We start from the raw sequence: 115,343 nt of genomic DNA, 5'->3' as shown, positions 1-115,343 counted from the left end.
ACCGGTGTAGGGTTACACGCGGAATGCGCTGATGATGTGCTGCAGATCCTTGACCAGTTGCCCCATACGGTTGCTTGACTGCTCGGCCTGACGGGCGCCTTCGGCGGTTCTTTCACCGGTCTGGTTGATCTGCACAATATTGTGGTCAATATCATGGCTGACGGCCGTCTGCTCCTCAGCCGCGGCGGCAATCTGCTGACTCTGGTCAACAATCTGCGTTACCGATTTGAGGATGTTACCCAAAGCTTCCTGGACCTTGAGCGACGCCTCCACGGTCGAGCCTGTCATGCCGTGACTGGCGCCCATGGCCTTGACCGCACCGCTGACACCTTCCTGCAAGCGGGCAATCATCTGCTCGATTTCTTCGGTGGACTGCTGGGTACGTCGCGCCAATGTGCGCACTTCGTCGGCGACCACAGCAAAGCCACGACCCTGCTCTCCGGCTCGAGCGGCTTCAATGGCCGCATTCAGCGCCAGCAGATTGGTCTGCTCGGCCACACCCTTGATCACTTCCAGTACCCGACTGATGGAGCTGCTGTCATCCGCCAGCTTGTTGATCACCTTGACCGAGTTCTCGATCTCGCCAGCCAGCTTGCCAATACCTTCCACCGAGCTTTCCACCAGCTTGCGACCATTCAGCGTTTCGGTATTCACCTGTTCGGCGCTGGTCACTGCCAATGCGGCACTGCGCGCCACCTCCTGCGAGGTCGCGGACATTTCGTTCATCGCAGTGGCTACTTGCTCAATCTGGGAGCGCTGGGACGCAACAGCATGACTGCTTTCGCTGGAGATGCTTTCTACCTGCTGTGACTGCTGCTGTACCTCACCGGCTGTCTGGCTGACCTGACGTATCAGTTCGCGAATGCGCTCGACGGTGTCGTTGAATTCACTGGCCAATACGCCAAGCTCATCGCGGCTATCTACTTCGACCTGCACGGTCATGTCGCCACCGGCTACCTGGCCCATCAGCACGGACAAGCGCCTGAGCGTGCGCCGCGTAGCCATATAGAAGCCGGCATAGAGATAGATGATCAACAGCCCGACCAGCGTCAACGATACGATCAACACCATCATCGAGCGGAAATTCTCGGCCATGCGCTGCTCAAGCACCTGGGCCAGGGTGTCGAGCATCTCCTGGTTGAACGCGTAGGTTTTATCGATTTCGCTGGTGAGCCGGGCGAAATAGTCCGACCAGGTTCCAGACAAACTGTTGGCCAGGATAATGTCATCTTCAAAGATGCGGATGGCTTCATCCAGGCTCTCAAGACTGGCCTGGGAGTAGGATTGCAGGCCCGCCAGACTGCTATCGGCCAGAACCAGCGCAAGCACTTGCTCATAGTCACTGCGCAGGCGCTGCATCGTTTCGAACAGATCATCCATGTCGCGGCTGGCGTCGGAGTTCAGATAACCCAGGCCCATCGAATAAGCACCCACCGAGCGTCCGTTACCCAGTGACGAGGTGATGTTCGGCGTGACATTGATCAGCAGATCGCTGAGCTGGCGGATATTGCGATCATAATCCTGAGGGAGCCCGGCATAGGCGGCGCTGAAGCTCAGCAGTGAGCTGACTTCACCCAACGCCTGAGTAGACATGGCGCCGCGGTTGCGCACGGACTCGCCCGCAATGCCCTGGTAAACGCTAACCAGCTCGTCGCGCTTGGCTATAAGGTCGGCGGCTTCAGGATCATCGGCATCAAGGGCCAAACCGTTGAGGCCATCGATCACGCTCTTGCGCAAGACTTGAGTACGCTGCTCCAGGTCCTGGGCGTACTCGCCCTGGCCCAACTGCACGTAGATCATGTCCAGATCACGCAAGGCTTCTGCATCGCGCAGAATCGCGGTGTTCTGGCGCAGCAAGGCCATGCTGTCCAGGGCATGCTGGGTGAGCTCCACGCGGTCATAAGCCTGTTGCACCAACATGCTGCTGACAATTCCCAGGGGAATAAAAAACAACACACTGATCAGGCAGAACTTCATGCCGTAACCAAGTCGGTTCATCAACGCTATGGCAGGAGCCATCAGACTATTCACTCAAGACTCTCCTCATGTACAACTGCGTACCGGGGCCATAACAGCCAGGGCAGACCTGACCCAGATACATTTATTTTTATTAGCCAGTAATGGGCTCTGGCATTCTACCGCCAATCGCGTCAGTAACTGTCTCACAGTGACTCTATCGGCAAACATTCACAGTTCTTTAAGCCAATCCACACGACCGGTCAGGCGAGCACGCTGAGAAAAGCAATGGCCACCGCCCAGACAAACAGACAGCGCTGGAGTAATCTGCGTACCGGCGGCATCACCGACCGGTGCTCCACTTCGGTATCGGGGGCGGCCAGGGCCGCTTCTGCACCCTGCCCCGTCACCTGCTCAGCGGACACCTCCCAACTCCGCAGTACCTCGCCGAGCGCCGCGAGCGTGCGTTCAAAATGCCCGACTAGTGCCATACTCAATACCATCAAACGCGCCGGCAGCCATTCCAGAGCATGGACGACCGACGCCGCCAGTGCGCGCAGGGGATGCTCAGCCGGCGTTTGCAGTTGCTGCAGCATCCGATAGGCCATAGCACCGAGTGGACCCAGCAGCAGATACCAGAAGGCCGGCACCAGATAACCCTCACAGACCTCCCACACTACGCGTTTACGCACACTGACAAGCAACTCAACCGAATTCTCGGCACGAATGTTCATATCGCGCTCGGCAACCAGGCTGGCCGCCTCCCGATCGCCGCGCTCCCAGGCCTGCTCGAACTGTGCCGTCATCGCCTGCAAGGGATCATTGCGGCCGACGCATAACAGCAGCACAAAGGTATGCACCAGCAGCGTCAGCACCCCATAGCCGATTCCTCCAACCAGCCAGAGCAACAGACCGACCAGCAAGAGCGGCAGAGCCAGCATGCCCAGCGCTTGCCATTTCGGCCGGGGGGGCGCAGCGGCCACTCGGCGCGCCCAGTTACCCAGCAAGTCCACCGGGAAACCCTTGCGCCACGGGGTAAATTTCAGGATCAGCGCGACCAGCAGCAATACCAGAAAATTCATACTCGTCTCCCACTAGGCACGCCGGGTGCGTCGATCACGCTACAAAGATAGCGCTGCCAGTCAAACGCCGTACCCGGGTCTGTCTTGCGTCCGGGCGCAATAAATTCATGGCCGGTGATTCGGTGAAGCGTAATGGCAGGGAAGGCGCGCTGCAGCACCTTGGTCAAGGCCTGCAGCGCATCGTACTGAAGAGCGGTGTAGGCAAGCTCATCGGTGCCCTCAAGTTCAATGCCGATGGAGTAGTCATTGCACTCCTCGCGCCCAGCATAACGCGAGCGCCCGGCGTGCCAGGCCCGTTTGAAGCACGAGACAAACTGGGTGATAACACCGTCGCGCTCGATCAGAAAGTGTGCGGACACTTTCAGCGGGGAGATTTCTGCGAAATAGGGATGCGCGGTGGGGTCGAGATGCCCCTGGAAGAAAGACTGTACATGTCCGCCGCCAAACTCGCCGGGCGGCAAGCTGATGTTATGGATCACCAACAGCGATACCGCCTGACCCACAGGCCGATCGTTGTGATGCGGGGAAGGACAGTGGTTGACCTCACTGCACCAGCCATCGTGCTCGTTGATCTGCATAGGACTCGTGATTCGCGAAAGACCCTATGCTAGCAGGCCACCCCTGCGGGGAATAGCCTCGCTGAATCAGTTTTTGCTGGCTTGAAGCCGGCGCAGATTACCGATCACCGATTCCAGCGCCCGGTCAAACAATTGGTTATCGTCCAGCAAGCGTACCAGCCCCTGCTCGTAGTGTTGAGCCAGGCTGGTAGCGGTGTACTCGACGACTTTCACACCGCTGCGATTGACGAAAATATACTTGCCGCTGAAGCTGATAATAGCCGCCAGCTTGCAGCGTTGCGCCGGCGCATCGACGGCGGTCATCAATTCGAACCAACTCCCGGTGTGCAGTGCGTCGACCCAGGCCGCCGCTTTTATGTCCGGCAGATCGCCAACCAGCTCCGGCTCGGCTGGTAAGGCCTCAGCCGGAATAATTGGCGCGTCCACTCGGACGGTGGGTACCTCAGGTAATGGCCCCAACTCCGGCGAAGAAGCCACTGGCGTAATACCGGCAACCTGCTCGGTAATATCCAGCTGATTGTCGTCTTGGGCATTCCCAGCATCGTAGAACGCCGGCTGCGCCTCGGCGGCCATCAAGGGCTCCCCGTCATTCGCCTCTGGCTGCGGCGCGGCGCTGGTAGAGGGCGCAGTTTGCTGCGCTGCAGGGACGGGTGACGTCAAACGCGATTGTTGCAGCTGCTGCACCTTCACCAGCAGAGGCGCGCCTTGTTCCGCCCGGAAACCGATCAACTGCAAACCGTCGGCAATCGACTGCCTGACCCGTGCATTAAGCGCCTCCCGCTCAGCGGGTGCACCGTCACCCAGCGGCTCGATACTTTCGAGCATCTGTTCCGCAGCTCGCTTGACCTCACGCCAGGCCTCAGAGTCATGACCCTCACGCAGACAGGTCATCTGCATTACCTGGCTCCAGGTATCGCGCAACAGATCCACCGCAAAAACCGGAAGCGTCCTGCCCATCAATAGCTCATTCAAGCTCAAGGCTACCTGGGTTCGCGCCGACTCAATGCGTGCCCTGCCCTCTTCGGCATCACGAGTGCGCTGCTCCAATCGTTCCGAGCGGCGTTTCTCGACGTTGATGAAGCCCGCCAGCTCAGTGTGCAGAGAGGCAAACAGCTCCGGATCCGGCTCTGGCTGATCAAGCAGCCGTTGCACGATGCTTTCCAGCAGTGCGTGCAATTGATCACGGCGCAAATCGTCCTGGTCACTCCAGCCCATGGTGGAGCGCGCCAGCTCATTGAGCAGGCGCCGCGCCGGATGACTGGACTGGCTGAAAAAACGCTTGTCGGCGATGGCCACGCGCAGGATAGGCAGCTGCAGACGACCAATCATCGCCTTGACTGCGGCAGGCAACTCGGGATCATCAAGGATGAAATCAAACAGCATGGAAACCAGGCTGATGACGTCATCATCCACCCGCTCCAGTGAACGGGATTGGCCATGCTGATCGCGCTGGCGCCGCAGCAGTTGATTGATTTGAGCACGCATGTCCAGCCGCTGGCTGGCGTCATCGGCAGCATCCAGGCTCGACAAGTCAGCCAGCATGCCGAGCAACTCGTTACTGCGCAGCGTTTGGGTAGATGGCGAACCCATGGAAGATAAGGCCGCATCGCCGCTGGCATGACGCCAGTTGCCAATCAGCTCGCTGAACATGGAGAGCACTTGCTGATGCTCGGCGAAATCCTGCTGGCCGCCTTCTGCTTGCCGATAAGCCTGGCCCGCCACAGGGGCTGACCCCGTTATGCGTGCAGCAGCCTGACGGCCCGCAGTATTTTTCAGATCCGGCAGCACGCCAGAGAGGATCAGTTGCTTGTTGACCTCATCATAAAATCCATCCACCTGATTGAACACATAGCGCTCAAACAGCTTGAAAATAATCAACCGCACCTTGATGTCGAGCTCCATCTCGGACAACGCCCCGACGAAGACCTGCGACAACATGGCTGGACCGATAGGCAAATCACGGTCATCGACCCGGCGTTTGACCAGGCTGTTAAAGCGAATTGACAGATGCGAGAGCGAGGCCTTGTTGCGCGTTACCGCACGGCCGATCATGCTATCGAGCGCGACCGTTTCCTCCAGCTCATCGGGCTGCACCAATGACAAGCTGTCGAGTTCGAAGTTATGAATGGAGGTAGTAACTGGCTTGTCGGCATCCTGATTGAGCGCTTCGAGCTCGCGCATCAAACCATGGCAACAATCCTTGGTGATCTTGTGCCGCTGCAAACGTACCGCGCGCATGGCTTCAAAAAACAGCGTCTGCTCATTATTGCTACCAGCACGATCAGCCATCTCAAACAGGCTGTCATCGGCATTATCAAACAGGGTGGTCAGGCTCAACTTGATAAAGTCGACCGCCTGTTTGCGCACCGGCATCAAGGGCGACGGAAGGTTGGACGGCCTGTTCGGATCAAAGCCGCCCGCACCGATTTCACCGGCGGAGGTGATGGGAACAATTTTAGGATCGCGGGCCATACATACTCCCCGGGCAGTGTGGTACTGCCTTAAAAACGCCAACAGGACTCAGCTCAAAAGAATTTCCCAGGGCTCAACGCTGTCACCTTTCACATCCTGTGATGTTGCCTTCCGCACGTCATGAATATGGCGTCAATTTTAAAATCAGTATACAGCCATTTAGCGTCCCGACATTGCCATGCGCTCATTCCTTGACCAAGTTCACACTCTTATTGGGCGGCAAGGTCCTTACCTAGACGCATTCCTGTAACAATTGGACGATCTCAGGCAGGCCAGAAACGCTCAAGAACGCCATGCTGTCGCAGCCCGATCAAGGCAGAATCGCCAATACTGGTTTACCCTGATCTTGGGACTCACTATTTGCGCCAGACCCAACAGCCGTAAAAAACCAAGACTATAACAAATCGCTGGAGAGCCGAATAAAATGGAATCACTCATAGGAATAATCAGCGCCATCAACGGCGTGGTGTGGGGGCCAGCCATGCTGATACTGCTGGCTGGTACAGGCCTCTACCTCACCCTGGGCCTTAAACTGACGCCGCAACGCAAGCTCATCTACGGCTTCAAGATGCTGTGGCGTGGTCGGAAAAGCACCGAAGAAGGTGACATCAGCCCGTTTAACGCGTTGATGACAGCGCTTTCTGCCACCGTCGGTACCGGTAACATTGCCGGTGTTGCCACCGCCGTGTTCTTCGGCGGCCCTGGCGCTTTGTTTTGGATGTGGGTTATCGCATTAGTGGGTATGGCTACCAAGTTCTGCGAAGCGACGCTGGCCGTTCATTACCGCGAAAAAGACGCTAACGGCAACCATGTTGGCGGCCCCATGTACTACATCAAGAACGGGCTAGGCGTTAAGTGGAAATGGCTGGGCGTACTTTTCGCCATCTTCGGCATGCTCGCCGGATTTGGTATTGGTAATACCATCCAGTCCAACTCGGTAGCCGATGCGCTGCAGAGTACCTTCGGCATTCAGCCGCTGGTAACCGGTATCGTTATCGCCGTGCTGGTTGCACTGGTGCTGATTGGCGGTATCAAGCGTATTGGTGACGTGGCGGGCAAACTGGTGCCGATCATGGCGATTTTCTACGTGGGTGGCGGCCTGATCATTCTGATCATGCACGCTGACCGCCTGCCGGAAGCTTTCAGCCTGATCTTCTACCACGCGTTTAACCCGATTGCGGCCGCTGGCGGCTTTGCCGGCGCGACCATCTGGGCGGCCATGCGATTCGGTATTGCCCGCGGCGTGTTTTCTAACGAAGCAGGTCTGGGCAGCGCTCCTATTGCCCACGCAGCCGCACAAACCAAGGATCCGATTCGCCAGGGCACCGTCGCGATGCTGGGTACCTTTATCGATACCATCATCATTTGCTCCATCACCGGCCTGGTGATCATGGTCACCGGCGCTTGGCAAAGCGGTGAGAATGGCGCATCCATGTCTGCACTGGCCTTCAACGAAGGTCTTCCAGGCGGCTGGGGTCAGTACATTGTGAGTATTGGTCTGGCAGTGTTCGCGTTCACCACCATCATTGGCTGGAGTTTCTATGGCGAAAAGTGCACCCAGTTCCTGTTCGGTGAGAAATCCAATATTCCGTTCCGGGTACTCTGGGTTCTGGCCATCCCGCTGGGCACGCTGCCGATCATTGATCTGGGCAGTCTGTGGCTGGTCGCCGATACGCTGAATGCAATGATGGCGATTCCCAACCTGGTCGCACTCTTGCTGCTTAGCCCTGTGGTCTTCAAGCTGACCAAGGACTACTTCAACAACCCGGCGAACCTGTTGAAAAACAACTAAGCTAACGCTGTGATACCCGCCCTTCCCGGGGCGGGTATTTTCTTTCTTATCGGGTATACTCGCCGGCTGATGCCGATCCGCGACGGAGCCCGTATGCCAAACCTGACCCTCGACACCCTGCAGCAAACCATCATTGACGATGTGCGTCGTGCGCTGGCAGAAGATGTTGGCTCCGGCGATATAACCGCATCGCTGATCCCCGAAGACCGTCAGGCCACCGCGACTATTCTGACCCGCGAAGCAGCTATTCTGTGTGGTACCGCTTGGGCCGATGAGGTTTTCCGTCAAGTGGATCCGGCGATCACCGTGCAATGGCTGGTCAACGACGGCGAGCCGATGCAACCCGACCAGATATTCTGCAAGCTCAGCGGTCCCGCCCGCGGACTGCTCACGGCCGAACGCAGCGCCATGAACTTCATCCAGACCCTGTCAGCCACAGCAACGCGCAGCCGCTACTTCGCTTCACTGGTGGAAGGCACCTCGGTACGATTGCTGGACACCCGCAAAACCCTACCTGGGCTGCGCATGGCACAGAAATACGCCGTCACCTGCGGCGGCTGCCACAATCACCGCATCGGTCTGTTCGACGCTTTCCTAATCAAGGAAAATCATATTGCTGCCTGTGGCGGCATTGCCGAAGCCGTCGCCCAGGCTCGCAACCTGGCGCCGGGCAAGCCGGTAGAAGTCGAAGTGGAAAATCTGGACGAGATGCAGCAGGCTCTGTCTGCCGGGGCCGACATCATCATGCTCGACGAGCTGAGCCACGATGACATGCGTGAGGCTGTGGCACAGACTGCTGGACGTGCGTCATTGGAAGCATCCGGCGGCATCACAGAAACGTCCCTGCGCAGCGTGGCCGAGACCGGGGTGGACTTTATCTCCATTGGCACGCTGACCAAAGACATCAAGGCTGTGGACCTGTCTATGCGGCTAACTATGTAGCTTGGGGCTTGTGGCTTGTGGCTTGTGGCTTGTGGTTTGTGGTTTGTGGCTTGTGGCTTGTGGCTTGTGATTCTGGCTCGGCGTGCAAGGTTTCAGCGCCCCTGCCCCTGTGCGTGGCACGCTCCAAGCCGTCCATGGGGCTCGTCATCGCACATCCCTGTGCTCTGACGGCCACACACAGGGGCAGGGGCGCTGAAACCGAATGACTATCTAGTATCCTTCAACAACTCCGCCAACATCATCTCTCTAACTTAACTCTGGGGTTTATTTCCGAACACTCCTATGCCCAGTGGTGCAGCCTTGCAACGTCCCCTCCATGACCGTCAGAGCACAGGGATGTGCGATGACGAGCCCCAGGGATGGCTGGTAGCGTGTCATGGAGGGGACGTTGTAAGGCTGCGCCCACACCCGACCACTCCCTAAACGCAATAAAATCCCGCCAGAAAAAGCAAACCCGAGAAGAAAATAACCCGGCCGAAGCCGGGTTATTTGGATCACAAGTAGCTAATCAGTCCCTCACATTCTCATACATCATAAAGCGCGAGGTCTCATACAACCCCCGGGTAAGGGGCAGTAATCGCTGATACTCCTCGGGATGCTCCTCCGCCACGTTGTCCAGCGGCGTCATGGAGTTCAAATCATGCAGGCTGGGCTCGGTACCGTCGTAGTTCATCTGCAACAGGAAGTCCTTACTGACCGCACCAATCAGCGGGAAGGTGCCCTCGCGAAGCACCACTGGCACTACGCGCTCGCCCTCCGGTGAGGGTTGCAGCACATCGCGGCCCATGGTCCGATTGTCATATTCCTTGCCCAACAGGCTCGTAATGGTCGGCAACAGATCCGCCAGCCCCACTGCCTCATCAAACTCGCGAGGCGGTAGCAGCTTGGGAGCGTAGATCAACAGCGGCACGTTATTGCTTTCCAGTCCCAATTGATCAAACGCCGGCTTCATGAAATCGATATTGGCAATGCGCGTATTGTGATCACCAAACATTACGAAGATGGTGTTATCGAAATAACCACCCTCTTTGGCCAGTTCAATCATGCGGCCCAGGTTAAAGTCCAGCAGCCGCGCAGCATTGTACTGAGCCACACTGCGTGATCCCGCAGCCTCTACTTCCTCTAGAGAGCGCTCAATAGCCTCGAAGCCGTCATTCTCTGCAGGAATGGTGAACGGCCGGTGATTGCCCGCCGTCTGGATATAAGCGAAGAAAGGTTCATCCTTGGGCAGGCTTCGCAGAATCTGATCGGTTTCCTTGAACAGGTCCAGATCCGAAATACCCCAGACATCAACATTTTTGGCTTTCCAGCCTCCTTCCTCGTACAACTTCACGCCATCAATACTCTGACGTATCAGCGCATTCATGTTTGCCCAGCCGGAGTTGCCGCCGATGGTGTAGATCTTGTTATAACCCTCAAGCGCATTGATCAAGGTATGTTGATTGGTGATCAGCGGATTACGCGTAGCGGTTTCGGAGCGCGACACATCAGGAATCCCGGTAATGCTCGCCCAAACGGTTTTGGCGGTGCCGGTTACAGGCACGTAGAAATGCCGGAAGAACCAGCTTTCCTGGGCCATGCGGTCAATATTAGGGGTTGGGTTCAACGGGTTGCCGTACGCCCCCACGGCAGTGGTGCCCAAGGATTCGAGCATGACGAAGACCACATTGGGCGGCTGCGTCACATCCAGGCGATGCGGCTGAACGCCCACCTCACGGTTGAGAGTGAGCTGGTCAATATCTGGATTTTCAACACCGAGATAACGGCTAACGGTCGGGTAGTGCTCGCGCACCTGATCCAGATCGTAACGCTCCTGAGGCACGCTCAGCGTGTCATAGAAGAACAGCACCGGGTTCAGACCCAGCGCGCCTAGTTCGCTATCGCCTGCGAAAAACGCATCACTCCAGCGCAAGGGAACCGGGTTCTGCAAGTTGATATTGGTGTAACGCCCAAGAAGCGCCAGGAACACCAAAATCACCATGACCACGCTGCCCAGAATCCGTGACCAGAGCGGGATAACGGTTTTTGGCTTGTCGAGGGTGACCTTCTCCAGGCGGACAAATGCCCAAACCGAAATCAACAGCGTGGCCAGCCAGCCCAGCGTAATCCAGATAACCGGGTAGCTTTCCCAGACCATTTGCTGAGAGATGCCTGCATCAGCAATAAACTTGAGCGCGGAGGCATTGAGGCGCACGCCCAGATAGGCGTAGTGGCCGAAATCTAGAATGTACATCAACAATAGAATGGCCAGTGCCAGCACCAGATAGATACGCGCCACCCAGCGCAGCAGGCTTGAACGGACACTGTTCCACACTGGCAGCCAGGCCAGCAGCATGGCGGGGAACATCAGCAGGATGGCCAGGCGCAGGTCAAAGCGTGCGCCAATACTCAAGGTTTCCAGAATCACGCCTCTGGACTGCTCCGCTCCCGGTGTAACGGACGAGAAGCCAAAATAGAATACGGCCCGCAAGGCGACCAGCAAAACAAAAAGGATCGCCACACCACCAACGAAATAGTGCAGACGACGCGATCTTAACCAGGCCATGGAGGCTCCTAGTGAAACGGTTAAATGAGGGTGCGTTGGTTCATTGCGGTCAGCCGAAACTCAGCCAACAAGCGTTGCTAATAAAAATGAGGTCACGCCACCGCTTGGCAGCAGAGCACTGTATCGCCGAGCACTGGGTTGAGCAAGAGGCGGCTAGAGGGCTAGCGCTAGGGTGGCGTCAGTTGCGCCATGAGTTCACGACAGTCCACAACGTGCCAATCAGCCAAGTCGGGCCATTGATTGTCGGCATGCACCAGGCAAGTGCGGCAACCCGCTGCCCGGCCAGCCTCAAGATCGAAACGAAAGTCGCCGACCATAACCGCCTGCGAGCCAGACACTGACCAGCCTTCAAGAAGCTGCTGAATACCATCCGGATCCGGCTTGGGCAGCGCCTCGGCACGCCCGAGGATATGCTCGGGGGCAAAACAGTCCAACACCCCGACGACCTCGAGCGAAGACCTGGCGACTTGCTGAAGGTTGCGCGTCAGAATGCCAACCTGGCGATCTGTTTCGTGCAGATACCTTATCAGCTCGGCAGCGCCGGGCGCTGCCCGTACATCGGCTGCAAGACGCATCTCGATCGCATCCAATTCGGCGGCCAGTTGTTCGCGTTCGGTCAACGGCCGGCTGGCAATAAACTCAAGAATGTCCTCTTCAGCCGGGACGCCGAGCTCGCGGCGAATCGCAGCAAAATCGTGCTGCGCTAGCGTCAGCGTGCCGTCCAGATCAAATACCCATGCCTGCAAATCATGCATGACTCAATCCTGAATCTGGCGCATCAGTGATTCCTGGGTAATGGAAGCTACCAGCAGGCCGTCACGATTGAAGATCTGCCCGCGGGACAGGCCGCGCGAACCGCTCGCCGACGGACTGTCCATCGCATACAGCAGCCAGTCGTCCATGCGTAGCGGCTGGTGATACCAGATGGAGTGGTCAAGACTTGCCACCTGCATCTTGCGCGACCAGGACGACACCGCATGGGGCAGCATCGCGGTACCCAGCAAATGGAAATCCGAGGCATAGGCCAGCAGGTAGCGGTGCAGCTGCGGGTCATCCGGCAGACGGCCATCGGCGCGGAACCACATATGCCGAACCGGCTTGGCCTTCTGCGGCTCAAAAGGGTTAAACACTTCCACCGGGCGAATTTCGATCGGCTTGTCGACCAGCACCTTCTCGCGCACCTTGGCGTTGATCAGGTGTTGCTGATCGCGGGTGATCTCGGTTTCATTGCGCAGCTCGTCGGGGCCCGGCACGTTCGGCATCTCAGCCTGATGGGTATAACCTTCCTCATCGCCCTGGAATGAGCAGATCATGGTGAAGATCGGCTTGCCCTTCTGGATCGCCTGTACGCGCCGGGTGGTAAAACTGCCGCCATCACGCAGCGGATCCACCTGATAGATAATCGGCAAGGTCGCATCGCCGGGGCGCAGAAAATAACCGTGCACCGAATGGACGTGGCGCAGCGCATCGACCGTCTGACTGGCAGCGGACAGCGATTGGCCGAGCACTTGGCCGCCAAAGAGTTGTTTGAATCCCAGATCCTGGCTCATGCCCCGGAACAGATTCTCTTCAATTTTCTCCAGCGCCAACAGGCTTACCAGATCATCCAGCATGTGCGACATAGTGCGTGGTTCCTCGACGACAGCCGGCCCACAAGACCGGAAACGAAATAAAAGCGCTGCGACAGAATGTCACCCAGCGGGACATTCTAACCGCTAAAGCGTCGCTTTTGGTAACGCCTGTGCGGTTGTTGCCAGCTGCACCGCTGAATCATACTGGCGGCTGATTATCTACACGCGAGGAGTATGGATGGATCTGCCGCTGGTCTACCATCCGGATTACAGCTTTGACTTCCCGGCAGCTCACCGCTTTCCGATGGACAAGTTCGTGCGCCTGCACGACCACCTGCGCGCGAGCGGTACACTGCACGACGGCAACCTGCACTTGCCGCCGATTTGTCCGGACGAACTGCTCGCCCTCGCCCATGACCCGGACTACGTGTCACGCTTCCATGATGCCAGCCTGGCCGCCCAGGAGCTGCGGCGCATGGGCTTGCCCTGGAGCGAGCCACTGGTTCGCCGAACTACGCGAGCGGTGGGCGGATCAATCCTGACTGCTGAGCTGGCGATGGAGCATGGGCTGGCCTGTCACCTGGCGGGCGGTACCCATCACGCTCACTATGATTTTGCGTCCGGCTTCTGCATATTTAATGATTTGGCGATCATCAGCCGCTATATGCTAGCCAGCGGCAAGGTGCAGCGGGTGCTGATCTTCGATTGCGATGTGCATCAGGGCGACGGTACCGCGCGAATTCTCGAGCACGACGCCGACGCCATCACCGTCTCGCTACACTGCGAAAACAACTTTCCCGCACGCAAAGCCCAGAGCGACTGGGATATTCCCTTGCCCCGGCACCTGGATGATGACGGCTATATCCGCATTGTCGATGACGTGCTCAATTATCTGCTGCCACTCTATCAGCCTGATCTGGTGCTCTATGATGCTGGCGTGGATGTGCATCAGCAGGACGCGCTGGGCTATCTGAACCTCACCGATGACGGCATAGCGCGCCGGGATCGTCAGGTTATCGATCATTGCCTGGCCCGCGACATTCCGGTGTGCGCGGTAATCGGTGGCGGCTATGACCGAGATCGCGCCGCCCTCGCCCGCCGCCACGGTATTCTGCATCACAGCGCGCAGCAGATTTGGCGTGAGCGGGGATTGGGTTAAACTGCCGGCCAATCTTTGCCCTGCGGACCCTCCCATGCCTTTGCCTACCCCACCCAGTGTTGCCGTTATCGGTGCCGGCCCTGCTGGCTTGATGGCAGCGGAAACACTGGCCACAGCGGGATTGACGGTGGATGTCTACGACGCCATGCCCTCAGTGGGCCGCAAGTTTCTGCTTGCCGGTGTGGGCGGTATGAATATTACCCACTCCGAGAATTCCGCCGACTTTGTCAGCCGCTACCGCGAAGCCAGCCCCTGGGTCGGCGAATGGCTGGCGGACCTCGATGCAACCCAACTGCGCGAATGGATTCATGGCCTGGGCGTCGATACCTTTATTGGCTCGTCCGGTCGCATCTTCCCTACCGATATGAAAGCCGCGCCGTTACTGCGCGCCTGGCTGAGGCGACTGCGCGAGCAAGGCGTGAGCATCCACAACCGCCACCGCTGGCTGGGCTGGAATAACCAGAACGAGTGCGTGTTCGACACCCCCCAGGGCGAGCAGCTAAAAACTCACAGTGCTGTGGTTCTGGCACTAGGCGGCGGCAGCTGGGCGCGGCTGGGTTCAGATGGGGCCTGGGTCAACCTGTTGCAGAAGCGAGATATTAAGGTAAGGGACTTGCTACCGGCCAACGGCGGCTTTACCCGGCAGTGGAGCGCGCATCTCAGCCAGCGCTTTGCCGGCCAACCACTTAAGCAAGTCATAGCCAGCCTGGTTTTGCCTGACGGCAGCACTGAAGGAAAACGCGGAGAATGCATCGTCACTCATGATGGCCTGGAGGGCAGTCTGATCTATGCCCTGTCTGCGCCGCTGCGCGACCAGTTGCTAGTCAATGGCCAGGCCTGGCTGACGCTGGATCTGGCACCGGACCGCAGCGCCGAGCAGTTGACCCAGATCCTGCGTAAGCCGCGCGGCGGCCAGACACTGGCCTCGGTACTGCGCAAGCGCGCCGGGCTGGATGCATTGAAAGTCGCACTGTTGCATGAGTGCCTGGCCAAGGAAGCTTTCACTGATGCGCCGCGTCTGGCCGCCGGTATCAAAGCCCTCCCTATCGAGTTGACCGGGATGCGCCCATTGGATGAAGCCATCAGTAGCGCTGGCGGCGTAACGCACGAAGCGCTTGATGAGCATTTGATGCTCAAGGACTTGCCGGGCGTTTTCTGCGCAGGGGAGATGCTGGACTGGGAAGCGCCAACCGGTGGTTATCTGCTCACGGCCTGTTTCGCCAGTGGCCGGCGCGCCGGTCAGGGCGCTATCAACTATCTAGGCTGCCAGCCAGACTCTGCGCCAGACCCAGCAAACTGATCTCAACGCTGAGGCTTGACGCCGGACAGCCTCGGCAGCATCCAGCGCTCGAACAGCCCGGGAAACCAGCGTGCCAGCAAGCGGGCGCGCCAATTGACGTTGGATAACACCATCAACCGTTTGCGCTTGACCGCACCGCGGTAGATATCATCCGCCACATCGCTGGGCGACGATACCTTGAACGGCGTATTGATGATCTGCTTGCTGATCGAACCGTCGCCGACCAATGCATTCTTGCGGATATCCGTGGCGGTAAAGCCGGGGGTGACCAGCATGACGTTCACGCCCTGCGGTCGAACTTCCATGCGCAGCGTTTCAAACAGGCCATGCAGCGCGTGCTTGCTGGCGTTGTAGGCACTACGATAGAGCAGTGGAGCAAAGCCAGACAGCGAGCTGAGGACGATGATCTGCCCCTGGCGTTGCACGATGCTCGGCAGTGCCTGTTGGGTGCAGTGCAAGGCGCCGAAGTAATTGACTGCCATGATGCGTTGAAACACCGCCAGATCGGTCTCGGCAAAGGTACTACGGTGGGTGATGCCGGCATTATTGATCAGCAGGTCGATACCGCCGAAATGCTCCAGTACCTGACAGATCGCCTGTTCGCAAGCCTGCGGGTCGGCGACATCACAGCGGATGGCCAGGACTTCGGCATTCAGCTTGTCCATCAGTTGTTGCTGAAAGGCCAACAGGGGTTCGTCCTGCACATCGAGTATGGCGATGCGTGCGCCGGACTGGGCAAACCTCAGCGCCAGCGCGCGCCCGATACCCGCGCAACCACCGGTAATGACCACCACTTTTTGCTGAAACGCGCCCCTGGCCATCGCCTGCCCTCACCCTGTTATTTGCCACAAGAGTGAGGGAAAAGCCGCTAGCTCGCAAGCATCAGGGCGCCAGGCGTTCGCGCTGCCAGGCACTTTCCAGAAGCCGATAACTGAGCCGATCATGCAGGCGGCTTGGCCGCCCCTGCCAGAATTCGATCAGCTGTGGCTTGAGACGAAAACCGCCCCAATGCGCTGGACGCTCAGGTGCCTGATCGGCATAGCGTTGCTGCAGTTGAGCCAGGTTTTGCTCCAGCACATCGCGGCTGGCGATCACCTGACTCTGTGGAGAAGCCCAGGCGCCCAGGCGGCTGCCCAGCGGGCGGCTTTGATAATAGGCGTCGGACTCGTCGTCACTGATGCGCTCGACCGTGCCCTCAATGCGTACCTGGCGCTCAAGATCGTGCCACCAGAAGGTCATCGCGGCCTGGGGGTGGCCTTGCAGCTGCTGGCCCTTGGCGCTCTGATAATTGGTAAAAAACACGAAACCACGATCATCCATGCCCTTGAGCAACAGGGTGCGCAAGTGCGGCTGGCCGGCGTCATCGACGGTGGCCAGCATCATGGCGTTGGCTTCAGTTGATTCGATTTCCACCGCCTGCTCGAACCAGGTGGCAAACAGACTTAGAGGTTCAGCAGGCGCCTGACTTTCAAGCAGGCCATCACGGGTGTAGTCACGGCGCAGATCGGCTAACTCGGCTTTCATTTTCACGTCTCCAGATCACAGTGCCCTTATGCTAGCACCTTGCACGCACCACTCTTTGACCTCGGACAAGCGCTGTATCAATCCAGCTGTTTCAGGCAGCGATAGACTTCGCGGCTCAATGCCAGTGCGCGCGGATCCATCAACACGTAGGGGCCCATGGTGTTGGTGACGTAGCCAAAACCAACACCAGCCTCGGGATCGCAGAAGCCTAAAGAGCCACCAGCGCCTGGATGCCCGTAGGCCTGGGGGCCCATGCCGAAGCCGCCACCTTCCCAATCCTGTTCGAGCATCACGCCCAGGCCAAAGCGGGTCGGCGCCAGCAGGGTCTTGTCCATGCCCTGGCTGTGTTGCTGCTGCATCACATCCACTAGTTTGTCGTCGAGCAGGTGCGCGCCGTCCAGACTGCCGCCATGCGCCATAACCTGCCAAAAGCGCGCGAGCGAGCGCGCATTACCGGTGCCGTTGGCGGAGAGAATTTCCGCCTGCTGCCATTCGCGCGTGTTGGTGCTGACCATCATGCTGGAGGGGTTGCCGAAGGCTTTGAAACCCATGCCTTCAGGCTGACCCATGGAGGCGAAGAGTTTGCGCGCATAGTCATCGCCGTACTGATTGCGCAGGCGCGATACGTGGGCGATACGCTGCAGATGGTCGTCCGGCACACCGACAAAGAAGTCCATGCCCAGCGGCCGACAGATATGCTGTTGGATATAGGCGCCGGGGCGCTCTCCGCTAAGACGTTTGAGTGGTTCGCCGAGCAGCCAGGCGTAGGTGACAGGGGCATAGCCATGGGCTGCGCCGGGTGTCCACCAGGGTTCCTGGGCCGCCAGCGCAGTCGTCATGGTATCCCAGTCGAACAGCGCTTCCGGCGGTAGGGTATCGCTGATGGCGGACAAGCCGGAGCGATGGCTGAGCACCTGACGCAGGGTGATCTGTTCTTTCCCCGCCTGGGCAAATTCGGGCCAGGCATCGGCCAGCGGGCTATCGAGTTCGATCCGGCCAGCTTCGACCTGCTGCAACAGCGCCACCGCGCCCAACGGCTTGGTGCAGGAGAACACGTTGACCAGGGTGTCCTGCTCCCAGACCTGCTGGTTGTCCTTATCGGCCACGCCCTGCCACAGATCCAGTACCGTTTCGCCGCCGACAGTCACGCACAGGGCGCCGCCCCGCGCCTGCTCGTCAGCCTGCTGTTCGGCAAACAGCTCGCGCACAGTTTCGAAACGCGGATCGAAGTAGCCTTGGACGTTGCTCATGGAATGCTTCCCTGTTGGAGATTGTTATGAGGTTATTAAACCTGAGCGGAAGGTCGATTTCAGCAGGTATAAACGCTGGAATCTTGTTTATATGCGATTCCGTGATAGGTCGTCCGAGAGATCCGAGTGGCTGGATCCACCAGACCACTACCGAGAACCGCCGTGAACCCCCTCCGGGCCGGCCGCCGATCACAGATCGCCGTCGTTCGGCTGCGCGCGAAGCAGTGCTTCGCAAACGCTTGCCTTACCCCTGGGGGCTCGATCCAAATCGTCCAGGATTTGGACCGTTCTCGGTAGTCGTCTGGCGGACCCAGCAACATAGCCTTTTCGTCACTGCGGATCAGTCATAGAAACACGGTTTGCTTCTTGTGGCTTGTGGCTTGTGGCTTGCCGCTAAATTCCGGCTAATCGATTTCCCTGCGAAAGGGTGGCAGCGCATTCAGAATGGCCTTGCCATAACGCTGGGTGACCAGTCGGCGATCCAACAAGGTAACCACGCCGCTGTCCTGCTCATTACGCAGCAATCGTCCGCAGGCCTGGATCAGTCGCAGGCTGGCGTCTGGCACAGCGATTTCCATAAAGGGGTTGCCGCCATTGCGTTCGATCCATTCGCTGAGCGCCGCTTCGACCGGATCATCGGGTACGGCAAAGGGAATCTTGGCAATCACTACGTGTTCGCAGTACCGCCCGGGCAAATCTACGCCTTCGGCAAAGCTGGCCAAGCCAAAGATAACGCTCTGATTGTTCTTGTCGACTTGCGCGCGGTGCTGGCGGATCAGCTCCTGCTTCGACAGATCGCCTTGCACCAGCACGCGCTCGCGGAAGTCGCGCGGTAACCCGGCGTAGACCTCGAGCATCTGCCGGCGCGAGGAGAACAGCACCAAACTGCCCATCGCATCGTCCAGAATGCTCGGCAAATGCTCGATGATGGAGGCGCTGTGGCCCGGGCCATCTCGCGGGTCGGCGCCATGATTGGGAATGCGCAGCACGCCCTTTTCGGCGTATTGGAACGGGCTGGGGGCCAGGGTGCAAACCGCATTTTTCGGTAGACCAGCGCGCATGCTGAAGCGGTCGAAACGGCCAAGAGCAGTCAAGGTCGCAGAAGTAACCAGGCAACCGAACGCGGTGTACCAGAGAAATTGCCGCAGCGTATCAGCCGCCATGATTGGGCTGACGTGCACTTCTATATCATTCTGCTCGGTCAGGGTCAGCCAGCGCGCGGTGGGTGGCTTATCGTCGGCGTCTTCGAGGCAGAACTGGGTCCACAGCGTCCAATTAGCCTGTGAACGCGCCAGCAGTGCACCGAACAGGGGGTACCATTCCTCGGCTTGATGTGAGGTAACGCCCACGGCTTCACCGTCCATCGCATCCTTCAGTTGATCGACCAGGCGTTGCAGCAAATCGGTGATACGCCCGAAGCCAGCCTTGAGTTCAACGCCCATATCCCGCAGATGCTCGGGGATCACGCCGTCCTTGAAACGGTGTTGCGGCCGGACCTGACCGGTGACATCTTCGGCGCTGGCGAAGTCGGATACCTCGGTCAGTGCCTGTGCCATGAATTGCTGATGCGGTTTCAGGTCACGTGCCAGTTGCGGCACCTGTTCAAGGAAGCGGCCAAAATCGCCGGGCAGCGGATGTTGCGCCAGCAGCTTGCTTAGATTTTTGTCCAGTTGCTCGAGCCACTCGGCGGTAGCCGACATGCGCGTATGGTGGGCGAAGTGGGCAATGGCTTTGTCCGGCAGGTGATGGCCTTCATCGAAGATATACAGGCAATCACGTGGGTCGGGCAGGATGGCGCCGCCACCTAGCGCCAGGTCGGCGAGCACCAGATCGTGGTTGGTGACGATCACATCAACCTTTTGCACGCCTTCGCGGGCCTTGTAGAACACGCACTGGTTGAAATGCCCGCAGCGCCGGTTGGTGCACTGGATATGGTCAGTGGTCAGCCGCGACCAGTCTTGATCTGCCAACGCCTCGGGCCAGGAGTCGCGTTCGCCGTCCCACTTCTTGCTGGCCAGTGACTCGACCATGCGCGTGTAGAGCTTGAGCCCAGCTTCGTCCACTTCCAGATTAAAGCCTTCGTCGGCAAAACCCTGCTGCCGGCTGGCCAGGGACTGGTTTTCACTGAGCAGTTGGTCGAGCTTGGACAGGCAGACATAACGACCGCGGCCCTTGGCCAGGGAAAATTGGAAATTCAGCCCGGCGTTGCGCTGAATATCGGGCAGATCCTTGAGCACGATCTGTTCCTGCAGCGCGACCGTGGCGGTGGAGATCACCAGCGGTTTGCCCAGGTGCTTAGCAATCGGGATGGCCGCCAGGCAATAGGCGACCGTCTTGCCGGTGCCGGTGCCCGCTTCCACAACTGCCACAGCCGGATCGCCGTCACGACGGTTTTCGTCGTCCAGCTTGATACCGCCGAACAGCTTGGCGACCTCGGCAATCATCATCCGTTGGCCATAGCGCGGCTTCAGGGACTTGTTTTCGAGAAAGGTGCGGTAGGCCGTCTGGATCTGGCCTTTCAGTTCATCATTCAGCATGCGGGCTCCGGACAAGGCGGGCATGATAACACTGATGATCTTTCTACGATGATCAGCTAGGCGACAACGACCGCTCAGCGGCAAACAAGTTTGCTTGCAGTTTTTGCTTGCGGCGCGCGGGTTAAGGCCTGAAGCTGGATGCCCTGATTTTTTGCTCGACAGGAAAGCCCATGTCCGACAGCCCCACTTCTGCCCTGCTGGCGATACTTGATCAGTATCAGCCGGCCAGCCTGCTATGCATCAGCCGCGAGCCCGTACCGGCCGTGAGTGCTTTTTGTGCAGAGCATACCGGCTGTGAGGTGACGACTACCGACCAGGTGCCTCTACCGGCGGAGCTGGCTAACCGCCGTTATGATCTGGCGATTGTTGCCGACCAATTGGAAACCTTGGCCATGCGCACCGGCGTTGAGTTGCTGGCCGGCCTGCGAAACCTCAGCGTCAGCCGTATGGCGGTGCTGGTGGATTTGCACCAGGCGGAAGGTTGGCAGGAGAACGATTTTTTCGGGCTGGCCATGCAGCGTCACGCGCGCTTTGAAAAAGATCAACGCAGCCTGACGCTATTCACCTATGACCTGGCTGAATACAAGAGCGTGCCGGACTGGCTTAATTCCAAGTACTGGGCCAACCCGGAAATGTTTGATAAATACTGGTGGTAAGCATGCAAGACCAAGCCTCACCCTCTGTCCCGGTTGACTGCCCTTGCGCCAGCGGCGAGCAATATCAGCAGTGCTGTCAGCCGTTGCACCAAGGCACCGCAGCGCCCAACGCCGAGCGCCTGATGCGCTCGCGTTACAGCGCTTACACGCTTGGGCTGATTGACTATCTGGTGAGCAGTACCCTTCCAGCCCAGCAATCCGCACTTGACCGTCATGCGATGGCGCAGTGGAGCAGCGCCAGTACCTGGCTCGGGCTGGATGTGGAAGACGCACCGCCGGTTGATCAACATACGCAACGCGCACAGGTGACCTTTATTGCACACTGGGCGGACCCCGATGGGCAACGCCACAGTCACCGTGAATGTTCGGATTTTGGCAAACGTCAGGCGCGTTGGTTTTTTATCGATCCAAACCATCCGATCAAGGCTGGCAGAAACGATCCCTGCCCCTGTGGCTCAGGCAGGAAGTTCAAGCAGTGCTGCAGCGTTTAAGCTGCAGCACTGCTTAATCTTGAAGCCTGAGATGGTCGATGTTGGGCTTGACCGGGGCGACCTCGGGCCGCAACTGCTCCAGGTCGCTGCCGGCCGGCGCCAGGCTCAGCGCTGACAGGTCAATGGGCAGATCCACAAACTCTTCGTACTCATCCTGCATATCTGCACCGACCGGGGCAATGCCGAAGTCCGGCGCTTCCACTTCACTGAAGGCAGCCATATAGGCATCCCGCGGCTTTAACGAGGCACCGCCCGCAGGGTTTGGTGGAGCGGATGGGGCTGCGCTCGCGGCGGAGGATGGTACCGGCGCAGGAGTTTCTTCCTGCTCCATCGAATCTACACTGCACACGGCCCCAGCGCGTTCGATTGCCTGGCGGTATTTATCAGCCGAGGCCTCATCCAATCCCTGCTTGATCACTACTCGCCGGCCGGAAAACAGGACATTCAACTGCTCGTCACCAACCTGAAACAACTGTCCGATCCGCGCCCTGGCCTGCTCCGCTGTAACGCCGGGGCGAACCTGTCCATGAAACGCAATTTCAAAAAGAGGCATCTTGTCTCTCCTTTGTAGTGATTTGCAGTGATATGTTAAGCAGTGCCTGCCGCATTTGATTAGTATGGACAGGCGCGGGCTGTACGACAACTTAATAACGAGATCAGCCCGACTCGACCAGGAGGGACAGAGTGCACAGATCATTACCGACCTTGGCGCTGCTTATTAGCTGCGCATTATGGCTTAGCGGTTGCGCGATGTTTGGCCTGGGTCGATCCTATGAAAAGCCCGACATCAGTCTGGCGAATGTCGAAATGCTCAAAGCCAATCTGTGGGAACAGACGTTCCAGTTAGGCCTGCGAGTCGACAACCCCAATGATCGCAGCCTGCCCATTCGCGGCATGCACTACGAGATCTATCTGAATGAAGCGCGGCTGGCGACCGGCGTGAGCGATGCGCATTTCACTGTGCCGGCCTATGGCTCGGAATATTTTGAATTGAATGTCAGGTCCAATCTCTGGCGTCATATTCGTGATGTAGTCAAGATGATTGACGACCAGCAGCCGGTCAGCTACCGGATTGAGGGTCATATTCGTACGGGGCTGTTTCTATCGCCGACCGTGACGCTGCACGAGAAAGGCATGCTGGATCCGGTCAACTTGAGATTTTGAGCTGCCTGATCTCGATGCAGCCCTTCCAACAAGCACTTTTCAATTAATGGCTTTTATACAATGACTACTTTTACCTGGCTTGTTGCCGCAGGCGTGATCATCATTGTGGCGCTGGCAGCCTACGCCTACATGCTCTGGAAAAAAGTCCTGGCGCGCGAGACTGAGCAACGCGCAGTGGCCGCAGATCGCAATCAACGTCTGGAAGGCGACATCATCATTCTGGCCAACAGTCTGCTGGAAGGTCAACTGCCGTTGATTGAAGGCTCGATCCGCATCAAGGTACTGCTCGACAACTATTATGGCCCCCGCCGTGCCGACCTGGATGTGTCCGTGTTTGAAAGGATCTACGATGCTACTGTCCACATTCCCACCCATCAGGGCTGGAAAGATCTGGGCAAAGCCGAGCGCCAGCTACATGAGCAACAAATGGAAACCCTGGAGCGCGACCACCGCGAAGAAATATTCAGTGCAGCCAAGAATATCAGCCGCGGGTTAGGTAAATAATTCGACGGTCATCATTCGTAAAAAAGGCGCCCTGAGGCGCCTTTTTCATGTTCAGCTGCTGAGTTATACCACCGAGTTGCCGCCATCTACCGCGATAGCCTGGCCGGTGACATGCCGTGACGCTTCGGTTGCCAGAAACACCGCAACACCCTTGATATCTTCCTCACCACCAATGCGCCCAAGCGGAGTACCGGACTTGATCAGCTCGGTCACCTTTTCCAGACCTTTGGCCATTTTGGTCGGGAAGTAACCCGGGCAGATGGCGTTGACGTTGATATTGTGCGGGCCCCACTCACCGGCGAGTGCGCGCGTCAGGTTGATCGCCGCTGCCTTGCTGGTGTTGTAGGCCACAGTGTGAATGCCGGAGTTGGCGCGATTGCCCTTGAATCCGGCGATGGAAGCGATGTTGATGATCTTGCCGGACTGACGGGGAATCATGAAGCGGCGCGCAACTTCTTGGGCCATCAGGAAACACACATCAACGTTCAGGCTCATGACCTTCTGCCAGCCTTCATAGCTGTGCTCTTCGGCGGGCTGGCCCCAGGTAGTACCGGCGTTGTTGATGAGGATGTCCACAGTGCCGAATTTGGCTTCAGCGGCGTCCACCAGCGTAGAAACCGGCTTGGTATCCAGCTTGCCCAGGTCGCAGGCAATACCACCAGCCTGAATGCCCTGTGCTTCGAGGTCTTTGACCACCTGCTCCACTTCGGCAGCATTACGCGCGCTGATAAAGATCTTGGCGCCCTGCTCGCCGAGCGCTTCCGCCATTTGCAGGCCCAGACCCTTGGTGCCGCCGGTGATCAGGGCAACCTTGCCGGTCAGATCGAACAGTTGCTTGACGCTCATAATTTATCCTCTTGTGGTGTGTGATGAGACACTTCTGACCCCCATCATAGCCTGCATGACGGGTCACTCCGACCATCAGTGATTCGAGTGATATGCCACCCGGCTCCGGTGTTATCATGCCCAGCCCTTTTTAACTGGTACTGGACATGGCTGAACACGACTTCCGACGCAACCTGCTGAACTCCGCTCACACGCTGATCGAATGCCGCACGCTGGCAGGCGGGCTTTATCAAGTGACCGGCCAGGGCGGTGGCGTGCAATCCGGGGATAGCCTGATCTGTACCGTCAAGGGTAGTCGTGATCTGCCGCTCAGACTGCAAGTGGAGAAAATTCGCTACCTGATCAATCCCCCAGGTCAGTGGACGGCTACGGCAAAAGGCCCGGATCTGCGCGGTCAGTCGGTACTTGGCTGGTCGATCAAGTGTGATCAGTGCCAAAAAGAGCAAGCCTTCGAATTTCTCGCCCTGGACAAGGACGACCTGCCCAAGCGCACCGCCAAAGCCGTTGCGCGCATCAGCGAACTGGGCTGGACTCCGCACGGGGATAACCACCTGTGCCCAACCTGCGCGCGGCAGTTGCACTGAGGCTGAAGCTCAGAACAGGTTGAGTTGCTCGCCGAGCAGGCTGTGGCTACTGTCCAGCCGAACGCCGACACCAATCAAGCGCACCGGCCGATTGCCCCGGGCGAAGGCCTGAGTGCAGAGGTCGCGGTAACCGTCCGGGCTAACCGGCGAGCCCGCCTGCTCCAGCGTCGTCTGGGTGAAGTCGTGAAACTTCAGCTTTACGAAGGGTTTGCTCACCCGGTACTCGCCTTCCAGTCGCCCCAGGCGCAGGGCGAGCTTTTCCAATAATGGCGGCAATGCATTCAGGCAGGCGTCCAGGTCGGACAGGTCATGATCATAGGTATTTTCCACGCTGACCGATTGACGCTTGCTTTCCACTACTACCGGGCGATCATCTATGCCCCGTGCCAACTGCCACAAACGCTCACCGAAACTGCCGAACTCCTTGGCAAGATCCTGCTTGCGCCAAGGTAGCAGCTCGCCGCAGACGTCAATGCCCAATCCTTTCATACGCGCAGCAGTGACCTTGCCTACGCCGTGCAAGCGCTCGATGGGCAGCGTTTTGACGAAGGCTTCTACCTCGTCGGGTAGAATCACCTTGAGACCATCCGGCTTGTTCCAGTCACTGGCGATCTTGGCCAGAAACTTGTTCGGCGCCACACCAGCAGACACGGTGATGCCCTGGCTGGCAAATGCTTTGCGGCGGATTTCCTGCGCCATCAGCGTGGCGCTGCCGCGGCACGCTTCGCTATTGCTCACATCCAGAAAGGCTTCGTCCAGCGACAGCGGCTGAATAAGAGGGGTGTAATCACTGAAGATCGCCTGGATTGCCTGCGACGCTTCGCGATACACCGCCATCCGCGGCGGCACGATCAGCAGGTCCGGGCACAACTTGCGGGCATAGGCGGAGGCCATTGCCGAACGCACGCCATAAGCCCTGGCTTCATAGTTACAGGTGGCCACCACGCCGCGCTTTCCCGGATCACCACCCACAGCCAGCGGCCGACCACGCAGGCGCGGATCATCGCGCATCTCGATGGCTGCGTAGAAGCAATCACAATCTACGTGGATAATCTTGCGCAAGAGCGGCTCTACCGGGTGGTTTCAACTGCCCCATTGTACCCGATCAGGCAAGAACACTCTGATTAAGCGCCATGCTCCGCTGAGCTGGATTCAACTGGGGACAACACAGTTGCGCCCAGCTTTTTTGCCGTCGTAAAGCGCCCGGTCCGCGCGGCGGATGACATCTTCTATACCCTCATCCTGTTCGTTTACTTCGGTCACGGCGAATGTGGCGGTGAGCTGAACACTCAGGCCCTCAACCGGTACCAGGCTTGATTGCAACCGCTCACGCAACCGATTCAACACCTGTACCGCGCAACGCAGATCAGTATCCGGCAGCAGCAGGATGAACTCCTCGCCGCCGAAGCGGCCGACGATGTCGGTATTGCGCAAGGTGTCGACAAATAACCGCGACACGTGCTTGAGCACCTGGTCGCCAACATCATGACCGTGCTCATCATTGATTTTCTTGAAATGATCCAAATCCACCACACACAATGACAAGGCACTGGCATGCCTGCGTACCCTGTCCAGCTCACGATGGAACAGGGATTCATACTGTCGGCGGTTGAACAGTCCAGTGAGAGGATCGGTAGTGGCTTGCAGCTTTAATTCCAGCTCGAGATGCTCCCGGCGCTTGATCTCTTCCTGCAGCGACTGGTTGACCCGTACCGTTTCGTTGAACAGTGCATATTGCTGGCGCTGGCCTGTCTGAAGGCGCAACCCGGCTGCATAGCCAATAATCGCCGGGAACAGCAGCACAAAGGTCAGCCCCACCAACAGTGTGGGCTCAACATCGCGCAGAGCAATGCAATAAATCGTACCGGCAATACCAAAAGCTGCGCCAATATTGGACAGCACCACCCTATTGGGCACGAAGATGTACAGACTGATCAAAATGATCAGGGTCACCCCGATATTCCAGGAAACGATGTCGGGTCGAATTATGTAAATAAGAAAGAACAGAACAAAACCGACTACTTCCAATGCGGTGACGGCATAACCCTCGGTCGCCAACTGCGGTTTGGTGCGCAAACGCCAGGCAAGCAACAGCAAAAGGCTGGCGGACAACACGCGAGTACTGATCAGATGGATAAACCCTTCGGAAACACCCAGCGCTAGAAAATCCAGAAAACCAAAAAGCACTACCAGCGCCGCCCATACGCGTAGCGCCACAATCAAACTCTTCGCAGTACTCTGCTCAACGTGTTCGCGGTAGGCCCGCTCGGTGGTGGGGTCGGTAAACTCCCCGCCCCATGTGGAGATGTGATAGCGATCGGCAGTGGTTGGCAAGAAAATCCCCCTTCAGGGCAACTGCTGTATTGTTATTTTTATGGCATAGCCTGAGACAAAGTATATTCCATGCTTCACGGATAGCCAATTTGCAATGATGTCATTTTGACGTCAATTTATGATCTTGAATTATCCCTGCCGTTTCTCGGCAAATCTGGGTATCAATTACCGCTCCGGAGCGAATACCGGAAATAAAAAATCTTTTCCGTTCAATTGCTTGACAGCCAACGCTCAATGAGTAGAATGGCGCCCACAGACGCGGGGTGGAGCAGTCTGGTAGCTCGTCGGGCTCATAACCCGAAGGTCGTAGGTTCAAATCCTGCCCCCGCAACCAGTTTAAAAACCGTTGAACGGACTTGTCCTTCAGCGGTTTTTTTTGCCTGCGATTTGGGCCGTTTTATCATTGAATCCCCCCTCCCCGGCAGCAATCCCTGGCGTATACTAAGGAAAACTATAACTCGCAATCATGGTGAACATGGCCTGTCGTTTTCTGTACGCGCTGCTCCTGGCGCTCTGTGTACCCAACGCCTTCGGCGATAATCATAAAGTTGAAGCGGACAGACTTTTGTTCATGACTGCTGACGTGTGGCCATGGGGTTATCTGGAGAAGGATGGCACTCCAGCCGGGTTGCTCAGCATTTTGGCCGAACAACTGGCCCAAGAAGCTCAACTGAAGCTGGATAACCGGGTTCTACCCCCCCAACGTCTTCTCTCCAAATTCAAGGAAGGCGAAGCCGATTTCACCGTTCTGTTCGAAAACCCCTACCTTGATGGATTCGCAGATAGCCTGGGGGTGGTGTTGAGCGCGGACATTTTGCTGGTAACCGCCAAAGACTATACCGGCAAGCTGACTCTGGGGGCGTTGGAAGGCAAGCGGGTTGGCTATATCAGCGGCACCTATTACGGCGAAGCTTTCGAGCATAACGCTGAGGTGATCAAGATCCCGGTCTACAGTCTTGAGCAAGCGATAGAGATGCTGCACCTCGACCGCCTGGATGCGCTGATCAGCAGCGATGTGGTATTCCACCACAGCCTCAAGGCACTGGAACTGCAGCCCGATGTATTCCGCTATGACGTACATACCCGCGGCCAGGCAGCCCATCTGTATATTTCAAAACGGGCATCCAATGAGGGCATCGCCCCGCGAATGCAGGCCGCGCTGGCAAGTTTGGACAAGAGTGGTGAACTACGCCGCCTGTTCTACTCTGAAGTACGCTCTGGCGCGCAGTAATGTGCGGGTGCCCCTGCAGGCGTCCGGCCATTCCTGAGCCAGGTCCGGCTTCCGGCTGATTTACCTGCTTTATCTGCCTCACATGCCCATTAACATGGGCTATCCTCCCTCAACATGAGCATTTACCGTATCGACCCGTAGCTAACCACACCCGTACATCCTCATAAAGGGAGTGCCGCCATGCATATCGGTTTTATCGGACTAGGCAACATGGGTAGCCCCATGGCTCACAACCTGATCGCCGCAGGCCATCAGCTTAGTGTCTTTGACCTGTCTCAAGCAGCAGTGGATGCATTGGTCGCAGCCGGAGCCGCCAATGCGGCATCGGTGCAGGGCATCGCGGCCCTGGATTGCGAACTGATCATCACCATGTTGCCGGCAGCCAAACAGGTCAAAGCTGTGTATCTGGGCGAAGAAGGCTTGCTCGCTAACATCCGTCCGGGCGTAAGGCTGATCGACAGCTCGACCATTGACCCTCTCAGTGCTCGGGAAGTGGCGGCAGCGGCTGAACAGCAGAACAACCCCATGCTTGACGCCCCTGTCTCCGGCGGTACTGGCGGAGCCGCAGCGGGCACCCTGACCTTTATGGTCGGCGGCAGCGAGGGGGATTTCGCCCATGCGCTGCCGGTTCTGCAGAGCATGGGCAAGAATATTGTGCATTGCGGCCCCGCCGGCAATGGCCAGGTAGCCAAGGTGGCAAACAACATGCTGCTGGCCATCTCCATGATTGGTACAGCCGAGGCCATGAACCTGGGGGTATCCCTGGGTATGGAGCCTGAGGTACTGGCCGGCATCATCAATACATCCAGCGGACGTTGCTGGAGTTCGGACACCTATAATCCCTACCCCGGGGTCATGGAAAATGTGCCGGCCGCGCGTGGGTACAGTGGCGGCTTTGGCACGGACCTGATGCTCAAGGATCTGGGCCTGGCTACCGAAGCGGCCAAACATGCGCAACAACCGGTTCTGCTGGGGGCTCTTGCCCAGCAGCTATACCAATCTTTCAGCAGCCAGGGACATGGCGCGTTGGATTTTTCCGCAATCATCAAACTCTACACCGGAGATACCGAATGACTGATGTGCAGGCACCTGTGCTGGCCGAGGTTCGCAACAGAATCGGCCACCTGACCCTGAACCGCCCTGCTGGGCTGAATGCATTGAGTCTGGAAATGGTCAGGCTGCTGCAGGGATACCTGAACGAGTGGGCTGCAGACAGCCAGATCGAAGCGGTCATGCTGCGCGGCAATGGCGGAAAAGCCTTCTGTGCCGGCGGTGACATACGCACGCTCTACGATCAGCACCTGGCCGGTGACGCCCAGGCGATAGAAACCTTCTTTGCCGAAGAGTACGCGCTGGATCTGAGCATTCACACCTACTCCAAACCGGTTATCGCATTGATGGATGGCTTTGTGCTGGGCGGCGGCATGGGGCTGGCCCAGGGCGCCAGCCTGCGCATCGTCACCGAACGATCGAAACTGGGTATGCCGGAAACCGGTATTGGCTACTTCCCGGATGTCGGCGGCAGCTATTTCCTGCCGCGCCTGCCCGGCGAAATGGGATTGTATCTGGGCCTGACCGGCGCCCAGGTAAAAGTCGCCGATGCCCTGCATCTGCAGTTGGCAGACCTGTGCATTGCGGTTGAACGCCTGGATGAGCTGGATCAGGCACTGGATGGTCTGCGCTGGGAGCACGACCGTCTTGAGAATGTCCTGAAGGCGCTTGGCACCTCAGACCTGCCGCCCGCCGACCTGAGCGCGCTGCAACCTGCCATCGACCTGCACTTCGGCCAATCAACCCTGGCGGCGATACGCCAGTCGCTGCAGGAAGAGGTTCGCCCGGCCTTCACGCAATGGGCGCAAGACACCGTACGCCTGATGGACAGCCGCTCGCCGCTGGCCATGGCGGTGACTCTGGAGTTGCTGCGCCATGGCCGGGAAAAATCCCTGGAAGACTGTTTTGCGATGGAACTGCACCTGGATCGCCAGTGGTTCAACGACGGTGATATTGCCGAAGGAGTGCGCGCACTGTTAGTGGACAAGGACAAGCAGCCACGCTGGAATCCGCCCACAATAGGCGAGCTGAAACCTGCACGGGTCCATGCCTTTTTCGAGGGAATCTGATGAATGATCTGGAACTGAGCGAAGACCAGCGATTGATTCGCGACATGGCCCGGCAGTTTGCCCAGGCAGAGCTGGCACCCCGCGCTGCCGGTTGGGACAAGAGCGGCTGGATCGACAGCAGCGTGATCCAGCAGATGGGCGAATTGGGTTTGCTCGGCATGGTCGTACCCGAGGAATGGGGCGGCAGTTATGTGGACTATGTCGCCTATGCGCTGGCCGTGGAAGAAGTCTCGGCCGGTTGCGGCGCCACCGGCGCACTGATGAGTGTACACAACTCGGTCGGCTGCGGCCCGGTATTGAATTACGGCACGGACGAGCAAAAACAGACCTGGTTGGCCAAGCTGGCCAGCGGGGAAGCGATTGGCTGCTTCTGTCTGACCGAGCCCCAGGCCGGCTCCGAGGCGCACAACCTGCGCACCCGCGCGGTGCTGGAAAACGGCGAATGGGTGCTCAATGGCGCCAAGCAGTTTGTCAGCAACGGCAAACGCGCCAGCCTGGCGGTGGTGTTTGCGGTGACCGATCCGGATTTGGGCAAGAAGGGCCTGTCGGCATTTCTGGTACCAACCGATAACCCTGGCTTTCGCGTCGAGCGCATGGAGCACAAATTGGGCATTCGTGGCTCGGATACCTGCGCCATTAGCCTGGATAACTGCCGCCTCCCGGAAAGCGCGCTGCTTGGCCAGCGGGGCAAGGGCCTGTCCACCGCCCTGTCAGGCCTGGAAGGTGGGCGTATCGGCATTGCCGCACAAGCGCTGGGCATTGCCCGAGCTGCGTTCGAGGCCGCGCTGAGTTATGCACGAGAACGCACGCAGTTCGGTCAGGCCCTGACCGAACACCAGAGCATTGCCAACATGCTCGCCGACATGCATATGCAACTCAATGCCAGCCGCCTGCTGATTCTGCATGCCGCACGCCTGCGCACGGCAGGACTGCCATGTCTATCGGAAGCCTCCCAGGCCAAGCTGTTCGCCAGTGAAATGGCCGAGGCGGTCTGCAGCAAAGCGATCCAGATCCACGGGGGTTACGGCTATCTGGAGGATTATCCGGTCGAGCGTTTGTATCGGGATGCGCGTATTACCCAGATCTACGAAGGCACCAGCGAAATACAGCGCCTGCTGATCGCACGCGAGCTGCGGCATTACTCGCTTTGAAGATTTGACCGCTATTGAAAATCCCGGCTGCGCACATCCAACCCCGCCAACAGCGGGTTGAGATTGTGCAGCCGCCGAGCGATCAGATGAATCACACCCTTCTCCGACTCGATATAACCATCCACCTGCATCATCTGTGAGCCAAGCAGCTCACGTCGCTGGCGCTCGCCGAGCTCGTGCCAGACCACCACGTTGACCATGCCGTACTCATCTTCAAGGGTGACAAAAATCACCCCGCTGGCGGTACCGGGTTTTTGCCGCCCGGTCACCAGCCCCGCCACCGAGACCGGCCGACCGCTTTCGATCAGGGGCAGTTCCCGCGAACTGCGGCAGCGCCTTGCCGTCAGTTGTTCGCGCAGCAGCCTCAGCGGATGCGGGCCGAGCGTTGTTCCTACACTGGCATAATCGGCCTGCAGGTCTTGCCCTTGAGTCGGCTCCGGCAACATGACGGCGGCTTCTTCCTCGCAGGCCAGGCCGGCAAACAATGGCATCTGCGGCTCCACACCGGCAATTGCCCAACGTGCCCTATGACGATGCCCGGCCAAGCCACGCAGGGCGCCGGCATCGGCAAGCAGTTCTCGCGCACGTGAAGACAACTGTGCTCGCTCGCTAAGCTCCGCCACATCAGCAAATGCCGCCTGCTCACGGCATTCGGTAATGCGCTGTGCATCGTCCTCGCGAAAGCCGCGGACCATACATAACCCCAGCCGAATCGCCGGCTGCTGCTCTTCAGTCTCACCGCCGCCCTCCAGCGTGCAGTCCCACTGGCTGTAACGTACATCCACCGGCAGGGTCTCCAACTGATGACGGCGTGCGTCCTGCAGTAACTGATCGGGGCTGTAAAAGCCCATCGGCCAACTGTTAATCAGCGCGCAGGTAAAGGCCGCCGGCTCATGACATTTCAGCCAGCAACTGGCGTAGGTCAGCAATGCGAAGCTGGCGGCATGCGACTCGGGAAAACCGTAACTGCCAAAGCCCTTGATCTGTTCAAAGATCCGCGCGGCAAACTCGGCGGTATAGCCGCGCTCCGACATGCCTTCGGTCAGGCGCTTCTGGTGTGGCTCCAAACCACCATGGCGCTTCCAGGCGGCCATGCTACGGCGTAGCTTGTCGGCTTCATCGGCGGTATAACCAGCCGCAACAATGGCCAGTTCCATCACCTGTTCCTGAAACAACGGAATGCCAAGAGTACGCTTGAACACCTTTTCCAGCGCTGACGGATAGGTCACCTCCTCCTCGCCATTGCGCCGCCGCAGATAGGGATGCACCATATCGCCCTGAATCGGGCCGGGACGAACAATCGCCACTTCGATGACCAGATCATAGAAGTTCTCTGGTCTGAGCCGAGGCAGCATGGCCATCTGCGCGCGCGATTCGATCTGGAATACACCGACAGTGTCGGCGCGGCTGATCATCTCGTAGGTAGGCTTATCCTCGGCGGGAATGGTTGCCAGGGTCAGATCGCGCCCGCGGTGCAGGCGCAGCAGATCGAAAGTGCGGCGCAGCGCGCTGAGCATGCCCAGGGCGAGAATATCCACCTTGAGCAGGCCGACCAGATCCAGATCGTCCTTGTCCCACTGGATGATGGTGCGCTCATCCATCGCCGCATTTTCCACCGGCACCAGCGTATGCAATGGCTGCTCGGAAATCACAAAACCGCCCGGATGCTGCGACAGGTGCCGGGGAAATCCGATCAGTTCCTCGGTCAGTTTCAATACCCGATGCAATAACGGATGTGCCGGATCAAAACCGGATTCACGCAGGCGCTCATCCGAGGGCACCTTGCTGCTCCAACGCCCGCAACAGTCGGCCAGTGCATTGATCTGATCCGCAGGCATGCCCAGCGCCTTGGCCACATCACGGATGGCACCGGCTCCACGGTAACTGCTGGCCACTGCGGTCAAGGCCGCACGATGCCGACCATAACGGCGAAATACATACTGGATCACTTCTTCCCGGCGATCATGCTCGAAATCCACATCGATATCCGGCGGCTCATTGCGTTCGCGGGACAGAAAGCGCTCGAACAGCAGATTGGATTTTGCCGGGTCGATTTCGGTAATGCCCAACGCAAAACACACCGCCGAGTTGGCCGCAGAGCCGCGGCCCTGACAGAGAATATGCCGCTCACGGGCAAAGCGAACGATGTCATGCACGGTAAGAAAGTAACTCTCATATTCCTTGAAATTGATCAGCTCCAGTTCCTTGTCGATCTGCAACCGTACCTTGTCAGTTACCCCGTCAGGCCAGCGCCAGCGAATCCCCTGCTCAGTCAATTCACGCAGCCAACTGGCCGGTGTTTCGCCTTGCGGAACCAGCTCATGCGGATATTGATAGCGCAGTTGCCCCAGTTCAAAGGTACAGCGCGCGGCGATCGATTGAGTTTCAACGAGCAAGTCCGCGGGATAGATTTCTGCCAGTGCATCAGGTGAACGCAAGTGCCGTTCACCATTCGGAAACAAGCGCAAGCCTGCCTCGGACAGGGTGCAATGATGGCGCACCGCAGTCATGGTGTCCTGCAGGGCACGGCGGCCGCGGGCATGCATGTGTACATCGCCAGTGGCGACCAGTGGCAGGTTCAGCATTTGCCCGGCTTCGCGTAGTTGCGCCAGGCGCTGATCGTCATCCTGACCACAGTGCAGCTCTACCGCGAGCCACAGGGCTTGGGGAAACAGCTCGCGCAACCATTCACCCTGCTTCAGGCAAGGCTGTTCATCGGGCAGCCATAGCGCCAGCAGACCGTCCAGCGCTGACTGAAAATCATCTGCTAGCAGACGATACTCGCCTTTGGGAGCGCGGCGCCGGGCTTGGGTGATCAACCAGCACAGGCGCTGGTAACCCTGCAGATTTTCTGCCAGCAGCACCAGCTTGGGCCCGCTTTCGACCTGCATCTCGCTGCCGACAATCAAAGGCAAGCCGGTATCCTTTGAAACCTGCCAGGCGCGAACGATACCGGCCAGAGAACATTCATCGGTCACCGCCAGCGCGCCGTAACCATGCTGTTGAGCGCGCTCGAACAGTTCCTGAGCGCTGGAGGCGCCGCGCTGGAAACTGAAATTCGACAGGCAGTGCAGCTCGACGTAGCCCTCAGCGCGAACCACCTGCGCGTCCGTGTTCATGCGAACCAGCCGTGCAGCCACAGCGGTCCGCCCTGCCCCACTGGCCGGTAGGCCCAGCCGCGCTGGCCATACTGGGTTTCCACCAGGTAGTAATCGCGGCGCATGTCGCCGCCGTCCCACCAACCGCTTTCGATACGCTCCGGACCGGCAAGAACCCGCAAACCACTCAACTGTGCTTGCGGTTCTTGCAGCAACCATCCGGGTCTGGCGCTACTGCGGTCACTCAATAAAAAAGGCGCACGTGCCTCTGAGGTCCGCCAAGCCTGTTCGGGACGGTGATCAGGGCGCACTGAGAGGGCTGCGACAGCGTCATCGCCCAAGCGCGCGCGCAAGCGTTCGCGTAGCTGCTCCCAAGGCAGGGTTTGCTGCGGTCGCTCCTCAAAGAGTTCGCGTTTTTGCGGTACAAAAGCTGGAAGATCTCTGGCCAGCAATCGCAGCGCCTGTACCGGCGCTCTTACCTGCAACTGCTCCAAGCGGCCCCGCGCCAACTCGAAGAGCATCGCGGCATCGCGCTCAGCACTGAGCAGACCTACTGACACCAGGCTGTCTTCACCCTCGCGATGCTCCAGATGCAGCACGAAGCGCTGCACGCCACTGTCACGGCCGGCCAGAAACGCCGCCAGATCCGAAGTCAGCCGCCGTAGCGGAAACAACAGCGCCTGGTGTGAGCCGACATCGAAATTCAGCTCAATACGCACATCGAAGAAATCCGCTGGCGCATAGCATTCCAGGGCCTGCGCTCTGAGGCCGAGCAGCGTATCCAGATGCTTGAGTACCTCTTCGGGAAAGCGTTTAGCCAAACCGGATCGCGGTAATGCCAGTATCTGATGCAAGCGGTGCAGCCCCATACGGGTAAAAGCCCGCGAGGTCTCTGCGTCAAAGCCGGCACGGGTCACCGGCATCTGCTCGATCATCTGTCGCAGAGTCTCGACTTGCTGCACCGCCAAGCCGTCATGCGCGTTACTCAGAATACGTGCCGCCGCCGGGTTCGGCGCCAATACAATCCGATGGCGAAAACCCAAGGCGGTCAATTCTTCGCGCAGCCGTGCTTCGAAGCGCTCCCAGGGTCCGAACAAGGCGAAACTCGATTCGACTTCCATCACCAACGCCCGCGGGTAGTGCAGGCTGACATGCGAGCTGAATCGGTAAGCCCAGGCGGCAAGAAAAGCATGCCATCGCTCGATTTGCGCCGGATCATATTCCCGCATGGCAAAATCCCGCGACAGCATCTGCGCGGCGGCCAGCGACTGGCCCGGCCGCAGCCCCAGTTCCCGAGCAGCGGCATTGACCGTTTGCAGCACTCGACGTTGCGGCGTACCACTGATCAGCGCCAGCGGCGCCTGGGGATCAGCCACACCACGCAGCACTGCGTCCAGTGCCAGTTGTGGCAACAATATGCAGGCCCAGAGCATGATCTCAATGCCGCAGATTAAAAGGGATGGGATTGGCAGGAGCCAGGCCGCCGCGACACTTGAGCACCCGCAACTGCCTCGGCTGACTTTCAATAGTCAGGCGCAAAGCAGCGGGCGACGGGTTGATTGCCTCCTCGATCGGCCGATAGGCAAAACCCAGGGTCTGCCCGGTCTCCGCTGCGACCTGCAAACGCCGCAATACCCGGTCATTGGCTCGCTGCGGCCAGCACAACACCGCGCCGCAAGCTCCAGAGCGCAGGCATTGCTCCGCCGCCCAAAGGGCATCGCTGCCGCTGGCCTGAATGACTGACAAACAGCCCAAACTGATACCCGCAGCCTGCCAGGCCGGAGCAAAGGGAGTATGCGGTGGGCCGATCAGCACCACCCGTTCACCGGCTGCCGACAAGCGCTTGAGAGTTGGCCAGAGCAACTGCAACTCGCTGGTGCCTTCGGCTTGGATGAGGATTTCACTCAGCGCTGCCTCTGGCCAGCCACCCGACGGCAAGGCCATGTCCAGCTCGGCAAACCCCGTCGACTGTCCAGCAGCAGGCACCGCAGCGGGCTGGCCGCGCCAGATCCGCCGCTCATCGAGCAAGGTGGAGAGTGATACGACCGAGCCCATCATTGAATCCAGTCCAGACTGAGGCACCTGAAGACTACACCACGAGCAATGTGAGTAAAGTGGAGAGAAAGCATGGGGGAACCTGCAAGTAGAATACTGTATATGCGTACAGCATATTTACTCATGCACACAGGGTCAACCGGAATTGCATGCAGACCCACACGCCACCTGAATCAGGTAGCAAAAGGAAATGTCAGGGGGTTGAGTTGCCTAAAACGAGAACAGCGTCAGAGTAACCGGGCAAACCAGTCCATATCTTCGGGACGAGTAACCTTGATATTGTCCGCCCGCCCTTCGATCAGTCGAGGAGCCAAACCAACCCGCTCCATCGCTGAAGCCTCATCGGTAACCAACGCGCCACAGGCCAGCGCATCGGCCAGCGCCTGACGCAGGGCCCCAAGGCGGAACATCTGCGGCGTGTAAGCTTGCCAGAACAGCGAACGATCCGGTGTAGCGGTCACCCGACCATCGGCATCTGCCTGTTTGAGCGTATCGCGTACCGGCACGGCAAGCAGACCGCCGACTGGATCATCCCGCAGACTATTCAGTAGCTTATGCAGATCGGTGGCGGCAAGATGCGGGCGCGCGGCGTCATGCACCAGCACCCAATCAATGTCCTGCGCCCCAAGCTCACTGAGCTTGTGCAAACCAGAAAGCACCGAGTCGGCCCGCTCTCGCCCACCAGCAGCACGCTGGATACGCTGATCGGCAGCACAGGCCAGCGCCGGCCACCAGGCATCATCGTCGGCAAGACAGACCACCAGCCCGTTCAGGCCGGGCTGGCCGAGAAAGCAATCAAGGGTATGTTCAATCAGGGCGCGATCGCCCAGGGGAAGGTACTGCTTGGGTCGATCCGCCTGCATGCGCGAGCCAACGCCCGCCGCAGGAATCACCACCCAGAAAGGCAGGCTCATTCGTCGCTCAGCTGAAACAGGGTTTCGCCTTCCTTGACCATGCCCAACTCATGCCGGGCACGCTCTTCAACGGTTTCCAGACCCTGCTTGAGCTCAATCACTTCGGCCGTGAGCACGCGATTGCGTTCCAGCAGCTGCTCGTTCTCACGAGCCTGCTCGTCAATCTGCTGCTTGAGCTGGGTGACATGGGCCAGACTGCCATCGCCTACCCACAGACGATATTGCAGCCCGCCCAGCAACAGCAGCGCGACCAACCAGAGCCATTTCACCGGTGATCAGCCACGGAATTCAGCGCGACCTTTGTACGGCGCCTTGCCATCCAGTTGCTCTTCGATGCGCAGCAGCTGGTTGTACTTGGACACCCGATCAGAACGGCACAGAGAACCAGTCTTGATCTGCCCGGCAGCAGTGCCCACGGCCAGATCGGCAATGGTGCTGTCTTCGGTTTCGCCACTGCGGTGGGAGATCACCGCGGTAAAGCCGGCGGCCTTGGCCATCTGAATGGCTTCCAGGGTTTCGGTCAGCGAGCCGATCTGGTTGAACTTGATCAGAATCGAATTACCGATGGACTCGTCGATACCGCGCTTGAGAATCTTGGTATTGGTCACAAACAGATCGTCGCCGACCAGTTGCACCTTGGCGCCAATTTTATCGGTCAGGGTCTTCCAGCCAGCCCAGTCGGATTCATCCATGCCATCTTCTATGGAGATGATCGGATAACGCTGGGTCAGACCGGCCAGGTAATCGGCAAAGCCGGTGGCATCAAACACCTGGCCTTCGCCGGCCAGATCGTATTTGCCATCCTTGTAGAATTCGCTGGCCGCACAGTCCAGGGCCAGAGTCACGTCGTCGCCCAGGGTATAACCGGCGTTGGCTACCGCTTCGGCAATCGCTGCCAGTGCATCTTCATTGGACGCCAGGTTCGGCGCAAAACCGCCCTCATCGCCCACGGATGTGCTCAAACCGCGCGCCTTCAGCACTGCCTTCAAGTGGTGAAAAATTTCTGCACCCATACGCAGGGCATCGGCAAAGTTCTTCGCGCCGACCGGCTGGACCATGAATTCCTGAATATCGACGTTGTTGTCCGCATGTTCGCCGCCATTGATGATGTTCATCATCGGAACCGGCATGGAATAAACACCAGGCGTGCCGTTCAGATCGGCAATATGCGCGTACAAGGGCACGCCCTTGGCCTGGGCAGCCGCTTTGGCCGCAGCCAGGGATACCGCCAGAATCGCGTTGGCACCCAACGTTGCCTTGTTCTCGGTACCGTCCAGTTCGATCATGGCGCGATCCAGACCCGCCTGATCGATCGCATCGCGACCCACCAGCAGCTCACGGATGGGACCATTGATATTGGCCACGGCCTTTAGTACGCCTTTGCCCATATAGCGGCTCTTGTCGCCGTCACGCAGTTCCAGCGCTTCGCGCGAACCGGTGGAAGCGCCGGAAGGTGCACAGGCACTGCCTTGCAGGCCGCCTTCCAGAATCACGTCGGCTTCAACGGTCGGATTGCCACGGGAATCGAGAACTTCGCGACCCTTGATATCAATAATCTTAGCCATGGTTGCAGCTTGCTCCATCTAACAAAAAGAAAAGGGTAATCAGGCGGTTTCCAGCACAGGAAAGCTTTTGACCAACTCGTCGAGCGCCTTCAACTGAGCCAGGAAGGGCTCAAGCTTGTCCAGGCGCAACGCACAGGGGCCGTCGCATTTGGCATTGTCCGGATCCGGATGGGCTTCCAGAAACAAGCCGGCCAGCCCTTGGCTCATACCGGCTTTGGCCAGATCGGTGACCTGAGCACGGCGACCACCGGCCGAGTCACTGCGCCCACCGGGCATTTGCAGTGCGTGGGTCACATCGAAAAATACCGGGTACTCGAACTGCTTCATGATGCCGAAGCCGAGCATATCGACCACAAGATTGTTGTAGCCGAAGCTGGAGCCGCGCTCACAGAGAATCAGCCGGTCATTGCCGGCCTCTTCACACTTGCTGAGGATATGACGCATTTCCTGCGGCGCCAGAAACTGCGCTTTCTTGATATTGATCACCGCCTGGGTCTTGGCCATGGCCACCACCAGATCGGTCTGCCGCGACAAAAAAGCCGGCAACTGGATGATGTCGCAGACTTCGGCAACCGGTGCAGCCTGGTGCGGCTCGTGCACATCGGTGATCAGCGGCACATTGAAAGTGCGTTTGATCTCTTCGAATATCTTCAACCCCTCTTCCAGACCGGGGCCGCGGAAGGAGTTGATCGAAGAACGATTGGCCTTGTCAAAGCTGGCCTTGAATACGTAGGGAATGCCCAGCTTGCTGGTGACCTCGACATAGGTCTCGCAAATGCGCATGGCCATGTCCCGGGATTCCAGCACGTTCATGCCGCCGAACAGCACAAAGGGCTTGTCATTGGCAATATCGATCGTCTGCCCGGCGGGTGCAGTTACCTGAACCGTCTTGTGTTGCATCTGTATTCCTCAGCCCTTGAGCTTGTGCTGGGCCAGTGCCGCCTGAATAAAGCCACTGAACAGCGGATGACCGTAACGGGGAGTCGAGGTAAATTCCGGATGGAACTGGCAGGCCACGAACCACGGGTGGTCACCGACTTCAATCACTTCCACCAGGGCACCATCGACCGAACGACCGGTCACTTTCAACCCACCGGCTTCGAGATCGGCCAACAGGTTGTTATTGACTTCATAACGATGACGGTGACGCTCAACAATCACATCCTTGCCGTAACATTCGTGCGCCTTGGAACCCGGTGTCAACGCGCATTCCTGGCCGCCCAGGCGCATGGTGCCACCCAGATCGGAATCCTCGGTGCGCTGCTGCTTGTCACCACTGGCATTCTGCCATTCGGTAATCAGGCCGACCACCGGATGCTCGCTAGTCTTGTCGAACTCGGTCGAGTTGGCATCGGCCCAGCCAAGCACGCTGCGGGCGTACTCGATCACCGCCACCTGCATACCCAGGCAAATGCCCAGGTAGGGAATCTTGTTCTCACGCGCGTGTCGCACAGCGGCAATCTTGCCTTCCACACCGCGCAGACCGAAGCCGCCCGGTACCAATATCGCGTCGACGCCCTCGAGCAGCCCAACGCCCTTGAGCTCGATCTCTTCGGAATCGATATAACGCATGGTGACCTTGGTCTGACTCTGGATACCGGCGTGGCTGAGTGCTTCGATCAGCGACTTGTAGGCATCCAGCAGTTCCATGTACTTGCCGACCATGGCAACAGTCACTTCCTTGTTCGGGTACAGCTTGCCTGCCACCACACGGTCCCATTCGGACAGGTCGGCACTGCCGCATTCGATGCCGAAGCGCTCGATAACAAAATCATCCAGGCCCTGGGCGTGCAATACGGCGGGGATACGGTAGATGGTGTCGACGTCTTCCAGGCCAATAACCGCACGCTCTTCAACGTTGGTGAACAGCGCGATCTTGCGCCGCGAAGACAGATCAATCGGATGATCGGAGCGACAGATCAGCACATCAGGCTGCAGGCCGATGGAGCGCAGTTCCTTGACCGAGTGCTGCGTAGGCTTGGTTTTGGTTTCACCGGCTGTCGCGATATAGGGTACCAACGTAAGGTGCATGAGCATCGCGCGCTTGGCGCCGACTTCCACCCGCAACTGGCGAATGGCTTCAAGAAACGGCTGGGATTCGATATCGCCGACCGTACCGCCAATTTCCACCAGGGCCACGTCGGCATCGCCGGCGCCCTTGATGATGCGGCTCTTGATCTCGTCGGTAATGTGCGGGATTACCTGAATGGTCGCACCCAGGTAGTCACCACGGCGCTCCTTGCGCAGTACTTCCTCGTACACACGACCGGTAGTGAAGTTGTTGGCGCGGCTCATGGTTGCACTGACGAAACGCTCGTAGTGACCCAGATCCAGATCGGTTTCAGCGCCATCGTGGGTAACGAAGACTTCACCGTGCTGGAAGGGACTCATGGTGCCGGGATCGACGTTGATATACGGATCCAGTTTGAGCATGGTGACCTTCAGGCCCCGTGCTTCGAGAATGGCTGCAAGCGAAGCCGAAGCAATACCCTTGCCCAATGAAGATACAACACCACCCGTGACGAAGATGTAGCGCGTCATGAAAAACCCGTTGAATGAACTGTTAAGCGACCAGAGCCGCGGGGAATCGAAGGGAGCCTGGGGGAAGCACTGGTTGATTCCCAAAGTCTCGTCAAGATGGGAAGTCAGGATACCAGACGCCCCCCGATTGCTCAATCCGTTAGCGGCACCCAAGTGACCTGAAATGCCGATTCATTGCCGCTCGCAGCCGCATCCTGAGCATTCCAGCGCCCGCCTATAGAAACCAGCTGCTCGTCGCAGTATAGCAACGGAACCCGAGCACGCAGCCAAGGCGGAATGCCTGCCTGTTGTAGCAAATCCTTCAAGGACTGGGTCGGGCGCCCTGGCAGCTTGATCAATTCACCACCCTGGCGATATCTGACCTGCCAGACACCCGCACGCCAGGCAATACCCTGCTCTGCCGGCCTGATCAGCAGTGTACCGTTGCTGGCACTCAATGACGTATCGCCCCAAAGGGGCAGAGACTGGGGCACAGGTGTGCCCGCCATGGTGCCAGGCAATAGCCAAATGCGACCCGACGAGCGGCATAGCCGATAGTCGGCCACGCGCATTTCCGGCTGCCCATCGCCGTCGGCAGCTAACTGACTGAGGAACGCCTGCAGCTGCCGCCTGGGTGGCGACGCTAACTGATTCAGCTGGCACCAATAGCGCAGCAGATTGGCCTGTCTCGGAAGCGACAAGGTCTGCACGTAGCCGGCATCCAGGCTTTGCCAGGCGCACAACCAGGGATCAGTAACGCCCGGCTGAGCCAGTTGCAGATCATCCTGCGCGCGCTCATCCAGAAGCAGGTTGGCATCCGCGGCATGCTCCGCCAATTGCAGCAGACTATCCGGCGCCGCCGGCCAGCTGTCACGCAGGCGTGGCAACAGGTCGTGACGCAAGTGAGTACGGGCAAAACGCTGATCCTGGTTGGCCGGGTCTTCTATCCAGCTCAATTGTCTGGACTCAGCCCAGGCCAGCAGTTCCGAGCGGCTCCAGCCCAGCAGCGGTCGGTACAAATGTCCCTGTGCCAACGCCCGCCTCTGCGGCATACCCGCTAACCCACGCAATCCCGTGCCGCGCAATAATCTGAACAGCAGAGTTTCCAGTTGATCATCCTGATGATGCGCCAGCAGCAGACAATCATCGCTACCCATATGCTCGGCGAAAGCGTGGTAGCGCGCCGCGCGGGCCTGGGCCTCGATGCTCGCGCCTGGCGTCAGCTGCACTCGCTCGATTGTCAGCTCCACTCCACGCACGCGACACTGCTGCAGGCAGTGGTCCGCCCACAGGTCGGCGTCGGCATGCAGGCCGTGGTGTATATGCAGAGCTTTGATGGGAGGTAGCGAATAGTGGTAACGCAGCTCGGTCAACGCATCGAGCAGAACCATCGAGTCCATGCCACCGGACAACCCCAACCACCAGGTCGAGGCGTCCGTGCAGGGCAGCAACTGCCTGAGCAGTTCCTGCGCGGAGAACATCTACTTCAGACCGAAAGCCATCAGGCGATCGTAACGACGCTCGAGCAGCTCGTCAGCGGGCAGTTTTTCCAACGCCTCCAGTTCGACCAGCAACTGGGCCTTGACCCGCGCAGCCATTTCTTCCGGCTTGCGGTGCGCGCCACCAAGTGGCTCGGCGATCAGGTTATCGACCAGTTTGAGTTCCTTCAGGCGCTCGGCGGTAATACCCATGGCTTCGGCAGCATCAGCAGCCTTCTCGGATTTTTTCCACAGAATCGAGGCACAGCCTTCCGGCGAAATCACCGAATAAGTCGAATATTGCAGCATCATCAGTCGATCACAGACGCCAATCGCCAATGCCCCGCCGGAGCCACCCTCACCGATAACGGTGGCAATGATCGGCGTTTTCAGCCGCGCCATGATCTGCAGATTCCAGGCAATGGCTTCGCTTTGACCACGCTCTTCAGCGTCGATACCTGGATAGGCACCGGGCGTATCGATAAAGGTCAGCAGCGGCATCTTGAAGCGCTCGGCCATCTGCATCAAACGGCAAGCCTTGCGGTAGCCTTCCGGCTTGGGCATGCCAAAGTTGCGACGGACCTTTTCCTTCACGTCGCGGCCTTTCTGGTGCCCGATAATCATCACCGGCCGGCCATCCAGGCGGGCAATACCACCCACAATGGCGGCATCATCGGCGAAATGCCGGTCGCCATGCAGTTCTTCGAAATCGGTAAAAATCTGGCTGATATAGTCCAGCGTATAAGGCCGTTGTGGATGCCGAGCCATCTGCGCGATCTGCCAGCTGCTCAGATTGCCGAAGATGCTTTCGGTCAGCGACTTGCTCTTGTCCTGAAGACGGGCGATTTCGTCGGTGATATTCAGCGAATTATCACTGCCGACCAATCGCAGCTCTTCGATCTTGGCCTGCAGATCAGCGATCGGCTGTTCAAACTCCAGGTATTTCTGGCTCTTGCTCATAAGCATCCATTATCCGCGTAGGCCCCGCAGCAGGGCGTCCGATTTTTCATTACCTTAAGGGATTGGCGCCTAACAGTCGAGCGCACCAAGCCCTTACGCATCATCTGTAGTGCAAAGAGACGCTGTCTTTACCCAGGTGGTCACGTATCCCCTGCACCAGATCGTCAGCCGGCTCAACCCGCCAGCCTTCACCCAGGCGCAATTGCACTGCGGCGTCCGGCCGCTGCAGATCCACCGTTACCGCACAGCCACCGGGGAATTTGCGCAGCAAGCCCGCCAACTGGTCGAGGCTCTGCGCACCGTGACGCTGGGTATCCAGGCTGATGCGCACACTGTCGAGCAAGGTTGTGCGGGCGTCTTCCAGGCTCATCACCCGCTTGACGCGCATTCGCAGGCCACCAGAAAAATCATCCTGACTAACCTCCCCTTCCACCACCAACATAGCGTCTTTCTGCAACAACGCCTGTGATGACTGATACGCCTCGGCATACAGCGACACTTCGATCCGCGCCGAACGATCGTCCAGGGTAACAAAGCCCATCTTGTCGCCACGCTTGGTTTTCATCACCCGCAAGTCAAACACCAGACCGGCAATCGTCTGGCTTTCACGCGAGGGTTTGAGGTCAATGATGCGCTGCCGAGCAAAACGACGAATCTCTTTTTCATACTCGTCAATCGGGTGGCCGGTCAGATACAGCCCGAGCGTTTCTTTCTCACCACGCAGACGTTCCTTGAAGGTCCACTCACGTACCTTGCGATATTGCTCGTACACGTCGCGCACGGTGGAAGGGCCCAGTAGCTCGCCGAATAGATCGGCATGGCCGCTGTCCGCGCTCTTGGCAGTCTGCTCGGCCGCCGCAATCGCTTCTTCCATGGCCGCCATCAATGACGCCCGGTTACGGTCGACGTTTTTCAGATAGGCTTGCTGATCGGTGTCGAAAAACGGCCCGAGGTTATCCAGCGCGCCGGAACGGATCAACGCTTCCATTACTCGCTTGTTGATGCGTTTGAGATCGACACGGGCACAGAAGTCGAACAGATCGAGAAACGGACCGCCCTGCAGACGCTTCTCAACGATGGTCTCCACCGGCCCTTCACCCACGCCCTTGATCGCGCCCAGGCCATAAACCACGGCACCGGCGTCATCCACTGTGAATTTGTATTCCGAGACGTTCACATCCGGCGGGTTGAGGCGCAGCTTCATGCTGCGGCACTCTTCGATCAGCGTGACCACCTTGTCGGTATTGTGCATATCCGCCGACAACACCGCCGCCATAAAGGGCGCGGGATAATGCGCCTTGAGCCAGGCGGTCTGATAAGAGACCAGGCCGTAGGCTGCCGAGTGCGACTTGTTGAAACCGTAACCGGCGAACTTTTCTACCAGATCAAATATGTTGCCTGCCAGATCAGCATTGATATTGTTACCTTCGCAACCCTCAAGGAAGATCGCACGCTGCTTGGCCATTTCTTCGGGTTTTTTCTTACCCATGGCCCGGCGCAACATGTCGGCGCCGCCGAGCGTATAGCCAGCCATGACCTGGGCAATCTGCATCACCTGTTCCTGATACAGAATAATGCCGTAGGTCGGCGCCAATACCGGCTTCAGGCTGTCGAGCTGATAGTTCGGATGCGGGTAGGACAGGATCTCACGGCCGTGCTTGCGATTGATAAAGTCGTCGACCATGCCTGATTGCAGTGGCCCGGGACGGAACAGGGCCACAAGGGCGATCAGGTCTTCCAGGCAGTCAGGCTTGAGCTTCTTGATCAGCTCTTTCATACCGCGGGATTCCAGCTGGAACACCGCCGTGGTCTCGGCCTTCTGCAACATCTGGTAGGTGGGCAGGTCGTCCAGCGGGATAAAGTTGATATCCAGCGGCGCACCACCGGTCTTGGCCCGCACCCGGTTGATGGTGTTCATCGCCCAGTCGATAATGGTCAGGGTCCGCAGACCAAGAAAGTCGAACTTGACCAGGCCAGCAGCTTCCACGTCATCCTTGTCGAACTGGGTTACCAGACCGCCGCCAGCCTCGTCGCAATACAGCGGCGCAAAGTCGGTCAGTTTGGTCGGCGCGATCACCACGCCCCCGGCGTGCTTGCCGACGTTACGCGTGACCCCTTCCAGCTTGAGCGCCATGTCCCAGATTTCCTGGGCTTCTTCGTCATTGGCGAGAAAGTCGCGCAGGATCTCTTCCTGCTCGAAGGCCTTGGCCAGGGTCATGCCGACCTCGAAGGGAATCATCTTCGAGAGCTTGTCAGCCAAGCCGTAGGACTTGCCCTGCACCCGCGCCACGTCACGTACCACGGCCTTGGCCGCCATGGTACCGAAGGTGATGATTTGCGATACCGCATTACGGCCATAGGTGTCGGCCACATACTCGATGACCCGGTCGCGCCCTTCCATACAGAAGTCGACGTCAAAGTCGGGCATGGATACCCGCTCTGGATTCAGAAAGCGCTCGAACAGCAGATCGTACTGCAGGGGGTCAAGATCGGTAATCAGCAGCGAATAGGCAACCAGCGACCCTGCCCCGGAGCCCCGGCCTGGGCCAACCGGTACGCCGTTGTTCTTGGCCCACTTGATGAAGTCCATCACGATCAGGAAGTAACCGGGAAACTCCATCTGGATGATGATATCCAGCTCGAAATTCAACCGGTCGATATACACCTGACGGCGTGCTTCGTAATTCTCAGAGTCGGGCGGCAGCACGACTTTGAGGCGTTCTTCCAGCCCTTCAAACGAAACCTTGCGGAAGAAGTCCGCTTCACTCATGCCGTCCGGTGTAGGAAAGGCCGGCAGGAAGTTCTTGCCCAACTGCACGTCGATATTGCAGCGGCGGGCAATTTCCATGCTATTGGCCAATGCTTCCGGGATGTCGGAAAACAGCTCGGCCATCTCGGCCGGTGTTTTCAGATACTGTTCTTCGCTGTACTGGCGCACTCGGCGCGGATCATCCAGCGCTCGGCCTTCACCAATACACACGCGCGTTTCATGCGCTTCAAAATCCTCGCGCTTGAGGAAGCGCACATCATTGGTCGCCACCACCGGGCAATCCAGCTTGACCGCCAGATCAACGGCAGCGTGCAAATACTCTTCGTCGTTCGGGCGGCTGGTGCGCTGCAGTTCCAGGTAGAAACGGCCGGGAAAGACCTGCATCCAGTACTGCAGCAAAGCGTCGGCTTCCTGCGGGTTGTTCGACAGCAGTGACTGCCCGATCTCACCTTCCTTGGCGCCGGACAGCGCGATCACGTCTTCGCTGGACTCGGCCACCCATTCGCGGCGAATGGTCACCACGCCGTTACGCTGGCCTTCGGTATAACCACGGGAGATCAACTCGGTCAGATTACGGTAGCCATTACGGTTCATGGCCAGCAGGCTGAGGCGGGTAAGCTGGTTGTCATCATTGGCGCCCACCAGCCAGACATCGACACCGGAAATCGGCTTGACCCCACCGCCCATGGACGCCTTGTAGAACTTCACCAGGCTGCACATGTTGTTCTGATCCGTCACCGCCACTGCCGGCATCCCTGCCTCGGCTACCATCTTGATCAGGGGCTTGATCTTGACGATACCGTCAACCAGAGAGAACTCGCTGTGTACACGCAAGTGAACGAAAGAATGCGTCATGGTAATCCTGTTTCTGAAGGCAACAACTGAGGTGGGATTGTAACGGCGGGGGGAGTTGGGGGCTACTCGCACGTTGTCTGGATTTACGCCAATAAGTATCGGCTTTGCTCTGATCCCATGCTGGACTTGTGCCTGGTGTGCGTAAGGCGGCAGGGCACGCCGACACGCCGTGAATACATCCCTGTAGGCTCATCACCGGCATCCCTGCCGGAGACGGTCGGCTTACCCCTGCCGCCTGACGCACACCAACGAACTCCCTGCAATCCGCTTGCTGAGTGTTGGGAAATCGAAAGGCAAATCAGCCTGGAGCTAAACATTAAAGGTTGGCCCCCGCAGCCATTTCATGGGACACAGCGCTGTTGTTATTCGCTTTGAAAACCAGAAGGATGTACGGAGATATGGGATCAGGTTCAGGTTGGCGCGGTGCGCCGACCGTCTCCGGCATGGATGCCGGTGATGAGCCTACAGGGATGTATCCACGGCGTGTCGGCGCACCGCGCCAACCTGAACCTGGTCTACACACGAATCCAAGTCCGCAGAGTCTAGAGCAACCCGCACCGGAGCAAACGAACGCCGATGGATCGCAGTAGCCCCCAACTCCCGCAAAGCAGAAAGGTGCACCGGCGTGGGATAACCCTTGTGCTGGGCAATGCCGTAGCCGGGATAGAGCAGCTCCAGCTCCTGCATCTCACGATCACGCGAGACCTTGGCCAGAATCGAGGCCGCGGCAATGGCCGGAACCCGGGAGTCACCCTTGATCACCGGCTCACTAGGCATCGGCAATACCGGGCAACGATTGCCGTCGACCAGCACCCGGTCCGGGCGAACAGACAACCCGGCGACAGCGCGCTGCATAGCCAGCATGGTCGCATGCAGAATATTGAGCTCATCGATTTCTTCGACTTCCGCCCGTGCGATACACCAGGCCAGTGCACGCTCTTGAATAATCGGAAACAAGGCTTCCCGGCGCGCAGCCGTGAGCTTCTTGGAATCATTCAGGCCTTCGATGGGACGCAGCGGATCGAGTATCACGGCCGCCGTGACCACCGCCCCGCAGAGTGGGCCGCGGCCGACTTCGTCTACGCCGGCCACCAGCTCGTCACCCACTGGCACATACCAATCGATCATCATCTGAGTCATGCCAACCTGCCTTTCTCGCGCATCAATTCAATTACCGCTTCGGCCGCCGACTCATCGGCATTGCGGCGCAACAGCTCATGCAACTGCATGAATGTCGCCTGAGTCGCCTCAGCTTCCTCGGTAGGGCCAAGACGCTCCAGCAGCGCCTGACCCATCGCCTCCGGCGTGGCGGCGTCCTGCAGGAACTCCGGCACGACTTCGCGCCCGGCCAACAGGTTAGGCAGGGATACATGCCCAACCTTGACCAGACGCTTGAGAATCTTGAACGTCAGACTAGCCATACGATAAGCAACGACCATCGGCCGTTTGAACAACATGGCTTCCAGTGTTGCCGTACCCGAGGCGATCAAGACTGCATCACAGGCAGCCAGTGCCTCATGGGCCTGGCCGTCAAGCAACGTCAGAGGTAATGATAATCCGCTCTCGGCCAGTATGGCTTCAATCTGCACTCGACGCTCAGCGTTGGCGCAGGGCATAACGAACTGCAATTGCGGTTGACGCTCAAGACACCAAGCGGCCGTTTGCAGGAACAACAGTCCCAGTTTCCGCAGTTCGCCATTGCGACTCCCCGGCATCAGCGCTACCACGCGGGAATCTGCTGCCAAGCCCAAAGCCGCTCGTGCTGCCCCGCGGTCTGGCTCAAGGGCGATTTGATCGGCCAGGGTGTGACCCACGCAGCGCACCGCCACACCATGTTTCTGGTAAACCGCTTCTTCGAAAGGAAACAGCGTAAGCATCAGATCGGTAGATTCGCGGATACCCAGCACGCGCTTTTCACGCCAGGCCCAAACCGAGGGGCTGACATAGTGAACGGTGGGGATGCCGACTTCACGTAGCTGCTTCTCGACATTGAGGGTGAAGTCAGGCGCATCGATTCCGATAAATACGTCTGGTTGCTGCGCCTTGAGGTAGCTGACCAGGGACTTGCGAATGCGCAAAAGCTCGCGAAGACGACCCAGCACTTCAACCAGGCCCATTACCGACAGACGCTCCATCGGCACCTGACTCTGCATACCCTGAGCAAGCATCCGCGGCCCGCCTATGCCGATAAAGCGGGCATCTGGGTATCGACGCTTGAGTGCACGGATCAGTCCAGCGCCCAGCGTATCGCCGGAGGCTTCACCGGCAACCAACGCAATACAAAGAGGGGGTGCAGCGGCCGAATCGGCAGGAACGGACATGACTAGCGGGTAATACCGCGGGTAGAAGCGACAATAGAGTCGCGATACAGCGCAATTTCGGTAAATTGCTGAGCCGGCTCTTCCAACGCCTTGAGCGCATCTTGCAGCGTCAGGCCCTGGCGATAGACGACCTTGTAAGCTCGGCGCAGTGCCGCCACCAATTCGGGGCTAAAACCACGACGGCGCATGCCTTCGAAGTTCATGCCGTGGGCGCTGGCCGGGTTGCCACCGACCATCACATAAGCGGGGATATCCTTGAACACTGCACTGTTCGCGGCACTCATCGACCAGGCACCGAGATGACAAAACTGGTGGACGGTGGTGTAACCGCCAAGAATCGCGCCATCACCGACCCGAACATGTCCTGCGATAGTGGCATTGTTAGCCATGATGATGTGATCGCCGACGACGCAGTCGTGCGCAACATGCACATATGCCATCAGCAGGTTGTGGCTGCCGATGGTCGTAACGCCGCGATCCTGGACAGTGCCGCGGTGCAGCGTGCAGCCTTCACGAATCACATTGTGGTCGCCAATCACCAGACGGGTGGCCTCACCGTTGTATTTCTTGTCCTGACAATCTTCTCCGACAGAAGAAAACTGAAAGATACGATTGTGCTGGCCAATAGTGGTCGGCCCGCGAATAACCACATGCGGCCCCACCACCGTACCGGCGCCTATTTCAACGTCCGGTCCGATCAATGTCCAAGGCCCAACTTCCACATCTTCAGCCAGCCGGGCGGACGGATCAACGATCGCCTGGGGATGAATTCGACTCATATTTTGTGTTCCGCACAGATGATTTCGCCTGAACAGGCTTCTTTGCCATCCACCATAGCGCGACAGGCGAACTTCCATATTCCACGGCGATTGCTCAGATGCTGAGCTTCCAAATGCAGTTGGTCACCTGGCACTACCGGCTGGCGAAAGCGTAGCTTGTCGGTGCCGACGAAGTAGTAAAGCGTACCGTCGGCTGGCTTGAGATTCATCATCTTGAAACCCAACAACCCGGCGGCCTGAGCCATCGCTTCGATGATCAATACACCCGGCATGATCGGGTGCTCGGGGAAATGGCCGTTAAAGAAAGGCTCATTAACCGATACGTTCTTGTAGGCGCGAATATGGCGAGCCTCCAGATCCAGCTCGAGGACCCTGTCCACCAGTAGAAACGGGTAGCGGTGGGGCAGGTATTCTTTTATTTCCTTGATATCCATGTATTCGCAGGCCTTGCACTAAAATTGTAGGCGCCGGGGGAAGGCGCAGTTCAGGACTCAGATGAGCCCTGAGTTCCCTGAGTCACGATCAGCAGTTGCTTTTCCAGCTGCTGGACCCTTTTCGCCATTGTATCGAGTTGACGTATGCGTGCGGCGCTCTTTTTCCAGTCGGCTGCCGGCTGCATCGCCGTCCCGGAGGAATAGGCACCCGGTTCAGTGATGGAGCGGGTGACCATGGTCATACCGCTGACAAAGACGTTGTCACAAATTTCGATATGCCCAACCATGCCAACACCGCCAGCAATGGTACAGTGCTTGCCGATGCGCGTGCTGCCGGAAATACCCACACAAGCAGCCATCGCCGTGTGATCGCCGATCTGCACGTTGTGCGCAATCTGTATCTGGTTATCCAGCTTTACGCCATCGCCAATCCGCGTATCGGACAGCGCGCCACGATCGATAGTGGTGTTCGCGCCGATCTCGACATCATCACCGATAAGCACGCCACCGATCTGGGCGATTTTCTGCCACCGGCCCTGCTCCGCAGCAAAACCGAAACCTTCTGAGCCGATAACGGCACCGGACTGAATAACTACCCGCTCACCGATCGTCACATCGTGATAAAGCGTAACGCGTGCTGCCAACCAGCCGCCGGCGCCAATAACGCAACGTGCGCCGATAAAGCATTGCGCCCCCAGCGTAACATTCGCACCAATATGCGCGCCCGCTTCGACAACAACGCCTGCACCGATGCTCGCCGTAGGGTCGACAACGGCATCCTCGGCAATCACTGCCGTGGGATGAACCCCGGCTGAGGGCTTTGGTTTGGGGTCGAACAGATGGGATAAACGCGCGTACATCAGATAGGGATTGGCAACCATAAGAGCGTTGCCCTTGAAGCCTTCCGCATCTGTTTCAGTTAGCAACACCGCGGCCGCGTGGGTGTCGGCAAGGTATTTGCGGTACTGGCTGTTAGCGAGGAAGCTTAGCTGTTCTGCGTTGGCCTCCTGCAGCGTAGCCAGGCCACGCACGAGCTGATCGGGGTTGCCGACCAGTCGTGCGTCCACCATCACAGCGAGAGAAGCGAGCGTCCATGAGGCCGTATTACTCACCTGCGGCCTCAACGAATGCTGTTCAGGCGCTCGATGACCTGGCGAGTGATGTCATACTCAGCCTTCACATCGACAACGGCACTGCGATCCAGAACCAAGTCAAATCCACCAGCCTGAATGGCAGCTTCCACAGCCTGATCAAGGCGCGGCTTGAGTGTTTCAAGCATTTCGCGATCTGATCCAGCTTTGGCTTCATTCAGCTCCTTGGACTGTGCCTGGAACTCGCGGGCTTTCTGACGGAACTCAAGCTCCAGCTTTTCCAGCTCGGTCTGATTCAGCTTTTCGCCTTCACTCTGCATACGTTCCTGCAGACGCTTGGCTTCGGCTTCCAGATTGCGCAAACGCTGCAACTGGGTGCCAAACTTCTTTTCGGCATCGACTGAATATTTCTTGGCTGCATCCGACTCCAGCAGCGCCATCTGATAATCCAGAACGGCAATTTTCATCTGGGCGGCTGCCGGGAAGCTGGCAAGAACCAGTACCGACATGATTGCAACACCTATAATCTTGCGCACTCTACAGCTCCTGTTAATCGTCTTTGGGGGTCTGGCTTCAGAATGTCTGACCCAGGGTAAACTGGAATACTTGTGTGTCGTCCGCCGACTCGCTGTTCAGCGGTGCGGCCAAACTGAAGCCCAATGGGCCCAAGGCCGTGATCCATGACAAACCAACACCGGCACTGTAGCGCAAATCGCCCACATCTACCTTGCCACAGCCGGGATTACTGTCGCCGCTGGGCAGCGTAGTGCTTGTGCAGTAAGTGTCATACACGTTACCTACGTCCAGGAACAATACCGTACGCAACGCACTCTGGTCCTGAATGAAGGGTACCGGGAAGATCAATTCCGCACCGCCGGTCACCTTGATGTTACCGCCGAAGGGCAGCTCATCGCGGTCGGGATCATTGTCGCTTGGCGTACTCTTGGGACCCAGTGTGCTATCGCGGAAACCGCGTACCGAGCCGATGCCGCCCGCGTAGTAGTGCTCATAGAAAGGTACTGACTGCGTCGAGCCAAAGCGGCGGGCAAAGCCAAGATTGGTGTGCATGCGCAATGTCAGATCTTCCGAGACGGGGAAGAATCGTTGAGCACGGTAATCAAGCTTGTAAAAATACAGATCACTGCCCGGCAGGGTGGTTTCAAAGCTGGCAGACTGCGAAAAGCCGCGGTCAGGGAACACGCCGCGGTTGAGCGTGGACTGCGACCAGGTCGAGTTGAACTTGAAGTTGGTGAAGGTATCGCCCTCGGTCTCGAGGAAGTCACGGATTTCCTGAACCGTATAAACACCCTCTTTGATTTCATCCTGCTGCGCAGTCAGACCGAAGGACAGCCGGGAGGTATCGCTGATCGGGTAACCGATATTGAAACCCGCGCCGTAAGAGTCGACCGCATAGCTGGAGATATCAACATTCAGCTCATCGTAATCAGTCGTCCGATAGAACGCGTTGTAGCCCAGGCTGACACCGTCAACGGTGAAGTACGGGTTGAGGAAGCCAAAAGACAGGGCCGTCTGGTACTCGGACCGGTTAGCGCTGATGCTGACCCGGTTACCCGAGCCGAAGAAGTTGTTCTGACTGATCGAGCCACCGAGGATCAAACCGGTGCCCTGGGCGAAACCCAGGCTCGCCGTGATCGAACCGGAAGGCTGCTCTTCCACGGTGTAATTCACATCGATCAGATCGTCGGCGCCAGGAACCTGTACGGTCTCAACGTCGACTTCCTTGAAGAAACCCAACCGCTCCAGCCGCACCTTGGACTGATCGATCAGGTAGGTAGAAGCCCAACCGCCTTCCATCTGACGCATTTCCCGACGCAACACCTCATCATCGGTCTTGGTATTGCCGCGGAAGTTGATGCGGTTGACGTAAGCACGCTTACCCGGATCGACGAAGAAGGTCACGGCAACCGTGCGATCTTCTTCATTGATCTCAGGGATGCCGTTAACGTTGGCGAAGGTATAACCCTCGTTACCCAGGCGTCGACTGATCAAATCGGAAGTTGAGGTCATCACCTGACGGGAGAATACCTGGCCCGGTTCAATCAGCAAAAGCCCATCGAGCGCAGACTCTTCAACAACCAGGTCGCCGGACAGCTTGACGTCGCTGACGGTGTACAACTCACCTTCATTGACGTTTACGGTCACATAGACGTTCTTCTTGTCTGGCGTGATGGACACCTGAGTCGAGGCGATATCCATGTTGATATAGCCGCGATCCAGATACCAGGAACGCAAGCGCTCCAGGTCACCAGAGAGTTTCTCACGGGAATATTTGTCGTCATTGCGGAAGAACGACAGCAGATTGGAACTCTTGAGCTCAAACAGATTGGTCAGCTCATCGTTGGTAAAGACCGTGTTACCTACGACGTTGACGTTCTTGATGGAGGCAACTTCGCCTTCATTGATATCAATTTTCAGCGTGACCCGATTACGCGGTTCAGCAATCACTTCCGTTTCGATACCAGCCGAATAGCGACCCTGGGCGACATACTGGCGCAGCAACTCGTTACGTACGCCGTCAAGTGTGGCTTGCTGGAAGATCTCCCCTTCCGCCAGGCCCGCTGCAGTCAAACCGCTGAGCAAGTCCTCGCTTTCAATAGCCTTGTTGCCTTCCAGTTCGATGGCAGCAATGGAGGGCCTTTCAACCACGGTAATGACCAGCACACTGCCATCACGACCGAGCTGAATATCTTCGAAGAAGCCGGTGCGGAAGAGTGAGCGAGTAGCTTCAACCAGCTTCTGGTCATCCACTTGCTCACCGATATCCAGCGGCAAGGCACCGAACACGCTGCCAGCGGAAACACGCTGCAACCCATTGATGCGGATGTCGGAGATCTGGAAGGCGTCGGCAAAAGCTCCTGGCGCCAGGAGTATCAGCAATAGCGCAGGCAATAGGTAACGTTTCATGAAATCCGTTCTGGCTGACTGGTTAAATTCGTTTCCGCCGCAACCGGCAGAGCGTGTTCTTGCGTGCCTAGGGTTATTCAACCCAGGCGGCTTATGTCGTTATAGATGGCAAATAGCATCACACCGACAATCAGCGTCAGACCTACCTGCAACCCCCAGGCCTGAATGCGTTCTGACAGCGGCTTGCCCCGTATCCATTCAGCCGTGTAATAGACCAGATGACCGCCATCCAATACCGGAATAGGCAGCAGATTAAGCACACCCAGACTGATACTCAAGTAGGCAATGAAGTTCAGAAAACTCTCAGGACCTGACTTGGCCGAAGCGCCCGCCACTTTAGCAATGGTTATCGGACCACTCAAGTTTTTTGCCGAGACAAGCCCGGTCAACATCTTTTTCAACGAGTCCAGGGTCAGAACAGTCATGTCCCAGGTCTTCGCCGCGGCGAAAGGAATAGCCACCAGAGGATTGTAATCAATTGACCGAACCATATGCTCCGGCCATTCGAAAGCGGCGACTCCCGCCCCGACAAATCCAGAGATTTCACCGCCCTGCTCCCGGCTTTGCGGCGTAACAGTCAGCAGCATGGGTTGACCGTCACGTTCAATACCTATTTCGAGCGGCTCACCCGGACTGGCTTGAATCGCCGGCACCACCTGATCCAGCCAGTTATTTACCGGCTCGCCATCGATGCTGACAATCAAGTCCCCGGAGCGCAGCCCGGCAGCCTCGGCTGCTCCATCTGGACTGATCTCGCCCAACAGTGGAGGTACTTCAGGCCTCCAACTGGCCAAGCCAAGCGCGGCGATAGGGTCCGGCTGGTCCGCTCCGCGAAGCCAGTCGCTCAATACCAGGGTATAGGATTGTGGCGTGGCGCCAGGCCCATCGATAGCCATGACCTGCATCTGCCCGGTTTCACCCAAACGCCGGATAAGCTGCAGATTGACGTCGTGCCAGCTTCGCGTCTCGGCACCATCGACTTCAACGATTTCAAGTCCTTGAACCAGTCCAGCGCGAGCAGCAACGCTACCCGGCTCGACCGGCCCCAGTACCGGCGCCAGCGTGGTAATGCCGATAACAGCAACCAGCCAAAAGGCCAGGATAGCCAGCAGGAAATTGGCGATGGGGCCAGCAGCGACGATGGCGATACGCTTCTTGACGTCCTTGCGATTGAACGTCTGATCCAGCTCAGCTTCGTCGACTGGGCCCTCGCGCTCATCAAGCATTTTCACGTAGCCGCCCAGCGGGATGGCTGCGATCACAAATTCGGTACCGCGTTTGTCATGCCAGCGGCATAGCGCCGAGCCAAACCCGATGGAAAAGCGTAAAACCTTGACGCCACAACGTCGAGCCACCCAAAAATGGCCATACTCGTGAATGGTCACCAGCAGTCCCAGCGCCACAACGGTGGCCAGCAAGGTGAATAACAGATCCATTCAACGCCTCATCTGGAAAGTAAATAATGGGAACCCGAACCCGAGAGGTTCAGTGCCGGTTGGCAAGCCAGCGATGGGCATGCTCGCGAGCCAGAGCATCAGCGGCGATGATGTGATTCAGGTCTTGGACTGGCTCGGGGGCCATACGGTTCAGTGTCGCTTCGATGATAACAGGGATATCAGTAAATCCAATGCGCCCCGCCAGAAAAGCCTCCACGGCGACTTCATTGGCAGCGTTGAGTTGCGCGCAGGCCGTGCCACCAGCTTCTGCGGCCTGGCGCGCCAGATCCAGGCAGGGAAAAAGCTCCAGATCAGGCGCCCGAAAATCCAGACGTCCTACTGCCAACAGGTCCAGAGCGCTTACACCCGAGTCAATCCGCTCAGGCCAGGCCAATGCGTGGGCGATAGGTGTGCGCATATCCGGGTTGCCCAATTGCGCGATAACCGATCCGTCCACATAGTCTACCAATGAGTGCACCACGCTCTGCGGGTGCACCACTACCTCAATCTGTTCCGGGCGAGCGTCGAACAGCCAACAGGCCTCGATCAGCTCCAGCCCCTTGTTCATCATGCTGGCTGAATCGACAGAAATTTTCTGTCCCATGGACCAGTTTGGGTGCGCACAGGCCTGCTGCGGCGTGACGTTTTTCAAGTCCTGAGCGCACATATCCCGAAAAGGCCCACCGGACGCGGTAAGCAGGATACGCCGTACCCCAACCTGCCCAAGGCCTGCGGAGTAATTGGCCGGCATGCACTGGAATATGGCGTTGTGTTCACTATCGATCGGCAGCAGCACCGCGCCCGAATGGCGTACCGCCTGCATAAAGAGTGCGCCGGACATGACCAGCGCTTCCTTGTTGGCCAGCAGCACGCGCTTACCGGCCTGCACCGCAGCCAGAGTAGGGGCCAGCCCGGCAGCGCCAACAATGGCTGCCATCACAGCATCGACCTGGGGATCCTCAGCTACCTGAGCGAGCGCATCGCTGCCCCACAACACTTCTGTTGTGCAGCCCGCCGCGCGCAGAGCCTGTTGCAGGCTTTTCGCCTGCTGCTCTTCGGCGACCACCGCAAATACCGGCCGGTGCACGAGACATTGAGCCTGGAGCTCGGCCATACGACTGAAACCGGTGAGGGCATAAACTGCATATTGCTCACTATGGCGGGCAATAACATCCAGCGTACTGACACCGATAGAGCCAGTCGCACCCAGCACCGTTATCCAGGTTTTGCTCACCCTACCTGACTCCCGATCAGCAGCCAGAACAGCGCAAAAACCGGGATGGCGGCAGTAAGGCTGTCAATCCGGTCCAGCACGCCGCCGTGACCAGGCAACAAATTGCTGCTGTCCTTGAGACCTTGATCCCGCTTGAACAGGCTTTCGGTCAGATCGCCCACTACAGAAAAGGTCACGACCAGCGCAGCGCCAAACAATCCAATAAGCAAAGAAGACAGGGACCAACCTAGATAAAGCAGCGCCAGCAGTGTCAGCAATTGAGTGAAAACCAGACCGCCCAGGAAGCCTTCGATGGTCTTGCCGGGACTGACATTGGGCATCAACTTGCGACGACCCCAGGTCTTGCCCGCAAAATAAGCGCCGATATCCGCAGCCCAGACCAGCACCAGCAGAGCCACGATCAACCACAAACCATTGGGCACTTCACGCAGCCAGACCAGGCCAGCCCAGGCCGGCAACAGAATCAGCAGACCCAATAGCTGGGCAACCATGCAACTGGCCCACAGCCCCTTGTCACGCGGATAGCGCACCACCATGACCGCAGCCAAGACCCACCAGACAGCAGCCGGGATAAGCAGATAATGCACAGGTAAGCCAAGGCGATACAGAGCAAACATCATCAGCGCCACAACCAGCGCGTACAGCACACGACCTTTCTGGGCTGTTTCGCCGGCCAACCGTGCCCACTCCCAGGCGCCCAACACCACGACTGCACCAACAAACAGAGCAAACCAGGGACCTTCCAGCAGCACAAAACCGGCAATAGCCAGAGGGGCCAGAATGACCGCTGTAATGATTCGCTGCTTGAGCATCAGGAGTCCGCCGCTATTTGATCGCTGGTTTTGCCAAAGCGGCGCTGACGCCGGGCGAAGTCTGCAAAGGCTTCGCGCAAGGCTTCTTTTTTGAAGTCGGGCCAATAAAGATCGGAGAAATACAGTTCGGCATAGGCCAACTGCCATAGCAGGAAGTTGCTGATACGATGCTCGCCGCCAGTACGAATGCATAGGTCTGGCAGCGGCCAATTGGAAGTACTGAGAGCCGATTCAACCTGCTGTTCGGTGATCTGGTCAATGGTCAACTGACCTTCTACGACCTGACCCGCGAGCTTTTTTGCCGCCTCGGCGATATCCCATTGACCGCCATAGTTGGCAGCCACCACCAGAGTGAGGCGCCGGCCCTCGGCGGTAAGCGCTTCGGCGTCACTCATGGCCTTGCGCAGCTCCGGGGCAAAACGACTACGATCACCGATAATACAAAGCCGGATGCCGTTTTCACGCAAACGCTTGACCTCGCGGCGCAACGCGCTGAGAAACAGTTCCATCAGAGCGCCGACTTCTTCATCAGGCCGCCGCCAGTTCTCGCTAGAAAAAGCAAACAAGGTGAGCACTTCCACACCGTCTTCGGCGCAGACTTCGATCATTGCCTTTACCGCATCAACCCCGGCCTTGTGGCCAGCAACACCGGGTAGCAGACGCTTGCGCGCCCAGCGATTATTACCATCCATGATAATCGCCACGTGCCTCGGCACCGATCCTGCTACCGATCCTGCTGGAGTTACTGGCATATCTTCGCTCATCCGTTCAACACTCGGAATGGACCATCAAATGGCCATCAGATCCGCTTCCTTGGCTTCCAGCGCCTTGTCGATCTCGGCAACATACTTGTCGGTCAGTTTCTGTATTTCATCAGCGGCGCGATGCTCATCGTCCTCGCTGATCTCTTTTTCTTTCTGCAGGTCCTTGATCTGGCTCAGCGCGTCGCGGCGGATATTACGCACTGCAACACGGGCGTTCTCCGCTTCACCGCGAGCGGTCTTGGTAAAGCCCTTGCGCGTCTCTTCGGTCAGAGCGGGCATGGGAATACGGATGGTGGTACCTGCCGTGGCCGGATTCAATCCCAGGTCGGAAGTCATGATGGCCTTCTCGACGGCCTGGATCATACTGCGATCAAACACGGTCAGGGCCAGCGTGCGAGAGTCTTCAACGTTAACGTTGGCAACTTGGCGCAGGGGGGTGTTGGCACCGTAATAGGAGACCATGACGCTGTCGAGAATGCTTGGGTGCGCTCGGCCGGTACGAATTTTGGCGAAGGCATGATCCAGGGACTCTACAGACTTCTTCATCCGCTCCTGGGTTTCTTTCTTAATATCGTTGATCATTCTCAACCCTCGATCAATGTACCTTCGGCGCTACCTACTACCGCATTGAGCAGCGCGCCAGGTTTGTTCATGTTAAATACGCGCAATGGCATCTTGTGATCACGAATCAGGCAGATAGCCGTCAGATCCATGACCCCTAGTTTCAAATCCAACACCTGATCATAGGTCAGAGTATCAAACCGCTCGGCATTCGGATCCTTCATTGGATCGGCATTGTAGACCCCGTCAACTTTGGTCGCTTTCAGCACCAGGTCAGCGTCAACTTCGATACCGCGCAGGCACGCAGCTGTATCAGTAGTGAAGAAGGGGTTACCGGTTCCAGCAGAGAATATTACCACGTCGCCACTGCCAAGGTAGCGCATGGCTTTGCGACGATCGTAATGCTCTGTCACGCCTTCCATGGTAATCGCCGACATGACGCGGGTCTGGATATTCGAGCGCTCCAGCGAATCGCGCATGGCCAGCGCGTTCATCACGGTGGCCAGCATGCCCATATGATCACCGGTCACCCGATCCATGCCAGCAGCATGCAACGCGGCACCGCGGAACAGGTTGCCACCACCAATCACCAGACCGATCTGCACACCAATGCCGATCAGCTGACCGATTTCCAGGGACATCCGGTCCAGCACCTTGGGGTCGATACCGAAACCCTCAGTGCCCATCAGGGCCTCGCCACTGAGTTTGAGTAGAATACGCTTGTACTTGGGCTGACGGCTGCTGGGTACCTGGGCCATGTTGACTCTCCTGCTCGGGAATGGCGAAACACTCAACGAGTTACAACCGACAATCCGGCCTGCCACTTGTTCAGTGTTTCCTTAAAAAAGAGGCTTCCCGCCTGCGCGGGAAGCCTCTCGGTAACTCTGACTACAGGCCGCCTCGAGGGCGACCTGGCATGCGTGGTTCAATCCGCATGATCACTGCTTGGTAGCGGCAATCTGGGCGGCAACCTCGGCAGCGAAATCAACTTCGGCGCGCTCGATGCCTTCACCCACTTCGTAACGCACGAAGGAAAGAATTTCAGCACCGGCTTTCTTCGCCAGCTCACCGACTTTGACTTCCGGATCCTTGATGAAGGCCTGTTCAACCAGACTGGCTTCGGACAGGAACTTGTTGATCCGGCCCTTAACCATGTTCTCAACAATGTTGTCCGGCTTGCCGGCGATTTTCTCGGCATTCAGCGCGAGGAAAATTTCCTTTTCCTTGGCAACCGCTTCCTCGGAGACCTGTGAGGCATCCAGGAACTGTGGGTTGCTGGCAGCCACGTGCATGGCGATATCCTTGGCCAGCTCGGCATCGCCACCTTTGAGGGTGACAATCACACCGATACGGTGACCGTGCAGGTAGGCGCCGACTACGTCGCCTTCAACGCGGGTCAGGCGACGGATGTTGACGTTCTCGCCACACTTGGCAACCAGTGCTTCACGGGCAGTTTCCTGCTCGGCGATCAGCGGAGCTGCTTCGCTGTAACCGGCGGCAAAGGCCTTATCCAGGCTGTCGCTGACAAAACCCTTGAAGTCTTCCTGCAGAGCCAGGAAATCGGTCTGGGAGTTGACTTCAATGATGACCGCTGACTTGCTGTCGTCTGCCAGCTTGACGCCGATAGCGCCTTCAGCGGCGATGTTGCCGGCTTTCTTGGCGGCTTTGATCGAGCCTGCGGCACGCATGTCGTCGATGGCTTTTTCAATATCGCCACCGGCTGCGGTCAATGCTTTTTTGCAATCCATCATGCCCTGGCCAGTGCGCTCGCGCAGTTCTTTGACCATGGCTGCAGAAATCTGTGACATGAATTGTTCCTCTAACTTGCTTGATGTTGGACTGCCCTGCAGATGTGTGGGCGGCCGTATCATGTTGCGTTCAAGATATTGCAAAAAGGGGGCAGAGCCCCCTTTTCACATCGGCATAAAACGATACGAAGTACCGATCAGCCTTCTGAAGCCTCAGCGGCAGGAGCTGCTTCTTCAACAAACTCGTCAGCGCCACCATTGTGGTTCTTGCCATTCAGTACTGCATCGGCCATGGCCGCGGCGTACAGCTTGATGGCGCGGATGGCGTCATCGTTGCCGGGGATGACGTAATCGACGCCGTCCGGGCTGCTGTTGGTATCAACGATACCGATAACCGGGATACCCAGCTTGTTGGCTTCAGTGATGGCAATGCGCTCGTGCTCAACGTCGATGACGAACAGGGCATCAGGCAGGCCGCCCATATCCTTGATACCGCCAAGGCTGCGATCCAGCTTTTCCAGGTCGCGAGTGCGCATCAGCGCCTCTTTCTTGGTCAGCTTGGTGAAAGTGCCGTCTTCAGCCTGAATTTCAAGATCACGCAGACGCTTGATGGAAGCGCGGATGGTCTTGTAGTTGGTGAGCATGCCGCCCAACCAGCGGTGATCGACATAAGGCATGCCGGCGCGGGTGGCTTCTTCAGCAATGATCTTGCTGGCAGCGCGCTTGGTGCCTACGAACAGCAGCTTGTTCTTGCCGGAGGCCAGCTTTTCCACGAAGCTCAAGGCGTCGTGGAACATCGGCATGGTCTTTTCCAGGTTGATGATGTGAATCTTGTTGCGAGCACCGAAGATGAACTTGCCCATCTTCGGGTTCCAGTAACGGGTTTGGTGGCCGAAGTGCGCACCGGCCTTCAGCATATCGCGCATAGATACTTGAGTCATGACAGCTCCAATATAGTTCGGGTTGGGCCTCCACGTATCCCAATGTCCAACCCCGGAGGGCACCCAAGACAGTGTGACGATACGTGTGCGGTTTCAGTTTAAGCCTGGCGTCTGCAACAGACGTTTATTCAGGCGCGGCGCTTTATATCATACAACTGGAAACGAATAAAGTCGCAGGTGCCCAGCGGTCATGGCACGGGGCGCTCAACAGCACCCCGCTAGTCTGTTAAACTGATCGACTTTATTACTGTTCGCCGCAACCAAGAGAGACCTTTCATGACCGTGACCATCAAAACCCCGGAAGATATTGCCGGCATGCGTATTGCCGGGCGCCTGGCCGCCGAGGTCCTGGAAATGATCGGCGAACATGTTCGCGTAGGCATCACCACCGACGAGCTCAACCGGCTTTGCCACGAACACATCGTCAACGTGCAGAAGGCCATCCCCGCGCCGCTCAACTACGGTGCAGCGCCGGGCCGCCCAGGCTTTCCCAAGTCGATCTGCACGTCATTGAACCATGTGGTCTGCCACGGCATACCCAATGACAAACCGCTGAAGAACGGCGACTGCCTGAACATCGACGTCACCGTTATCAAGGATGGTTACCACGGCGACACCAGCAGGATGTTTCTGGTCGGCGACGTGCCCGAGTGGGCTCAGCGCCTGGCGCGGGTCACTCAGGAGTGCATGTATAAAGGTATCGAGGTCGTACGTCCGGGAGCACGCCTGGGCGATATCGGCCAAGTGATCCAGGATCACGCCCACGCCAATCACTACAGTGTCGTTCGCGAATACTGTGGCCACGGCATCGGCAAGGTGTTTCACGAGGAGCCACAAATCTTGCATTACGGCCGCGCCGGCACCGGCATGGAGCTGAAAGAAGGCATGACCTTCACCATCGAACCAATGATCAATCAGGGCCGGCATGAAACTCGCCTGTTGGGCGACGGCTGGACCGCCATCACCAAGGACCGCAAGCTTTCCGCACAATGGGAACACACCATTCTGGTGACTGCTGATGGCTATGAAGTACTGACGCGCCGTCACGAAGAAAGCTTTCAATAAACCGCTGTCCGGGGTCCGTTGTGGATAATGAACTGTTCGATCCAGGCCAGTTCCAGGCTGAGCTGGCACTGAAAAGCAGCCCTGTGGCTGCATTCAAAAAGGCTATTCGCCAGGCGGATTCGGTATTGCGCGCGCGCTTCGAGGGCGGCCGCAACATCCACAAGCTGATTCACGACCGTGCCTGGTTCACCGACCAGATCCTGCGCAAGGCCTGGTCGATACAGGCCAGCACGGATGCCGCAGACATTGCTCTGCTGGCAGTCGGCGGCTATGGCCGGGGCGAGCTGCATCCGCACTCGGATATCGATCTGCTGATCCTGCTGCGCGACAGCGATCAAGACTCGCATAACGGTTCCATCGAACAGTTCTTGATGCTGCTCTGGGATATTGGTCTGGAAGTGGGCCAGAGCGTGCGCTCCATCAGCGAGTGCCAAGAGGAGGCGCGGGCCGACATCACGGTGATTACCAACCTTATGGAATCACGCACGCTGTCCGGCGATGAGCAGTTACGTCAGGACATGATCAGCGCCATCAGTGCCGACCAGATGTGGGATGACGCCCAGTTCTTCCGCGCCAAGCGTGCCGAGCAGCAAAAGCGACACGCCAAGTACAACGACACCGAATACAACCTTGAGCCCAACGTCAAAAGCTCACCGGGCGGGCTGCGCGACATCCAGACCATCGGCTGGGTCGCGCTGCGCCACTTCGGCACCAATGATCTGCGCGAACTGGTCGAACGCGGCTTTCTGAACGAAGCCGAATACAACATTCTCGCCTCCGGCCGGGCCTTTTTATGGCAGGTCCGGTTTGCGCTGCACATTCTCGCCAAACGCGCCGAAGATCGCCTGCTGTTCGACCACCAGCGCACCATCGCGCAAATGATGGGCTACGAGGACAACGACAGTAAACTGGCGGTAGAGCGCTTCATGCAGAAGTACTACCGGGTGGTGATGTCGCTGTCCGAGCTGAACGATCTGCTGATGCAGCATTTCGAAGAAATCCTGCTGCGTAACGCGGAAACGACTGAAATCGAGCCAATCAACAGCCGCTTCCAGGTGCGCAACCACTATATCGAAGTGACCCACCAACAGGTCTTCAAACGCTCCCCTTTTGCCCTGCTGGAGATTTTTTTGTTGATGGCCCAACACCCGGAGATTCGCGGTGTGCGTGCCGACACCATCCGGCTGCTACGCGACCACCGCCATCTGATTGATGACGATTTCCGCGCCGACATACGTAATACCAGCCTGTTCGTCGAGCTGTTCCGCTGCCGGGAAGGCATACATCGCAATCTGCGGCGCATGAACCGTTACGGCATCCTCGGCCGCTACCTGCCGGAGTTCGGCAAGATCGTTGGGCAGATGCAACATGACCTGTTCCACATCTACACCGTGGACGCGCACACGCTGAATCTGATCAAACATCTGCGCAAACTCAATCAGCCTGAGTACCAGGAAAAGTTTCCTTTGGCCTGGCGCATTTTCTGCCGCCTACCAAAGCCTGATCTGTTGTATATGGCCGGCCTGTATCACGACATTGCCAAGGGCCGCGGTGGCGATCATTCCGAACTGGGCGCGGTGGATGCCACGCAGTTCTGTCAGCGCCATCAACTGCCGGCCTGGGACACGCACCTGGTCAGTTGGCTGGTGGAAAGCCACCTGCTGATGTCCACCACTGCGCAGCGCAAGGACATTTCCGACCCGCAGGTGATCCACGACTTTGCCGTGCAGATGGGTAACCAGGTCCGCCTGGACTACCTCTACGTACTGACCATCGCCGATATCAACGCGACCAACCCGACGCTGTGGAACTCCTGGCGCGCTTCGCTGCTGCGCCAGCTCTACACCGAAACCAAGCGCGCACTGCGCCGCGGCCTGGACAACCCGCCCGACCGGGAGGAGCAGGTGCATCAGACCCAGCGTGCAGCATTGGATATCGTCGTACGCAGCGGTATCGAGGAAGAAGACGCCGAAGCCCTCTGGGAGCAGCTGGGCGAGGATTACTTCCTGCGCCATACCGCCAGCGATGTCGCCTGGCACACCGAAGCGATCATCGAGCACCCGGACCACGAAGGCCCATTGGTGCTGATCAAGGAAACCGCCCAGCGCGAATTCGAGGGCGCCACCCAGATCTTTATCTACACGCCTGAGCAGCATGACCTGTTCGCCGTGACCGTGGCGGCGATGGATCAGCTGAACCTGAGCATTCAGGATGCGCGAATAATCACCTCGACCAACCGCTTCAGCCTGGATACCTACATTGTACTGGATGCCGACGGCAGCTCGATCGGTGAAAACCCGGACCGCATCCGCCAGATCAAGCATGATCTGATTGAAGCGCTGTCTGATCCAGACGCCTACCCGTCGATCATTCAACGCCGGGTGCCACGCCAGTTGAAGCATTTCTCCTTTGCCCCGGAAGTGACGATCTTCAACTCGCCGGAAGGCCAACACACCATCCTCGAGCTCAGCGCGCCTGACCGACCGGGTCTGCTGGCACGCATGGGCCGCATCCTGCTGGATTTCGACATCAGCGTGCAGAACGCCAAGATCGTCACCTTGGGCGAGCGCGTGGACGACGTATTTGTGCTTACCGACGCCAATAATCACGCGCTATCCGACCCCGAGCTGTGCAGCCGGCTCCAGAACACCATTATCGAGACCCTGGGTAACAGCGCCCAGCAATCCGACACCAGCCAGCCCAAGCAGATCATCATCTGAGGACCGCGCCCGCATGAATACAGACCTGCAACGCTTGCAGCCCTACCCCTTTGAAAAGCTCCGCGCGTTACTCAAGGACGTGGTGCCGAATCCGGCATTGCGGCCGATCTCGCTGTCCATTGGTGAGCCGAAGCACCCTTCGCCCCCTTTTGTCCTGGAGACGCTCACTCGGCATCTGGATCAGGCGGCGGTCTACCCCACCACGGCCGGCATTCCAGCCCTGCGTGAAGGCATTGCGCGCTGGCTGGAGCAGCGCTTTCAGCTCGGCGCCGGCAAGGTAGATGCGGCCACCCAGGTGATACCCGTCAACGGTACCCGCGAAGCGCTGTTTTCCTTTACCCAGACCATGGTCCGGCGTGACCCGAACGGCCTGGTGGTCAGCCCCAACCCCTTCTATCAGATCTACGAGGGCGCCGCCTTTCTGGCTGGTGTGGAGCCGCACTACCTGCCCTGCGACGCGAGCAATGGTTTTATTCCCGACTTTGATGACGTGCCTTCCAGCATCTGGGAGCGCTGCCAGGTGCTGTTTATCTGCACCCCGGGTAATCCGACTGGCGCAGTCATGCCGTTGGACAAGCTGCAGCAACTGATCGCTCTGGCTGACCAGTACGATTTCGTCATTGCCTCTGACGAGTGCTATAGCGAGATTTACGCACCCCAGGGTCAGGCGCCGGTAGGTTTGCTGGAGGCCTGCGCGGCCATGGGCCGTTTTGATTATGCCCGCTGCGTGGTGTTTCACAGTCTCTCCAAGCGTTCCAACCTGCCGGGCCTGCGCTCCGGCTTCGTCGCAGGTGACGCCAGTCTGTTGCAGCCGTTCCTGACCTACCGGACCTACCATGGCTGTGCGATGCCGGTGCAAACCCAGCACGCCAGCCTCGCAGCCTGGCAGGATGAGCGCCACGTGGAAGACAACCGCGTGCAATACCAGGCCAAGTTCGATGCGGTGCTGGATATTCTCGGTGGCGTCATGGACGTCGAGCGCCCCGATGCCGGCTTCTATCTCTGGCCGCGTACACCGCTGGACGATCAGACCTTCACCCTGCGCTTGTTGGCCGAGCAGAATGTTGCCGTTGTACCTGGGAGTTTCCTGTCGCGCGAGGTTGATGGTTATAATCCCGGCGCCGGGCGCGTGCGCATGGCTCTGGTCGCGCCGCTGGAAGACTGTATCGAAGCAGCCCAGCGTATTCGCAGCTTTATCGGGAGCCTCTGAAAAATGATTACTCTGTACGGCATCAAAGCCTGCGATACCATGAAAAAGGCCCGAACCTGGCTGGACGAGCATGGAGTCGATTATCAGTTCCATGACTACAAGAAGGAAGGCATCAGTGCTGACAAGCTGAACGCCTGGTGCAGCGAGCACGGTTGGGAAAAAATTCTCAACCGCCAGGGCACGACCTTTCGCAAGCTCGAAGACAGCGACAAGAAAGACATCGATACCGGCAAGGCCATTGCTCTGATGCAGGCTAATCCGTCGATGATCAAAAGACCGGTACTGGATACTGGCTCACAACGGCTGGTGGGGTTCAAACCCGATGAATACGCCGCCGCCATTGACTGACAACAGCACCAATTGCATCCAAGGAACCACCCCATGAGCGAATGTTTCAGCCTGGCCATTGGCGTCGGCACGCAAAATACCGCAGGTGACTGGCTGGAGGTTTATTACCCTCAGCCCCTGCTGAATCCCGAAGAGGAACTGGTCAAGGTCATCAGCGATCAACTGGGCTACAGCGGCGGCAATCAGGCCATCGAACTGGCTGCGGCTCAGTGCGCTGCACTGGCCGAGGCGTTGACTGCCGGCGGGTTTGCTGACGCCGCGGCGTTGGTAACATCCCTGCAGGGCGGCTCCCGCCCTTTGGTTGTCACCGTACTGGCGACCGACGAAGCGCCGGTCTCCACGCCTGAGGCCTATCTGAAACTACATCTGCTCTCCCATCGGCTGGTCAAGCCCCACGGTGTTGTGCTGGCCGGTATCTTCCCATTACTGCCAAACGTGGCCTGGACCAATCAGGGCGCCATCGACATCAATGAGCTGCCGCAGCGCCAGCTGGACGCGCGTCTGCAGGGCCTGGCGCTGAACGTGCTGAGCGTGGATAAATTCCCGTGCATGACCGACTACGTCGTGCCCTCCGGTGTACGCATCGCCAATACCGCCCGAGTGCGTCTAGGCGCCTACGTCGGGGAAGGCACTACCGTCATGCACGAAGGCTTTATCAACTTCAACGCCGGTACTGCCGGCACCAGCATGGTCGAAGGGCGTATCTCCGCCGGGGTATTTGTCGGCAAGGGCTCGGATCTGGGCGGCGGCTGCTCGACCATGGGTACCCTGTCCGGTGGCGGCAACATCGTGATTTCTATTGGTGAAGGCTGCCTGATCGGCGCCAACGCGGGTATCGGCATTCCGCTCGGCGACCGCTGCACCATCGAGGCCGGGCTGTATATCACCGCCGGCATCAAGGTGGCCCTGCTGGATGATGCGGACAATCTGGTCGAAGTGGTCAAGGCTCGCGACCTGGCCAATCAAACCGACCTGCTGTTCCGCCGTAACTCGCAGACTGGCTCGATCGAGTGCAAGACCAACAAGAGTGCGATTCAGCTCAACGAGATCCTGCACGCGCATAACTGAACCCCGTTGGGGTTCAGCCGCGAGCTTTAAGCTTCAAGCGGCAAGTTACAACAAAGCCCGCCCCGATTCATCGGCGCGGGCTTTATGTTTTTCGCTTGCAGCTAGCGACTGCGCAGCAGCCGCTCAACCGCCTGCGCGGCGGCGACCATACCGAAGGTCGCGGTGACCATCGTGACCGAGCCGAACCCCCCGGCGCAGTCGAGTTTGACGCCTTCCCCAACAAAGGCCTTCTGCTGGCAGACACTGCCATCGGGTTGCGGGTAACGCAGTTGTTCGGTGGAGTACACGCAGGGCACGCCGAAACTGCGCTTGCTCCCGGAACGGGGGAAATTGTGGTCGCGCCGCAGCATCGAGCGCGCCTTGGCCGCCAACGGATCATTCACGGTTTTTGACAGGTCGGAGACCTTGATCTGGGTCGGATCGATCTGTCCGCCTGCCCCACCGGTGGTAATGATCGGAATTCGTCGGCGGCGGCACCAGGCGATCAGCGCGACCTTGGAGGCCACGCTGTCGATGCAGTCGATCACGCAATCGAACTCCTCGGTAATATGCTCGGCCAGGTTGTTCTCGGTGACAAAATCCATGACCGGCCGCACCTCGCACGCCGGATTGATAGCACGCAGCCGTTCGGCCATGGCTTCAACCTTGGCGCGGCCGATCTGGCCAGTCATCGCCGGCAGTTGCCGGTTGGTGTTGGTCACGCAGATCTCGTCCATATCGAACAGTGAGATACGCCCAATCCCGGTGCGCCCGAGCGCCTCGGCAACCCAGCTGCCCACGCCGCCAATACCGACCACCGCCACATGGCTGGCCTGCAACCGGGCCAGGCCCGACTGGCCATACAAGCGGGCAATGCCGCCGAAGCGGGGATCATCTGTACTCATGCACACCTCAATTCGCGATGCTGCGCATTATACCCGTGATGCCGGCACAGACCAGCGCGCTAGCGGGTGTTACCATGCCGCCTATCAACCGCCCCGTAGCCTGGAGCCCCCCCCCATGGGCCTGTTATTTGAAGAAATCGATAATCAGCCATCTCCCATTGGCGATATTTCCTTGCGGCGTCGGCGTATCCCGGCACTCGGCGATCGCGACATCTACGAGGTCAAGCTCGGCGAAGAATTCCTGATGTCGAGCATGTTTTACGATGCCGAGATCGCCCTGGCGGATCTTGGCTTGGCAGCCGTTGAAGGCAAAGCGCTGGCTGTGGTCGTCGGTGGACTGGGTCTCGGCTATACCGCCGTTGCGGCGCTGAAGGATCAGCGCCTGAGCGAGCTGCTGATCGTTGACTATCTGGAAACGGTGATTCATTGGCACCAGCAGGAAAAGGTACCGCTGGGCAAGGAACTGAATGCCGACCCGCGCAGCCGCTACGTACATGGCAGCTTCTTCGATATGGCCGTCGCAGACCCTGGCGGTTTCGACCCCCAGCAACCCGGCCGCCTGTTCGATGCCATACTGCTGGATATCGACCATTCGCCCCGAGCATTGCTGCACCACAGCAACGCCAGTTTTTATACGGTCGAGAATCTGGGGCGCATGGCGCGACAACTGCGCGCGGGCGGAGTCTTCGCGCTCTGGTCCCAGGACCCGCCCGACGCTGAATTCATGCAAGTCATGGACACCGTATTCATCAACACGGCCGCGCATATTATTCCCTTCTTCAATCCGTTCCAGAACGGTGAAGCCACCAATACCATTTATGTCGGAGTCAAAGCCTGATGCCGTTTCACCCCCGTAACAAACACCAGGGGCACTACAACTTTGGCGCGCTGACCGCCGCCAACCCGGCACTCAAGGCGCTGATCATCCGCAACAAGGATGGTGAAAAGACCCTCGACTTTACCGATCCGGTCTCGGTCAAGGAACTCAACCGCGGGCTTCTGCAACTGCAGTATGCCGTGACTGACTGGAACATCCCCGACGGCTATCTGTGCCCGCCGATACCCGGCCGCGCCGACCTGATCCACGCAGTCGCCGACCTGCTGGGTGAAAGTCATGACGGCAACATTCCCGCCGGTCCAAGCCTGACCGGCCTGGATGTAGGCACCGGCGCCAACCTGGTTTATCCGCTGATTGGCCAGCATGAGTATCAATGGCAGTTTGTCGGCAGCGATATCGATCAGGCCGCCCTGGACAATGGCGAACGTATCCTGGCCGCCAATGCCAAATTGCAGGGGCCGATCAGCCTGCGCCTGCAGGCCGATGCCACAGCAATTTTCAAAGGCATCGTCGGGCCTGAAGAACAGTTCGATTTCAGCCTCTGCAACCCGCCCTTCCACGCCAACAAGGGCGAAGCCAATGCCGCCACCGAGCGCAAATGGCGCAACCTGGGCAAGGACAAGATCGTCGACGGGCCCAAGCTGAATTTTGGCGGCCAGCCCAACGAGCTGATCACCCAGGGCGGCGAAGCCGGTTTTCTGCAGCGCATGATCACGGAAAGTGCTGACATTTCCGGGCAGGTTTTCTGGTTCACCACGCTGGTGTCCAAATCCGCTCTGCTGGCAGATCTGGAAAAGCAGCTCAAGACGCTTGGCGCTACCGACATCCGTGTGATCAATCTGGCCCAGGGTCAAAAACAGAGCCGCCTGCTGGCCTGGACTTTCCTTGACAAGAAACAGCGACGCGCCTGGCGCAAGGCCCGCTGGCCAAGCGCGCCGAAAGCCTGACATGCTCTAAACCAGTAGGCCCAGCCCTGAGCGATCAGGGTCGAGTCTGCTATTATGGCGAAACACAGACCTAGCAGCGAAGCCAATATGACCGACCTCTCTCCGACCCTGACCCTGGCCTGCGAGCTGATCAGCCGCAACTCCACCACTCCGGACGACGCCGGTTGCCAGCAACTGATGGGCGAACGCCTGGCCGCCTGCGGCTTCCGCCTGGAATCCCTGCGTTTCGGTGAGGTAGACAATCTCTGGGCCCGGCGCGGCATTGATGGTCCGGTACTCTGCTTTGCTGGTCACACCGACGTAGTGCCCACCGGCCCTGCTGAGCGCTGGGTACAGCCGCCCTTCGAACCCATGATCAAGAACGGCATGCTCTACGGCCGTGGCGCAGCAGACATGAAAGGTAGCCTGGCGGCCATGGTTGTCGCCGTGGAACGCTTTGTTGCCGCCTTCCCCGACCACCACGGATCCATCGCGTTCTTGATCACCAGCGACGAGGAAGGCCCGGCTACTGAAGGCACGGTCAAGGTCGTGGAAACACTGGTCGAGCGCGAAGAGTATGTGGACTGGTGCATCGTCGGCGAACCTTCCAGCACCGAACTGGTCGGCGATGTGGTCAAGAACGGTCGCCGCGGCTCACTCAACGCCGAACTGACGATCAAGGGCAAGCAGGGCCATGTGGCCTACCCGCATCTGGCGCGCAACCCGATCCATCTGGCGGCACCGGCGCTGACAGCACTGGCCGCTGAAAGCTGGGACATGGGCAACGAGTTCTTCCCACCCACCAGCTTCCAGATATCCAATATCAATTCAGGCACCGGCGCGACCAACGTCATCCCCGGCGATCTGATCGCACTGATCAACTTCCGCTTTTCCACCGAATCCACCGTCGAAAGCCTCAAGGCCCGCGTTACCGCGCTGCTCGACCAGCAGGGCCTGGATTACGAACTGAACTGGACCCTGTCCGGTCTGCCATTTCTTACCGAGCCCGGCGCTCTGCTCGACGGCGTGCGTGCAGCCATCCGCCAGGTAACGGGCCGCGAAACCCAACCCTCCACCTCGGGCGGCACCTCGGACGGACGTTTTATCGCGACCATGGGCACCCAGGTGGTCGAGCTGGGACCGGTCAATGCCACCATCCACCAGCTTGATGAACACATCAGCGCCGCCGATCTGGATACGCTGACGGATATCTATGAAGCCACGCTTGAGCGGCTGTTGACCTGATGCTGAGACTGATTTGCCCCCACTGCCAGGCATTGTTGAGCGCGCAGGATAAACACTGGTACTGCGACAACGGCCATGGCTACGATCAGGCGCGTCAGGGCTACCTCAATCTGCTGCTGGTGCAACACAAGAACAGCCGCCAGCCCGGCGACACCCCGGCCATGCTCGCCTGCCGCCAGGCGTTTCTGGATGGCGGCCATTATCAGCCGGTCAGCGACCGTATCAATCAGATCTTTACCGAGCATGCACCCGAGACCTTGCTGGACATGGGCTGTGGCGAAGGCTACTACAGTGCGCGCCTGGCCGCCGCACTGCCGCAATGTCAGGTCGCCGGGCTGGATATAAGCAAAGACGCCATCCTCAAGGCCTGCCGACGCAGCCGAGAGATTCAGTGGCTGGTTGCCTCCAGTGCCCGATTACCGGTGCCCGAGGCCAGTCTGGATGCTGCGTTGTGCGTCTTCAGTCCCTGGAGCTGGGACGAGTGCCTGCGCACACTCAAACCCGGTGGTCATGTGCTACTGGTCGGCCCGGATGCCGACCATCTGATGAGCCTGCGCGAAAACCTGTATGACAGCATTCATCCGACCCCGGAATTGATCAAGGCATTACCTGAGGGTATGCAGATCGTCAATGATCAGACCCTGCGCTATGCTTTGAACCTGAACCCGGCCGACCTGGCCAACCTGATCGGCATGACACCGCATGGCTTCCGCAGCCGCCCCGAACGTCAGCAGGCTCTGCTGGAAACCGGGCTGCCGTCGCTGGAAGTCGCCATGCGGCTGGTATTGCTGCAACGCTCCTGAGAGGACTGCCCGTGCGCCAACCTGATATAGAGATTTACCTGCGCGAAGAGCACTTGGACGCGTTGACCGAATGGCTGAACAGCCAGATAGGCCCGCTGCAGCTCAAGCCCTGGAACGAGCTGACCCGTCGCGGCACATTGACGCTGGATGGCCAAACCATCCCATTGATGATCGTGCGCAAGGCCGCCGGCAAATGGGCCAGCGTCTGGTTCGACAGCGACAGTACCCCCTGGGAAACCGATCGGGATTGTGCTCGCGCCGTCAATGCGGGCCTTGGCCAGGAAGTCCGTTGCTCCGTAGGCGGTTGGTCCGAAGACCAGAGTGATGACGACCCTGATCGCTGGCTGAAAGTGACCAGTGAAGGCGAAAGCGAGTTTATCTGGGCGATGAAGCCCTGAGTCAGCGGATTAGCCAACAGCAAAAGAGTGCCTACCCATGATCATTGCCTGCGCCCACTGCCATCGCAAAAACCGGATTGAACAAGACCGCCTGGCGGACGACCCCAACTGCGGCGCCTGCAAGCAGCCTTTGTTGACGGATCAACCGATACCGGTCAACAGTACCCAGTTCAATGCTCATGCCTCATCCGACCTGCCGCTGATCCTGGACTTCTGGGCACCCTGGTGCGGCCCCTGTCTGCAGTTCGCACCGACCTTTGAAAAAGCCGCCGCAGCCGCTGGCCCGAAAGCCCAGTTCCTCAAGATCAATACCGAAGAAGAACAGGCGCTGGCCGCGCGCTACAGCATCCGCAGCATCCCGACCTTGATGGTATTACGCGGCGGCCAGGAAGTGACCCGCATCAACGGCGCACTTCCACCGGGCGAATTTATGAAGTGGGTTTACCAGCAACTTGGATAGATCCGCGCAGCGATTCAATCGATTAGCGAAATGAAGGCGGCCCCAAGTCCTTACGAGGCCGGTTGCCCTGGACCGCTGCATGACCGTCGGTGCACAGGGATGTGCACCGACGAGCTCCATGGATGGCTAGTAGCGTGTCGTGCAGCGGTCCAGGGCAATCGGCCTACCCCACACGAAACCAGTGCCAACCAATTACCGACCAGCCCGAAATGCAAAAAGCCCGCAGTTAAAAACACGCGGGCTTTTGTCACAACGAAAAGAACACTAGTCGGACTCGCCACCCCGAACAATATCGGACTGGCGCTTGTTCAGGCTTTCCACCTGCCCAATGCCCAGTTGAAAGGCCCAGCGCTCATCGGTATTGACGCCCAGATTGCTGTCCTCAGGCTGCTCGAAATGGTCCAGCAATAACCAATACTTTCCATCGATGTCATACAGGCTGGCTTCCAATTCAGCGCCACTCCAGGTCGTCACTTGCATCTGCAGCATCGGCTCGTCGAGCTCCAGCTCGGAGCGCAGTTTCACATCCTGGGCGCGCAGATCGATAAGCGCCAGCACCATGCTGTTGGTCCAGCGCTCATTACCCTGCTGGTCGGCCTGCTCAAGCCCGGCCAGACGGAAGTTGTAATCCCCTTCCTTGGCCTTTTCTACCTCTAACACCTCGCCATCGGCATGAGTCCAGCGTGCCGACGCTGCCTGCGTCATCGGGATCTGTGTTACCTGCAGATCCAGCCACTCCACATCGCTGACAGTCATGCCAAAGGGCCGGTTGATCAGCCATACCTGATTTTCATCGGCAAAGCGCACCACCTGACCACTGCCGACAGGGTTGCCATAGATGATGCCGACCGACTCTTCACCCGCGGCCATGGTCACCTGCAGAGTAGCGTTTTGCGGCGCGCTCATGTCCAGCCCCAGGCGCGCGTGATAGTCGGGATTATCCGTCTGCGACGCGGTCACCCGCGCACCACGCACCGCATGGAGCAGAGCCGCAATTCGTTCCGGCTGGGCCGGGAACATATTTTTACTGACCACGCCCCAGCGACCGCCGTCACGCACCACCTCGACTTCGACGCCGGCCTTGGCTACAACCAGGTTATCCATCTGATTGACGACAGCCAGTTGTTCCTCTGAGAGCAACTGACGGCTTTGCAGATCATCCACCCGGGCATCGTTCTGCTGTTGCAACGCGACAGCGATCAGCAATATGGATATCACGGCCAGAACGGCTATCAGTTTCACTTTCATGGCAGCGACTCCCTATACCGACCGGCGGCGGCGAATACGTGCAACCACCCACCAGATCAGGACACCCAGAGTCAATAACGCTGGCACCAGGGCAATATTGATCACCTTCAACCAAGTACCAAGACGCTCGATATCGGCGTTTAACTGAAAGCGAACATCGCGCAACTGCTTGCGAATCTGCAGCTTCTCATCCAGGAAGCGCTGCACGGCCTGCTCTTGCTCAGCCGTCATCTCCAGCATCTGGGTTGGGTCCTGGCCCTGCTGCAACTGAGCCAGCTGCTGCTCCGTCTCCGCCAGTTGAGCTTGCAAGCGTTGCTCGCTGGCACGGTAGCGGCGCTCGGCAGCGCGCTGCAGATCTTCCACCACGGTAAACGGACGGCTGAAGTTGCCGCGCGAACGCACACTGATCAGCGCCTCGGAGCCAGACAGGTTATCCAGCGCATTGATCAGCAACCCACCGTTGTCTGCCCAAGGCTGAGGAACACGTTGACCGAAGAAGTCCTGCACCTGCACCCACATCCGGTCGGTCAGCAGATCAGTATCCGCGACCACCATGACGTTGATGTTGTCGGCAGATTGAACACCCGGCTCAATTCCTTCCAGCCCTTCAGGGTAGGCGGACGTGGCCGGGCCCTGAATACGTGCGGCGAAATGATAGACCTGGTCATCCGCTTCAAAGCCGTCCAGCAGTACTTCAGGATCTTCCATGCCCGAGAAGGCGCTGCTCGCTACCAAAGCGCTGTTGGCCGTACTCGAGAGCAGCGGAGTAAAGGTCGTTTGCGCGCCTTCCACGTGCTTCAAAGCGCCGGCGGTCGCCACAGTGACCAGGCTCAACGGTGCGGTGACCGTATCTTCATTGTTCAATTGCTCAGGCTCTACTTCCAGCCAGCCAATATGTCGGGCCGGCAGTTGGCCTTCGCCACGGCCAACCGACATACCCAACCGCGCGTCCAGCACCACCCGCTCAGGATTGAAATCGACACCCCAGTTTTTCAGCAAAGGGGAAAGGTCGGACGACTTGCCATCGGCCATACCCTCCATCATCGCCTCCCGGCTCTGGTCCGACTCGGCCAGCGGGTCAATAAAGGCCAGCAACTTGCCGCCGCGCAGAACAAACTGGTCCACCGCGTTCAAGGCTGTTTCAGTCATGGCTTTGGGGTGAACCAGGAGCAACACATCAACATCTTCCGGCACCTGGTCCATGTCATGCTCCAGGTTTTGAATGTTGAATAGCTGCCGGACTTGCTCCAGCGCCACCCAAGGTGCAGACGCTTGCCCGGTCATCGGATTGGTTCCACCGGTCATGGGCAACCCGCTGAGCAAGCCGACCTGCGGCTTTTCCGCCTGTGAAAGGCTGTTGATCAAACGGCTCAGCTCGTACTCCAGCAAGCCTTCCTGCTCCAGGGAAAAGAACGGAATGACCTCACGTTCAGCCACCGGATTGGTGCCCGCCAGACCGAAATACAGCTTTTCACCGCTCTGCGGCAATGGAATATCCTGCAAGCCAAACTCCGCTGCCCGATCTTCCGCCTCGGAAAAGGGTTGTGGATCGATGATCTGCAGCTTTATCTTGCCGTCGGCTACCCGCTCGTATTCCTTCAGTAACTCTTCCACGCGCCGCGCATAGTTACGCAGGATGACCATGTCCTTGCTGGCCCGGTCGGAGAAAAAGAAATACAGGGTGATCGGCTCTTCCAGCTCGGTGAGGATCTCCCGCGTGCCATCGGAAATGGTGAACAATTTCTGTTCGGTCAGATCCAGCCGTGCGCCCGGCAGCAGCACGTTGGAGGCCATATTGAAGGCAACAAAGGCCAACAGCAGTACCAGCAAACCGGTACCCGAATACATTAAACGTTTCATTCTTATGTCCCCTTCGCCTCAATCGGCCTTTTTCAGGTCGATGACAATCGCCGTAGCCAGCAACCACACAGCCATGAGCGATACGAAATACAGCAAGTCACGCAGGTCCAGAACGCCTTTACTGATGGCGTCAAAACGAATCAGGAAACTGAGTGAGGCAATGGCGTCAAGCAACCATTGAGGTGCCCAACCGGTAAACAGGTCCAGCCATAGTGAAAAGCCGCTGACGATAAAGATGAAGCAGGCCACCACGCTGACGATAAAGGCGATGACCTGGTTCTTGGTCAGTGCCGACATGCAGGAACCTATCGCCAGGTAGCCACCAGCCAGCAACCAACTGCCCAGGTAGCCGGTGAAGATCGCACCATTATCAGGGGCGCCGAGATAGTTGACCGTGATGATGATGGGGAAGGTCAGCAGCAAGGCGATACCGATAAACACCCAGGCCGCAAGAAACTTGCCCAGCACCATGTCGGAACGCGATACCGGCAAGGTCATCAGCAACTCGATGGTGCCTGACTTGCGCTCCTCAGCCCACAGACGCATGGCCACAGCCGGCACCAGGAACAGGTACAACCAGGGATGGAAGTTGAAGAAGGCATTCAGATCAGCCTGACCGCTCTCGTAGAAACCACCCAGATAAAAGGTGAAGACTGCCGACAGGACCAGAAAAATGACGATGAAAATATACGCCAGGGGTGTAGAGAAATAGCTGCCGAGCTCGCGTTTGAAAATCACACCGAGATTTTTCATGCCGCCTCCTCCGCAGTCAGACGACGGAAGACTTCATCCAGACGACCGCGCTCTACCGAAAGCTCGCGAACCGGCCAGTTATGCTCACGGGCATATTGCCCCACCGCCGGGAAGATAACGTCGCCTGGCTTGGCCAGCACGGTAAGCAGTTGCCCATCCCGCTGACTTTCAACCTCCAGCACGCCTGGCAAGGCCAGCAATGGCAGGCTATCAACCGGTTGCGCAAGATCCACGGTGACTGCCTGGTGGTAGCGCGAGCGCGCTTCCAGCTCGTCCGGGGTGCCATCGGCGAGCAGGCGCCCGTGGGCAATCACCACCGCACGGCTGCAGACTGCGCTGACTTCTTCGAGAATATGTGTGGAGATGACCACGATCTTGTTGCTGCCCTCAGCCAGTTGCTGGATCAGCTTGCGCACCTGGAATTTCTGGTTGGGATCCAGCCCATCGGTAGGCTCATCGAGGATCAACACCTTGGGATCATGCAGAATCGCCTGGGCCAGGCCCACCCGGCGCTTGAAGCCCTTGGACAGGGTCTCGATGCTCTGCCCCATCACCGCTTGCAGCTCCAACTGCTCAGCAGCCCAGGCGACCCGCTTATGCTTTTCAGCACCGCTGTAACCACGAATTTCAGCAATAAATTCGAGGAAGCGCTTAACACGCATGTCGCCGTAGCAGGGGGCGCCTTCCGGCAGATAGCCCATCTGCTGCTGGGCCTGCAAGGTCTGGGTCTGGATATCAAAGCCACAGACCGAGGCCGAGCCGCCATCAGGCGTCAGAAAACCGGTGAGCATCTTCATGGTGGTGGATTTACCGGCACCGTTAGGGCCAAGAAAGCCGAGCACTTCCCCCGGACTCACAGCAAAGGACAGATTGTCCACAGCGACGTGCTCGCCAAAGCGTTTGGTCAGGCTATTTATGTTTATCATTGGCCTCTTCCGATTCCCCCAGATAGTCGATTGCACCGCGTACGGGCGGGCAATGTAACGCGCAAGGATACATTGAATGCTGCAGCGTGGGGGGATAGAAATAAACCGGACGCGGACGTTCAAACACCCTACGGGGTTGGATCGCCGAGGCAGCGTCCTCGGCCTGTCCCACAGTGACAGCGAGGCATGTATCAGCGCTCAAGGCAGTGACTATATGAACGCGTGCAGGGGATTTCAAGCCTTGTGGCGGGGGATCACCAAGCCTGATGATGGCATGAGCTGTAACCGGATGTTAAAAGCGCTAGAATCCCTTCCATTACATAGGTCTGGTTGCACCAGCCACGCATCAGCACATCCTCCAGAGAGCCCCATGCCCGCAGTCTATTCTTCGTTTTTCGGCCGCTTACGCTTCGGTTTACTTCGCCGCTTACTCTACCTTTGGGCGCGATCGGACAGTATCGGCAACGCTGCCTTTGATCTGCATCTGGATCGAGACACACCGATCATCTATGTGCTGCCCTACCGATCCTTGTCCGATCTGATCGTTCTGGACCGCGAATGCCGCAAAGCCGGCCTGCCGCGCCCGGTAAGAGCCCCCGTTGGCGGACTGGGGGAGCAGGAGTCCTACGCCTTCCTCAGCAAAGAGCAGGCCTGGGTCGGGCGCCCCGACCCGCGTGGGCAGTCCCCGCGTTTGCTGCGCGCGATCAGCGCGGTGGAGGAACGCCAACGCGAAGAAGTACAGCTAGTCCCCGTCAGCGTGTTCTGGGGGCAGTCACCCGATGTCGAGTCATCGCCGATCAAGCTGCTGTTTGCATATAACTGGGCGGTCGGCGGGCGCATGCGCAAACTGCTGGCGATATTGCTGCACGGCCGCAAGATCCGCGTGCGCTTCGGCGAAGCCCTGTCGCTCAAAGAGCTGGTCGGCGAGCAATTGGGTCACGAGCGGCATGTACGCCGCACTGGACGGCTACTGCGGGTGTACTTCCGCCAGCAGCGCGGCGCCGTGGTCGGCCCCGACCTGTCACACCGTCGCACCCTGCTGAAAGGGCTGTTGCAATCGCCGATGGTGCGCGCGGCGATCGAAAAAGAGGCGCTGGAGAAAGGCGTTGATCCGACCAAGGCGCGCAAGGATGCGGCGCGCTATGCCAATGAGATCGCCTCGGATTTCACCTACAGCATCATTCGCTTTATGGAAGTGGTGCTGTCGTGGTTCTGGAATAAGCTCTATGACGGCATCCGCATCAATCACATAGAGCGGGTGCAACGCATTGCCCGGGGTAACGAGATCATCTATGTGCCCTGCCACCGCAGCCACATCGATTATTTGCTGTTGTCCTATATCCTGTTTCAAAACAGCCTGACGCCGCCGCATATTGCCGCCGGCATCAACCTGAACATGCCGGTAATCGGCGGCATATTGCGCCGCGGCGGCGCTTTTTTCATGCGCCGCACCTTCAAAGGCAACCAGCTGTATACCGCCGTGTTCAATGAATACCTGCATACCCTGTTCAGCCGCGGCTTTCCGGTCGAATACTTTATCGAGGGCGGACGCTCGCGCACTGGCCGGACGCTGAACCCCAAGACCGGCATGCTGGCCATCACCCTGCGCAGTTATCTGCGTTCCTCACGTCGGCCTATCGTTTTCGTTCCAGTCTATGTCGGTTACGAACGGGTATTGGAAGGCCGCACCTATCTGGGCGAACTACGCGGCCAGGAGAAAAAAAAGGAATCCTTCTTTGATATCTTCCGGGTGCTGTCCGCTTTGAAATTGCGTTTTGGCAAGGTCGCGGTCAACTTTGGTGAGCCGGTCTCCCTGAACGGCTTTCTTGAACAGCAACAGCCCGGCTGGCGGCAGCGCGACTATGCCCCTGACTACCGCCCGGAATGGCTCTCGGAGACCACCAAGCAACTGGCGCGCAGTCTGGCCAACGCCATCAATGCCGCCGCCGATGCCAATCCGGTAAATATGGTCGCACTGGCTATGCTGTCCACCAGCCGGTTGGCGCTGGATGAGCCAGCCTTGAAGCGTGTGCTGAATACCTACAAGTCGCTGCTGAGCCGGGTACCCTACAGCCCAAGCATGACCCTGCCCGATATGGACGGCCAGGCAATGATTGAATATGTCGAAGGCATGCAGTTTATGGGTCGCCAATCCGATGCATTGGGCGAGATCCTGTTTCTGGATGAGCCGCAGGCGGTGCTGATGACCTACTACCGCAACAACGTGCTGCATCTGGTAGCACTGCCGGCGCTGATTGCTTGCCTGTTCCTGAACAATCCACGCATGAGCCGCGAACAGATCGACAAGCTGGTCAGCGCCATCTATCCCTATTTGCAGGGCGAACTCTTTCTGCAATGGCAGGACGCCGAACTGCCCGGCGTGATCAGCACATGGATAGACGGCTTGATTGCCGAAGGACTGTTGCGCGAAGAAGCGGGCCAGATCAAGCGGCCGGACCCGAGTTCCAGCGAATTCGTACTGCTTAGCCTACTGGCTCGCAGCATTCTGCAAATGCTTGAACGCTTCTACATGGCCGCTGCTCTGCTGCTGAACAATCCCAACGGCAGCCTCACCGCCGAGGAGCTGGAAACACTTTGCACGGTCATGGCCCAGCGCCTGTCAATTCTGCACGGGCTGAACGCGCCGGAATTTTTCGACAAGACACTGTTTCGTCAGTTTATCCAGCGGCTGAATGATCTGCAGGTGATCAGGACCGATAGCGAAGGCCGCCTGCAATACCTGCCGGGCCTGGAGGACATCGCTGAAAACACGGCAAAACGGGTATTGAGCGCAGAGATCAGGCTCTCTATCCGGCAGGTCGCACGGTCGTCCAATACCGCACCCATCGCACCTGTGGAGCCGGCATAAGCTCAGGCTTCGAGCTTCTTTTTGCCGTAGATGTCGTAACGGCTGGACTGGCCATTGAGCTGAGCGCTGGGTAATACACCCTCAATGGCGGATGCCTTGCGCGGGCGTTTGACCGCGACGCGATGGCTAGCCAATTGCAACGCCGCCGCCAGCAGTGCTGGCGCATCCAGGTCATCCCCCGCCAATGGCCGAAACAGACGCATTTCCTTTTTTACCAGCGCAGACTTGTCCCGGTGCGGGAACATCGGATCCAGGTGGACAACCTGAGGTATCTGCCCTTGCCAGGCACCCATCGCCTCAATGGCATCCGCGTGGATCAGCTGCATGCGCGCGGCGATCTCGGCCACTTCGCCACCGGCCGCGCGGGCACGTTGCAGCCCGTCGTCCAACAGTGCAGCGATCACCGGCTGACGCTCGATCAGCGTCACCTGACAACCCAGCGCCGCCAACACAAAGGCATCGCGCCCCAATCCTGCGGTGGCATCCAGCACGCTCGGCCGAATCACACCGCGCAAGCCCACCGCTTTGGCCACCATCTGCCCGGCGCCTCCGCCGAACTGACGCCGATGCGCCATTGCACCTTCGACAAAATCTACCCTGACCGCGCCCGGAGCGTCAGGACCGCTGGCCTGGAGACTCAAACCGTGCTCGCCCACCTGCAACCAGAGCGAACAGGTTGCTGAATCCGCCTGGCCGCAGGGCAAACCCAGTTGCCTGGCCAGAGATTCGGCCGCAGAAGCATAAGCATCCTGCAGCCAGGTCACGCCGATGGCGTTAGCGGAGAAAGGTTCAGACATCAGCGATGGTCGGCAAAGAAAAGCTCAGCAAAGGGAAAAGGATCAAGCAAACAGGTCGATACCGAAAATACCTTCGGATTCGTCGTTGACGGGAATATTGGCGGTAAATTGGTAGCTGGACAACGCCTGATTGGACCGACCATAGACCGGTTCCTGGCTCTCCCGGCGGGCGGGAATGTATTCGGCGTTGGCACTGGCGGCACTCACAGCACGCGGCACCAGCGAACGAACCGGCTCCACTGGCGCGGCTGAGGCCGTCTGCCCCGCGCGCACAGGCTCACTGTTGGCCGCAGGGACAACAGGGCGAGTACTGCGCTCAGGCAGCGCAGTGAATGGAATATAGCCATCCAGACGCATCGACGCACTCCAGGGAATCAGGTCTGCAGATTAGCCTGACGTCAGTTAAAAGGCAAAACCCAGCCGACGAACTGAATGACCTACGCCTGCTGCTTGGGCGTGGCAACCTTGTCGCGCAGGTACACTGGCTGGGCATCGGCCGCATCCAGTACCTCGCCCGCCAGCCACCGCGGCAAGGCCAGGCTCAGCAGATCGCGGGCATCGGGTAGCATCTCGGTCCAGGCCGCAGCAACCTTGACGGCGAGGCGATCCGCATACTGCCAACCGGTCCCGGCACCCTGGGCTGAGCCAAAGCCTGCCGGGGTCATCACGGCTTCGGGGGCGCAGACGCGCTCCTCGCCGTGCAACTGCATCACGCCCTGCTCCAGGCGGTAACAACCCCAATACACCTCGTCCATCCGCGCATCAATCGCCGCACAGACTGTCTTCGCTTGGTGCTCGCGCCAGGCGCGCTGCGCCAGGGCGGCCAGGTTGGACACCGGGATCACTGGCTTGCCTGTGGCAAATGCCAATCCCTGAACCATCCCCGTAGCAATACGCACACCGGTAAAAGCGCCGGGGCCACGGCCGAAGACCAGCGCATCGACCTGCTTCAACCTGAGGTCTGCTTCGGTCAGCAACTCTTCGAGCATGGGAAGCAAGCGCACAGCGTGCATGCGCGGTATCACCTCGAAGCGATGAATCACCTGCCCTTCATGCAGCAGCGCAGCAGAACAGGCTTCGGTCGCGGTATCCAGGGCAAGTAGCGTAGTCATGGTCTGCTCGTGGCCGTACTTGAGAAAAGGGGCTGCATTGTAGCCAATGCAAAAGACCCGTGCGACTAATCGTCAGCACGGGTCCTTGTGGTTACAGCTGCTGATTCACCCAACGGGGTGAGGTGCGCTCAGCTCAGCGCCTGCATTACCTTGCTGGTGATCTGGTCAACAGTACCTATGCCTTCGACCTTGCTGCACTTGGGCGTGCCATGCTCGTCGGACAACTGCTGATAGAAGGCCACCAGCGGCTTGGTCTGCTGGTGATAGATCTTCAGCCGATTGCGCACGGTAGCTTCAACGTCATCATCGCGCTGTACCAGATCTTCGCCAGTCTGATCATCCTTGCCTTCAACCTTGGGCGGCTGATGGCTGATGTGATAAATCCGCCCGGAGCCCGGGTGTACACGGCGACCGGACAGACGCTCGACGATCTCTTCATCGTCCACGGCAATTTCCAGCACGTGGTCAATCTTGACGCCCGACTCCTTCAGCGCTTCGGCCTGGGGAATGGTGCGCGGGAAGCCGTCAAAAAGGAAACCGTTCTTGCAGTCATCCTGCGCGATGCGCTCTTTGATCAGGCCGATGATCAGATCGTCGGACACCAGGCTACCGGTATCCATCACCTGCTTGACCTGCTGACCCATTTCAGTGCCCGCCTTGACCGCCGCACGCAGCATGTCACCAGTGGAAATCTGCGGAATACCGTAGTGCTTGCAGATGAATTGGGACTGTGTGCCCTTGCCTGCGCCAGGCGCGCCCAACAGGATAACTCGCATAGATAGACTCCTAAAATAATACCGAAACCGGGCCGCCTGACGAATAGGCTCGCAGGCTGGCAGTGCCAACTGTCACGTCGGCGCAAAAAACTGTCGCATTATTGGGGTATGCGAAAAGGGCGTTCAACATACACTTACCAGCAGACACACACAAGCCGGACCAAAGTAGAAGCCCGGCTGGCGCGGCCTGAACAGCCTCTGCAGTGCAGACCAGCCATGCTGCTTATCAGGGTTATTAACCCGTATTACGCATCCCTGCGGCAATTCCAGCCACGGTAACCAGTAATGCCCGTTCAAGGTCGGGGTCTATGCTCTCCCCTTGCGCTCGGGTTCTGCCCAATAACTCCGCCTGAAGCAGGTGCAACGGATCGGTATAGGGGTTACGGATCGCCACTGACTCCCCGAGTGCCGGATTATGCGCCAGCAATCGATCCGTCTGGCGCAGCGCCAGGATCACATCCATCGCTTGCTCAAGCGAATTGCGCAATTGTTCACCCAGCGGCCACAGCGCGGGATCTGCCAGGCGCTCTTCATAGAACCGGGCAATCCCGCCGTCGGCTTTAGCCAGGACCATCTCAAGCATTTCCACGCGCGCGAGAAAGAACGGCCAGCCGCGCATCATCGCACGCAATTGATCCTGCTCGCCGGCGTCCATCGATTCACGCAGGGCTTGGCCAGCGCCGAGCCATGCCGGCAACATCAACCGCGTTTGCGTCCAGGCAAAAATCCATGGAATCGCTCGCAGGGTCTCAATACCGCCCTGGCTACGACGCTTTGCCGGTCTGCTGCCGAGCGGCAGGCGGGCCAGCTCCTGCTCTGGAGTGGCCTGGCGGAAATACTCGACAAACTGCGGCTCGTCGCGCACTACGCCGCGGTAAACCTCAACCGAGCGTGCCGCGAGGCTTTCCATCAGGTCGCGCCACGCCGGCTCCGGTGCCGGCGGTGGCAGCAGTGTGGCCTCCAGCACGGCACTGACATAGAGCTGCAGGCTTTGCACAGCGATGTCCGGCAGACCATATTTGAAGCGGATCATCTCGCCCTGCTCCGTGACCCGGAACTGGCCCTGAACCGAACCCGGTGGCTGTGAAAGTATCGCCATATGCGCCGGTGCGCCGCCGCGACCAACCGTGCCGCCGCGGCCGTGAAACAACCGCAGGCGCACGCCGCGCTCGCGACACACCGCCACCAGGGCCTCCTGCGCGCGATACTGCGCCCAGCCAGCCGCCAGCGTGCCGGCGTCCTTGGCCGAGTCGGAATAGCCGATCATCACTTCCTGCTCATCACCGACCAGACTGCGATAGGCCTCCAGCGCCAGCAAGGCATCAATCGCCGGCGCGGCATTGTTAAGATCATCCAGGGTCTCGAACAGGGGTGCCACGCGCATCGGCCAGGCCACGCCCACTTCCTTGAGCAGCAGCTTGACCGCCAGCACGTCCGACGGGCTCGAGGCCATGGAAATCACGTAAGAGCCAAGCATTTCCCGCGGCTGCGTCGCCACCACCCGGCAAGTATCCAGCACTTCCGCAACCTCGCTGCTGGGTTGCCAGTTCGGCGGCAACAGCGGTCTGGGATTATGCAATTCGGTCAGCAGAAAATCGCAGCGATCGCGCTCATCCCACTGTGCATAGTCACCCAATTGCAGATGCAGCGTCAGCTCACTCAGGGCGTCGCAATGCCGCTGCGCATCCTGACGAATATCCAGACGGACCAAGCCCAGGCCGAAAGCATTGACGCGTCGCAGGGTGTCCAGCAAGGGACCGTTGGCGGTCAGCGTCATGCCCTGCTCAAGCAGGGAGTCGCGGCACAGCTCCAGCGGTTGGCGCAGCTCATCGATATGCTGCAGCACCGCGGCGGAAGGCTGGGTGTCCTGCTTAACCGCCGCTGCGGCCCATTCACGGGTCGCCTGCAAACGCTCGCGCAACTGTTTCAGCAAGGCTCTGTAGGGTTCATCCACCGGACCGGTCAGCTCGATAATCGCATCACTGGCACTTTGCATGGACAGTTGATTGGCCAGACCTTCGATATCGCGCAGATATAGATCAGCGGCCATCCAGCGGCCCAGCAACAGCACTTCACGGGTAACGGTGTGAGTGACATTCGGATTGCCATCCCGATCGCCGCCCATCCACGAGGCGATACTCACCGGCACCGCGCGGCTGTCCAGACGTTGGCCGGTAGCGTTATAGAGATCATCGTCGAGCCGCCGCAGAAACCGCGGCAATGCCTGCCAGAGAGAATGCTCAATGACCGCAAAGCCCCACTTGGCCTCGTCGACGGGCGTCGGCCGAGTCCGGCGGATTTCGTCGGTGTACCAGGCTTCACTGATCAATCGTGCAAGATCAGCGCGCACCTCATCACGCTCTAACTGACTGAGGTCATCATGATCGCGGCGGGCCAACGCCATGGCGATGGCATCGTATTTCTGGATCAAGGTGCGCCGGGTCACTTCGGTCGGATGGGCGGTGAGCACCAACTCGATATCCAGCTCGCCGACGTGTCGAACGATGCTGTCGGCATCGTGACCAGCGTCTTTGAGGCGCTGCAATAACTCGCTGATGCAGCGCTCCTCGAAGGACAGCGGTTCATCGGCGCGACGCCGGCGTATGCGATGGTATTGCTCGGCAATGTTGGCCAGGTTGAGAAACTGGTTGAAAGCCCTGCATACCGGCAGCAGTTGGTCGTCCGGCAGGTCATGTAGCGCCGCCAGCAGGGTATCGTGAGCAGCCTGATCGGTTTTGCGGCCCTGCTTGGCGCCCAGACGGATACGCTCGACCCGCTGTAAAAATTCATCGCCAAGGTGGACACGAATGGTTTCGCCCAAGAGTTCGCCCAGCTCGTGTACATCCTCGCGCAAGCGCGCATCGATCTCGGTCATGGTGCTCTCCTTCATCTATAAGCTGGCCAGCATAACTGACATCGCAGGCCCAACAGAATGCGGTGCACGCGCGTATCTGACAACCCCTGGCTCTGCACTAGGAACCGACCTCAAGGTTTATCGGTCGAACCAGTACAAGTAGCCCGAATCAGAACTAGAATTCAGATAGGGCTACAGGCGATACGACTATAGGTAAGGGGGCAGTATGAAGATTCGTGAGTTGACCCAGGAGTGGGAACACAGCGCCAAAGGGCGGATTACGCAGAATAGCTATCAGGTAAAACTACCGCTGGAAGACGCAGCGCGACTTGCAGCGTTGCATGAAATGTATCCCAAGATGAGTGTAGAGGACCTGATTACCGATCTGCTCAGCGCTGCGCTTGAAGAGTACGAGGCCAGCCTGCCCTATAAGGCCGGCGAAGAAGTCATTGCCGTCGATGAGCTGGGTGACCCGCTGTATGGCGATGCCGGCCCTACCCCACGGTATCTGGAACTTAGCCGCATGCATCTGCAACAGTTGATTGAGCAACAAAAAGAACCGCAGCACTGAGCACAAGGGGATTGCTATAAACCCTGAGTCTTGGCTCGCTCCCAGAGCTGGTCGAGACGCTCCAGCCCGGCTTCCTGTACGGATTCTCCGTCATCTGCAAGTCTCTGCTCGATAAAACGAAAGCGCCGTTCGAATTTTTCGTTGCCCTGACGTAGTGCGGTTTCGGCATCCACCTGCAGGTGGCGGGCCAGGTTTACCATGGCGAACATCAGATCGCCCATTTCCTCGGCTACAGCATTAGCGTCGCCTGAGGCCACCGCCTCTCTGACTTCGTCCAGCTCTTCGGCGATTTTGTCGATCACCGGCGCCGCTTCGTTCCAGTCGAAACCGGCTTGAGAAGCCCGCTTCTGCAATTTTTGCGCGCGACTCAGCGCGGGCAACGCACGCGGCACGTCGTCGAGCAGAGACAGCTGTTGCGGGCGCTCGGCCTTCTCTGCCCGTTCCTCTGCCTTGATCGCTTCCCAACGCTGCTTGACCTGCTCAGGCTCTATCTTGATGCTGCCAGCCGGCGTGCGCAGCTTCCCGTCGGGAAATACGTGCGGGTGCCTGCGGACCAGTTTGCGGGTAATGCCATCAACCACATCGGCCCAGACGAAGTGCCCCGCTTGCTGGCCCAGTTGGGCGTAATAGACCACCTGAAACAGCAGATCTCCGAGTTCTCCAGCGAGCTGCGGAAAGTCCCTTTCGGCAATGGCATCGGCGACCTCGTAGGCCTCTTCCAGCGTATGCGGCACTATGCTGTCGAATGACTGCTCCAGATCCCAGGGACAGCCGTGCTCGGGGTCGCGCAGGCATTGCATCAGGTACAGCAGATCATCCAACTGATAGCTCACGCGCTGGCTTCCTTACGGTTGCGACGGGCCTCAATCACATTCGGCAACTGATTGATGCGCGCCAGCAGGCGGCCGAGCATGTTGATATTCGGCACCTCCACGGTCAGCAACATGGCCGCGTAATTGTCATCCTTGTTGGTACGGGTACTGACTTCCAGCACGTTGATCTTGTCGTTGGCGAGCATCTGCGATACATCGCGCAACAGTCCCGAGCGATCATAGGCCTTGATAAAGATTTCCACTGGATAGGTCTGGATCGGCTCTCCCCCCCAACTCACCTCGATCAGGCGGTCGGAGTCCCGGTCCTGCAACTGCATTGCCGTTGCACAATCAGCCCGGTGTACGGTAACGCCGCGGCCCAGGGTGATATAGCCGATGATTGGATCGCCTGGTACCGGCTGGCAGCAGCCGGCCAATTGCGTCAACAGGTTGCCGACGCCCTGGATAAACACATCGCCACGGCGCGCCGGCTTGGTGGCCCGGCGCGGAATCAGCTCCAGCTGTTCGCTATGGCTGTCGGGTTCGACCAGTTGTTGGGCGACGTTGACCACATGCATCAGCCGCACATCACCGGAACCGACAGCCGCAAACAGATCTTCCTGGCTTCTGATACCCAGCTTGTCGATCAGATGGGCGTAATCCGCACCATTGAGCGCCAGGCGGGTCAGCTCCCGATCCAGCATCAACTTGCCAGCCTGCACGTTCTGCTCGCGCGCCTGCTGTTTGAACCAGTGCTGCACCTTTGCCCGGGCGCGCGAGGTATTAACGTAACCCAGGTTGGCATTCAACCAGTCGCGGCTGGGGCTGCTGTGCTTGCCGGTGATGATCTCGACCTGCTCACCAGTTTGCAGAATATAGTTGAGCGGCACTATGCGACCGTTGACCTTGGCCCCTCGGCAACTGTGACCGATCTCGGTATGAATGCGATAGGCAAAGTCCAGTGGCGTGGCGCCCTTGGGCACGTCCAGTACATGGCCATCAGGCGTGAACAGGTAAATCCGATCCGGCTCGAAATCCACCCGAAGCTGATCGGCCAAACCGCCGATATCGCCCATCTCCTCGTGCCATTCCAACACCTGCCGCAACCAGGCAATCTTGTCTTCATAGGCGTTGGAGGAGTGGCTGCTGGCATCGGTGCCCTTGTAACGCCAATGCGCGCACACGCCCAGCTCGGCCTCCTCATGCATGGCCAGGGTACGAATCTGCACTTCCAGTACCTTGCCGCTCGGCCCAACTACCGCGGTGTGCAGCGAGCGGTAGCCATTTTCCTTGGGGTTGGCGATGTAATCGTCGAATTCGTTGGGGATGTGCCGCCACAGGCCATGCACTATGCCCAACGCGGTATAGCAGTCGCGTACCTGTGGCACCAGAACCCGCACCGCACGGACGTCGTATACCTGACTGAAGTCGATACCCTTGCGGTGCATCTTGCGCCAGATCGAATAGATATGTTTCGCCCGGCCGCTGATCTCCGCATGGATCCCGGTCTCTTCCAGCTCCTGGCGCAACTGGTTCATGACGTCGTCGATATATTCCTGACGATCGAGGCGCCGCTCATCCAGCAGCTTGGCAATCTGCTTGTACTGAGTCGGCTCCAGGTAGCGGAAGGACAAATCCTCCAGCTCCCACTTGATATGCCCGATACCCAGACGGTGAGCCAGCGGCGCATAGATATCGAATACTTCGCGGGCCACCCGGTAGCGTTTTTCCTCAGGTGCATCCTTGACCGCTCGAATCGCACAAGTACGCTCGGCAAGCTTGATCAGCGCCACACGCACATCGTCGACCATGGTCACCAGCATTTTGCGCAGGTTTTCCACCTGAGTCTGGGCGCAGAAGGCTATCGTCTTGCCCGGATTCTGTGACACGCTGATGGCCGCCATACGCTGCACACCGTCAACCAGGCCCGCCACCGTGGCACCAAAGCGGCGCTCTACCTCGGCGAGATCGGTTTTGCGTTCACGCACCGCGCGATAGACCACTGCCGCGACCAGAGAGTCCTGGTCGAGTTTCAGTTCAGCAAGGATTTCGGCCATTTCCAGACCGGTAAGATAGCTGCTGGCGCCGTCGGCCCAGATGTTCTCGGCAGCAATGGCGGCGCGTTCAAGTTCCAGCGCCCACTCACAAGCCTCCTTGAGGACGGCGGGAGCCGTCAGCGGCACGCGCTGCTGCATGCGCGCAATCCAGGCGTCAATGTTGACGCTGCCATCGCGATTGGTCGGATGCAGTGCTCTGACCTGGACCATTAGAACGGGGCCCGACTGTGCTGCAAGATACTGAACACGACATTCTTCCTTTACTGAAACCGGCTCTGACGATGCCGCTGTAGCAAAACCGCTATACCGGTTTGACCTTGTTCCCGGCAACGAACAACGCCATGGCTTCGACGTGCGCCGTCTGCGGGAACATATCCATAATACCTGCCTGCACCAGACGATAGCCTCGGGCGGCAAGCAGCCCTGCATCCCGCGCCAGCGTGGCCGGGTTGCATGAAACATACAAAATTCGACCTACAGCCTTGTCCGCCAGCTGCTGTACCAACTGTTCTGCGCCATCACGGGGCGGGTCCAGCAACGCGGCGTCGCAGGGTTGGGTTAGCCAATCTGCATCCTGGAGTTTGGACAGGTCCGCTGATGAAAAGTGCAGCGACTCCAGCTGATTATTCTGCGCATTTTTTTTCGCCCGCTGGACCATCTCGACGCTGCCCTCCACCGCTGTGACCTGGGCTCCTGCATGCGCCAACGGCAGGGCAAAATTGCCGACGCCACAGAACAGATCAAGCACCTGCTCGCCGGGCTGTATCGCCAACCATTCCAATGCCTGGTTGACCATCATCTGATTGATCCTCGCGTTCACCTGAATAAAGTCACCCGGCATGAACTCGAATCGCAGCCCCTGGTCCGGCAGGTGATAGGCCGGCAGCTCCTGATTCAGATCAGGCGCAGATCCAATTGGCCCATGCAGCGTGCTCGGCTCACCTGGCTGCAACCAGCAGCTCGCCCCATGCTGGTCCGCCAACGCCTTCAACGCTTGCAAATCAGCCTCTGACAGCGCCTGCATATGCCGCACCAACAACACCGGTGCTGCATCACCAATCAGCTCGACATGGCCAAGCCCGGCGCGGCCATCCAGCGATTTCAGCAGCGGCACCAGATCCTGCACCAATGCCTCCAGCGCCGGCACCAGTACGGGGCATTCCTGCACTTCAACCAGGTCACTGCTGCTGCGCTGACGGTAGCCCACTTCCAATAGACCAAGACGCTTATCCCAGCGCATTGCCAGGCGCGTACGCTGCCGATAGCCATAGGTTGGGCCGACTAATGCCGGCATCCAGCGCTCCGGTTCCAGGCCGGCAAAATGCTGCAATTGCTGGGCCAGCGCCTGCTGTTTTACCTGGAGCTGGGTGGCTTCCGGCATGTGCTGAAGACTGCAACCGCCGCAGAGATCGATGTGCGCACAACGGGGTGTCTGGCGCTCAGGGCTGGCTACCAGCAATTTGTCCAGACGGGTTTCTATAAGCTTGCTGCGGGCCTTGAGCACCCGCGCCTGGACCCGTTCGCCGGGCAGACCGCCATCGACAAAAACAATTCTGCCCTGCCAGCGGCCGATACCACGACCGTCATGGGCCAACCGCTCGAGATCCAGCTCTATGCGCTGGCCGATGGCCGCCGGTGCGTCCGGGGCCTGACGTGCACGTCCACGATGGCCTCTCATAATGGGGAGTTGTACACACCCGTGGACAGGTAACGGTCACCCCGGTCACAGATGACCGCGACAATGATCGCGTTCTCGACCTCGGCAGACAGACGCAACGCAGCCGCTATCGAACCTCCAGACGAGACGCCACAGAAGATCCCTTCCTCCGTCGCCAGACGGCGCATGGTCACTTCCGCCTCCTCCTGGCCCATATCTATGATCCGATCTACCCGTTCCGGCTGAAAAATGCCGGGCATATAGGCTTGTGGCCAGCGCCTGATGCCCGGAATGGATGCACCTTCTATCGGTTGCAGGCCGATGATCTGAATCTGCGGATTCTGTTCCTTGAGGTAGCGCGAGGTCCCCATGATGGTTCCGGTGGTACCCATTGAGCTGATGAAATGCGTTATCCGCCCACCGGTATCGCGCCAGAGCTCGGGACCTGTGGTCCGGTAGTGCGCTTCAGCATTATCAAAGTTGCCGAATTGATCCAGTACCTTGCCCTTGCCTTCGCTCTGCATCTTCATCGCCAGGTCGCGCGCGCCTTCCATGCCCTCTTCGCGGCTGACCGGGATCAGTTTGGCACCATAGGCGCTCATGGACGCCTTGCGCTCTGAACTCATGTTGTCCGGCATGATCAGCACCATGCGGTAACCCTTGATCGCAGCCACCATGGCCAAGGCGATTCCGGTATTTCCCGAGGTCGCCTCGATCAGCGTATCACCCGGCTTGATCTCGCCGCGCTGCTCGGCCCGCTCGATCATCGATAGCGCTGGCCGATCCTTGACCGAGCCTGCGGGGTTATTACCTTCCAATTTGGCCAGCACAATATTGCTGGTCTCGCCGGGCATGCGCTGCAGACGAACCAGAGGGGTGTTGCCAACGAAATCGGCAATTGTGGGGAAATCGGTGCTGGTTACATGGTCACGCGGAAAGTCGTTATTCATCATTCACTCAAGGGGCCTGGGCCCGAATCGGTAGGGCGTTGAATGCTGTGCTTTTGCTTCAGTCAGCCTATGATACCGGCAACAGAGTAAGGGATACATACAATGAGCGAGATTGGTCTGAAGGCGCGTATTCTGCTGATGACGCTGGCACCCACCGGGCTCCTGGCCATGGCGCTGGGCAGTTATTTCATCTGGCATGCTTCTCAGGACTTGCAGCAGCAATTGCTGGAGCGCGGATTCCAGACCGTTGAGCATCTGCAGATTCCCGCCGCACAAGCGCTGCTCGAGGGCCAGCCTGAAGAGTTCAGGGAGACGCTGGCCAAGGCGTTAGATCGCATCGACGTGCGTGCTGTCACGCTGTACGACAGCGAGCGTAATCTGCTCGAACACAGCGGCCCGACCATGATGCCAACGCAGCGCACCCTGGGGGTCGATACGATCGGTGCTGGCAGCGGCCTGCAAGTGGGCGAAACGGTGGGTAGCAGCCGATTTCTGCTGCCCCTGCTGGCTAGCCCGGAATTGCTGGAGGGCCAGTCGCAGAACCAGATAGAAGCAGACGCGATACTCGGCTGGCTGGAGGTCGAGCTGAGCCATGCCAACACGCAGCTGCGCCGCTATCAGATGCTGCTGACCACCTTGGTCATGGTCCTGGCCGGCTTGCTGCTGACCACCTTTACCATCAGCCAGATGAGCAGACGCATCACCGATCCCATCAGCCTGTCCAACCGCGCTATCGCCCAGATCAGCAAAGGCCAGCTGGATGTGCGGCTTAACCAGCAGGGCAGTCGTGAGCTGGACGACCTGGCTCAGGGTATCAACACCATGGCTCAGACGCTGCAGAGCGCCCAGGGTGAGCTGCAGCAGAACGTCGATCAGGCCACCGAAGATCTGCGCCAGACTCTGGAGACCATCGAGATCCAGAACATCGAGCTGGACATGGCGCGCAAGACCGCTCAGGAAGCCAGCCGAATCAAATCCGAATTCCTCGCCAACATGAGCCACGAGCTGCGCACCCCACTGAACGGCATCATCGGCTTCAGCAATCTGCTGCAACGCACTGAGCTGACCAATCGCCAGCAGGAATACCTCGGCACCATTGAGAAGTCGGCAGACAACCTGTTGGCGATCATCAACGAGATACTGGACTTCTCCAAGATCGAGGCCGGCAAACTGATTCTGGAGAATCAGCCGTTCAACCTGCGCGACCTGATTCAAGACACCCTGACCATGCTCGCCCCGGCCGCTCACCAGAAGAACCTTGAACTGGTCAGCATCATCTACCGTGATACGCCCATCGGCATGAGCGGCGACGGCTTGCGGCTAAAACAGATACTCGCCAACCTGGTCAGCAACGCGATCAAGTTTACCCAGGAAGGTTCGGTGAGCATTCGCACCATGCTCGAGCAGGAGGACGACACCCATGTGCTGCTGCGCATCAGTGTGACTGACACCGGCATCGGCCTGACCTCGACGCAGCAGAAGTCACTGTTTCAGGCCTTCACCCAGGCGGACAACTCGATGTCGCGGCAGGCCGGAGGTACCGGCCTTGGCCTGGTCATCGCCAAGCGCCTGGTCGAACAGATGCACGGCGAGATCGGTCTGGATAGCCGCCCGGGCGAGGGGTCCGAATTCTGGCTCACCGCGCGCCTGGAAAAATCCACCCAGGCCGGTGATGACCTGCCCGCCACGCCGCTGCAAGGCATACGCGCTGCAGTGATGGAACCATTGACTCTCAGCCGTCAGGCGCTGCTGCACAATCTGGAAGATCTGGGTCTGGACGTGACCGTATACGACAACTTGTCGGCGCTGGAAATAGCCGTCAGAACACCACACCCCGATGAGCCAATCCAGTTGGTGCTGGCCAGCATGCGCTCGCCCGGCACCCGAGCGGATCTGATGTTCGAGGTGCTGAATCGCTGGATGAATGACGACAGTTGCAAGATCATTCTGTTGACCGATACCACCGAACACTACCCTTCGCTTGATCAACTGCCCCCGACTGACTGCCAGGTACTCTCGCGGCCATTGTGCACGCGCAAGCTCTACCGTGCGGTCAATCAACTATTCCGCCCGGAACCGGTGATGCCTGCGGTCATACCGGGACGCGCGGACAAGCCGCAGATCACCGTGCTCTGCGTCGACGACAACGAAGCCAATCTCAGATTGGTCGAGACTTTCCTTAGCGAAATGGGAGCCCGCGTATTAACCGCTACCAGTGGCGAACAGGCATTGCAGATCGCTGATCGGGAAACCATCCAGCTGATCTTCATGGATGTGCAGATGCCGGGTATGGACGGCCGCGCGACCACCACCGAGCTACGTCTGAGGGAAGAGCTGGCCGATTGCGAGCCACGCCCGATTATCGCCCTGACCGCCCACGCGCTGGCCGAGGAACGGCGGCGGCTGATTCAATGTGGCATGAACGATTACCTGACCAAGCCCATCAGCCCGGAACAGCTGAGTCACTGCATCTTTCGCTGGACCGGCATCAACCTGAGCATGCCCAATACTGCTGCGCCGTCGCCTGCCCCCATACCGGCGGTGGCCGTTGGACCGAAGACGCTGCCGATACTGGATTACAAGGAAGGCCTGCAGCTGGCTGCCGGCAAGGCCGATCTGGCGCAGGACATACTGGCCATGCTGATCAAAGGGTTGCCGGGCGACCGTGTGCTGATTGAAAAATATATGAGCCAGGGCGACGACGAGGCACTGCTGGACGTGGTGCATCGCCTGCACGGCGCGACCCGCTACTGCGGCGTACCGCAGCTGCGAGAATGTTGTTTGCAAGCGGAGACGCTGTTGAAGCAAGGTAAAAAAAGCCAGATGGCTATCAGCCAGTTGATTGAGGCCATCGAGCAGGTGCGCGTGGCCTATCACACTGCCGAACCTTCGCCGTCAGGCTAGCGACCAGATGGCAAAAGCCAGCGCCTGCTCACGCTCGTCACTCAGGCTGAGCAGCATGCGGCCACCACCGCCCTGTTCGAGATAATTGGCGGCCACCCCACTGAGACGAACCAGCGGCGCTCCAAGACTGTCATTATCAATCTGGATATGTTGCCACGACATACCCTGTGCCAATCCGGTACCCAGCGCCTTGAGTATGGCTTCCTTGGCGGCATAACGTTTGGCCAGGTAACGCGCTGGCTGCTTGTGGGCAGCAAAGCGCTGCCATTCACTCTCTGTCAGGATGCGTCGGGCGAAGCGCTCGCCCTGGCGGCCTAACACCGCCTCGATACGACTGACCAACACCATGTCGGTACCAATGCCGCGGATCATCGGCCGACCGAGGCGCCGAGGATCAGTGCGCGCATGTCTTTGACCGCCTGAGCCAAACCCGAGAACAGCGCGCGGGCAATAATCGCGTGGCCAATATTCAACTCGTTCATGCCGCTGATCGCCGCAATGGGCTCGACGTTGTGATAATGCAGGCCATGCCCGGCATTCACCACCAGGCCCAGTTTGCGTGCGTAAATGCAGCCCTCACGCAACCGCGCCAACGCCTCAGCCTGCTCGGTCCCATGAGTGTCGGCGTAATGACCCGTATGCAATTCAATCACCGGCGCTCCGGCACGTTTGGCAGCTTCGATCTGCCGCGGATCAGGATCTATAAATAGCGACACCTCGCTACCGATCGCCGCCATACGTTCGACTGCCTCCTGCACGCGGGCGCCGTTACCGGCGACGTCCAACCCACCCTCGGTAGTCAGCTCTTCCCGGCGCTCCGGTACCAGGCAGATATTCGCCGGACGTATTTCCTCGGCAAAATCCAGCATCTGCTCAGTGACGGCCATCTCCAGATTCATTCGGGTCTGCAGCACTTCGGCCATCAGGCGTACATCGCGCTCCTGGATATGCCGGCGATCTTCACGCAAGTGCAGGGTAATGCCGTCTGCGCCCGCTTGCTCAGCCTCGATAGCAGCCTGGACCGGGTCCGGATAACGCGTACCCCGCGCCTGGCGCAGAGTCGCGATATGATCGATATTCACACCTAAAAGCACGCGTTGCGGGTGAGTCAAAGCCTGTCTCCTTTGGAATCCGTGCCTGGGGTTGAAAAAAGTTGTCGGCTGACCAGAGGGCGGTCGCCCAGATGCGCTGCCAGAGCCTGACGCATCAATAATTTGGCAGTGCGTAGCGCATGCGGCGCGCTCCAGTCGCTTTGCGCCATCGCCAGCAGACCCGCGCCTGGCAAGCCAGAAACGGAAGACGTCAGTTGCTTTACTGGTAACAGACCGTTATCCGCATGCCATACGTACTGTTGATCCGGCAATACCGGATCGCCGCGGGCATCTTCCGTCAGACTGAAACCATAGCCCATAACCTCCAACAGCTGCCACTCGAACTGACGCAAGACCGGCTCTACCAGAGCCGGACCAGCCAATTGTTCCAGCGCATGTTGATAGGCGGCGAAAATCAGTGCCTGCGGATCACCCGGCGGCATCAGGCGTATCAATAACTCGTTTAGATACATGCCGCTGAACAGCGCCTGACCCTGCAACAACCGGTAGGGTCCGGCCGTTTCGGCCTGGGCCAGCGTCTTCAAGTCGCCACGCCCGACCAAACCCACCAGCAGCGGCATAAAGGCCTGGGGGGTCAGACCTTTGCGCTGCCCCCGTGCGCCGCGCCAAACCACCCGTTGCACGCCATGGTGCAGGCTGAGCAGATCAACCAAAGCGCTGCTGTCACGATAGGGACGGCTGTGCAGCACATAGGCCGGGCTCAGGGGTGCTTGCACGCCTTATCTCCAACACAGCGGGGAGGCGACAGATCAACTGTCGAAATTATAACCAAGCGAACTCAGCGCGCGCTCGTCATCGGACCAACCGCGCTTGACCTTCACCCACAAATTCAGCATGACCTTGCTGCCGAACAGCTTTTGCATGTCCAGCCGGGCTTCCTGGCCAATTTTCTTCATACGCTCGCCACCGTCACCGATGATGATCTTCTTCTGCCCATCGCGCTCGACCAGAATCAGCGCATGAATATGCAGAATCTTGCCTTCCTGCTTGAACTGCTCGATTTCCACCGTGACCTGATAGGGGATCTCTGCACCCAACTGGCGCATGACTTTCTCGCGGACCAGCTCAGCGGCGAGAAAACGGGAGCTGCGATCGGTGATCTGATCGTCGGGGTAAAAATGCTCGCTTTCGGGCAGACGCTCGGCAATCAGTTGCTCAAGCTGATCAATATTGCGACCGTGCAGAGCAGAAACCGGCACGATCTCGGCATCGGGCAATTGCGTTGCCAGCCATTCCAGATGCGGCAGCATGTCCTTCTTGTCATCCATGCGATCGAGCTTGTTGACTACCAGCAGGACCGGGCAGGTAACAAAACGGACCTTCTCCAGCACCATCTGGTCCTCGTCGGTCCAGCGCACCCGGTCGACCACAAACAGCACCACATCCACGTCCCGCAGGGCCTGACTGGCGCTTTTGTTCATAAAGCGGTTCAGTGCCTTGTCGTTGTCCTTGTGCAGGCCAGGGGTATCGACATAGATCGCCTGAACAGCATCTTCGGTCTTGATGCCGAGCATGGTATGCCGGGTGGTTTGGGGCTTGCGCGAAGTAATAGCCAGCTTCTGACCGAGAATGTGATTGAGCAGGGTCGACTTGCCCACATTTGGCCGGCCTACAATGGCCACGTAGCCACAACGGGGGGTACTGCTGTCACTCATCTGCTTTCTCCACACCCAGATCAATCAGGGCTTTTTGTGCTGCTACTTGTTCCGCCAGACGCCGGCTATTTCCGACGCCGAAAGTTGGCTGTGACAATGGGCTGACATGACATTCAACCCGGAAGGTTCGGCAATGGGCTTCACCACTGCTTTCAGTCACTTCATAACGGGGCAATTCACATTGCCGCGACTGCAGATATTCCTGCAATCGCGTTTTCGGATCCTTATTGTTGTCCACCAGCGTCAGGGTGGCAATATGCTCACGTAACCAGTAAAGCACACGCTCACGCGCCGCCTCCAGGCCACTTTCCAGATAGATAGCGCCGATGATGGCTTCGGTGGCGTCAGCGAGGATGGATTCGCGGCGGAACCCGCCGCTTTTCAGCTCCCCCGAGCCCAGGCGCAGGTATTCACCCAACTCGAAACCTTTGGCCAATTCCGCCAGAGTGACGCCTTTGACCAACCGCGCACGCAGGCGTGACAACTGACCTTCGCGGGCCTGGGGAAAGCGCTGAAACAGGGCTTCGGCGGCAATAAAGTTGAGCACCGAGTCACCCAGAAACTCCAGGCGTTCGTTATTGCGCCCACCCAGACTTCTATGGCTCAAGGCCAGGATCAGTAGATCCGGATCCTTGAAGCAATAGCCGATGTTACGTTCGAGGCGGTCTAACTTGTTTATCACTTCAGCGGTCTGATTATATGGGTTTCATCGAAGTGAACGAGCGCGTCCACGTTTTGAATTATCGGCGAGCGAACTTCATATTTGATCACTACCGTGTAAGCGTCGGTCCCGCTGGCGGTAATGGCAATCGCATCTTTGGCTTTGATATCGCGGATGCTGTTGATCTGCATACCCTTTTCAATGTGATTGTGAAAATCGCGGAGCGAACCAATCTTGATGGTCGGGTCCTCGTTCACCTCAGTAACGATCTTGCGCAGGGTAAAATGCTCCATATAAATCGGAGCCAGCTTCATCACAATCACCAAGCCGAAGATGATCAGGGCAATAACTGCCAGCCAGCCGAAAAATGACATACCTTTCTGGGAGTGGCGCATGGATAACCTCTTGACGTCCGTTGTTAATATTATTGTTCCCGCCCATCCCTTAATGGATCAGGGCTATCCTGGAAAAACTTGGCAGGTTGCTCAGCTTCGGCTCCGGCCAGTGCATCCAGATTGCGAATGCCTTGCCTACAATATAGTTGTCAGGGACCATCCCCCACAACTCCCTTGGCATCTCCTCGGAGTTCCAGTAACGACTGTCGTTGGAGTTGTCGCGGTTGTCGCCCACCATGAAGTAATGCCCCTCGGGCACCTGCCACTCTTTCGCCGCAGGCGCACCTGAAAGGCTTTTCTGTCTGATCAGATGCTCAACATCGCCAAGCTTCTCTTTGAATATCTCTGCTTCAGCGCGCGAATAGAGTGGATGACCGGCTGGCACCTCATCGTCCTTCTCCAGACGCACTGGTTCCAACGGCACTCGCTCGCCATTGATAATCAGTTGTTTGCCAGCATAACGTACGGTATCACCCGGCAGCCCCACCACACGCTTGATGTAGTTGATGCGTGGATCATTCGGGTAGCGGAACACCATTACGTCGCCGCGTTGCGGATCATTGACCGGAATCACCTTCATATCCAGCACCGGCAGACGAATACCGTAAGCAAACTTGTTGACCAGAATAAAGTCGCCGACTTCCAGCGTCGGCTTCATTGACCCGGAGGGAATTTGGAAGGGCTCGACCAGGAAAGAGCGCAACACCAGCACGACCAGCAGTACCGGGAAGAAAGATTTGCCGTACTCGATGAGCAGCGGCTCCTTTTCCATCCGCTCGACAGTCGTCGGGTCAGGAATGTCCACCGCACGGTCATAGGTAGCCAGCGCACGACGACGGCGAGGGCCAAACCAGAGCAGATCGAGGAGGGCCAGAAAACCGGAAACAGCAACTGCCAATACCAACAGCAGCGGAAAATTGATATGCATAATCTAGCCCGTTTAACTATCCCTAGTTGTCTACTTTCAATACCGCCAGGAAGGCTTCCTGGGGAATTTCAACGTTGCCTACCTGTTTCATGCGTTTTTTGCCGGCTTTCTGCTTTTCCAACAGCTTCTTCTTCCGGCTGGCGTCGCCACCATAGCATTTGGCGATAACATTCTTGCGCAGCGCCTTGACCGTGGAGCGCGCGACGATTTGCCCGCCGACGGCAGCTTGAATCGCCACGTCGAACATCTGCCGCGGGATCAGCTCCTGCATCTTGCTGACCAACTGCCGGCCTTTGTAGGCTGCGTTGTCACGGTGCACGATCAAAGCCAGCGCATCGACCTTCTCGGCGTTGATCAATACATCCAGACGCACCAGACGCGCAGCCTGAAAGCGCTCAAAGGCATAGTCCAGCGAGGCATAACCGCGGCTCGCCGACTTCAACCGGTCAAAGAAATCCAGCACTACTTCATTCATCGGCAGATCGTAAATTACCTGAACCTGGGTACCGAGAAACAACATATCATGCTGCACGCCGCGCTTCTCGACGCACAAGGTGATCACTGCGCCCAGGTGGTCCTGCGGCACCAGAATATTGGCCCGCACGATCGGCTCGCGCATCTCTTCAACCATCGACGGGTCGGGCAGGCGCGATGGATTGTCGACATACAGGATGCTGCCATCCTTCTTGACCACCTCGAACACCACCGTCGGTGCCGTGGTAATCAGATCCAGGTTATATTCGCGCTCAAGGCGCTCCTGAATGATCTCCATATGCAGCATGCCGAGGAAACCACAGCGGAAACCAAAGCCCAGCGCTTCGGAGCTTTCCGGCTCGTAATGCAGCGAGGCGTCATTCAGCGTGAGCTTGGACAGCGCCTCACGGAAATCTTCGAAATCCTCGGAGCTGACCGGGAACAAACCGGCGAAGACTTGCGGCTTGACCTTCTGAAAGCCCGGCAGCATATCCACATCGGGGGTGCTTGACAGGGTCAGGGTGTCACCGACCGGTGCGCCGTGAATGTCCTTGATGCCAGCAATGATAAAGCCCACTTCGCCAGCTTTCAGATCAGCCGTTTCGCTGTGCTTGGGGTTGAATACACCCACACTGTCGACCTGATGGATCTTGCCGGTGGATTTGACCAGCACCTTGGCGCCCTTCTTGATCCGTCCGTGCTTGACGCGTACCAGAGAGACCACACCGAGATAATTATCAAACCAGGAGTCGATGATCAGCGCCTGTAGCGGTGCGTCCAACTCACCCTCGGGCGCGGGAATGACCTGAATCAAACGCTCAAGCACATCCTCTACACCCAGGCCGCTCTTGGCGCTGCAGACCACAGCATCGGTGGCATCAATACCGATCACACTCTCGATTTCAGCCTTGACGCGCTCCGGCTCGGCCTGTGGCAGGTCGATCTTGTTCAATACCGGCATGACTTCCAGGCCCTGCTCGATAGCCGTATAGCAGTTGGCTACCGATTGCGCTTCCACGCCCTGGGCTGCATCTACGACCAGCAGCGCGCCTTCACAGGCAGCCAGCGAGCGGCTGACTTCATAATGAAAGTCCACGTGACCAGGGGTATCGATGAAATTCAGCTGGTAGGTTTTACCGTCGATTTTTGACGTGTAATACAGCGTTACGCTGTGCGCCTTGATCGTAATCCCGCGCTCACGCTCGAGATCCATGGAGTCGAGCACCTGTTCGGCCATTTCGCGATCAGCCAAGCCTCCGCAGATCTGGATAAACCGATCTGCCAGGGTCGACTTACCGTGATCAATGTGGGCTATGATCGAGAAATTACGAATTAGGCTAAGGTCACTCACTACAGGGATCTTCCAGACTTGATTGCAGGATTGCCAGCCATAAAGGCTGTCAGCAATGAAAGGGGGAAAGCTTCCCCCCGAAAACAGCCCGCGAGTGTACCCGAATATGCGCTATTACGCTATCGCGAGCCCGGCTGCCAACCCCGCAGCACGATGGTGATGGGGGCTGGCATCGCGGGCCTTAAGCCAGGCGCTTAACTGGCCAGCCTGAAGGTGATATAGCTTGCCCTGCCCTGACGTATGACACGCATGGAAACAGAACGATTGGTGGGGAGATCGGCGGTGATTTTTTCGAATGCATCCACCGATTCAACCGGCTGATTGTCCAGATTGGTGATGATGTCGCCGCTACGCAGACCGACCATCGCGCCCGGCCCCTGACGCACCTCACGGATGATTACTCCCGAACGCACGTCCAGATTGCTTTTCTGCTCCTCGGTCAACTCGGCTACCACCACACCGAGGCGGTTATCAGCGCTGGCCGGCGCACTGGTAGAGGGCACAACGGCAGCAACGCTATCATCCTCCGGCAGAGCACCGATCTCCATTTTCAGCGTCTTGCGTTTTTTATCACGCATGACGACCAGCGTGGCATCCTCTCCAGGGCGAACGCGACCTACAGCATGCGGCAGGTCGGAGGACATGATGATCTCCTCGCCATTGAAGCTGAGAATCACATCCCCAACCTGCAACCCGCCTTTTTCAGCTGGACCATCAGGCTGGATCTGCGCTACCAGTGCGCCAGCCGGCTTGGGCAGACCAAAAGATTCGGCCAGGTCCTTGTTGACCTCCTGGATCACCACACCCAGCCAACCGCGCTGGACGCTGCCGTCCTCCTTCAATTGCTGGACGACGTCCATCGCCACGTCGACCGGAATGGCAAACGACAGTCCCATAAAGCCACCGGACCGGGTAAAGATCTGTGAGTTGATCCCAATTACCTCGCCATCCAGATTGAGCAGCGGGCCACCGGAATTGCCGGGATTGATGGCCACGTCGGTTTGAATAAAGGGGACGTAGCTTTCATTCGGCAGACTGCGCCCTTTGGCACTGACGATGCCGGCGGTGACTGAATAGTCAAAACCGAATGGCGAGCCTATTGCCAACACCCATTCACCCGCCTTGAGATCAGAGGATTTACCCATGCGCACCACGGGAAGGTCGTCTCCGGCTTCAATCTTCAGCAGCGCCAGATCCGAACGTGGATCCGCCCCCACCAGCTCGGCTTGAAGCTCACGCCGATCGGACAGCCGCACGAAAATCTCGTCCGCGTCGGCAATCACATGATTATTGGTCAGTACGTAACCATCTTTGGAGAGAATGAAACCTGAACCCAGCGATTGCGGCGCTTCTCGCTCGCGTGGCGCTTGCGGCCCTTGCTGCGGAAAGCTGCGCTCGAAAAACTCGCGAAACAGCGGTGGCATACCTTCCAGATCAGGCATACCCGGCGCCATGCCTGATGGCCGGGATACGGCTTTCTGGCTGGTACTGATATTGACGACGGCGGGGGATACTTCCTCAACCAACTCGGTAAAATCTGGTAGACCTTGGGCCATGCCCAGGGAGGACCAACCCAGCAGCAGCGAGCTAGTCGCCACGATCATCCAACGTTGCATTGACAACATGTGCACCTGATCTCCTATGAAATGAAGGCCTCAGGGCATCGTCAGCGTACGGTCGCTGGTCACGATGCCGCTAGGCGACATAACGCGCATGATACGGGGTTGCATATCCGGATTGCTGCGTTGCCGCCAAGCGTACCAGCGTACGCCCGCGAAACCTGAAGCCAGACCAAAAAAAGCACAAAGAATTATCCAGGGCTCGGACAAGCCCGCATTATCTGCCAGCAAAGCGGCACTGAAAAGTCCGATCAGAGGTAGGATATACATATACAGCGAAGCGTTGACAACGGCGTTTTCCGGCAGACCGATCATGACCTGATCGCCCACTTGCACCGCTTTGTCGGAGAGCACGCGGATGTAGCCTTGTCGCGCCCCGCCACCAAGCCGCTGCAACAGCGCCTGGCCACAGCCGGCCTTGGCCTGACAACTACCGCAGGTGCTTTGTCGAACCGTTTCCACCCAGGCAGCACCGGGTTCAAAACTGACCACCCTGCCCTGCTCCTCGATCACGGCTGAACGCTCTCAGCTTCAACCGTAAACGAATCGGCCACACGCTCGGCAGCGACTGCCGGCACTTCGCCTACCACGGTTGCCAGATAATCACCTTCTGCACGCGCCAATCGGCGACTGATCGCGACTGTAGGCCCGAGCTGAGCACGTAAATCATCTGCTAATGTCTCCGCTCCCAGGGGCTCGACGAAAACCGTCAGGCGCGCCAGACCATCAGTGAATACCTGAGTAATTACCTGTCCGTCACTATCGTCGAGAGAGCGAACTTCACGATGCCCCAGAACGAATCCTGGTGGTAACCAGCCGGGCATCCAGGCTTCACCCGCGTCAGCGCGTTCGTCGGTGCTCACTGGCACTGGCAAACAGATACTGCTGGGTTCAAGCGCTTGGTCTGGCAGCTCACCGACGTTCAGAGAAGCAAATTGAAAGCGCTCCAACAGGACATCACGTTCGTTGATCAGAAGGGATTTGAGCAGCAAACCAGTTTCCTGGTCCAGATACAGCTCATAGGCATAACGGAAGGGATCGCGGGGTTTAACCGCAAGAACGAATACTGGGCGGTTCGCTACCCGGGTCGAGCCGAGCATCTGCAGCGTGTACCAGTTGTGCAACAACTCCAGCTGCTCGGACAACTGGCCACTGGCTTTCCAGGCAGAACGCAGGCCAACGGAACTGGTGCAAACCAGGTCCCCATTGCGCGTCAACCATTCCTGCGGCTCTCCATCTGCCTGCAGCAGACGTTCACTGGTCTGATCGCCCTGACGCTGGCGCCACACCTGGTGCGTACTGAAGCTACCTGTGCGCTCGTAGACAAAAGACCCGTAGTAGCTTTGCTCACGGGCCGCATCCACCATCCGCTTGAGCAGATCATGCGGCTCCTCAGCCAGCACCGGAAGCGTCAGAAACAGGGCCGCTATGGGCGCACCCCATAGCGTCAATCGCCGTGTTACTGACATAGATTGCACCCTATTTGCTTTCCAGACTCGCCGCCCGTGCATAAGGGAGCAACTGAGGCGCTTCAAAACGCGAGCTGTGCTCAGCGTGCTGACGCAGATAGTTGCCTATACGCTGCTCCTGCCATGCGGATGGTGCTTTCTGGTCTGCCACCGCGTCGCCAGTCATCTGCGGATGCTGGGAAAACCCAGCCAGAACCGCACCACCCTGAGAAGCGGGAGCGACGGCCGGTGCGACGGCCACAGGAGCATCAACCACCGGCGGCAGGTCAGCGACCATAGCCGGATCAGCCGGAGAGCCGTCCTGATTGAACATGTTGACGCCCACCAGAACTGCCATCGTCACCGAAGCAGCCACGGCAAGACGACTCAGATTCTGCCATACGCGTGGCGATTTTGGCGCCGCCACTGGCTCTGGTTCGCTCGCAATGACAGCGGCAATACCCGCGGACAGGTCGATCTTCGGCTGCCAGGGCTCCTTATGCATTACGGCGCGCGCCATCTGATAACGATCCCAGGTGCTACGCAGCGCTGGATCGCTTTCGCTGGATTGGAGCACGCGACGGATTTCAAGCTCATCCGCTTCGTTATCCATCAACGCGGAAAGAGATTCCTGCAAGGATTGATTGCTCATCGCTTTACCTCTGCTAGTGACCCATAACGGGCTTTTTGCACCAAACACCTACCGCGATCAGTCTTCGATCAGTGGCTTAAGTGCCTTATCTATTGCCTCACGTGCTCTGAAGATTCGGGATCTCACCGTACCCACAGGGCAATTCATAACCGCGGCAATGTCTTCATAACTCAGACCCTCAAACTCACGCAAAGTTAGGGCTGTTCTCAAATCATCGGGCAATTGCTGCAAGGTGCGATTGATCATCTGCTCAATCTCGTTGCGCAACATGTCCCGTTCCGGCGAGTGAATATCCTTGAGGGCGCTGTCGCCATCATGGTACTCAGCCTCATCGGCCGCTATATCCGAATCCGGCGGGCGTCGTCCTCGGGCCACCAGATAGTTTTTTGCCGTGTTGATCGCTATGCGATACAACCAAGTGTAAAAGGCACTGTCGCCACGGAAATTGGCCAGAGCGCGGTAAGCTTTAATAAAAGCTTCCTGTGCTACATCCTGGGCCTCGTGACTGTCATGCACAAAACGGGTAACCAGAGCGAGAATCTTGTGCTGATATTTCAGCACCAGAAGATCAAAAGCTCGTTTGTCACCACGCTGAACCCGTTCGACCAACTGCTGATCGGTCTGCTCAGTCATTCAGCAGCTCCCAGCAGCGCAACGGCCTCAGCCTTGCCTTGTTGTGATAGACCCGCAATGTAAGCAAAAGTTCTCCCCTCGTCAGGTTCAGCTATATGAGCAGGCGGCCAGTCAAAAGTTCCACGCCCTTATTCGTTATCAGCGCAAATCATAGCAATTATCGGGCCCGTTGCGGAAACCTCTTGTGATCCTTGCAGTATTGCGCAACCTGTTGCTTCTATATACTAGCCAGCCAAATGTCCACAGCACGCTTGAATTGAGCGCCCCGGAGTGTCATGACACACACACAGGAATATGACGTACTGGTCATCGGCAGTGGTGCGGCCGGCCTCACTCTGGCATTGCACCTCGCCGATCATATGCGTGTCGGCGTGATCAGCAAGGGTCAATTGTCCGAAGGCTCGACCTTCTGGGCCCAAGGCGGCGTTGCCGCTGTACTGGATGACACTGATACCATCGATGCCCATGTTCAGGACACCCTCGAAGCCGGTGGCGGATTATGCCATGAAGATGCCGTGCGCCAGATCGTTGGCAACAGTCGTGAGGCCATTGGCTGGTTGATCGAACAAGGCGTCCCTTTCACCCGGGAAACACGAGAAGACGGCAGTGAAAGCGATGATTTTCATCTGACCATGGAAGGCGGCCACAGCCACCGCCGTATTATCCACGCCGCAGATGCTACCGGCGCTGCCATTTTCAACACCTTGCTGCTCAAGGCACAGACACACAGCAACATCGTTTTGCTGGAAAACCGTGTAGCGGTGGATCTGATTACCAGTGGCAAGCTCGGCCTGCCGGGTCAACGCTGCCTTGGCGCCTATATTCTCAACCGCACCAGCGGTCACGTGGAAACCTACGCTGCGCGCTTTACCGTGCTGGCCACGGGCGGAGCAAGCAAGGTCTACCTCTATACCAGCAACCCCGACAGCGCTTCCGGGGACGGCATTGCCATGGCCTGGCGCGCTGGCTGCCGCGTCGCCAATATGGAATTCAATCAGTTCCACCCTACCTGCCTGTACCACCCCAAAGCCAAGAGCTTTCTGATCACTGAAGCCTTGCGCGGGGAAGGCGCGTTACTCAAGCTACCGGATGGCACGCGATTCATGCCGCGCTTCGACCGGCGTGCCGAGCTCGCGCCCCGGGATATCGTCGCCCGCGCAATTGACCATGAAATGAAGCGGCTCGGGCTGGATTGCGTGTTTCTGGATATCAGTCACAAGTCCGCCGATTTTATCCGCAGCCACTTCCCTACCGTGTATGAACGCTGCCTGACCTTCGGCATCGACATAACCCGCGAGCCGATTCCAGTGGTACCTGCCGCGCACTACACCTGCGGTGGCGTGGTGGTAGAGCCCAGCGGTCGTACCGACTTGCAGGCGCTCTACGCTATTGGTGAAACCAGCTTTACCGGCCTGCACGGCGCCAACCGCATGGCCAGCAACTCGCTACTGGAGTGCATTGTCTACGGCCGCTCGGCCAGTCAGGATATTCTGCAAAGCCTGGACAACTATCCAATGCCAACCGACCTGCCAAGTTGGGATGAGAGCCAAGTGACCGACTCGGACGAGGACGTGATCATCTCGCACAACTGGGATGAGCTTCGCCGTTTCATGTGGGATTACGTGGGGATAGTACGCACCAACAAACGCCTGCAGCGCGCCAAACATCGGGTGGATATGCTGCTGGCGGAGATTCACGAGTTTTACAGTAATTACACGGTGACACGCGACCTGCTCGAGTTGCGCAACCTCGCGCTGGTTGCCGACCTGATTATTCAATCAGCCATGCAGCGCCGCGAGAGCCGCGGCCTGCATTACATTCTTGACTACCCTGACCTGCTGCCGCAGGCCGAAGACACTATTCTGCAGCCATCCAACGTTGGCGACTGAAACGCAAACGCAGGCGCAGCCGGCGCAGGGCATCCTCTGCTGCTGCATCGGCCGGCAACACCACCGACACTGGCCACCAACGTCCTGGCTCGCGCAGGCGCACCACGGTCAGGAATGCGCTAACGAAGGTATCTGCCAGCAGCCGGGCTCCGGCTTCGGAGCCATCACGGCGCAAGACATGCCAGCCATGGCTGTCAAATCGCAAGCCGGTGACCGAACTCGCATGGCGCAGGCTGACCTGTCGCGGCCAGACCCAAAGGCCGTAAGCCACCACCACCAACATCATTCCAACTGCCAGCAAGCCGGGTATGGCACTGCGATACAGCGCCACAGCGGCCAACAGCGAAAAGATCACCAGCGCTGCGCCGAGGAAGCGCGAGGGCTGGCGTTGCAGTAACAGATAATCAGTTTGGCTGAACACGGTCTAGTATCATCCTTACCATGCGCTTCAAGTCGGGGTCATCCGGTTCACTGCGCTGCATGAACCAGCCGAACATATCCTGATCTTCACAGGTCAACAACTTGCTGAAACGTTCCTTATCCGCCGGCTCAAGATCACTGTAGGCTTCCTGAAGGAAAGGTAGCAACAGCACATCCAGTTCCAGCATGCCGCGACGGCTATGCCAGAACAAACGTTTCATTTCTATATCGGCCGACATCAAACATCTCCGCAATGGGTTGAAAACGCGCCGTAGCGCACACACATCATTATAGGCGCAAGGCAACACTGACAAGCATGCACCATAGTCCTATGATGTAACAGCTGACTACACCAGACAATTCGAGTCCTATGACCGCAATCAACCCGCTAGATCAAACCTTGTCCGAACGCTTTGCCGTATCGGACGTCGATGAACTACCCGCCACCGGGATCACCTGGCTGTCCCACGAGGGCATTCTGGCCGTAAGCGGTGCTGATGCAAACCGCTTTTTACAGGGGCAATTGACCTGTGATGTAAGCGTGCTGCCTGATCCGGGCAGCACCCTGGGAGCACGCTGCAATCCCAAAGGCCGAATACAATCGAGTTTCAGACTGCTGCGCCTTACAGCAGATGCCTACCTGCTGGCTATGCATAAAGAAGTGCTTGAAGCCCAGAGCGCCGATCTGGGGAAATATGCGGTGTTCTTCAAAACCAGCATCAAAGACGCCAGCAGCGACTGGGTGCGCGTTGGCTTGTGGGGCGACGCGGCCGAGGCAGCGCTGCGAAAGGCCGGCCTGATCCCACCAGAGAATATTGATGAGGTCACCTCCTGCGCCACTGGCAGCGTGGTTCGCGTGCCCGGGCTGCATCGTTTCGAGATCTGGCTACCCAGTGAATCGGCAGTCAACACACTGGACCAGCTGCAGACGCTTGCGACCCCCACAGCACTGAATGCCTGGCAATTGCTACAAATACGCAACGGGCTGGGCGAAGTCAGTGCGGCGACCCGCGAGAGCTTTATTCCACAGATGCTGAATATGCAGCTGTTCGATGCCGTCAGCTTCAGAAAGGGCTGCTACACCGGGCAGGAAATCGTCGCCAGAATGCAGTACCTGGGTAAACTCAAGCGACGCATGTTCCGGCTGCTGGTGGACGGACAACAGCCATTGCCAGCCGGTACGCTTGTCGTCAATCGTGAAAATGGCCAGACGCTAGGGGAAGTGGTCTCCAGCGCACGAGGCAACGCACAGGTAGAAATATTAGCCGTACTGCAAAAAGATGCGGCACAATTGCTACAATTAGCTGCAGGAGATAGCAATGGGCCATCACTGGCCGTCGCCGACCTGCCCTATGATACTCAACTGGTCGCCAGTGAAGACGACCCGGTTAACTGAACAAGGAAACAACCCATGACCGATCTGGCACAGCGCGTACAGGATGAGTTGATCCAAGCCATTGAAAAGGACCAGCTGGTTCTGCCCACACTGCCAGAGGTAGCGCTGCGGGTTCGTGAGGCAGCCGAAGACCCGGACGTCAACATTGCCCATCTGGTGCGCGAGATCAGTAATGATGCCGCGCTCAGCGCGCGCCTGATCAAGGTCGTCAACAGCCCGCTGCTGCGCACCCGGCAGGAGATTACCGATCTAAGCATGGCCGTCAACCGCATGGGTATTACCTACACAGCCAACCTGGCGACCGGCCTGGCCATGGCACAGATGTTCCAGGCGACTTCGGATGTGATTGATCGCAAGATGCGAGAGGTCTGGGGCCGCAGTACCGAGGTAGCGGGCATCAGCCACGTACTCTGCCGACACTACACCAAACTCAAGCCCGACCAGGCAACGCTGGCCGGCCTGGTTCATCAGATTGGGGTATTGCCAATCCTCAGTTACGCCGAAGAGAACGATCAGCTCCTGGCCGATCCAGCCAGCCTGGATCTGGTGATCGAACGCATCCACCCGATTATCGGCGATCGCATTCTGGCAGCCTGGGATTTCCCGGTACCGCTGCGGCACGTACCCACACAACATCTTGATTTCAATCGCAATTCACCGACAGTGGATTACGCCGACATCGTCCAGGTGGCGATGCTGCAAAGCCTGAGTAGCGAACATCCGCTGGCACAGATGGACTGGAACACCATCCCCGCCTTCGCCAAACTGGGTATCAGCCAGGATGACGATGGCGAGGAAGAAGACCTGTCAGCGGAAATGGAAGCGGCTATGGCGCTGCTAGGCTAATCAGCACAAAGCTGATTAGCGATTCCGCCATTGGGGTGGGCGCTTCTCAAAAAAGGCGTTGACCCCTTCCAGCGTATCTTCGTGATCGAACAGATCAACAAAACGCTCTCGCTCCTGCGCCAGCAGACTGTTCAACGGCTGCTCACGCGCGCCCTGGATCAGGGTCTTGCAGGCTTTGACCGCCAACGGGCTTTGCCGCCCGACCTGAGCTGCGAGCCTTAACGCAGTAGTGAGCGCCTGGCCCTGCTCCACCACTTCTTCTACCAGACCAATACGCTCGGCCTTGACGCCATCAATGCGCTCACCGCAAAGAATCATTCGCTTCGCCCAGCCTTCGCCGACCAGCCAGGCCAGTGCCTGGGTACCACCGGCACAGGGCAGTAGACCCACGCTGGCTTCAGGCAGCGCCAGCTGCACCTGACGCTCGGCAATACGGATATCGCAGGCCAGGGCGCACTCCAGGCCGCCGCCCATAGCGTAGCCATTCAACGCAGCAATCGAAACTCCGGAAAAATCTCGCAATGCTTCAAAGGCCTGCCCAAAGAGGCGAGCCATCAGCCGCGCACGGGCCTTGTCGCCATCGGCGAATAATTTAAGATCGGCGCCAGCGGAAAAGAAACGCTCACCGCGGCCGGTGATCACCAGAGCATAGATCTCCGGGTCTGCACTCAGGTGCGCCACCAGTTCGACCAGGCCGTGCAGGGTATCGGTATCCCAGGTATTGGCAGGCGCGTTATCAATGGTCACCAGCGCGGTATGCCCGACCTTCTGCACTACCAGCTTGTCAGTGCGCGGTACCAGAGCGGTATAGGGTTGCAATGCATGATCCATAAAACACTCCAGAACAGTAAAACAAAGGGTAATTTCTAGACTGCGCCATCCGGTAAGCGCCAGTCAATCGGTTGCCGCCCGTGCTCCTGCAGGTAAGCGTTGGCGGCGGAAAAATGCCCGTTGCCGATAAATCCACGGTGCGCCGAGAGCGGAGAGGGGTGCACTGACGTCAGCACTTTATGGCTCGACAGATCCACCTGCCCCGCTTTTTTCTGCGCGTAGCTGCCCCAGAGCATGAATACCAGATGCTCATGCTCCTTGGCCGCAACCTCGATCACTTTGGTGGTAAAGGTTTCCCAGCCTTGGCCGGCGTGGGCGCCTGCGTTGGCCTGTTCGACCGTCAGCACGGCATTAAGCAGCAACACACCCTGCTCGGCCCAGCTTTGCAGGCAGCCGTGCTTGGGAATGGGCAGCTCCAGGTCGCGTTGCTGTTCCTTGAAGATATTCTGCAGCGAAGGTGGTGGATGTATCCCCGGCGGTACGGAGAAGCTCAACCCGTGAGCCTGACCTGGCCCGTGATAGGGATCCTGACCGATCATCACCACCTTGAGCTTGTCCAACGGCGTGCTGTTGAGCGCATTGAATATCAGCGGCCCCGGCGGAAAGATCACCTTGCCGGCGGCCTTTTCTGCCAGTAGAAAGGCGCGCAATTGCTGCATGTAAGGCTTCTCGAACTCATCACCCAAAGCCGCTTTCCAGCCTGATTCCAAGGCTACATTGCGCTCGGCCACATGACCCTCAGGCATGGTCACTCCGCTACCGGTACCGACTGGGCATTGCAGCGCACGACACGCTCGCGGCCATCGACCAGCAGGCCAGACAGGCCGTTGTGCCGGTTGTCATGCAGCACCAGAATGCCGTCCACACATTCAGCCACCTGGTTGGCAGCGCGACTGCGCATCTGCCCGGCCTCGGCCGAACCTACGGTAACCAGACTGAATTCTGCCACCAGCATACCTTCCTCTTCGCGGGTGAAATTCAGGTAACCATAGGCGTACAGAATCATCACGGTGGCAAACACCGTGGCAAAGAAGGTCAGAATTATCGGCAGCTTATTCAGCTCTCTAGTCTCGCTCACAAATGGTTTCCTTAAAGGATATTCGCATAATCAGCTTCGATTCGATCGAGGCTGAGATTGTTCAAAAAGCCGGAAAAACACATCCAGGCACTCAATGCATTCAGATCTGCAAAAGGCTCAGGCAGATAACGTGGCGGTACCACCAGCCCCTCCTCTACCAACTGCCCCAGCGTGCGCATATCTTCCAGCGTAGTCTTGCCGCAGAACAGCAATGGAATCTGCTGCAACTTGCCTTTGCGTACCGCCAACTGGATATAGTTGTAGGTAAGAATAAAACCCTTGAGATACGCCAGATCCTTGGTAAAAGGCAGACCATTACTGCTGGATCCACGAAACACGCGGCTGGCGTTGGTGTAGCTGTTTTCCTTGGAATAATCCTGTTCACGATAGAACTGGAATACATCGAGAAAGTCACCGCCCGATTCAGCCAGCTGAATTGCCCGCGTGCGGTCAGTCAGCTTGCGCAGGCGCGCCGGATAGGAGGCAAAGGTGATCACTTCCATCAGGATCGCCAGACCTTCCTGAGTAACAGTCGAAGACGGTGGTCCCTTGGCCAGGAAGGTGCAGATGGGCTGGTGCTGCCCATTCAAACTGGTGGCCACATGCACCATGCCTTCATGCACGGCCAGAATCTTCAGGTCGCGTTCGTTGAACATCGCGTCGCTGCGGATTTTGATGTAATCGGCGCCCGCCGCGGCATCGGCAACAATACCGTCAGATTCGAATACACGTACCGCCTGGTCATCCGGGAACGCATCATTCATGCGTTCCTGGAGAATCGCCACCGCTTCGGG

Annotated in this window: 104 protein-coding genes and 1 tRNA gene (1 of these 105 running past the window's edge); 31 read left to right on the top strand and 74 right to left on the bottom strand. The window is 58.4% G+C overall.

Going from position 1 to position 115,343, the window contains the following annotated elements:
- Positions 1-12: 12 nt before the first annotated feature.
- The 4 genes from EAO82_RS06770 to EAO82_RS06755 form a co-directional block, all read right to left on the bottom strand.
- On the bottom strand, positions 13-2,031 hold the full coding sequence (locus EAO82_RS06770; protein WP_096347452.1) for a methyl-accepting chemotaxis protein: 2,019 nt from the start codon (positions 2,029-2,031) through the stop codon (positions 13-15).
- A 188-nt stretch (positions 2,032-2,219) separates the two neighbouring features.
- Entirely contained in the window at positions 2,220-3,038 is an 819-nt protein-coding gene (gene ampE, locus EAO82_RS06765; protein WP_096347451.1) for a regulatory signaling modulator protein AmpE, read from the bottom strand.
- Entirely contained in the window at positions 3,035-3,616 is a 582-nt protein-coding gene (gene ampD, locus EAO82_RS06760) for a 1,6-anhydro-N-acetylmuramyl-L-alanine amidase AmpD (protein WP_096347450.1), read from the bottom strand. The genes ampE and ampD overlap by 4 nt, the downstream gene beginning before the upstream one ends.
- Before the next feature lie 66 nt (positions 3,617-3,682).
- Complete coding sequence (locus tag EAO82_RS06755) at positions 3,683-6,088, bottom strand: DUF1631 domain-containing protein (protein ID WP_096347449.1); 2,406 nt, start codon at positions 6,086-6,088, stop codon at positions 3,683-3,685.
- Positions 6,089-6,512: 424 nt separating this feature from the next.
- Here EAO82_RS06755 and EAO82_RS06750 point away from each other — a divergent pair, with 424 nt between their 5' ends.
- Both EAO82_RS06750 and nadC read left to right on the top strand, forming a co-directional pair.
- Positions 6,513-7,880 (top strand): alanine/glycine:cation symporter family protein, encoded by a 1,368-nt coding sequence (locus EAO82_RS06750; RefSeq protein ID WP_096347448.1) that lies wholly within the window; start codon positions 6,513-6,515, stop codon positions 7,878-7,880.
- 93 nt (positions 7,881-7,973) lie between these two features.
- Positions 7,974-8,822, top strand: a complete 849-nt coding sequence (gene nadC / locus EAO82_RS06745) for a carboxylating nicotinate-nucleotide diphosphorylase (protein WP_096347447.1) — start codon at positions 7,974-7,976, stop codon at positions 8,820-8,822.
- A gap of 508 nt (positions 8,823-9,330) precedes the next feature.
- Here the strand turns inward: nadC and EAO82_RS06740 are convergent.
- The 3 genes from EAO82_RS06740 to tesB all read right to left on the bottom strand — a co-directional run bounded on the left by EAO82_RS06740 (position 9,331) and on the right by tesB (position 12,989).
- Positions 9,331-11,367 carry an LTA synthase family protein gene (locus EAO82_RS06740; RefSeq protein ID WP_096346680.1) on the bottom strand — a complete coding sequence of 679 codons (2,037 nt, stop codon included), beginning with the start codon at positions 11,365-11,367 and terminating at the stop codon, positions 9,331-9,333.
- A gap of 167 nt (positions 11,368-11,534) precedes the next feature.
- A complete protein-coding gene (locus EAO82_RS06735; RefSeq protein ID WP_096346681.1) occupies positions 11,535-12,122 on the bottom strand; it encodes an HAD family hydrolase in 588 nt (195 codons plus the stop codon).
- A 3-nt stretch (positions 12,123-12,125) separates the two neighbouring features.
- Positions 12,126-12,989: an acyl-CoA thioesterase II gene (tesB, locus tag EAO82_RS06730; protein WP_096346682.1), complete on the bottom strand. Its 864-nt coding sequence runs from the start codon at positions 12,987-12,989 to the stop codon at positions 12,126-12,128.
- 187 nt (positions 12,990-13,176) lie between these two features.
- Here tesB and EAO82_RS06725 point away from each other — a divergent pair, with 187 nt between their 5' ends.
- Entirely contained in the window at positions 13,177-14,097 is a 921-nt protein-coding gene (locus tag EAO82_RS06725) for a histone deacetylase (protein WP_096346683.1), read from the top strand.
- A gap of 34 nt (positions 14,098-14,131) precedes the next feature.
- On the top strand, positions 14,132-15,397 hold the full coding sequence (locus EAO82_RS06720; protein ID WP_096346684.1) for a TIGR03862 family flavoprotein: 1,266 nt from the start codon (positions 14,132-14,134) through the stop codon (positions 15,395-15,397).
- A 2-nt stretch (positions 15,398-15,399) separates the two neighbouring features.
- Here the strand turns inward: EAO82_RS06720 and EAO82_RS06715 are convergent, their stop codons facing one another.
- The 4 genes from EAO82_RS06715 to dinG all read right to left on the bottom strand — a co-directional run bounded on the left by EAO82_RS06715 (position 15,400) and on the right by dinG (position 20,708).
- Positions 15,400-16,218 carry an SDR family oxidoreductase gene (locus EAO82_RS06715; protein ID WP_096346685.1) on the bottom strand — a complete coding sequence of 273 codons (819 nt, stop codon included), beginning with the start codon at positions 16,216-16,218 and terminating at the stop codon, positions 15,400-15,402.
- A 61-nt stretch (positions 16,219-16,279) separates the two neighbouring features.
- On the bottom strand, positions 16,280-16,921 hold the full coding sequence (gene pdxH / locus EAO82_RS06710; RefSeq protein WP_096346686.1) for a pyridoxamine 5'-phosphate oxidase: 642 nt from the start codon (positions 16,919-16,921) through the stop codon (positions 16,280-16,282).
- A 77-nt stretch (positions 16,922-16,998) separates the two neighbouring features.
- On the bottom strand, positions 16,999-18,171 hold the full coding sequence (locus EAO82_RS06705; protein WP_096346687.1) for a serine hydrolase domain-containing protein: 1,173 nt from the start codon (positions 18,169-18,171) through the stop codon (positions 16,999-17,001).
- 404 nt (positions 18,172-18,575) lie between these two features.
- Positions 18,576-20,708 carry an ATP-dependent DNA helicase DinG gene (dinG, locus tag EAO82_RS06700; protein ID WP_096346688.1) on the bottom strand — a complete coding sequence of 711 codons (2,133 nt, stop codon included), beginning with the start codon at positions 20,706-20,708 and terminating at the stop codon, positions 18,576-18,578.
- 170 nt (positions 20,709-20,878) lie between these two features.
- Here dinG and EAO82_RS06695 point away from each other — a divergent pair, with 170 nt between their 5' ends.
- Positions 20,879-21,364, top strand: coding sequence for a DUF6231 family protein (locus EAO82_RS06695; protein WP_096346689.1), 486 nt, complete (start codon positions 20,879-20,881; stop codon positions 21,362-21,364).
- 2 nt (positions 21,365-21,366) lie between these two features.
- A complete protein-coding gene (locus EAO82_RS06690) occupies positions 21,367-21,855 on the top strand; it encodes a YchJ family protein (protein ID WP_096346690.1) in 489 nt (162 codons plus the stop codon).
- A gap of 13 nt (positions 21,856-21,868) precedes the next feature.
- On the opposite strand, the gene EAO82_RS06685 is transcribed toward EAO82_RS06690, so the two are convergent.
- Positions 21,869-22,408, bottom strand: coding sequence for a hypothetical protein (locus EAO82_RS06685; RefSeq protein ID WP_096346691.1), 540 nt, complete (start codon positions 22,406-22,408; stop codon positions 21,869-21,871).
- A gap of 131 nt (positions 22,409-22,539) precedes the next feature.
- Between EAO82_RS06685 and EAO82_RS06680 the strand changes: the two genes are divergently transcribed.
- Together EAO82_RS06680 and EAO82_RS06675 are read left to right on the top strand one after the other, a co-directional pair.
- Positions 22,540-23,019, top strand: coding sequence for an LEA type 2 family protein (locus EAO82_RS06680; protein WP_143520312.1), 480 nt, complete (start codon positions 22,540-22,542; stop codon positions 23,017-23,019).
- Positions 23,020-23,079: 60 nt separating this feature from the next.
- Positions 23,080-23,523 (top strand): DUF2489 domain-containing protein, encoded by a 444-nt coding sequence (locus EAO82_RS06675; RefSeq protein WP_096346693.1) that lies wholly within the window; start codon positions 23,080-23,082, stop codon positions 23,521-23,523.
- Positions 23,524-23,586: 63 nt separating this feature from the next.
- Here the strand turns inward: EAO82_RS06675 and EAO82_RS06670 are convergent, their stop codons facing one another.
- Positions 23,587-24,369 (bottom strand): SDR family oxidoreductase, encoded by a 783-nt coding sequence (locus EAO82_RS06670; protein ID WP_096346694.1) that lies wholly within the window; start codon positions 24,367-24,369, stop codon positions 23,587-23,589.
- 146 nt (positions 24,370-24,515) lie between these two features.
- On the opposite strand from EAO82_RS06670, the gene EAO82_RS06665 reads away from it, so the two are divergent.
- On the top strand, positions 24,516-24,953 hold the full coding sequence (locus tag EAO82_RS06665) for a hypothetical protein (RefSeq protein ID WP_096346695.1): 438 nt from the start codon (positions 24,516-24,518) through the stop codon (positions 24,951-24,953).
- A gap of 9 nt (positions 24,954-24,962) precedes the next feature.
- Here the strand turns inward: EAO82_RS06665 and dinB are convergent, their stop codons facing one another.
- Both dinB and EAO82_RS06655 read right to left on the bottom strand, forming a co-directional pair.
- Complete coding sequence (dinB, locus tag EAO82_RS06660) at positions 24,963-26,015, bottom strand: DNA polymerase IV (RefSeq protein ID WP_096346696.1); 1,053 nt, start codon at positions 26,013-26,015, stop codon at positions 24,963-24,965.
- Between the two features lie 90 nt (positions 26,016-26,105).
- The gene (locus EAO82_RS06655; RefSeq protein ID WP_174958756.1) at positions 26,106-27,287 is read right to left on the bottom strand and encodes a GGDEF domain-containing protein; all 1,182 of its coding nucleotides are present in this window, start codon (positions 27,285-27,287) and stop codon (positions 26,106-26,108) included.
- A 257-nt stretch (positions 27,288-27,544) separates the two neighbouring features.
- Here EAO82_RS06655 and EAO82_RS06650 point away from each other — a divergent pair.
- The 5 genes from EAO82_RS06650 (at position 27,545) to EAO82_RS06630 (ending at position 31,789) form a co-directional block, all read left to right on the top strand.
- A tRNA-Met gene (locus tag EAO82_RS06650) sits at positions 27,545-27,621 on the top strand.
- Between the two features lie 237 nt (positions 27,622-27,858).
- Positions 27,859-28,518 (top strand): substrate-binding periplasmic protein, encoded by a 660-nt coding sequence (locus EAO82_RS06645; RefSeq protein ID WP_174958753.1) that lies wholly within the window; start codon positions 27,859-27,861, stop codon positions 28,516-28,518.
- A 180-nt stretch (positions 28,519-28,698) separates the two neighbouring features.
- Complete coding sequence (mmsB, locus tag EAO82_RS06640; protein WP_096346699.1) at positions 28,699-29,592, top strand: 3-hydroxyisobutyrate dehydrogenase; 894 nt, start codon at positions 28,699-28,701, stop codon at positions 29,590-29,592.
- Positions 29,589-30,638: an enoyl-CoA hydratase/isomerase family protein gene (locus EAO82_RS06635; protein WP_096346700.1), complete on the top strand. Its 1,050-nt coding sequence runs from the start codon at positions 29,589-29,591 to the stop codon at positions 30,636-30,638. The genes mmsB and EAO82_RS06635 overlap by 4 nt, the downstream gene beginning before the upstream one ends.
- Positions 30,638-31,789: an acyl-CoA dehydrogenase family protein gene (locus EAO82_RS06630; RefSeq protein ID WP_096346701.1), complete on the top strand. Its 1,152-nt coding sequence runs from the start codon at positions 30,638-30,640 to the stop codon at positions 31,787-31,789. Before EAO82_RS06635 ends, EAO82_RS06630 begins: the two co-directional genes overlap by 1 nt.
- A gap of 11 nt (positions 31,790-31,800) precedes the next feature.
- Here EAO82_RS06630 and EAO82_RS06625 read toward each other — a convergent pair whose 3' ends face one another.
- The 26 genes from EAO82_RS06625 to rpsB all read right to left on the bottom strand — a co-directional run bounded on the left by EAO82_RS06625 (position 31,801) and on the right by rpsB (position 63,050).
- Entirely contained in the window at positions 31,801-34,908 is a 3,108-nt protein-coding gene (locus tag EAO82_RS06625) for an error-prone DNA polymerase (protein ID WP_231703301.1), read from the bottom strand.
- Positions 34,905-36,320 (bottom strand): Y-family DNA polymerase, encoded by a 1,416-nt coding sequence (locus EAO82_RS20970; protein ID WP_096346703.1) that lies wholly within the window; start codon positions 36,318-36,320, stop codon positions 34,905-34,907. The genes EAO82_RS06625 and EAO82_RS20970 overlap by 4 nt, the downstream gene beginning before the upstream one ends.
- A gap of 4 nt (positions 36,321-36,324) precedes the next feature.
- Positions 36,325-36,942: a translesion DNA synthesis-associated protein ImuA gene (imuA, locus tag EAO82_RS06615; protein ID WP_096346704.1), complete on the bottom strand. Its 618-nt coding sequence runs from the start codon at positions 36,940-36,942 to the stop codon at positions 36,325-36,327.
- A 227-nt stretch (positions 36,943-37,169) separates the two neighbouring features.
- Positions 37,170-37,856 carry a 2-C-methyl-D-erythritol 4-phosphate cytidylyltransferase gene (ispD, locus tag EAO82_RS06610; protein ID WP_096346705.1) on the bottom strand — a complete coding sequence of 229 codons (687 nt, stop codon included), beginning with the start codon at positions 37,854-37,856 and terminating at the stop codon, positions 37,170-37,172.
- A complete protein-coding gene (ftsB, locus tag EAO82_RS06605; protein ID WP_096346706.1) occupies positions 37,853-38,125 on the bottom strand; it encodes a cell division protein FtsB in 273 nt (90 codons plus the stop codon). Before ftsB ends, ispD begins: the two co-directional genes overlap by 4 nt.
- Before the next feature lie 6 nt (positions 38,126-38,131).
- Entirely contained in the window at positions 38,132-39,421 is a 1,290-nt protein-coding gene (eno, locus tag EAO82_RS06600; protein WP_096346712.1) for a phosphopyruvate hydratase, read from the bottom strand.
- A 39-nt stretch (positions 39,422-39,460) separates the two neighbouring features.
- Entirely contained in the window at positions 39,461-40,321 is an 861-nt protein-coding gene (gene kdsA, locus EAO82_RS06595; RefSeq protein ID WP_096346707.1) for a 3-deoxy-8-phosphooctulonate synthase, read from the bottom strand.
- A gap of 9 nt (positions 40,322-40,330) precedes the next feature.
- Positions 40,331-41,962 carry a CTP synthase gene (locus EAO82_RS06590; RefSeq protein ID WP_096346708.1) on the bottom strand — a complete coding sequence of 544 codons (1,632 nt, stop codon included), beginning with the start codon at positions 41,960-41,962 and terminating at the stop codon, positions 40,331-40,333.
- Between the two features lie 131 nt (positions 41,963-42,093).
- Positions 42,094-43,422, bottom strand: coding sequence for a tRNA lysidine(34) synthetase TilS (gene tilS / locus EAO82_RS06585; RefSeq protein ID WP_096346709.1), 1,329 nt, complete (start codon positions 43,420-43,422; stop codon positions 42,094-42,096).
- Positions 43,423-44,379, bottom strand: coding sequence for an acetyl-CoA carboxylase carboxyl transferase subunit alpha (accA, locus tag EAO82_RS06580; RefSeq protein WP_096346710.1), 957 nt, complete (start codon positions 44,377-44,379; stop codon positions 43,423-43,425).
- A gap of 100 nt (positions 44,380-44,479) precedes the next feature.
- On the bottom strand, positions 44,480-48,004 hold the full coding sequence (dnaE, locus tag EAO82_RS06575; protein WP_096346711.1) for a DNA polymerase III subunit alpha: 3,525 nt from the start codon (positions 48,002-48,004) through the stop codon (positions 44,480-44,482).
- A gap of 462 nt (positions 48,005-48,466) precedes the next feature.
- The gene (rnhB, locus tag EAO82_RS06570) at positions 48,467-49,135 is read right to left on the bottom strand and encodes a ribonuclease HII (RefSeq protein ID WP_096347843.1); all 669 of its coding nucleotides are present in this window, start codon (positions 49,133-49,135) and stop codon (positions 48,467-48,469) included.
- A gap of 5 nt (positions 49,136-49,140) precedes the next feature.
- A complete protein-coding gene (gene lpxB, locus EAO82_RS06565; protein ID WP_096347805.1) occupies positions 49,141-50,325 on the bottom strand; it encodes a lipid-A-disaccharide synthase in 1,185 nt (394 codons plus the stop codon).
- A gap of 2 nt (positions 50,326-50,327) precedes the next feature.
- Positions 50,328-51,104, bottom strand: a complete 777-nt coding sequence (gene lpxA, locus EAO82_RS06560; RefSeq protein ID WP_096347806.1) for an acyl-ACP--UDP-N-acetylglucosamine O-acyltransferase — start codon at positions 51,102-51,104, stop codon at positions 50,328-50,330.
- Positions 51,101-51,538, bottom strand: a complete 438-nt coding sequence (gene fabZ / locus EAO82_RS06555) for a 3-hydroxyacyl-ACP dehydratase FabZ (protein ID WP_096347807.1) — start codon at positions 51,536-51,538, stop codon at positions 51,101-51,103. Before fabZ ends, lpxA begins: the two co-directional genes overlap by 4 nt.
- 50 nt (positions 51,539-51,588) lie before the next feature.
- Positions 51,589-52,650, bottom strand: coding sequence for a UDP-3-O-(3-hydroxymyristoyl)glucosamine N-acyltransferase (gene lpxD, locus EAO82_RS06550; protein WP_096347808.1), 1,062 nt, complete (start codon positions 52,648-52,650; stop codon positions 51,589-51,591).
- 8 nt (positions 52,651-52,658) lie between these two features.
- Entirely contained in the window at positions 52,659-53,138 is a 480-nt protein-coding gene (locus EAO82_RS06545) for an OmpH family outer membrane protein (protein WP_096347844.1), read from the bottom strand.
- 64 nt (positions 53,139-53,202) lie between these two features.
- On the bottom strand, positions 53,203-55,554 hold the full coding sequence (gene bamA, locus EAO82_RS06540; RefSeq protein ID WP_096347809.1) for an outer membrane protein assembly factor BamA: 2,352 nt from the start codon (positions 55,552-55,554) through the stop codon (positions 53,203-53,205).
- Between the two features lie 77 nt (positions 55,555-55,631).
- Positions 55,632-56,990 (bottom strand): sigma E protease regulator RseP, encoded by a 1,359-nt coding sequence (rseP, locus tag EAO82_RS06535; protein WP_096347810.1) that lies wholly within the window; start codon positions 56,988-56,990, stop codon positions 55,632-55,634.
- A gap of 49 nt (positions 56,991-57,039) precedes the next feature.
- Positions 57,040-58,224, bottom strand: a complete 1,185-nt coding sequence (gene ispC / locus EAO82_RS06530; protein WP_096347811.1) for a 1-deoxy-D-xylulose-5-phosphate reductoisomerase — start codon at positions 58,222-58,224, stop codon at positions 57,040-57,042.
- On the bottom strand, positions 58,221-59,036 hold the full coding sequence (locus EAO82_RS06525) for a phosphatidate cytidylyltransferase (RefSeq protein ID WP_096347812.1): 816 nt from the start codon (positions 59,034-59,036) through the stop codon (positions 58,221-58,223). The genes ispC and EAO82_RS06525 overlap by 4 nt, the downstream gene beginning before the upstream one ends.
- On the bottom strand, positions 59,036-59,788 hold the full coding sequence (gene uppS, locus EAO82_RS06520; RefSeq protein ID WP_096347813.1) for a polyprenyl diphosphate synthase: 753 nt from the start codon (positions 59,786-59,788) through the stop codon (positions 59,036-59,038). Before uppS ends, EAO82_RS06525 begins: the two co-directional genes overlap by 1 nt.
- Positions 59,789-59,824: 36 nt before the next feature.
- Complete coding sequence (gene frr, locus EAO82_RS06515; RefSeq protein WP_096347814.1) at positions 59,825-60,382, bottom strand: ribosome recycling factor; 558 nt, start codon at positions 60,380-60,382, stop codon at positions 59,825-59,827.
- Between the two features lie 2 nt (positions 60,383-60,384).
- Positions 60,385-61,119, bottom strand: coding sequence for a UMP kinase (gene pyrH, locus EAO82_RS06510; RefSeq protein WP_096347815.1), 735 nt, complete (start codon positions 61,117-61,119; stop codon positions 60,385-60,387).
- A gap of 180 nt (positions 61,120-61,299) precedes the next feature.
- Positions 61,300-62,169, bottom strand: a complete 870-nt coding sequence (gene tsf, locus EAO82_RS06505) for a translation elongation factor Ts (protein ID WP_096347816.1) — start codon at positions 62,167-62,169, stop codon at positions 61,300-61,302.
- Between the two features lie 137 nt (positions 62,170-62,306).
- Positions 62,307-63,050 carry a 30S ribosomal protein S2 gene (rpsB, locus tag EAO82_RS06500; RefSeq protein WP_096347817.1) on the bottom strand — a complete coding sequence of 248 codons (744 nt, stop codon included), beginning with the start codon at positions 63,048-63,050 and terminating at the stop codon, positions 62,307-62,309.
- Between the two features lie 276 nt (positions 63,051-63,326).
- Between rpsB and map the strand changes: the two genes are divergently transcribed.
- Genes map through dapD form a run of 5 tightly spaced genes read left to right on the top strand, consistent with a single transcriptional unit; the run spans position 63,327 to position 69,461 of the window.
- Entirely contained in the window at positions 63,327-64,115 is a 789-nt protein-coding gene (gene map / locus EAO82_RS06495) for a type I methionyl aminopeptidase (protein ID WP_096347818.1), read from the top strand.
- A gap of 20 nt (positions 64,116-64,135) precedes the next feature.
- Entirely contained in the window at positions 64,136-66,835 is a 2,700-nt protein-coding gene (locus tag EAO82_RS06490) for a [protein-PII] uridylyltransferase (RefSeq protein WP_096347819.1), read from the top strand.
- Positions 66,836-66,848: 13 nt separating this feature from the next.
- A complete protein-coding gene (gene dapC / locus EAO82_RS06485; RefSeq protein ID WP_096347820.1) occupies positions 66,849-68,045 on the top strand; it encodes a succinyldiaminopimelate transaminase in 1,197 nt (398 codons plus the stop codon).
- Positions 68,046-68,048: 3 nt separating this feature from the next.
- Positions 68,049-68,393, top strand: a complete 345-nt coding sequence (locus EAO82_RS06480) for an ArsC family reductase (RefSeq protein WP_096347821.1) — start codon at positions 68,049-68,051, stop codon at positions 68,391-68,393.
- 33 nt (positions 68,394-68,426) lie between these two features.
- Positions 68,427-69,461 carry a 2,3,4,5-tetrahydropyridine-2,6-dicarboxylate N-succinyltransferase gene (gene dapD, locus EAO82_RS06475; RefSeq protein ID WP_096347822.1) on the top strand — a complete coding sequence of 345 codons (1,035 nt, stop codon included), beginning with the start codon at positions 68,427-68,429 and terminating at the stop codon, positions 69,459-69,461.
- Between the two features lie 101 nt (positions 69,462-69,562).
- Here the strand turns inward: dapD and tcdA are convergent, their stop codons facing one another.
- Positions 69,563-70,345, bottom strand: coding sequence for a tRNA cyclic N6-threonylcarbamoyladenosine(37) synthase TcdA (gene tcdA / locus EAO82_RS06470; protein WP_096347823.1), 783 nt, complete (start codon positions 70,343-70,345; stop codon positions 69,563-69,565).
- Positions 70,346-70,460: 115 nt separating this feature from the next.
- Here tcdA and EAO82_RS06465 point away from each other — a divergent pair, with 115 nt between their 5' ends.
- The 6 genes from EAO82_RS06465 to trxC all read left to right on the top strand — a co-directional run bounded on the left by EAO82_RS06465 (position 70,461) and on the right by trxC (position 75,015).
- Complete coding sequence (locus EAO82_RS06465; RefSeq protein WP_096347824.1) at positions 70,461-71,183, top strand: spermidine synthase; 723 nt, start codon at positions 70,461-70,463, stop codon at positions 71,181-71,183.
- The gene (gene rlmF, locus EAO82_RS06460; RefSeq protein ID WP_096347825.1) at positions 71,183-72,130 is read left to right on the top strand and encodes a 23S rRNA (adenine(1618)-N(6))-methyltransferase RlmF; all 948 of its coding nucleotides are present in this window, start codon (positions 71,183-71,185) and stop codon (positions 72,128-72,130) included. The genes EAO82_RS06465 and rlmF overlap by 1 nt, the downstream gene beginning before the upstream one ends.
- 87 nt (positions 72,131-72,217) lie before the next feature.
- Positions 72,218-73,354 (top strand): succinyl-diaminopimelate desuccinylase, encoded by a 1,137-nt coding sequence (gene dapE, locus EAO82_RS06455; RefSeq protein WP_096347826.1) that lies wholly within the window; start codon positions 72,218-72,220, stop codon positions 73,352-73,354.
- The gene (locus tag EAO82_RS06450; RefSeq protein WP_096347827.1) at positions 73,354-74,157 is read left to right on the top strand and encodes a putative RNA methyltransferase; all 804 of its coding nucleotides are present in this window, start codon (positions 73,354-73,356) and stop codon (positions 74,155-74,157) included. Before dapE ends, EAO82_RS06450 begins: the two co-directional genes overlap by 1 nt.
- A gap of 11 nt (positions 74,158-74,168) precedes the next feature.
- Complete coding sequence (locus EAO82_RS06445; protein WP_096347828.1) at positions 74,169-74,555, top strand: hypothetical protein; 387 nt, start codon at positions 74,169-74,171, stop codon at positions 74,553-74,555.
- A 37-nt stretch (positions 74,556-74,592) separates the two neighbouring features.
- Entirely contained in the window at positions 74,593-75,015 is a 423-nt protein-coding gene (trxC, locus tag EAO82_RS06440) for a thioredoxin TrxC (RefSeq protein ID WP_096347829.1), read from the top strand.
- 264 nt (positions 75,016-75,279) lie between these two features.
- On the opposite strand, the gene EAO82_RS06435 is transcribed toward trxC, so the two are convergent.
- From EAO82_RS06435 to EAO82_RS06420, 4 genes are read right to left on the bottom strand one after another with little or no spacing between them, the layout of a single operon-like run.
- Positions 75,280-76,263, bottom strand: coding sequence for a DUF4340 domain-containing protein (locus EAO82_RS06435; protein ID WP_096347830.1), 984 nt, complete (start codon positions 76,261-76,263; stop codon positions 75,280-75,282).
- 12 nt (positions 76,264-76,275) lie between these two features.
- Complete coding sequence (locus EAO82_RS06430; protein WP_096347831.1) at positions 76,276-78,123, bottom strand: GldG family protein; 1,848 nt, start codon at positions 78,121-78,123, stop codon at positions 76,276-76,278.
- An 18-nt stretch (positions 78,124-78,141) separates the two neighbouring features.
- Positions 78,142-78,876: an ABC transporter permease gene (locus EAO82_RS06425; protein WP_022960973.1), complete on the bottom strand. Its 735-nt coding sequence runs from the start codon at positions 78,874-78,876 to the stop codon at positions 78,142-78,144.
- Positions 78,873-79,802 (bottom strand): ATP-binding cassette domain-containing protein, encoded by a 930-nt coding sequence (locus tag EAO82_RS06420; RefSeq protein WP_096347832.1) that lies wholly within the window; start codon positions 79,800-79,802, stop codon positions 78,873-78,875. The genes EAO82_RS06425 and EAO82_RS06420 overlap by 4 nt, the downstream gene beginning before the upstream one ends.
- Before the next feature lie 370 nt (positions 79,803-80,172).
- Here EAO82_RS06420 and plsB point away from each other — a divergent pair, with 370 nt between their 5' ends.
- Positions 80,173-82,671 (top strand): glycerol-3-phosphate 1-O-acyltransferase PlsB, encoded by a 2,499-nt coding sequence (gene plsB / locus EAO82_RS06415; RefSeq protein ID WP_096347833.1) that lies wholly within the window; start codon positions 80,173-80,175, stop codon positions 82,669-82,671.
- A 2-nt stretch (positions 82,672-82,673) separates the two neighbouring features.
- Here plsB and EAO82_RS06410 read toward each other — a convergent pair whose 3' ends face one another.
- The 5 genes from EAO82_RS06410 to ppc all read right to left on the bottom strand — a co-directional run bounded on the left by EAO82_RS06410 (position 82,674) and on the right by ppc (position 88,231).
- Positions 82,674-83,468: a class I SAM-dependent methyltransferase gene (locus EAO82_RS06410; protein WP_096347834.1), complete on the bottom strand. Its 795-nt coding sequence runs from the start codon at positions 83,466-83,468 to the stop codon at positions 82,674-82,676.
- Positions 83,469-83,510: 42 nt separating this feature from the next.
- A complete protein-coding gene (locus EAO82_RS06405; protein WP_096347835.1) occupies positions 83,511-83,825 on the bottom strand; it encodes a hypothetical protein in 315 nt (104 codons plus the stop codon).
- 80 nt (positions 83,826-83,905) lie between these two features.
- On the bottom strand, positions 83,906-84,580 hold the full coding sequence (gene tsaB, locus EAO82_RS06400) for a tRNA (adenosine(37)-N6)-threonylcarbamoyltransferase complex dimerization subunit type 1 TsaB (protein ID WP_096347836.1): 675 nt from the start codon (positions 84,578-84,580) through the stop codon (positions 83,906-83,908).
- A 128-nt stretch (positions 84,581-84,708) separates the two neighbouring features.
- On the bottom strand, positions 84,709-85,356 hold the full coding sequence (adk, locus tag EAO82_RS06395; RefSeq protein ID WP_096347837.1) for an adenylate kinase: 648 nt from the start codon (positions 85,354-85,356) through the stop codon (positions 84,709-84,711).
- 235 nt (positions 85,357-85,591) lie between these two features.
- Positions 85,592-88,231: a phosphoenolpyruvate carboxylase gene (ppc, locus tag EAO82_RS06390; RefSeq protein ID WP_096347838.1), complete on the bottom strand. Its 2,640-nt coding sequence runs from the start codon at positions 88,229-88,231 to the stop codon at positions 85,592-85,594.
- Positions 88,232-88,436: 205 nt separating this feature from the next.
- On the opposite strand from ppc, the gene EAO82_RS06385 reads away from it, so the two are divergent.
- Complete coding sequence (locus EAO82_RS06385) at positions 88,437-88,781, top strand: pilin assembly protein (RefSeq protein WP_096347839.1); 345 nt, start codon at positions 88,437-88,439, stop codon at positions 88,779-88,781.
- A gap of 14 nt (positions 88,782-88,795) precedes the next feature.
- On the opposite strand, the gene mazG is transcribed toward EAO82_RS06385, so the two are convergent.
- The 4 genes from mazG to cysM form a co-directional block, all read right to left on the bottom strand.
- Positions 88,796-89,614, bottom strand: a complete 819-nt coding sequence (gene mazG, locus EAO82_RS06380) for a nucleoside triphosphate pyrophosphohydrolase (protein ID WP_321540964.1) — start codon at positions 89,612-89,614, stop codon at positions 88,796-88,798.
- Positions 89,611-91,860: a GTP diphosphokinase gene (gene relA, locus EAO82_RS06375; RefSeq protein ID WP_096347840.1), complete on the bottom strand. Its 2,250-nt coding sequence runs from the start codon at positions 91,858-91,860 to the stop codon at positions 89,611-89,613. The genes mazG and relA overlap by 4 nt, the downstream gene beginning before the upstream one ends.
- Before the next feature lie 91 nt (positions 91,861-91,951).
- Positions 91,952-93,328, bottom strand: a complete 1,377-nt coding sequence (rlmD, locus tag EAO82_RS06370; RefSeq protein WP_096347841.1) for a 23S rRNA (uracil(1939)-C(5))-methyltransferase RlmD — start codon at positions 93,326-93,328, stop codon at positions 91,952-91,954.
- Positions 93,325-94,257, bottom strand: a complete 933-nt coding sequence (gene cysM / locus EAO82_RS06365; RefSeq protein WP_174958747.1) for a cysteine synthase CysM — start codon at positions 94,255-94,257, stop codon at positions 93,325-93,327. Before cysM ends, rlmD begins: the two co-directional genes overlap by 4 nt.
- 102 nt (positions 94,258-94,359) lie before the next feature.
- Here cysM and EAO82_RS06360 point away from each other — a divergent pair, with 102 nt between their 5' ends.
- Positions 94,360-97,161, top strand: coding sequence for a response regulator (locus EAO82_RS06360; protein WP_153274272.1), 2,802 nt, complete (start codon positions 94,360-94,362; stop codon positions 97,159-97,161).
- On the opposite strand, the gene acpS is transcribed toward EAO82_RS06360, so the two are convergent.
- From acpS to rpoE, 13 genes are all read right to left on the bottom strand, one after another.
- Complete coding sequence (acpS, locus tag EAO82_RS06355) at positions 97,153-97,533, bottom strand: holo-ACP synthase (RefSeq protein WP_096346511.1); 381 nt, start codon at positions 97,531-97,533, stop codon at positions 97,153-97,155. The two genes, EAO82_RS06360 and acpS, sit on opposite strands and share 9 nt — an antisense overlap.
- Positions 97,530-98,273, bottom strand: coding sequence for a pyridoxine 5'-phosphate synthase (gene pdxJ / locus EAO82_RS06350; protein WP_096346512.1), 744 nt, complete (start codon positions 98,271-98,273; stop codon positions 97,530-97,532). The genes acpS and pdxJ overlap by 4 nt, the downstream gene beginning before the upstream one ends.
- Positions 98,270-98,989: a DNA repair protein RecO gene (gene recO / locus EAO82_RS06345; protein ID WP_096346513.1), complete on the bottom strand. Its 720-nt coding sequence runs from the start codon at positions 98,987-98,989 to the stop codon at positions 98,270-98,272. The genes pdxJ and recO overlap by 4 nt, the downstream gene beginning before the upstream one ends.
- Positions 98,990-99,022: 33 nt before the next feature.
- Complete coding sequence (gene era / locus EAO82_RS06340; protein WP_096346514.1) at positions 99,023-99,928, bottom strand: GTPase Era; 906 nt, start codon at positions 99,926-99,928, stop codon at positions 99,023-99,025.
- Positions 99,921-100,610, bottom strand: coding sequence for a ribonuclease III (gene rnc, locus EAO82_RS06335; RefSeq protein WP_096346515.1), 690 nt, complete (start codon positions 100,608-100,610; stop codon positions 99,921-99,923). Before rnc ends, era begins: the two co-directional genes overlap by 8 nt.
- On the bottom strand, positions 100,607-100,984 hold the full coding sequence (locus EAO82_RS06330) for a DUF4845 domain-containing protein (protein ID WP_096346516.1): 378 nt from the start codon (positions 100,982-100,984) through the stop codon (positions 100,607-100,609). The genes rnc and EAO82_RS06330 overlap by 4 nt, the downstream gene beginning before the upstream one ends.
- A 49-nt stretch (positions 100,985-101,033) precedes the next feature.
- A complete protein-coding gene (gene lepB / locus EAO82_RS06325; protein WP_096346517.1) occupies positions 101,034-101,912 on the bottom strand; it encodes a signal peptidase I in 879 nt (292 codons plus the stop codon).
- Between the two features lie 22 nt (positions 101,913-101,934).
- Positions 101,935-103,737 carry a translation elongation factor 4 gene (lepA, locus tag EAO82_RS06320; RefSeq protein WP_096346518.1) on the bottom strand — a complete coding sequence of 601 codons (1,803 nt, stop codon included), beginning with the start codon at positions 103,735-103,737 and terminating at the stop codon, positions 101,935-101,937.
- A gap of 194 nt (positions 103,738-103,931) precedes the next feature.
- The gene (locus tag EAO82_RS06315; protein WP_410402931.1) at positions 103,932-105,368 is read right to left on the bottom strand and encodes a DegQ family serine endoprotease; all 1,437 of its coding nucleotides are present in this window, start codon (positions 105,366-105,368) and stop codon (positions 103,932-103,934) included.
- A gap of 24 nt (positions 105,369-105,392) precedes the next feature.
- Positions 105,393-105,848, bottom strand: a complete 456-nt coding sequence (locus tag EAO82_RS06310; RefSeq protein WP_231703299.1) for a SoxR reducing system RseC family protein — start codon at positions 105,846-105,848, stop codon at positions 105,393-105,395.
- A 17-nt stretch (positions 105,849-105,865) separates the two neighbouring features.
- Positions 105,866-106,825 carry a MucB/RseB C-terminal domain-containing protein gene (locus EAO82_RS06305; RefSeq protein ID WP_096346521.1) on the bottom strand — a complete coding sequence of 320 codons (960 nt, stop codon included), beginning with the start codon at positions 106,823-106,825 and terminating at the stop codon, positions 105,866-105,868.
- A 10-nt stretch (positions 106,826-106,835) separates the two neighbouring features.
- Positions 106,836-107,456: a sigma-E factor negative regulatory protein gene (locus EAO82_RS06300; protein ID WP_096346522.1), complete on the bottom strand. Its 621-nt coding sequence runs from the start codon at positions 107,454-107,456 to the stop codon at positions 106,836-106,838.
- Positions 107,457-107,513: 57 nt separating this feature from the next.
- Positions 107,514-108,089, bottom strand: coding sequence for an RNA polymerase sigma factor RpoE (gene rpoE, locus EAO82_RS06295; protein ID WP_096346523.1), 576 nt, complete (start codon positions 108,087-108,089; stop codon positions 107,514-107,516).
- Between the two features lie 275 nt (positions 108,090-108,364).
- Here rpoE and nadB point away from each other — a divergent pair, with 275 nt between their 5' ends.
- Complete coding sequence (nadB, locus tag EAO82_RS06290) at positions 108,365-109,978, top strand: L-aspartate oxidase (protein WP_096346524.1); 1,614 nt, start codon at positions 108,365-108,367, stop codon at positions 109,976-109,978.
- On the opposite strand, the gene EAO82_RS06285 is transcribed toward nadB, so the two are convergent.
- Positions 109,947-110,399 carry a hypothetical protein gene (locus tag EAO82_RS06285; RefSeq protein WP_096346525.1) on the bottom strand — a complete coding sequence of 151 codons (453 nt, stop codon included), beginning with the start codon at positions 110,397-110,399 and terminating at the stop codon, positions 109,947-109,949. The genes nadB and EAO82_RS06285 overlap by 32 nt on opposite strands.
- Positions 110,383-110,637, bottom strand: a complete 255-nt coding sequence (locus tag EAO82_RS06280) for a succinate dehydrogenase assembly factor 2 (RefSeq protein WP_096346526.1) — start codon at positions 110,635-110,637, stop codon at positions 110,383-110,385. Before EAO82_RS06280 ends, EAO82_RS06285 begins: the two co-directional genes overlap by 17 nt.
- A gap of 131 nt (positions 110,638-110,768) precedes the next feature.
- Here EAO82_RS06280 and EAO82_RS06275 point away from each other — a divergent pair, with 131 nt between their 5' ends.
- Both EAO82_RS06275 and EAO82_RS06270 read left to right on the top strand, forming a co-directional pair.
- A complete protein-coding gene (locus EAO82_RS06275) occupies positions 110,769-111,794 on the top strand; it encodes a YgfZ/GcvT domain-containing protein (RefSeq protein WP_096346527.1) in 1,026 nt (341 codons plus the stop codon).
- Positions 111,795-111,809: 15 nt separating this feature from the next.
- The gene (locus EAO82_RS06270; protein WP_096346528.1) at positions 111,810-112,640 is read left to right on the top strand and encodes an HDOD domain-containing protein; all 831 of its coding nucleotides are present in this window, start codon (positions 111,810-111,812) and stop codon (positions 112,638-112,640) included.
- A 15-nt stretch (positions 112,641-112,655) separates the two neighbouring features.
- On the opposite strand, the gene EAO82_RS06265 is transcribed toward EAO82_RS06270, so the two are convergent.
- The 4 genes in view from EAO82_RS06265 to EAO82_RS06250 are tightly spaced (at most 35 nt apart) and all read right to left on the bottom strand, a layout consistent with a single transcriptional unit that may run on beyond the window.
- Positions 112,656-113,471, bottom strand: coding sequence for an enoyl-CoA hydratase (locus tag EAO82_RS06265; RefSeq protein WP_096346529.1), 816 nt, complete (start codon positions 113,469-113,471; stop codon positions 112,656-112,658).
- A 35-nt stretch (positions 113,472-113,506) separates the two neighbouring features.
- Positions 113,507-114,217, bottom strand: a complete 711-nt coding sequence (ung, locus tag EAO82_RS06260; protein ID WP_096346530.1) for a uracil-DNA glycosylase — start codon at positions 114,215-114,217, stop codon at positions 113,507-113,509.
- A 2-nt stretch (positions 114,218-114,219) separates the two neighbouring features.
- Positions 114,220-114,549 carry a hypothetical protein gene (locus EAO82_RS06255; protein WP_096346531.1) on the bottom strand — a complete coding sequence of 110 codons (330 nt, stop codon included), beginning with the start codon at positions 114,547-114,549 and terminating at the stop codon, positions 114,220-114,222.
- A gap of 11 nt (positions 114,550-114,560) precedes the next feature.
- Positions 114,561-115,343 carry the 3' portion of a flavohemoglobin expression-modulating QEGLA motif protein gene (locus EAO82_RS06250; protein ID WP_096346532.1) on the bottom strand. 501 nt of this gene lie beyond the right edge of the window, so only the last 783 of its 1,284 coding nucleotides appear in the window; its start codon lies off the right edge, out of view — the gene reads right to left on this strand; the stop codon is at positions 114,561-114,563.

The organism is Halopseudomonas pelagia, from assembly GCF_009497895.1.
GTDB lineage: Bacteria > Pseudomonadota > Gammaproteobacteria > Pseudomonadales > Pseudomonadaceae > Halopseudomonas > Halopseudomonas pelagia_A.
The sequence above is the reverse complement of the archived record's forward strand: the minus strand, read 5'-3'. Positions and strand labels throughout refer to the sequence as shown.

Bases quoted from the DNA above. Each gene is read 5' to 3' on its own strand.
- tilS (WP_096346709.1), bottom strand. From the start codon at position 43,422: ATGTTCTCCGCGCAGGAACTGCTCAGGCAGTTGCTGCCCTGCACGGAC.
- EAO82_RS06750 (WP_096347448.1), top strand. From the start codon at position 6,513: ATGGAATCACTCATAGGAATAATCAGCGCCATCAACGGCGTGGTGTGG.
- EAO82_RS06755 (WP_096347449.1), bottom strand. From the start codon at position 6,088: ATGGCCCGCGATCCTAAAATTGTTCCCATCACCTCCGCCGGTGAAATC.
- EAO82_RS06740 (WP_096346680.1), bottom strand. From the start codon at position 11,367: ATGGCCTGGTTAAGATCGCGTCGTCTGCACTATTTCGTTGGTGGTGTG.
- dinG (WP_096346688.1), bottom strand. From the start codon at position 20,708: ATGCTGAATGATGAACTGAAAGGCCAGATCCAGACGGCCTACCGCACC.
- EAO82_RS06275 (WP_096346527.1), top strand. From the start codon at position 110,769: ATGACCGCAATCAACCCGCTAGATCAAACCTTGTCCGAACGCTTTGCC.
- eno (WP_096346712.1), bottom strand. From the start codon at position 39,421: ATGGCTAAGATTATTGATATCAAGGGTCGCGAAGTTCTCGATTCCCGT.
- EAO82_RS06270 (WP_096346528.1), top strand. From the start codon at position 111,810: ATGACCGATCTGGCACAGCGCGTACAGGATGAGTTGATCCAAGCCATT.
- EAO82_RS06690 (WP_096346690.1), top strand. From the start codon at position 21,367: ATGCAAGACCAAGCCTCACCCTCTGTCCCGGTTGACTGCCCTTGCGCC.
- adk (WP_096347837.1), bottom strand. From the start codon at position 85,356: ATGCGAGTTATCCTGTTGGGCGCGCCTGGCGCAGGCAAGGGCACACAG.
- fabZ (WP_096347807.1), bottom strand. From the start codon at position 51,538: ATGGATATCAAGGAAATAAAAGAATACCTGCCCCACCGCTACCCGTTT.
- rlmF (WP_096347825.1), top strand. From the start codon at position 71,183: ATGCCGTTTCACCCCCGTAACAAACACCAGGGGCACTACAACTTTGGC.
- uppS (WP_096347813.1), bottom strand. From the start codon at position 59,788: ATGCCAGTAACTCCAGCAGGATCGGTAGCAGGATCGGTGCCGAGGCAC.
- EAO82_RS06645 (WP_174958753.1), top strand. From the start codon at position 27,859: ATGACTGCTGACGTGTGGCCATGGGGTTATCTGGAGAAGGATGGCACT.
- EAO82_RS06715 (WP_096346685.1), bottom strand. From the start codon at position 16,218: ATGGCCAGGGGCGCGTTTCAGCAAAAAGTGGTGGTCATTACCGGTGGT.
- rnhB (WP_096347843.1), bottom strand. From the start codon at position 49,135: ATGATGATCGATTGGTATGTGCCAGTGGGTGACGAGCTGGTGGCCGGC.
- EAO82_RS06280 (WP_096346526.1), bottom strand. From the start codon at position 110,637: ATGTCGGCCGATATAGAAATGAAACGTTTGTTCTGGCATAGCCGTCGC.
- EAO82_RS20970 (WP_096346703.1), bottom strand. From the start codon at position 36,320: ATGCTCTGGGCCTGCATATTGTTGCCACAACTGGCACTGGACGCAGTG.
- rpoE (WP_096346523.1), bottom strand. From the start codon at position 108,089: ATGACTGAGCAGACCGATCAGCAGTTGGTCGAACGGGTTCAGCGTGGT.
- EAO82_RS06725 (WP_096346683.1), top strand. From the start codon at position 13,177: ATGGATCTGCCGCTGGTCTACCATCCGGATTACAGCTTTGACTTCCCG.
- rseP (WP_096347810.1), bottom strand. From the start codon at position 56,990: ATGGATCTGTTATTCACCTTGCTGGCCACCGTTGTGGCGCTGGGACTG.
- EAO82_RS06300 (WP_096346522.1), bottom strand. From the start codon at position 107,456: ATGAGCAATCAATCCTTGCAGGAATCTCTTTCCGCGTTGATGGATAAC.
- EAO82_RS06450 (WP_096347827.1), top strand. From the start codon at position 73,354: ATGCTGAGACTGATTTGCCCCCACTGCCAGGCATTGTTGAGCGCGCAG.
- trxC (WP_096347829.1), top strand. From the start codon at position 74,593: ATGATCATTGCCTGCGCCCACTGCCATCGCAAAAACCGGATTGAACAA.
- EAO82_RS06330 (WP_096346516.1), bottom strand. From the start codon at position 100,984: ATGCGCCACTCCCAGAAAGGTATGTCATTTTTCGGCTGGCTGGCAGTT.
- EAO82_RS06590 (WP_096346708.1), bottom strand. From the start codon at position 41,962: ATGACGCGCTACATCTTCGTCACGGGTGGTGTTGTATCTTCATTGGGC.
- EAO82_RS06670 (WP_096346694.1), bottom strand. From the start codon at position 24,369: ATGAGCGTCAAGCAACTGTTCGATCTGACCGGCAAGGTTGCCCTGATC.
- EAO82_RS06425 (WP_022960973.1), bottom strand. From the start codon at position 78,876: ATGAAAAATCTCGGTGTGATTTTCAAACGCGAGCTCGGCAGCTATTTC.
- rlmD (WP_096347841.1), bottom strand. From the start codon at position 93,328: ATGAGAGGCCATCGTGGACGTGCACGTCAGGCCCCGGACGCACCGGCG.
- ampD (WP_096347450.1), bottom strand. From the start codon at position 3,616: ATGCAGATCAACGAGCACGATGGCTGGTGCAGTGAGGTCAACCACTGT.
- pyrH (WP_096347815.1), bottom strand. From the start codon at position 61,119: ATGGCCCAGGTACCCAGCAGCCGTCAGCCCAAGTACAAGCGTATTCTA.
- rpsB (WP_096347817.1), bottom strand. From the start codon at position 63,050: ATGACTCAAGTATCTATGCGCGATATGCTGAAGGCCGGTGCGCACTTC.
- EAO82_RS06695 (WP_096346689.1), top strand. From the start codon at position 20,879: ATGTCCGACAGCCCCACTTCTGCCCTGCTGGCGATACTTGATCAGTAT.
- EAO82_RS06685 (WP_096346691.1), bottom strand. From the start codon at position 22,408: ATGCCTCTTTTTGAAATTGCGTTTCATGGACAGGTTCGCCCCGGCGTT.
- lepB (WP_096346517.1), bottom strand. From the start codon at position 101,912: ATGCATATCAATTTTCCGCTGCTGTTGGTATTGGCAGTTGCTGTTTCC.
- relA (WP_096347840.1), bottom strand. From the start codon at position 91,860: ATGGTCCAGGTCAGAGCACTGCATCCGACCAATCGCGATGGCAGCGTC.
- dnaE (WP_096346711.1), bottom strand. From the start codon at position 48,004: ATGACGCATTCTTTCGTTCACTTGCGTGTACACAGCGAGTTCTCTCTG.
- imuA (WP_096346704.1), bottom strand. From the start codon at position 36,942: ATGGGCTCGGTCGTATCACTCTCCACCTTGCTCGATGAGCGGCGGATC.
- nadB (WP_096346524.1), top strand. From the start codon at position 108,365: ATGACACACACACAGGAATATGACGTACTGGTCATCGGCAGTGGTGCG.
- lpxB (WP_096347805.1), bottom strand. From the start codon at position 50,325: ATGTCCGTTCCTGCCGATTCGGCCGCTGCACCCCCTCTTTGTATTGCG.
- accA (WP_096346710.1), bottom strand. From the start codon at position 44,379: ATGAGCAAGAGCCAGAAATACCTGGAGTTTGAACAGCCGATCGCTGAT.
- EAO82_RS06360 (WP_153274272.1), top strand. From the start codon at position 94,360: ATGAGCGAGATTGGTCTGAAGGCGCGTATTCTGCTGATGACGCTGGCA.
- kdsA (WP_096346707.1), bottom strand. From the start codon at position 40,321: ATGCAACACAAGACGGTTCAGGTAACTGCACCCGCCGGGCAGACGATC.
- ppc (WP_096347838.1), bottom strand. From the start codon at position 88,231: ATGACCGAGATCGATGCGCGCTTGCGCGAGGATGTACACGAGCTGGGC.
- EAO82_RS06630 (WP_096346701.1), top strand. From the start codon at position 30,638: ATGAATGATCTGGAACTGAGCGAAGACCAGCGATTGATTCGCGACATG.
- bamA (WP_096347809.1), bottom strand. From the start codon at position 55,554: ATGAAACGTTACCTATTGCCTGCGCTATTGCTGATACTCCTGGCGCCA.
- dapC (WP_096347820.1), top strand. From the start codon at position 66,849: ATGAATACAGACCTGCAACGCTTGCAGCCCTACCCCTTTGAAAAGCTC.
- tsf (WP_096347816.1), bottom strand. From the start codon at position 62,169: ATGTCACAGATTTCTGCAGCCATGGTCAAAGAACTGCGCGAGCGCACT.
- EAO82_RS06265 (WP_096346529.1), bottom strand. From the start codon at position 113,471: ATGGATCATGCATTGCAACCCTATACCGCTCTGGTACCGCGCACTGAC.
- EAO82_RS06405 (WP_096347835.1), bottom strand. From the start codon at position 83,825: ATGCGTCTGGATGGCTATATTCCATTCACTGCGCTGCCTGAGCGCAGT.
- EAO82_RS06525 (WP_096347812.1), bottom strand. From the start codon at position 59,036: ATGCTCAAGCAGCGAATCATTACAGCGGTCATTCTGGCCCCTCTGGCT.
- acpS (WP_096346511.1), bottom strand. From the start codon at position 97,533: ATGATCCGCGGCATTGGTACCGACATGGTGTTGGTCAGTCGTATCGAG.
- EAO82_RS06480 (WP_096347821.1), top strand. From the start codon at position 68,049: ATGATTACTCTGTACGGCATCAAAGCCTGCGATACCATGAAAAAGGCC.
- dapE (WP_096347826.1), top strand. From the start codon at position 72,218: ATGACCGACCTCTCTCCGACCCTGACCCTGGCCTGCGAGCTGATCAGC.
- plsB (WP_096347833.1), top strand. From the start codon at position 80,173: ATGCCCGCAGTCTATTCTTCGTTTTTCGGCCGCTTACGCTTCGGTTTA.
- EAO82_RS06410 (WP_096347834.1), bottom strand. From the start codon at position 83,468: ATGTCTGAACCTTTCTCCGCTAACGCCATCGGCGTGACCTGGCTGCAG.
- EAO82_RS06430 (WP_096347831.1), bottom strand. From the start codon at position 78,123: ATGAAACGTTTAATGTATTCGGGTACCGGTTTGCTGGTACTGCTGTTG.
- cysM (WP_174958747.1), bottom strand. From the start codon at position 94,257: ATGAATAACGACTTTCCGCGTGACCATGTAACCAGCACCGATTTCCCC.
- map (WP_096347818.1), top strand. From the start codon at position 63,327: ATGACCGTGACCATCAAAACCCCGGAAGATATTGCCGGCATGCGTATT.
- tesB (WP_096346682.1), bottom strand. From the start codon at position 12,989: ATGTCGCACATGCTGGATGATCTGGTAAGCCTGTTGGCGCTGGAGAAA.
- EAO82_RS06635 (WP_096346700.1), top strand. From the start codon at position 29,589: ATGACTGATGTGCAGGCACCTGTGCTGGCCGAGGTTCGCAACAGAATC.
- EAO82_RS06545 (WP_096347844.1), bottom strand. From the start codon at position 53,138: ATGTCGGTACTGGTTCTTGCCAGCTTCCCGGCAGCCGCCCAGATGAAA.
- era (WP_096346514.1), bottom strand. From the start codon at position 99,928: ATGAGTGACAGCAGTACCCCCCGTTGTGGCTACGTGGCCATTGTAGGC.
- mmsB (WP_096346699.1), top strand. From the start codon at position 28,699: ATGCATATCGGTTTTATCGGACTAGGCAACATGGGTAGCCCCATGGCT.
- dapD (WP_096347822.1), top strand. From the start codon at position 68,427: ATGAGCGAATGTTTCAGCCTGGCCATTGGCGTCGGCACGCAAAATACC.
- ampE (WP_096347451.1), bottom strand. From the start codon at position 3,038: ATGAATTTTCTGGTATTGCTGCTGGTCGCGCTGATCCTGAAATTTACC.
- lpxA (WP_096347806.1), bottom strand. From the start codon at position 51,104: ATGAGTCGAATTCATCCCCAGGCGATCGTTGATCCGTCCGCCCGGCTG.
- ispD (WP_096346705.1), bottom strand. From the start codon at position 37,856: ATGAGCCTGCCTTTCTGGGTGGTGATTCCTGCGGCGGGCGTTGGCTCG.
- tsaB (WP_096347836.1), bottom strand. From the start codon at position 84,580: ATGACTACGCTACTTGCCCTGGATACCGCGACCGAAGCCTGTTCTGCT.
- EAO82_RS06735 (WP_096346681.1), bottom strand. From the start codon at position 12,122: ATGCATGATTTGCAGGCATGGGTATTTGATCTGGACGGCACGCTGACG.
- EAO82_RS06420 (WP_096347832.1), bottom strand. From the start codon at position 79,802: ATGATAAACATAAATAGCCTGACCAAACGCTTTGGCGAGCACGTCGCT.
- nadC (WP_096347447.1), top strand. From the start codon at position 7,974: ATGCCAAACCTGACCCTCGACACCCTGCAGCAAACCATCATTGACGAT.
- frr (WP_096347814.1), bottom strand. From the start codon at position 60,382: ATGATCAACGATATTAAGAAAGAAACCCAGGAGCGGATGAAGAAGTCT.
- EAO82_RS06675 (WP_096346693.1), top strand. From the start codon at position 23,080: ATGACTACTTTTACCTGGCTTGTTGCCGCAGGCGTGATCATCATTGTG.
- EAO82_RS06435 (WP_096347830.1), bottom strand. From the start codon at position 76,263: ATGAAAGTGAAACTGATAGCCGTTCTGGCCGTGATATCCATATTGCTG.
- pdxH (WP_096346686.1), bottom strand. From the start codon at position 16,921: ATGAAAGCCGAGTTAGCCGATCTGCGCCGTGACTACACCCGTGATGGC.
- EAO82_RS06705 (WP_096346687.1), bottom strand. From the start codon at position 18,171: ATGAGCAACGTCCAAGGCTACTTCGATCCGCGTTTCGAAACTGTGCGC.
- EAO82_RS06720 (WP_096346684.1), top strand. From the start codon at position 14,132: ATGCCTTTGCCTACCCCACCCAGTGTTGCCGTTATCGGTGCCGGCCCT.
- EAO82_RS06305 (WP_096346521.1), bottom strand. From the start codon at position 106,825: ATGTCAGTAACACGGCGATTGACGCTATGGGGTGCGCCCATAGCGGCC.
- EAO82_RS06385 (WP_096347839.1), top strand. From the start codon at position 88,437: ATGAAGATTCGTGAGTTGACCCAGGAGTGGGAACACAGCGCCAAAGGG.
- tcdA (WP_096347823.1), bottom strand. From the start codon at position 70,345: ATGAGTACAGATGATCCCCGCTTCGGCGGCATTGCCCGCTTGTATGGC.
- EAO82_RS06465 (WP_096347824.1), top strand. From the start codon at position 70,461: ATGGGCCTGTTATTTGAAGAAATCGATAATCAGCCATCTCCCATTGGC.
- ung (WP_096346530.1), bottom strand. From the start codon at position 114,217: ATGCCTGAGGGTCATGTGGCCGAGCGCAATGTAGCCTTGGAATCAGGC.
- EAO82_RS06665 (WP_096346695.1), top strand. From the start codon at position 24,516: ATGGCTGAACACGACTTCCGACGCAACCTGCTGAACTCCGCTCACACG.
- EAO82_RS06625 (WP_231703301.1), bottom strand. From the start codon at position 34,908: ATGAACACGGACGCGCAGGTGGTTCGCGCTGAGGGCTACGTCGAGCTG.